The organism is Pseudoflavitalea rhizosphaerae, assembly GCF_003991355.1.
GTDB lineage: Bacteria > Bacteroidota > Bacteroidia > Chitinophagales > Chitinophagaceae > Pseudobacter > Pseudobacter rhizosphaerae.
The window spans coordinates 1-115,343 of record NZ_RCSU01000018.1; the positions used below are offsets into that span (position 1 = coordinate 1).

The following is a 115,343-nucleotide window of genomic DNA, read 5'->3' on the forward strand; positions in this document are numbered from 1 at the left end:
GGTGATACGGGTTCGAATCCCGTACGCGGTACAAGCACGGGTTGATCAACTTTGATCAGCCCGTTTTATTTTAAGAACTCCAGGATTCATATTATCTCGCTATTTTACCACTTAATATTTTATTTCAATCCAATAAACTCCATGCGCCACCTTATTTTTTCCATTGGACTATTTATAAGCACATCCATAACTTATGGGCAAATGAAAATGCGCCCCTTAAATGAACTCATCAACAAGAAATCTGACACATGGAAATTGTTGCAATCAGACATAAATAGCGCATCAAACCCGATCGAAATCCTTCCCAAAAACAAGATCGCTGCAGACAGCGCTTTATATTATGCACAGGTTACAACAAACTCGCCGATGGGTGCAATTATTTATGAAACAGGAGGCATTTTGGTAGACAGTGGCTGGCTGAGGATCTTAGGTTCCGGCTCTAATCAATTACCAAGATCATTAATGAATTGGAATATGGGAAAATCAATCACCAGGCAAGGAGAAAGACCTCCTTTTCTATTGGTTGCAGATGATGTTATCGGCGGCTTCTTTGCCATTAATGGCGGAGGACTGGATTCTGCCAGCCTGGGTAAAGTTTTTTATTTTACCCCGGATAATCCATCATGGATGAATTTGCAATTGACATACTCCGCCTTTCTTCAATTTTGTTTTTCAGGTGACCTTTCTAAATTTTATGAGGGTATGCAATGGAAGAACTGGAGGAATGATATTTCTAAAATCAAAGGTGACCAGGGATTTTCTTTTTACCCTCTTCTCTGGAGCAAGGAAAGCCAGGAAAACTTTGATGAAACCCAAATGCAAATAGTTCCAATTGAAGAATTATGGAATTTATACTTTAAGAAAATCAATTAATCTGCCCCATGTAGCTTTAATCAATGGCACAATCGCTCTTTTTGGGAAGAGTTTACCATGATAAATTAAGCTAATTTAAAGAGATGCATTATATTGGGTACTTTATGCAAGGCCTGATTTATTATATTTCGCTACCGTTCATCTATTTATTATCCCTCCTACCCTTCCCGGTCTTGTACCTGGTTTGCGATGGGTTCTATTTTGTACTTTATTATATTGTAGGTTATCGCAGGAAAGTGGCCATGCAAAACCTCCGCAATGCCTTCCCCGAAAAATCGGAAGCGGAAATAAAAAGGATCTGCAAAGACTTCTACCATTATCTCTGTGATCTCTTTCCTGAAACATTCAAAACACTTACCATCAGCAGATCATCCATGCTGAAGCATTGTACATTAAGCCCCGGGGCTAAGGAAATTTTTGACCGTTACAACCAGGAAGGGAAAAGTATCATCTTAGTGATGGGACATTACGGTAACTGGGAATGGGCAGGCAATACATTCAGCCTTACCTGCAAACAAAAATTGTTTGTGGTGTACCATCCGCTCGCCAACAAATACCTGAACGGACTGATGTACCGTATGCGCACAAGATTCGGCACAGGTCTTATCGCCATGAGAGAGACCTACAAAGACATGGTGAAGTATAAATCCATCACCAGCGCCACTGCTTTCATCGCAGATCAAACACCCATGCCCGAAAATGCAATCTGGACAACCTTTCTCAACCAGGACACACCGGTATTTCCCGGAACAGAAAAGATTGCTAAAAAAATGAATTATCCCATCGTTTATATAACAATAAAGCGACTGAAAAGAGGTTATTATACGATACTGGCAGAGTTATTGTCCGAAGAACCTAAGAATACGGCAGAAACTGAGATCACCACATTACACACCGCCAGGTTGGAAAAAGATATCCGGGAGCAACCCGAGTTATGGCTCTGGACTCATAAGCGATGGAAGCATAAACGCCCAGCAGAAAAGTCATTAGTTTAAAAAACCCATAGTTACAAATCATGCAAATCAAATCGGGCAGGGAACTGATACTTGCCACCAAGCCCTTTGCCAAAGAAATCCCCTGGAAAAGCTGGTATCATACCCTTTCTACACTGGCTATCCTGATGGCCTTCTTCGCCGGAATTTATTTTCTGGAAAATCCACTGCTTCGCATCGCCTGCAGCATTGGGGCCGGACTCACCATGGTGCGTATGTTCGTGATCTACCATGATCACCAGCACCATACCATCCTGCACCGTTCCTTGCCCGCAGATGTCCTCTTTAAACTCTACGGTATTTTCATACTGGCGCCTACCAGCATCTGGAAGCGCTCCCATGATTATCACCATAATCATAACAGCAAACTCTTCAGCGCCAGCATCGGTTCCTACCCGATCATGACCAAACAGAAATTCATGCAGTCCTCCAAAGCTGAACAACGCAGCTACCTGTTTGTGCGCCATCCGCTGACCATTCTGTTCGGATACCTCACCATGTTCGTGTACGGCATGTGCGTGCGCTCTTTTCTCAGTGCCCCCAAACGCCACTGGGATTCATTGGTTGCGCTAATTGTTCATTTCACCATCGGTGTACTGATCTTTGTGTACTTCGGTTGGTTCACCTGGTTACTGGCTGCCGTTATCCCATTCCTCGTTGCATTCATGATCGGTGCTTACCTGTTCTATGCACAGCATAATTTTCCCGGCGTAACCTTCCGCGAAAAAGATGAATGGTGTTATGAAGAAGCCGCCATGTCTTCCTCCAGCTATATGGTGATGAATCCTTTCTGGAAATGGGTTACCGCCAATATCGGTTATCATCATATCCATCATATCAATTCCCGGATTCCATTTTATCGCCTGCCTGAAGTGATGTCCAGCATTCCACAATTACAGAAAGCAAAAACAACAACTTTGAATCCTGCAGACATCATTGCCTGCTTCCGGTTGAAAGTATGGGACCCTTCCACCAATTCCATGGTTGGCGTAAAATAGATTTATGGAATTTTCAAAAACCTATACTGTAAAAGACGAGCATATCGATGTGCAGCAGATCGTAGACGGATTGTACTACCCTTTCTACATGGAATGGTGCCGTCATGATTTCATCCGCGAAGTATTGGATTTCGATTTCGAAGCAGAAGCACATAAGGGAAACAATATGGTGCTGTCGCGCTACACACTTCAGTTCGTGCGCTCGCTCAAAAAAGGAGATACATTCCAGGTCACCTGCAGTCCGATGCTGGACAAAACAAATAAGGCAGTGCTGCATTTCAGGCAAACCATTCTCCTCAACAACAAGATCGTTACCAAAGCGGTGTTTTCCGGAACCTGTGTGAAAGCGGGTGGCGGCAGGCCCTTCCTTCCTGAAGGCTTGTTAGCGAAATTAGAGGGGGCGCCGGAATGGGACGGCGAACTGTAAAATATACAACTGGTCTAAGGCCGGGCATCATTAAGTACCGGCCTTAGTACCTGAGCTTCGCCAGAAAGGCCGCACGTTTACGCGAGCTCACGTCGATGGGTACCCCATCAGTCATTTCAACATATCCTCCCTTTCCGTAATGATATTTTTTTACATGGTCCAGGTTGATCAGATATGAATCGTGTACGCGGCAGAAATTGTCTTCCGGTAGCAGGCTTTCGAACTCTTTCAGGTTGCCGCTCACCAGTAAATGCTTGCTGTTCACAAATGTGAAACGGGTATAGGCCCTTTCAGCTGTGCAATACATTATGTCTTTAATGGGATAAAAGATCAGACCTTCCTTCGTTTTCAACGCGATCCTTGAATTCCCGTTCCGTTCCCTGATCTGGTCCAGGAAGCCGGCCAGGCGCATGTTCACATCTTTCTCCGCCAGTTTGGTCCGTGCTTTCTGCACCGCTGTACGCAGTTCATCCATGTCAACAGGCTTGAGCAGGTAATCCAGCGCGCTGTATCGAAAAGCCTTTAGTGCATAATTATCAAAAGCAGTTACGAAAATGATCTCAAAGTTCACAGGCATTAATTTATCCAGCAGGTCAAATGCATTTTCCCTGGGCATCTGGATATCCAGGAAAACGATCTGTGGCGAAGCCGCGCGAATCAGCTCCTGGGCTTCCTGTGCACTGGTGGCCTTTCCCACCACGGTGAGCTCAGGGCAATACCGGTTGATCATCTTTTCCAAACCATCGAGGTTCAGTGGTTCGTCGTCTACAAGAATGCAATTGAAAATGTTCATAGGCTGTAATGATTAATGGTTGACAGGGAATTTAACGTTGACCCGGGTTCCGGCCACCTGTCCGGCTTCATCCAATACATCTTCCACTTCCAGTGATATCCGTCTTTTCTGCTGCAGGTTAAGCACGTTGATACGTTCCGTAGTCAGTTGCATGCCTTTGGACTGGTATTCGATATGTTGAGATGATTTGATGGTCTGTACTACTTCCCTGCCCGGGCCATTGTCTGTAATGGTGCAGCAGAGCAAATCCTGGTAAATCGAGAATTCCACTTGCACAAAGCCTCCCTTTTGTTGCCTGTTCTGAATGCCATGGCGGATCGCATTCTCCACAAAGGGCTGCAGCACCATGCCGGGAATGAATGTTTGCGATACATTCACTTCAGGAGCGGCTTTCACACTATATCTGAAATTATGCTTGAACCGTAACTGCTCCAGTTGCAGGTACGTGCCAAGGTAATTGATCTCATCTTCCACAGAGATCTCCGGATGCGCCGAATTGTCCAGCGTTTGCCTTACCAGGCGGGCAAAACTGCTCAGGTATTTATTGGCGCTGTCTGCATCGTTATCGAGAATGAAGCCCTGGATGGAATTGAGACTGTTGAAAATGAAATGGGGGTTCATCTGGGCCCTGAGCGCTTTCTGCTCCAGCTCATGCAATTTATCCTGGATAGCCCGGCCGGCCCTTTCCTTATCACGTATACGTTTGTTCCTTTGCGTTACCAACAGCCAGGTGCAACCGATAATGACCACAGCCAGGAGCACCATAAACCAGGCTGTTTGCCAGAAAGGTGTTTTGATCAGTATCCCGATGTTCAGCAACTTGCTTTTCACATCGAATTTATTGGTAGCAAAAAGTTCCAGCAAATATTCGCCGGCGGGCAATGCGATGAAGTCAAGCGCTGTTTGTCTTGTTGTATGCCAGGCAGTATCAAATCCCTTTAGCCTGTAAGTGTATTCAATATCGCCTTCTGATCCGTAGGAGATCCCTACATAATCGAAACGGATATTGCGTTTATTGTATTCGAGTGCATAATCGTCCGACTGCGTTGCGGACTGGCCATCGATGCTTACATTCAACAGCCGGAGATCACAACGGGAATCAGTACTGATGGTGCTTTTGTTGAAATAGGAAACACCTTCAGGAGTTCCGGCATACAGGTAGTGGCCTTTCACCAGCAAAGTATTGATCATATTGGAACCAAGCCCGTCGGATGTGGAATAATGAATAATACTTCCCGGCGGATCGATGAAAACCCTGTCGAGCCCCTTATCGGTCCCCACCCAGATGCAGTTCCGGTCCACTGCCAATGTACGGCAGTCCTCGCTGCTCAAACCATTGCTGGTGTTGAATACCCTGATCATTTCATTATTCCTGATTTCCACAATTCCACCAAATGCAGCCACCCATATGGCTCCGTCTGCCGCTTCCCTGATGGCATTGATCTTTCTTCCTTTGAGAAAGGGGATCCGGTGGCCAAGATCATCGTATACTCCATCGGGCCTTCGCAACAGCAGACCGGTGAGTGTACCCCAATAAATGGAATCCCTCCTGATCAGCATACTGGTGGCTCTGCCTTCCCGGATCACTTTCTTACATTGGAGAGAAGGGAAATCAAGCAACAAGAGTCCGGAAGAGGTTGCCAGCACCAGTTCATTATCGCTTAGAAAATCCATTTGTTTGATGGCACCGAAATGCATGGCAGCACGGACCGGAACATTCTTTTCGCTAATGAACACGCTGGGGCCGCTGGCGAGCAGGTGCATATCTTTCCGCGCAATCACAGCCCGCACAGGCTTGTTGAAAGACGACACATTGAATTTCCTGGAAAGGCCCAGCGCCGCACCGCTACCATCAGTTCTTATTTCCATGCAACCCATATCCGTTCCCACGAGTATGGCATTACTGTCTGGCTGCAATTCAAACACCAGAAAGTTCTGTTGGCCCGGCGCCAGTCTCCTGAAATTCTTTACCCGCCGGGAACGCAGGCGGTACACACCATCATTGACGGTGGAATACCAGGATCCTCCTTCATTGTCGGTAAAACAATTGCTTACATTCTTACTCTCCAGGAAGTATTCGGAAAACTGCCTGGTAAGAATATTGAACCGGAAGGAACCACTGCTGGTATTGAGAGAGATCACGGTATCACTCAATTTCAAAATGGTGTTGAGACTGGGCACCGGTATGTCATAATCGATCTTATACTTTAGTGACCGGATACGCAACATATTCCTGGGAGGATACCAGCAGATAAGATCGCGGGTGACCAACGACTGTCCTTCACCAGCTTCTTTGGCAGGCAGGCTGAAAAGGTATTCATATTGTTTGAAATCCTTAGTGGCAAACACCTTTTGATGATCTACAATCAGGAATTCACCGTCATCCTGGTCCACCAGTTTGGAGAGATAGCAATCGGGTGTTCCCGGACATTGATATTTGATCACTTCATTGCCTGCAGTAAATGACCAGATCGTTTTCTTGTCAAGAATTACGATATCGCCGGAACTGGTTTCCTCACATCCCATCACAAAATCAGTGAGCCTGATCTTTGCCAGCAGGCTGTCGTTTTCCTGAGTATGTATTTTCCCTTTGTAGTAATAGCAGATACTGTTCTTGAAAGGCATGATCCATACGCGACCACGGGAATCGGCAAACAGGCGGACGATGGCATTGTCGGGCAATCCGTCGCGCATGGTGAAGGTTTTGAAACTGGTGCCATCAAACCGGCTGAGCCCTGCTTCCGTACCGAACCACATAAAGCCATCAGTATCCTGCTGCATGCAATACACTACTTTACTGGCGAGGCCATCCCGCGTGGTATAATGTGAGTAACTGAATTCCTGGGACCGGGCAATGAAAGAAAAGAATATGGAACAGCAAAGCAAGCATACGGCTTTCCTGTAATGAACAGGTAAGGAAGAACTGAACGGATAAAGTTTATGCTTCATGGCTGTTGAGCAATAGTTTGGTGTACGGGGCAACTATGGCCACAATATATTTAAAAAAAATGAGTGGCGTTGAAAGAACGGTACAATACCCGGAATATTCAGGGTAATATTTGGAGTTCGGCGAATCCTGCTGCTTTGTATCTTCAATGATCATTGTATCCAACACATAACAGCACACCACATGCTCAGAAAATTATTTTATCCAGCATTTTGCCTGGCCTTGCTGCCGGCCGGGCTAACCGCTCAAAGCAATCTTATATTTCCCGATGGCGCCAAAGTTTGCTTTGTAGGTAACAGCATTACCCAGGCAGGAGAATACCTGCATTATATTCGCGGCTTCTATGCTACACGTTTCCCTGATCAAAAAGTGGAATTCATCAATTGCGGGATCTCCGGCGATGTTACAGGAGGGATCCTTGCACGTATGCAACCGGACATTATGGTCCACAAACCTGATTATGCCGTGATCATGATCGGCATGAATGATGTGAACCGACCGCTCTATGCAGCAAGGTTCAATGGTATTGATAGTATCCGGGAAAAGAAGGAAATGGCATTGGCCACTTATAAAGAGAACCTCTCACAGATCGTGAAATACCTGGTAGATAATAAAGTGAAAGTGGTCCTGCAAAAGCCAAGCATCTACGACCAAACGGCAAAGATCCCGAAAGAAAACCTGAACGGCGTGAATGATGCACTGAAAACCTGCGCTGGTTATATGCAGGAGCTGGCTGATAGCTACCGGTTACGCACAGTTGATTACTGGAGTATCATGACCAATATCAACAAGAAGATGCAGGCAAGAGACAGCAGCTTTACCATTGTGGGTAAGGACCGTGTGCATCCCGCATCACCCGGGCATTTCACGATGGCTTATCAATTCCTGCATTCAACAATTGGAGCTACACCTTCCAATATCATTTCATTGAGCTACGGTTCAAGGAAAGTAGTTAACACTATTGGTAACAAGCTGACTGATCTCTCGTTCTCGAAAAATGGAATTCAGTTCACCATCCAACCTGGCTCATTGCCCTATTCCATGTTTCCCGCCGCCGTTCCGGCTCTTGACCTGGTGCCGTTTACAAAAGAATTCAATACGGAATTATTGAGAGTTGCCGGATTACCTAATGGAAAATATCGGTTGATCCTGAACGATAGTGTGGCAGGAGAATTCAGTGCAATCCAATTCAGTGAAGGAATCAATCTTTCTTTGTTGAATACACCGCAAAGCCGTCAGGCGAAAGAAGTGCTGGACTATTGTTTGAAGATGAAAGCACTTGAATCTGATCTCCGCCAGCTTAGGCATATGGAGTACAGAACGCTGTTTAAATTACCGTATGGGAAAATCAAAGACAGTGGCATTGCTATTTTGCAAAGAAAGCTGGCAGATACGGCTACCAAAAAGAATGAGCGTCCACCGGCGGAACGTTACCTGAAGAATAAACCTAAAGAAGAAGAGTTGTATGAAGAGTGGGGTAAGATGCAGGAGAGGTTGTATGAGCTCAATAAGCCGGCAGCTGTGAGGGTGAAAATAGAGAAGATATAAAAGAACCGGGCGCTCAACAATGAGCGCCCGATCTTTTTTATTTGCAAAGATGATTTGATTAATCACCATATCCCGGATTCTGAGGTTTGATGGCAGGGTTTGCATCGATCTCGGATTGAGGGATCGGAAATGTCCATTGTGGCGCATCGGGATCAAGCTCACAATTCTCCGAACAGTTGGTCCTTTGCACTTTTCTTGCTGCTGCCCCTTTCCTCTTCAGGTCAAAGAAGCGATGTCCTTCACCAATCAGCTCCTTACGACGTTCCATTTCAATGGCGTCCAGCAAATCCTGACCACTGTAGCTTTCATCGGCATAGCCTGTTATGCGCGCTCTCCTCAGCTCATTGAGATCATCATTGGCAGCAGCTTCATCGGGTGTAGTGGACATTGCATACGCTTCAGCGCGGATCAGGTACATTTCTGAAACCCTGAACACTTTGAAGTTCACAACGCCATCAGGTCTAAACTGAGCAGTGTATTTACCCTGATACTTGATCAACACAAAACGGTCTTCATCATTACCATCCGGCCTTACTGCGTAATAAGCCGCCGGCCTGATATCATCGGCAGTATATTCAGCGATCAGGTCTTCATTGGGAGAATATGGACTATAATTGAGAGCCGGAGTATATACATTACCACCTGGTGTTCCCTGTCCATCATCGAAAGCAATGTACCAGATCACTTCATCATAACTGAAGTCTGTCCATATCTGGGGAAAAGTGGTCTTTGATGCCAGTGGGTAATTATTGATCAGTTCAGTGGCAAAATCAATAGCCTTATCATACTGTTTACTGTACAGATATAATCTTGCCAGCATGGCCTTTACCGCGTCTGCGCTTATATATGCAAGTTGGGTTGGACCCTGGTTTTCCAGCAAAGCAAGTGCATCCAGCAGGTCTTTCTCGATCTTATCATAAGTTTCTTTCACTGTACCGCGGGAAGGCTTCTGTTCATAATCCGATTGAGTGATATAGGGAACGCCCGGTTCATTGGAGTTGCGGCTGTAATCATTCACCCAGTAACGGAGCAGATCGAAATGTACATACCCCCTGATAGCCAGGGCCTGACCTTTGATATTGTTTACCTCATCGGGATTCTTTTCAGCAAAACGGTCGATCCCTTCCAGGGTCATATTGGCCTGGTTGATGATCTTGTAACCTATGATCCATGCCTTTTCCACCTGGCTTTCATTGGCAGCATAGGTCCAATCAGAAAACACTACCTGACTTTGCAGATTCTCGCGTGTAGACAACAGGTCATCCGCCAGTATATCAGATAAGAGGCCGAATGCATTTGCATCGCCCTCAAATGCTCCATAGTAATTATCATTGCGGAAAAGGCTGTAGGTCCCCAGCAACGAAAACCGGTAATCTTCCAGCTTCTGGAATCTTGTTGATGCATCCAGTTGGGACTCGGGATTCACATCCAGGATCTTTGAACAGGATGTTGCTGTGATTCCTGCAAGCATTGCCCCTATTATGTAATTTTTAATTGACATTTCCTTCGTTTTAATAGTTTAGAGACCGAGGTTAACACCGAAAGTGATGGTTTTAAGTTGAGGATATACAGCTCCCATCATTATACCTGAAGGTACTTCAGGATCATAACCTTTCACGTTATGCCAAACAAACAGGTTTTGTCCCTGTACAAAAAAGCGCATAGCATTGATCTTTGCTCTTTGAAGAATAGATTTCGGCATTGAATAGCTGAGCATAACATTCTGAAGGCGGATAAAATCACCTTTCTCAACAAACCTGGTTGTTGCCCCCTGAAATATGCTATACCCTGAAGGGATATCCGTAATCTGCCCTGGCTTGGTCCATTCGTTCAACATAACGGCGGCCAAATTGGTGGTAAAGTAATTGGGGTTCTCAACATTGAAACGATCGTTGTTGTAAAACACATTGCCATAAGAATAGCTGAACTGCACATTCAGTTCAATTCCTTTATAGGATGCTGTGGCGCCGAAGCCTCCAAAATCAGTCGGATCGGTAGTGCCTACAATAAAACGGCCTGCCTGTAAAAAGTTTTCGGTGATACTGCCATCTGCCTTCAGATATTGTGCTTCGCCATTTTCAGGATTAACGCCTGCATAACGGGCTATATACATGGAGTTGATCGGGTGGCCAACTTTACTGATATTGAATCCTTCCACATTCTGTTCAAGGCCTGGCTGTTCAACCAGCCTGTTTTTGTTATGTGCATAGTTTCCGAATATCGTAAGGTTGAAATCATTTCCACGAACGATCGTTGCGCTGATGGCGATCTCGATACCTGCGTTACGGATCTTACCAAGATTATTGGTTATAGAGGAGAAACCTGAAGTGCGGCTCAACTGCCTGTTCAGGAAGAGGTCTTTGGTGAGGTTATTGTAATATTCCACACTACCACTGAGCCTGGCATCGAACAATGAGAATTCTATACCTGTATTGAACATTAATTTCTTTTCCCAGGTGATGTCGTGTGCAAGATTGGTGAGAGTAAAACCACCTTCACCGTTGTAAACAGATGGACTTAGCAGCGAGAGGGATTCAAAATCACCTACCCCCTGGCTTCCGACAGAACCGTAGCTCGCTTTCAGTTTCAGGGACGTAAGCCAGTTCTCAGTATTGGCCATGAAGTCTTCATCGGATACGATCCAACTGGCGCCTATATGACCGAAATTCGCCCATCGATTGCTTTTCGAAAGCCTGGAAGACCCATCCCTTCTGGCTCCAAAGTTCAGAAAATACCTGTTCCGGAATCCATAAACTCCATCAATGAAATAGGAGACCAGCGCATTTTGCGAAACCAGGCCGTTCACTACCGGGATGAATCCATTGGTTGCGGTTCCGGGAGTAATACCAGCCACATTTTTCAAGGGCCCGATCAGTCCGAAGCCGGTGAACCCGAAATTCTCCTGCCTGGCCTGCACGATCTCATTGAACAATGAAGCATTCAGATCATGATCGCCGAAAGTTTTGCGGTAGTTCAGAGAAGTTGTTCCGGTGAACCGAACGAAGCGGCTATACCCTTTAGTTAGATAGCCGCTATTTCCACTACCAACAGAACCTTGTATGGAAGCCCTGTCGTAATAACGGCTCGTTTCATCCTGCATGAAATCACCTCCCCATTGTGTTCTTACACGAAGACCTTCAACCCAGGGAAGGCGGTACTCTGCATATACTGATCCGATGCCTTTATATTGGTTTCCGGCTCTATTGCTGAGGAGCATTTCACGCAGTGGATTGGGTTGGTAAGGATCACTGTTGAACTCTCCATTTTCATCATATAGTTCAATATAGGGATTAAACCAACGAATTCCGTTCAAAGGTTGAGTTGTACTAACATCATTTTCGGAAGTATTCATCAGGCGTGAGTAACCGAAACTGGCGTTGAGTCCGATCTTCCAGTTGCCAAATGTATTATCAATATTGGCGCGGCCCGTGTATCTTTTCAGACCGGTATTCCGCACAACACCCTGCTGATCGAAGATGGAACCGGAAAGATAGAAGTGGGTTTTCTCGTTACCACCTGAAGCGCTTACCTGGTGTTGTTGTGTTGTTCCTTTATGGAACAGGGCATCTTCGATATGGTTGTTGACCTTGCTAAGCCTTGCGCTATCCTCGCTTGTCCAGCCAAAAGGATTGCCGGCCATAAATTCATATTGCAGCTTCTCACCTGCATTCATCAGCCTGAGTTTGTTCTTCGGCAGTTCCGAAAAACCGAACTGGCCATCATAGTTCACTTTGGTCTGACCTGAAGCGCCGCGTTTAGTGGTGATCACGATCACTCCATTGGAACCACGTGAACCATAGATTGCTGCTCCGGAAGCATCTTTCAATACGTTGATAGATTCGATGTCGCCCGGATTGATAGTAGCGAAGTCGGCAGCACTCAGTTGAATTCCATCTATTACATATAATGGAGTATTAGTTCCATTAATAGACCCCTTACCTCTGATAGTTACTTCTGCAGCAGAACCTGGCTGTCCTGACTGCGAAAGCGCCAGCAAACCGGGTACTTTACCCTGCAAGCTCCTCTCGAATGAACCTACAGGCTGCAGTTTGATCTCATCACCTGCCACACGGATGGATGAACCTGCAGACTGACGTTTGCTTTGAGTGGTATAACCTGTTACAACCACTTCAGACAATGAGCTGCTGCCAATTTCCAGCTGAACGTTCACTATCCCACTACCAATTGCAGCTTCCTGCGTCTGAAATCCCACACTACTGAATACGAGTGTGGTTGCATTTGCCGGAACAGTTAACTTAAACGATCCATCAGGTTCCGTTACTGTGGATGTTGATGTGCCTTTCACTGTAACAGTCACACCAGGTATCGGAGCACCGTCCCGCTTATCGGTTACGGACCCCGTTACTTGTTTCGACTGAGAGAAAGAATACAATGCCATGAGCATTGCCATCAGAACTAATAATGGTCTTCTCATAAGTTGTTTTTTTGAAAGAACTCAATAGATAAAATCTTTAGGGAATACAGTCTGGTATCTTATCATGTGACCACAATACAATCAGTAATGCTGCATCATTCGTGTAATGACAATCATTTTGTTTAAAAAATGACAACTTACCTCAGTACTGTTGCACGCCCTTATTTAGTTTAATGAAATGTTCAGGAGTTGAACCTATGCTCGTAAAGGGGCGACAAGATAAGTAATTTTTGAATGCAGTTCTCCGGGACGGAAGGGCTTATGAATAAAATCAGTGAATCCTTTCTGGATAAGATCATGTTGCATGTTATCATAAACGGCAGCAGTAAACGCTAATACAGGAATTGTTTCATTGAGCTTCCGGATCTCTTTTAATGCAGTTGCGCCATCCATTTCAGGCATTTCGAGATCTATCAGGAGCAGATCGTAGTTCTCTCTCTTGAATTGTTCCACGGCTTCCCTCCCATTGGTAGCCTCACTAACGGCAATGCCCCACTTGGTAAGAAATCTTTTGGCAATAGATAAGTTCACGGGATTGTCTTCAGCAATCAGCACCCGCACTCCCTGCAATGGCTCCAGCTGACTGGCATTCTCTTCATGAATATACCTCGGCTTATTCTCGTTCACTTTCAGCTCTACAGTAAAATGGAAAGCACTTCCCTTTCCTTCCTCGCTTTCCAGCAACAAATCACTGTTGAAACGGTTGAGGATCTTTTTGGTGATAGCCAGTCCAAGACCGGTTCCACCATACTTGCGGGTGGTATTCACATCCGCCTGAGTGAAGCTCTCGAAAATTTCACGGTGCTTGTTGCGCGGTATACCTATTCCCGTATCCATCACAATGAACTGAACTGTTACCTGTGAACTGGAAGAGAACAACTGACGTACTGCCAGTGTGATCTTTCCATTATGTGTGAACTTGATTGCATTCGACAACAGGTTGCTCAACACCTGGTTGAGCCTGGTTTCATCGGTGATCAGCTCCGTATCCAGTCTTTCATCGATATCCGTTTTGAGCTCCAACCCACGCGCATCAGCCTGGGAACTGAATTGTGAAGCGATCTTCTCGATGAACTCTTTCATGTTAACCGGTACAGAAGCCAGCTCCAGCTTGCCTGCCTCCAGTTTATGATAGTCGAGAATATCATTCACCAGTAACATCATATGACGTGAAGAGAACTGAAGGATATCAAGATGCGGACGCTGACCCGGCAAATATTCTTCCTGGAGCAGCAGGTTGGAAGCCCCAATGATACCATTCAGCGGCGTACGCAATTCATGACTCATATTAGACAGGAAACGGCTCTTGGTCTTGGCAGCCACTTCCGCAGTCTCTTTCGCCTTCATCAGTTCAAACTCCGTCATTTTCACCTGAGACACATCCAGTATACTTATCTTGGTATAACGGGTATCTTTATATGAAAATGGAACAACACTCACATAGCCATGGAATGTGCGGCCATTCTTCGTAGAAAAAGCAAGTTCACCCTGCCAGTTCCTGGCGCCGGTAGCCACCACCTCTTCAATGGATTCGAATTGACGGATATGATCTTCCTCGAACCATTTTTCGATGCTGGTTCCTTCGATCTCCCGTTTCTCATCCACCTCAAACAACTCGATCGCGCGCTGATTGCAACTCGCGATGATATTGGTCTGCGTAAATATGATGAACACTCCATCCAGCGAAGTATTGAAGATGGTATCCCCAAATTTCTTTTCCTCCATGATAGCCCCTTCATTCTCGCGGTTCACCCGAAGGATGGCATAGGAGAAAACGATCGTAGCGCAAAGACTGATCACCAGGTTGCTGGTATATAAACGCAGATAGAGCGCTTCGTTGATGATTTGTATATCGTTAATGAAGGGACAAATCTTCAAACAAACCAATGATGAAATTATCGTGATAGCATATACAGTCAAAAGTTCCCGCGCATTCCGCCGCATGTTCACCACGAAGGTCAGCGCCAGGAAATAAGGAAAATACATCAGGTACTCCCCCGCTTTCAGCCCTTCTATATAACTGATCACGATCAGGTAGAGGTTCACATTCACGATAGCAATAATACGTCCGGTCTCCAACTTTCGCCTGGAACCGAAATAAAATGCCACCAGGAAAAAATAAGCGGCGGTGATATTGATCAGAGCGCTGATGTAAAGCTTATGGTAGAAATAAGACAGAACAGAAAAAAAATTCACCAGTAATGCAAGGAAAATGAACTGGTTGAACCGGATGATCTTCTTCCGGTGATCTTTGCTCAGCCCTTCGTGTAACCCAGAATACACAATATCGCGGTAAATTGACCACCCGAGATATAATAATTTCTGCTTCATAGAGTTATTGGAATAGGTACCGGAATGATTTTTTTTCTGGTATACCGAGGTATAACGCATAAATGCTAAATCTATTTTCTTATGACCCAGCCCGGACCATCTAAAAATTTCAGTTTCAGCGAAAAAATAGACTCGGACTACCTTTTCAGCCTCTACGCTGATGATTATCCATATATCGAAGAAGTGTATTCCATCACCCTCAGCCATTTTGACGATGACCTGGAAACGATCCGCCAGGCCTGGTCAACCGGCAATCTTTCAGATCTCAAACGCGCCACACATAAGATAAAACCGGCAATGGGTTTTGCAGGTCTCACCGGCATTCAAAAGCAGTGCATGGAATTTGAAGAGCTTTGCCAGAATGTTCAATCCATCCTCCCGCTGAAAGAAACTTATCATCAACTTATCACTACATTAGCCGACAGTAAGGAACTGATAGTTTCCGAATACGAAAGATTGAAAGCCTATAACGCAAACACCCTATGCCCCTAAGCTGTATTATTGTTGAAGACCTGCAGGTAGCTGCCGATTACCTGGGCCGCTGTTGTGAGAAGAGCGGTCTCGTATCGGTAAAAGCACATTACACCAATGTGACCGAAGCGCTGGAATACCTGAACAAAAATGCTATCGACCTCCTCTTCCTGGACGTTGAAATGCCCGGTGCTACAGGGTTTGAGCTATTGGACCAATTGGCCTACCATCCCAAAGTGATCCTCACTACCTCCAAACCGGAATATGCATACAACGCTTTCGAATACAACGTAACGGATTTCCTGAAAAAGCCTTTCACCTACCAGCGCTTCCTGGATGCTGTACATAAGCTTGCACATCCATCCAGCCAGGATGCCCCGGCTCCTTCGGGGAACAACGATCATATCTTCATCAAAAGCGAAGGCAAACTGGTAAGGCTGAAGAATGATGATATATTATTCATGGAGAGTATGGGCGACTATGTGAAGTTTGTGACCACAGATAAGAAATACGTTACACACAATACCATCAAACACCTGGAAGAGAAGATCAATAAGCAATGCTTCATCAAAGTGCATCGCTCCTATATCATCAATATCACCAAGATCGATGATATCCGGGAAAATGACCTATTTATCAAGGGACATGAGATCCCCATCAGCAAGGCGCACCGGGCGGAGATCATCAAAAGACTCAATATTATCTGAATATTACCTGTAAAGGGAGTCCGTTCGTCGAACAAACAGGTGGTTCCAACGGCCATTTCCTCCCTGTGGACTAAAAGATTTCCTGTTTGACCATCCATTTTACATCTTTGCTATGTCGAAAGGATAGCAACAAAATCAAAGCTAACAAGCTCTTTATAAAGATATTATTTGTGACGGTTATCTCTAATACACCCTACCTCCAAAAGAGGACAATGAAATCCGTACAGTATGAAAACTAATGAGTAAACAGATCGCACCCTTACTCATACAATATTGGGATTTCATTCAGGGGGCTGACCTTAGGTCTGCCCCCTTTTTTTATATAAAAAACTTTCTGCATCTTTGGATTACCGCAGCAATGCGGTCGCCCGGCATCACGAGCCGGGTGGTTCGCGAAACCCGCAATCCAATTCCCACTGAAAAATATCAGATAGCATACATCTCCTCGGAGAAAAACCAACGCAATATCCATTGAAGGAATCGTTGATAATCCTGTGTTCTCGAAAGGCCCGTTAAATCCAACCCTATCAGATTTTCTCAAGTTATAGTTTGATTACCCATGGTAAAGAATTCAAAGCCGCTGTCGTGAAGCGGCTTTTTTAATTTATGAATTTTTGTGGGGAGGGTATTTGATGGCTGTGAAACAAACCAACGCTTTTGGATCTTTGTTGGGCCTGGAATGGAGAGATGGGCTTTGTCCTATTGCTGAACTTTGGGAACTTTTGTTTCGAAGGCCATCAAATACCCTCCCCACAAAAATTTCACAATCTCCCCGGAGGGGTTCGCCGTAATGGGAGTACTAGTGCAGCATTGTTGATAAGCTTCAATTACTCAGCGTGCAGCAGTCGCTCGCCTCCCGGCGAGTGACCCATATTCCGTCGCCTCCGGCGACGTTGCACGCGATGACACACAAAAAGGCGACCACTGGGGTCGCCCGGTATCGATGTTTATCTTTTAACGGTATTTACTTTTCCTGTTTATCCCAGCCCGATCTCCTGGTGACGTTCGGGGATCTCGATATCTAAGAACCCTTTTTTCAGAAGACGCTGACGGAATTGTTGCTGAACATCATACTCGCCGTGAACAAGGAATAGTTTCTGCACCTGGCGGGGATCCTGGCCGGAAAGGAACTGGCTGAGATCTTCATAATCACCGTGAGCACTCATGCTGCGGATACTGCCGATCTCGGCGTGAACTTCATGCAGTACCCCGAAGATGCGCACTTCTCTTTCGCCGGACATCAGACGGCCACCAAGAGAATTGGGCTCACAATAACCTGTCATCAATATAGTATTGCGGCTGTTCTCGATATTATTACTGATATGGTGCTTCACTCTGCCGGCATCGGCCATTCCACTGGCAGAGATGATCACGCATGGCTCATTGCGGTAGTTGAGCAGCTTGGATTCATCAACGGACTTGATGTATTTGAGGCCGCTGAAGGAGAAAGGATCACTATCGGTTTGCAGTAAACGCTGTATCGTTTTGTTGAAATACTGCGGATATTTTTTTAGCAGCTCTGTAGCCTCGATGCTCAGTGGACTGTCCACGAAATAGTCGAGAGGCGGAAGCCTGCGCTCGATCTCAAGCTGATTGAGAGCAAAGAGCAGTTCCTGGGTGCGGCCAACGCTGAAAGCAGGCATGATGAGTTTTCCCTTTTTCTGAAGACAGGTCTTCTCGATCCATTGCAACAGCATGTCAGGTGTAGTGATATGCATGTCGTGAAGGCTGTTGCCATAGGTTGATTCAAGCAGGATGAAATCGGCCTGATCGAAAGGTGCGGGTGAACGAAGGATCACATCGCGGTAACGGCCCACATCGCCACTGAAAGTCAGCCGGGTGGTTTTGCCGTTCTCGTTAATGCGAAGATGAACGGCAGCGCTACCGATAATATGACCGGCATCGGTATACATAACTTCAATGTTATCGTCTATGCGAAACCAGTTGTCGTACTCCACTGTTCTGAAAGAACCCATCGCGGTAAGCGCATCTTCGGTATTGTATAATGGAGTCAGATATGGTAACCCATCTGCAATGCGACGCTTGTTGATGAATTTGGTCTCATCTTCCTGGATGCCACCGGAATCTTCCAGCAGGATGGCTGATAGCTCTTTGGTAGCGGGCGTACAATATACTTTTCCTGAAAATCCGTCTTTGATGAGTTTGGGGATCAGACCACTGTGATCAATATGCGCATGCGATAAGATGAGCGCCGTCACTTCATTTGGTTCAAAGCCCCAGGTCCTGTTGAGCGTATCTGTTTCGCGGCCCATCCCCTGGAACATGCCGCAATCCAGTAAATATTTGTTTCCGTTCTTGAGTGTCAGTAAATGTTTGGAGCCTGTTACCGTTCTGGCGGCTCCGTGAAAAGCAATCTTCATGAAGGATCAGAGTTTTAATTCAACTACCACTTTTTATATTGTTCACCATCCAGCGCTTGTGGCGCCCAGTTAGTGAAGAAGGTGGTTACTTTATTTTTATCGTAACCTTTTCCAGCTTCGAGCAGACCGGAATCCTGTGTGTGCAGGCGATTGCCGGCAGCATCCAGCACCAGGAATACGGGGAAGCCGAAACGCTGCGGGTATCCATATTTAGCGAGGATCTTCTCGTTCTTGTTCTCTTTGCTGTAATTGAGGTGATACACCACGTAGTTGGCATTCACCAGTGAATCGATCTGCTTGTCGGTGGTTGCATAATCATTGAAACGCGCGCACCATACACACCAGTTGCCTCCGATCTGCACAAATACATGTTTCTTTTCTGCCTTAGCTTTTGCGATGGCTTTTTTCAATCCCTCTTCCGCATTTTCAGTGGGGCTGTACAATTTGAAATTGGCCATGTCCTGCGCATTGGCAACAAATGCCGTGCAGATCAACAGGAGTGCGAACAAAAATTTATACTTCATAATAAACGGGGGTGTAATTTTTTTAAAGGTAAGGAGAAATGCAGTTATCGTTTTGTTACTTCCACAATGGCGGCCATCACCTGTTTACCACCGGCAGGCGCCGTGAAACTGATGGTGCCTTTGCTGGTTGACTGGAAACGCAGTCCCTGCGCCAGTTGCCCGCCCAGCGCAGCATTCACGCGGCTACCATAATCCGATGAAGGATTGCTGCCGATCTTTCTATTGGTCTCATACCAGTCCAGCGGCTCCTTACTCACTACAACTGCCATCACATCGCGGGTACCGATGCTGTCCGGCGTCATGCTCTTATCATGTGGGAATAAGCGAAAGCCGGTGATACCACAGAAAGGAGAATATTTTGTTTTGGTTTGATCGTCTGCTTTGGGATAAGGGAAAAGCGTATAGCTGGTACCGTCAGTTTCCTTTCCGAAAACATAGATATAGCATTCGCTGCTGTTGCGCACTTCCATTTTGAAGCGGCTGCCGATGCTCATGGGTGATACAGTTTCAAAAACATTGCCGCCGCCTGTACTCCGCAGGGGCGCATATCCACCGGCCACCATTTTATTGCCTTCCTGTCTGACCTGTACCAGTCCTACTTCACAGGTGAAAGGCTGATTGGCGGCTGCGCCTGTTTTGGGCATGGGTTCCAGCCCATATGCTTCGCGTACGAAATATTTGAAATGATTGTAACGGACCCATCCGAATCCGTTCACACCCCATTCAGGTCCCCAGCTGTTCATGATATGGAAGGCGCCGCCATATTTCTTATCGTCGTAACCCACTACACACATGGCATGTCCACCGAAACCTACCATGCGGTCATCACCGCCCTGCGGATCCCACACATCTTGTCCCATCATGCCCTGCATGAAGCTTTGTCCAACCATCATCCCGATCACAACCGGCGCACCCTGCGCCAGGTTTTCCTTGATGGCGCGCATATCGATGGCATCATTGCGGTCTCCCAGAGAGAGCCGGTTGAAGCCGCGCATCTTGAATTGAGATGCTTCACGGATCAGGCTTTGATCAGGTTGGCGGGTACAGTCCTGATCGGAATAAGGGAATTTATCATAAGGCACAGAACCCTGTTTGGTCATGTATTCCATGGCGCGCAGGATATAGGAACCCTGGCAGCCATCGAGACCGATCTGGTTGTACAGGAAGGCCGGGCTGAACTTCAGCTCCTCGCCTTTCACGCCGCTGCGGCTGGATTCCAGCACGGTTCGTGCAGCATAAGCGCTGCTCCAGGCCACACAACTTCCCTGCTCTCCCTGGTTGCCTACTGCCGGCGCAAAGGAGGTGAGACTTGCATTATCAGGTAATGGATTTTTTGTGTTGTCGTCTGCGAGCGGCTCATAAATATTGGCCCGCTCAAATTGTTTGGGATCGAGGAAGCCACCGGTGGCAAGCCCTCCGGCAATCTGGCTGAGGTCGCCCATATTGCAGCCGCCACCGCCGCGGCCAAAGAGAAAATAACCAATACCACCAATGATCAGCAGTACAATGAGGCCCTTGCCTTTGAATAATCCGAGTAATAAGGGAAGCAGGTTAAATAAACCTCCGCCTCCTCCGGGGAATCCTCCCCCACCTCTGCCACCACCACTGTCGCTGTTACTTTCCTGAGGATCCTGTGGATCATCAACCATACGAATAGGCATAACGAATGATTTGGTTATGAATTAAAAGTAACAAGAAATCAGGGAAATGTATGTAACAAAAAGAGCTGCACCAAACCCCGGTGCAGCCCTGGTTGAAAACCCAGTAGTAAAGATGATTTTTAAACCTAAAGCACTTCGATATACGTAAAAACAAAAAGGCCGGATTGGCAATAAGCCATCCGGCACAATATTTTTTCAGAAAAAAGTAAATTATTTCTTTTGCAGCTTTGCGTCAGCGCTACGCCAACAGGCATATTTTAACCATGCCATTACAGCACTTCTACCTGATTTCTCAGGAGGTCTTCAAACTGATCACGTTTGCGAATCAGGTGTGCCTCACCGTTAATCACCAGTACTTCCGCAGGTTTGTAACGTGAGTTGAAATTGGAGCTCATTTCAAAACCGTAGGCGCCGGCATTGTAGAATAAAAGAAGATCGCCTTCACGCACTTCATTCAGGCTACGGTCCCAGGCGAAGGTGTCGGTTTCGCAGATATTCCCAACCACTGCATATTTTTTCTCCGCGCCACTGGGATTACTGATGTTCACGATATGATGATAGGAGTCGTAGAACATCGGGCGGATCAGGTGATTGAAGCCACTGTTCACACTTACGAATGTAGCGGCATTGGTCTCCTTGATCACATTCACCTGTGTAACCAGGTAGCCACACTCGCTTACCAGGAATTTACCCGGCTCGAACCAAACCTGTAAGGGTTTTCCTCCGGGGATAGCATGACTGGCGAATGCTTCCTGCACTTTCTCTGCCAGCAGGTCGATATCGGTTGACACATCGCCTTCCTTGTATGGCACTTTGAAGCCACCGCCCAGATCGATGAACTCCAGGTGTTTGAAATGCGGGATGAGACTGAACAGTACTTCGATTCCTTTCACAAACACTTCCACATCTTTGATCTCACTGCCGGTATGGATATGCAGATCGCTGATGCGGAGATCGTACCTGTTCACCACATCCACTATCTGGTTGATCTGGTCAACAGGAATACCGAATTTACTTTTATCATGGCCGGTGGAGATCTTGAGATTGCCGCCTGCCATGATATTGGGGCGAAGGCGAAGACCTACAGGATAGGTATTGCCGTATTTGGCGCCGAATTTTTCCAGGTTGCTGAGGCTGTCGATATTGATGATCACACCGAGGGTTACCGCTTCTTCGATCTCGGAGAAAGCGATGCCATTGGATGTGTAAAGAATGCGGGTATTGGGAAATCCGGCATGCAACGCCAGTTTCACTTCATTGATGGAACTACAGTCAACATTGGCGCCTATGCTACAGACATACTTCAGGATATTGATATTGGTAAGCGCCTTGCAGGCGTAGAAAAATACGGTATTGCTGTTCTTAAAAGCAGTGGTGAGTTTTTCGTATTGCTCTTTGATCTTCTCTGCATGATAGACGTAGAGCGGCGTTCCGAAATCAGTAGCCAGTTTAGACAGGTAGTCTGGGGATAGATGCTGTGACATAGTCTGCGAATATACGAACAAAGCAATGTAACGAATGTTAGCGGAAACGGGAAAATTGCCGGATTGGAGAGCAGTCGCTCGCGTCCCCGCGAGTGACTTTTATTTAGTCGCCTCCGGCGACGCGGTGTTCGCCGGAGGCGAACAAATATGGGTCACTCGCCAGAGGCGAGCGACTGCTGCTCCCTGTGTGGGCAAAAACAAAAAGCAGCTCCCTGGGGAACTGCTTTGTATGTTTTAGCAGGCCTGAACTCCTGCTGAAAAATCAATTTGACTTCTTTTCTTCGTCTTCGTTGTCTTCTTCAGATTCATCTTCATCATCGTTATCTTCTTCTTCTTCTTCGTCATCATCACCTTCCTCATCATCTTCCCCGTCTTCATCGTCATCTTCATCTTCATCTTCACCTTCTTCATTATCGCCATCCTCACCTTCTTCGTCTTCTGTATCTTCTTCTGATCCTTCAGCATCATTCTCAGCCGGTGCTTCAACTTCTGTATCGTTTTCGCTTTCTGCTGTTATTTCAATTTCATCTTCACCTTCCGGACCGGGATCCTCTTCCGTTTCAGTGATAAACACTTCTTCGATCAGCACACCATCTTCGTCTACTTTGAAAGAAATATTTTCTTCTGTGATGATAGTGTTGTTTACTACTTCTGCATTTCCCCCTTCTTCAGCAACAGTTTCTTCCTGCTCAGGATTCAGCGGTTCGCCATTTTCCATGGCAGCTGCTGCACTTTCTTCCAGGGCGGCCACTACTGAAGCGTTCACCATGCTGTCATCAAATACTTCTTTGAGCTTGGGCAGGTCTTCTGCGGTATTGATACCGAAGTAGTCCATAAAGTTCTTGCTGGTCGCATATACGAGGGGGTGACCAGGCAAAGCTTCATTGCGGCCGGTGATCACTACCAGTTCTTTTTCCAGCAGTTTCTGAATAGCGTAATCACTGCTCACACCGCGGATGGCCTCGATCTCGGCCTTGGTCACGGGTTGTTTGTAAGCGATGATCGACAAGGTTTCCAAAGCTGCGGAAGAGAGGCGCTTCAGGAATTTGTCGCCATTCAACTGGGCAACTGTCTTATGATAATCTTTCTTGGTCAGGAACTGCCATCCGCCACCGCTCTCACGCACTTCAAACGGGTAGAATTCGGACCTGTATTTTTCAACGATCCCTTCCAGGGAGGCTTCTACCTGGTCCAGCACGATCTTATCTTCCATGAACCCGAATGCATTATTGATCAGTTCGGTGATCTCCAGGGATGTCAGTGGTTTTTCACTGGCGAAGATCAGTGATTCGATGTGCGGTATGAGGTTTCCGATTTCCATGCAATAGATTGGCGGATTTAGATAACCGTTTAAGAATTATCCCTGCAGAGCTGCTGCACCACTTACGATCTCAGTGAGCTCGGTAGTGATTGCGGCCTGACGCGCACGGTTGTAGCTGATCTTGAGTGAGCGCAACATTTCGTTGGCATTCTCAGTGGCTTTATCCATGGCGGTCATACGGGCTCCATGCTCGGAAGCGTGTGCATCCAGAACGGCCTTGAACAGTTGTGTGTTCAGGATCTTCGGCATCAGTTCTGCGATCAGTTCTTCTTTGGCAGGTTCGAAGATGAAGTCGCTTTTCCTGGCGCCTTCTTTTTTCTCCACTTTAGGGATGGGGAGGAAGCGTTCAACCACGAAGCGCTGTGTAGCGGCGTTCTTGAATTCACTGTACACGATCTCCACTACATCGAATTCTTTGGATTCGAAGGCTTTCACTGCAGCCTGTGCGCATTGTTGTACACTTTCGAAGCTGAGGTGGAGGAAAATATCTTTGTAAGTATCGGTAGCGTTGAATTTATTCTTGGCAAAATGCTCATAACCTTTTTTGCCGATGCTCCAGATCTGCACATTGCCTTTGGCAAATTGTGAGGAGTATTTTTCCTTGATGGTGTTCTTGGCTGCTTTGATCACGTTCGCATTGTAAGCGCCACAAAGTCCGCGGTCACTGGTGATCACAATCAGCAACACTTTTTCAACAGGTCTTTCCACTGCCAGGCTTCCACCGAGATCCCCTTCGGAGCTGCTCACGATATTGCTCAGCACTTCCTGGAGTTTGCGGCTGTAAGGACGCATCTGCACGATCGCATCCTGCGCTTTTCTCAGCTTGGCGGCGCTCACCATTTTCATCGCTTTGGTGATCTGCTGCGTGTTTTGAACCGATTTGATCCTGTTACGAACTTCTTTTAATTGACCTGCCATGTTTTGCGTTTAAATATCTAAGGCTCAGAGCGTAAGTTAAGATCTTCATTTTACCGCGCAAAGCCCCGGACGTGAAACCTTAAAAATCGGCTGCAAAGGTAGATCAAAACAGTGATTTTTCCATCTGGTGGGGGAAAATTGTGGTATACCTGTGAATAGCGGAGAGTGGCCGGTCGCTCGCCTCCCGGCGAGTGACCTGTATTAGTTCGCTTCCGGCGAACACTGAACTCGCCAGAGGCGAGCAAACAAAAGTCACTCGCCGGGAGGCGAGCGACTGCCAGCTCACTGAAATTTCTGGCCTTTTTTGCTTTATTTTTGTTTCGCATGAGTAAGAAGCAAGAACAGGAACAACCGGTGATCCTGATAACAAACGACGATGGAATTACTGCCCCGGGCATCCGCAACCTCGTGGAAGCCGTGAAAGACCTCGGAAAAATCGTGGTAGTGGCGCCCGATAAGCCTCAAAGCGGAATGGGACATGCCATCACTATCGGCCACCCACTTCGTCTCCACCCCGTTCAGGTATTCGAAGGCGTGGAAGCCTGGCAATGTTCCGGAACACCGGTGGACTGTGTGAAACTGGCCGTAGATAAGATCCTGCATCGCAAACCAGACCTCTGCCTCAGCGGCGTCAATCACGGAGCCAATCACTCCATCAATGTGATCTACTCCGGAACTATGTCAGCCGCCGTGGAAGCCGCCATCGAAAGTATCCCTTCCGTAGGGTTCTCATTGCTGGATTATAGCGTGGAAGCGGATTTCACCGCCGCCCGCCAGTATGCCCGCCTCATCGTGGAACAATTACTGGAAAAACCGCTCGACAGGCATATGATCCTCAACGTGAACATTCCCGCACTCCCTCCCGAACTCATCAAAGGGCTCCGGGTTTGCAGGCAGGCATATGCGAAATATGAAGAGGACTTCCTGGAACGCAACGACCCGCATGGAAGAAAATATTACTGGCTGACCGGAGAATTCAAGAACATGGACGAAGGGACCGATACCGATGTGTGGGCGCTCGAAAATAACTATGTAAGTGTAGTTCCGGTACAATTTGACCTGACGAATTACGTTCTAAAGGACAAATTGGAAAAAATGTGGAAACAATCCTGATGTTTAAAAAAGATAACATTCGCCTCGGGCTGGCGCTCGGCTTCATCGCCCCGCTCCTCAGCCTCGTAGTGTACTACCTGATCAAATTCCGGCTTTTCTCCGTGGCCGATTTCTTAGGATATATCGCCGCCAACAAGAAAGTGATCACCGGAATAGTAGTGCCCTGCCTCATTCTCAACATTGCCCTTTTCACATTGTACATCAATACCCGCCGCGACAAAACCGCCAAAGGTATTTTTGCCGTTACACTGGTGTATGCCATCGTTGCCCTGCTGCTGAAGTTTTTGTTGTAAAGAATCCCGCATCTTTGCAACCTAAATCAATCCGTTCGCATGCGATATTATTTCATTGCCGGTGAAGCATCCGGCGACCTGCATGGCAGCAATCTCATCAAGGAACTGAAAAAGCTCGACCACTCAGCAACCATCCGCTGCTGGGGTGGCGATCTTATGCAGCAGGCCGGCGGAGAACTGGTGAAACACTATCGCGATCTCGCTTTCATGGGCTTCATAGAAGTAGTGAAGAACCTCGGCACCATCATGGCCAATCTCCGCTTCTGCAAGGAAGACATCCTTCAATTCAAACCTGATACACTCGTACTCATCGATTACCCCGGCTTCAATCTCCGAATCGCAGAATGGGCAAAAACACAAGGCATCAAAGTAGTGTATTACATCTCCCCGCAAGTGTGGGCCTGGAAAGAGAACAGGGTTAAAAAGATGAAGACCACCATCGATGAAATGCTCGTGATCCTCCCCTTCGAAAAAGATTATTATAAGAATAAATGGAACTGGGAAGTAGATTATGTTGGTCACCCGCTCATCGAAGTAGTGGAAAGCTACCAGCAAGGCAATACGCCGCCCGCTATTCCCAACGCCACCAAACCCATCATCGCCGTATTACCCGGCAGCCGTAAACAGGAGATCCTCAAAAAACTGCCCATCATGCTGGAAGTAGCACGCAGTTTTCCCGATCATCTCTTTGTTGTTGCCAAAGCACCCGGACAGGAAGACAGTTTCTATGCCCCCCTCCTGGCGCCCTATCCCAATGTGAGCGCGGTACGCGAACAAACCTATGCACTACTCATGCAATCCGCTGCAGCCATGGTCACCAGCGGCACAGCCACCCTCGAAACGGCACTCTTCGGTGTTCCCGAAGTAGTTTGCTACAAAGGCAGCAATATCTCCTACCAGATCGCAAAAAGACTCATCAAGGTAAAATATATCTCCCTCGTAAACCTCATCATGGACAAACTGGTGGTGAAAGAATTGATCCAGCAGGACCTCACTCCTGGAAACCTGGTGAAGGAATTGAACGAACTATTACACAATCCCGAACGCAAACAACAGCTGGAAGCCGATTACGCCGCCCTCAGAAAATTACTGGGCGAAGGTGGTCATGCCTCTTCCAAAGCCGCAAAGAAGATCATCGATTTCCTGCGTCAGTGACGTTTGAAGAACAAGAGCTTCACAATAATGATGATAATGGCGATCAGGAACATGATCAGCGAAAGACGGTTGATCCCGTGCATGTACTTCATCCACTGAGTGCGTGGTGCATTGGGGTCTTTCTTTTTGATGTACAAGTACTCGGCGAATTGTCTCCAGAATCCCATGGGCTTTTACTTTACTTCTGATGTAAAGGTAGGCTATTTGTAGGTTGCCGGTGAGGGGTGCCGTGAGAGGCGCCGTGAGGGGGTATCGAAACACGGCTGATGAAACAAACCGGCGCGGGAGGATTGCTTTGAGCTTTTTGTTGGTTGGATTGAGCGGTGGAAATACTTTGGAGCTACCTCGCTTATGTTTCAAAGGCCGGGTTTCGATACCCCGCTCCCGGCATGAGAACATGAATGTGCAGCAGTTTATTTCAATGCTTGTGAATTGCAGGTTGCATCACAATCCCGCCATAGCATCGTGCTGAGGCAAAGGATTGTGCATAAGGGGCCTTTGAAACGTAAGCGAAAAAGCCCGGTCCTGCGCCATTGCCCAATCAAACCAACCAACAGTTCATTCATTGCACAACTGCGATGGTTCGTTTCATAGCCTCCGTTGCACATCCTTTGCCGGTAACAGAGCTTAATGGTACCCGGATATCTTCAACTGCATCACTGTTGCTATTGACACAGCGCGCTGTTCAGCCAATTCTGCTTTATCTCCTTCAAACAGTTCACGGACAGTTTCCACAAACAATTTTTTCCATCTTTCAAAATGCAGTGGCTGCAACGGGATGCGAGCATTCAACTGTTTGTGAACGAACATGGGGTTGCCTTCATATTCATTTTTGTTCAGCAGGATATCGCCCCAGAATTTGTACATGGTGGGAAGATGCTCGTCCCAGTGATCGCCAATCACTTCATTGAAGATCGGCCCGATCAGTTCGTCTTTCCGGGCCTTTGCATAGAAGGAATCTACCAGCAATACGATGGAGTTATGATCAGTAATTTCTTGCTTTCCCATTTCACTAACGTTAATGATTATCCGGTTTATTGGCGCTGGTTGCTGATGAAGGGTCTGCAGGCGGCATTTCAGGCTGCGGTTGCAGCTCTGGCTCCAGTGCAACTTCATGAACGAAGCGATGCTTCAGGTGATCATAGAAAGAACGTTTATCTATCAGCATCGAAACCAGGTATGCAATCATGCCGGCCAGCATGAGATGAAAGATCACGTTGTGCCGGTCCGTCATTTCCAGTACAAGGATGGCCGATGTGAATGGCGTTCTGGTGACGCCGGTCAGGAAGGCCACCATGCCTGCCAGGATGAGGATATTGGCATCGGCAGGTGTGCAGTGCAGCCACCCGCTCAGTACCGATCCCACGCTGGCCCCGGCAGCAAGCGCAGGTGCAAATACACCACCCGCAGCTCCCGTTGTGAAACTCAGGAGTGAGCCCAGCATACGAAAAATGGGCACATACCATTCCACGTGTTTTTCGTTGGTGAAAAGGGTCTGCGTCATTATTTCCTTTCCCGATCCTACCATGGAACTGCCCCAGATGAAACTCATCAGAGCTATCGTCAATGCACAAGCGATAATGTAAATGATCTTCCTGGTGGGTTTCCACCTGCCCACGATATTCATCACTCTCAATATCACTCTACACATGCCGCTGCCTGCAAGGCCAGCTATCAGCGCCGTGAGCAAAACTCCGGCAAAAATCCAACCAGACAAATGACTTACGTCAGGATACCCGAGATACAGGTAAGGCCCCAGCAATGCCTGGGCTGTTAAACCAGCCAGGATGACGCCCGTAAAAAGAGCCGTCCGGAAATAACTGATATGCGTACGGGTAAGCTCCTCAACCGTGAATACCAGTCCACCGAGCGGTGTATTGAAAGCGGCTGCCAGTCCGGCTGCAGCGCCGGTCATGATCATATTTCTTCTTGAGATCTTTGGCCACCATGCCGGCAACCATTGATTGATGGTCCTGAATATCGACCCGGCAACCTGGATGGTTGGCCCTTCCCTGCCCACCACACCTCCACCGAAAGCCATTACCAGGCTGCTGGCAATTTTCACCCAGATCACTTTCAGGTTAAGAAGTTTGTTGATCTTTTTTTCATCCTTTGGCGCACTGAGCTCGATGGCTGCAATCACCTGCGGAATACCACTGCCTCTTGCAAACGGCGCATACTTTTTCACCAGCCACCATGCCAGAAAGAAACAGACCGGCGTGGCAATAAAAAGGCTCCAGCTTGCTTTGTGCATCATCCAATCAGCTCCTTTTTCTGCATAGGAAAAAAGAATTGCATACACTACTGCAATAAGGCCCGTAAGCAAACTGCCGACCCAGAAAGGGATCGCCTGGAGAACGTTCTGTTTCACTTTTTCATTCCTGATCCTGTCGAACATCCGTTTAAGCCGTCTGCGAATTCCGGTCAGAAGTCTCATCATAGTCACAGTTTTTGGAAGGGAGAAAGGCCGGCAAGGTACGGAATCCTGCATAACTGAAATATCCGCTAACTTTATGGTATGCTCACAAACGCTGCAATCAAGGAACTGGTAGGCATTCAGGCCGCAGAACTGGTGCAATCCGGAATGACCATCGGTATCGGCACCGGCACCACCATGGAATGGATGATCAGAGCGCTGGGAAAGAAAGTGATGAGTGGTCTCGAGATCCGCGCCGTGTCTACCTCACAGGCAAGCAATGAACTGGCCTCACAATTCAATATCCCACTCATCGAACTCAATGATGCAGCAAAGATCCAGCTCGCCGTCGATGGAGCTGATGAGATCGATCCGCAACTGCAACTTATCAAAGGAGGCGGTGGCGCCCTCTTCCAGGAAAAAATGGTGGCGGCTGCCGCAGAGGAATTCATTGTGATAGCCGATCATACCAAACTGGTAAGCCAGCTTGGCGCTTATCCTTTACCGGTAGAAGTGATGATCTTCAACTGGAAACAGGTGGAAATACAACTGGCAAAGCTGATCGGTAAGCCTATGCAGTTGAGATTGAAAAAAGATGGGGCCCCTTTCGTGACAGACCACGGCAACTATATCATCGATATCTCCTTTGGCGCGATCGAAAACCCCGATGCACTCAACCAGGCGCTGCACGATATTCCCGGCTTGATAGAAACCGGGCTCTTTCTCGGCATGGCGGGAAAAGCACTGATCGGCTATCCCGATGGGCAAACAGAATGGATCGAAAGCGCCGGCTGAGCGCGGCCAGCCTGCATTCTGCCGCAAATCCCGTTTGTTGAATAGTTTCCATTTTGTTAATTTTGACTATATCAGATTTTTATATGAAGTCAAAATTCCCGGGAGAAGACCACCTCTACCTGCAGGTTGCAGAAGGTGTTGAAAAGATGATCGGAGACGATATACTCCGCATTGGCGACAAACTTCCTTCAGTGCGCGTTCTCAGCAAAGAGCATGGGATCAGCATGGGCACTGCCTTTCAGGCATACTATCACCTTGAAGGAAAGGGCCTGATCGAAAGCCGGCCTAAATCCGGATACTATGTCCGCTTCAATCCCCGCCGGTTTGCAGACCTGCCCAAGAAGATGGACCCCGTGGTAACGCCCGTGGAGAAAGTGACCAACCAGGACATGATCATGCAGATGATCAAGACCATGACGGCGGAAGACATCATGAATTTCGCACTGGCATCGCCTTCCGTGAACCTCCTCCCGGCCGCACGTCTCAGCAAGAGCGTTGTTCATGCCCTCCGCAATGATCCCCACCAATGCCTTCAATACGAACACGCTCAGGGCAATCCGGAATTACGCAAGCAAATCGCCAAATTGAGTTTCAACTGGGGAGGCAAAGTGAAGCCTGATGAAGTGATCATCACATCCGGCTGCATGGAAGCAGTGGTAATGGCATTGAGATCGGTTACACATGCAGGTGATACCATTGCGGTTGAGTGTCCCAGTTATTTCGGCATCTACCAGGTGATCGAAAGCCTTGGATTGAAATTGATAGAAATCCCGGCAGACCCTGTTACCGGCATAGACCTGGATGGGCTGGAACGCGCCATCGGCAAGCATTCCATCGCTGCCTGTTTGCTGGTCCCCAATTTCAGCAACCCTTCCGGCAGTTGCATGCCCGATGAACATAAACAGAGACTGGTGCAGATGCTTACCAAACACCAGGTGCCACTGATAGAGGATGATATTTATGGAGAGATGTATTTCGGCAGGCAGCGGCCACGCACCTGCAAGTACTTTGACAAGGAAGGGATCGTTCTCTACTGTTCTTCTCTTTCCAAATCACTGGCGCCGGGTTACAGGACCGGATGGATACTGCCTGGCAGGTATATGGACAAAGTAAGCTCCATCAAAATGATGCACAGCATCAGTTGCGCCACAATAACGCAGCAGGCCCTGGCCCATTTCCTGGGGATCGGCCGCTATGAATATCACCTGAAGAACCTTCGGAAAGCATTGCATACCCAGTGCCTGCGTTATACACAGGCCATCATGCAGTATTTCCCGGAAGAAACCCGGATCTCCCGCCCGCAGGGAGGCTTTGTGCTTTGGGTGGAGCTCAGCAAACATATCAATACCTATGAGTTGTGGCTCGAAGCGATGAAGCACCAGATCTCCATCGCACCCGGTAGCATCTTTTCCAATAGCGCCAATTACTCGCATTACATGAGGATCGGTTATGGCAAACCGTGGGACGACAAGGTAGACAAGGGCTTGAAGACCCTGGGCAACCTGGTCAGGAAAATGAGCTGAAGCGCGGGACCAATAAATTATACGGAAGGGTTGGGAAAGGAAATGATTACTCGAAGTCGTACTTCAGAAGATCGGCCGGATGGAGATTCAATCCTTTGGCCAGTTCGTAAATAGTTGATAGCTGTACATTGAACCGACCATGCTCCATCTTGGAAATATTACTGTCGTCCAGGTCACAGTTCTGCGCCACCTCGCGCAGGCTAAGCCCTTTATCTTGCCGGATCTTCTGCAGATGTGCGCCAAACTGATTCGTCAGTTTAGTGTAATCCTTTTTGGTTTTAGTTTTCTTTTTCATAGGCTTGATTGAACTACTTTGATCGTTTAGCATAGACAAGGTGAATGTTTTTTGAAAAATATTTGCGGTAATATATAACCGCAATCCAAATTTTTATTTATATCTTTGTTCTGATTTCACGATCTCCACGTTCCCACATATCGCAAGGTACAAGCCATCTTTTCTGTTACGATGTAATGTTTATTGACATTGCGGTCTTCGCATACGCAATATTGTCAATCGATTTATTTCACCACAATTTTCCCATAATGGACCAGATCCCTGCCTGGACAGGTTTTCCGTTCCTGCCAGCCCCAGCATTGCTGTTCCTGCGATTCAGGGAAGGGGACCAGAGAATTCTGAGCATGTTGTACTATCATTTCTTTCCAACGCTCTGCTTTTTCGCAAACAGGCTCCTGCACAATGAGGATGCTTCCAGGCAGATCGCTGAAAAATGCCTCCAACAGTTATGGGGTGAACGTTCAGGGGTGAAAGATTGGGAGGCTGTCAAAATTTTTCTGTACTTAAATACGTACCGGCGCTGCACTCAGTTTATCAAAACCCAACAAAAAATTTCAAATTCTGTGGAAACACCCGTAAACGACCTGGATATCCCGGAAGAAAAAGTTTTAGCCATGATCGTATATGCAGAATTAATGAACAGCCTTGAAGACATTTCAGATTCGCCGGAGTGGCTATCCAACGGGCTTTCATCGTTACAAAACAAATGATTCCGTTCAATATGCATGAAAAAACAGAAGACCCGAATCAGGTCATAAAAAATTTTTGTACCAGCTATCATCAACATGAAGTGAAGAATATGCTCTGGGAATGGCTGGTAACAGCCATCTCACGCACTCATAGCATCTATGATGATGGAAAGGAAAGAAGCAGTTTATTCCTGCTCTATGAAAACATTATGCTGCTTGTAGATGCTGCGTATACAGTACATCAACAAACACCAGCACCCAACCCAACTGCCCCTGCTAAAAATAAAAAGCCCGGGACCGGTTAGTCCTGCGCTCAATGCTTTCATTAAGGATAAGGTTTAATGTCAGTTAAGTGCCTCTGATTTGTACGTTCCCTGTATTCCTGCAGGGAATATTTTTTTCTGAAAATTACATCTTACCCTATCCCCAAACGCTGAGCTTTCTGGCTACCGCTTTTGCGGCCACCGAATTTGTTGAAGCCATACATGAAGCTGACCATGAAATACCTTCTGAGGATCTGCGTATAGCTATCAACGATATAGTTATCGTTCACAGTACGGTCAACATTGCTGTTCTGATTCAGGATATCAACAACGGACACCTTCAGCTCCCCATTTTTCTTTTTGAAGAATGTCCAGGCAAGCGATGCATCCCAGAGCGGGATCGACTGGTTGAAGCCATCGCTTCTTCCTGAATTGATGGAATAATCGAAACTGGTTTCCAGCCTGAGGTCTTTGAAGAAATTGCAACTGAAGTCTACGCTGTAGTTCTGTGTGAAGTACCTGTTGCGTGTAGCCTGCTGTACATTGAAACTGGCATCATTATACGTAAACCTGCCTGAAGTGCCCAGGTCGAAAAGATCGTTCCAGTAGCTCAGGGTCAGGCTCTGTGAGGCAGAGCGGTTATTGTTGAAATTGATATCGCCGTTCAAAAGGTTTACATCTCTGGTATAAGTCAGGCGTGAATTGGACTGCAGGCTCAGCGGACTGCTCTTTCCACTTACAGTTTTCTTCAATGGGATAGAGAAGTTGGCGCCCAAATTGGCCTGGTATCCACCATTGATATTCTCCGGACGGCTCAGTTGCTTGCCACCTTCCAGCAAACGGATACTGTTCACGATCTTGTTGCGGGTAAAACCAGCAGAGGCATCGATACTGTAATACATGAAATTATTAGGGTTCATCCTGTTGAAGCTCAGGTTGAGATCATGACTGAATTCCTGCTTCAGGTTGGGATTACCTTCACGGATATAAAGCAGGTTACTTTCATCGCGCACGTCCTGCAATTGCGAAATATTAGGTGTTCTCGTATTACCCCTGTAGCCGAATCGAAGCGAGCTCTGCCGGTCGATCTGATAATTGTAACTGGCATTGGGCGCCAGGTTCACGAACTTCTGCACCATGAGACTGTCTTTTCCGAACAGTTCCCGGTGGCTCATATTTTCCAGGGTGGTAAATTGAATGGTACCACCAATCTGCAGATCGCCTTTTGCCAGCGTGTACCGGAGATTAGTACCAAACTTATGGTGCTGGTTATTGTTCTCGAAATAATTGGTCTGGCTCTTGTTCACACTATCGTAGTCTTTGGAAATATCCCTGAACTCCATCACATCCACATCGCTGGTATTGTGTTCATTGATATAAGCATAGTTCACTTCCCAGGTGAGCTTCTCAGTAAGCGCTTCCGTGATGGAAGTATTGAAAGTGTTGTTGAAGTTGCGGGTGGTATTGAAATTCCGCTGACGCTGATGGGTAAGCGAAGCAGTATCCCCATTCGGTTTCAGAAAATAATAAGGTGTTTCATTGGCCCCGTTCATATCAGAATTGTTCATGGAAGACTGCCATCCGATACTGAGCGTTCTCCCTTTCTTCCTGAAGCGATGACGGAAAGTGATATTATTATTGAAATTCAGCCCATCCGAATTGGACTCACGGCTGCTCCTCCGGAAAATGGCATCATAAGCCTCCGACTTGGTTACAGACCTGGTGCGGGAAGAGTCCATACTATTGTTGCCTGAACTTCGCATTCCCACGGAGGAAGACATATTGATACTGCTCATGCTGTCGATCTTCCAGTCGAGCCGCAGGCTCAGGCTATGATTTAAATTATCCGATGTTGAGTTTGATGCAGAATTTTCCACGGAGGAACTGTCATTGGCGAAGAAAGATTGCTGCTGACGCTGACTGTTGGTTTTCGATTGTGAACCATTCACGGAATAACTTCCCTGGAGCGATAATTTCTTTCCCCATTCATTGGAAAAGTTCACACCGGCGCCGAAGATATCTGTATTACCGGCTCCGCCTCTGCCACCACCGCGTCCGCCTCTGATGGCCATACCACCTCTGCCACCACGGCCGCCGCCCATCCCCATATTCATCATACCACCCATACCCATCCGGTTCGTATTGGAAGCGTTGCCCACCACAGACACACGGAAATCATTATTGAACCTGTTAAGGAAGAAGCTGCCTTCATACAGTCCTTCATTACCCAGTCCTGCTGCAGCTCTTCCGAAAGTGCCTTTGCGCCTGTCTTTTTTCAGTTTGATATTGATGGTGCGCTGACGGCTGCCATCATCTATCTTATTGAATTTGGCCTGCTCACTCATATCATCGTACAGTTGTACACTTTCCACCATATCGGCAGTGAGGTTGCGTGTAGCCATTTTAGGATCGTTGCCAAAGAATTCCTTTCCATCTACATAGATCTTTGGAATGTCTTTTCCCTGCGCCGTTACATTGCCATCCCGGTCCACTTCCATTCCAGGTATTCGTTTCAGCAGGTCTTCCACTGTGGCATTGGGCCTTGTTTTGATGGCGCTTGCGCGGAATTCGGTTGTATCGCCCTTGATCTGGATAGGCGGCACGCGCACAACCACGGCTGCCAGCATGGAAGTATCTGTTTCCATGAAAAGATCGCCGAGATCCAATGATGCTTTGTCTGCAGAGAAGCGAATGGGTTTATAAAGGTCCTTGTATCCTGTGAATGTTAGATTGAGCAGGTAAACACCTGTGGGAATATTTTTTATTTCGAATAAGCCTTCCTTGTTGCTGACCGTGAAACCGATCATACTGGAATCGATGGAGTTCAGGAGTGTGGCCGTTGCAGATGGCAAAACCAGTTTATTCTGTTTATCCAGCACTTTGCCTTTGACAGCGCCAACAGGTTTCTGGGCATAGAGGGCGGATCCAATACAACAAGCAAGCAGGAGCAGTACAATTCGGGTCATGGCTACGGGATAATTGTTTTGGTTTATTGGGGATGACGGGCTTTTGACGGCATGCCTCCCGCAAAACCAGCAATAAAAACGCGAATTTAGAAATCTATAACAATTAAGCTTAGCATGATGCTGTTAAAGTTGAATGAATTCTTATGTGAAAAGCGGCGTTGACCGGCCATTTCAGCCTGCCTACGCCGCTTTTACTTATCCTGAAACCGGGGTCTCCGGTAGCACTAACGCAGATGGATATTCGCTATTATTTTGATGCTGCCTGCTTTACTGCCTGGCGCGCCAGCATCACCCACTTTCCTTTTTGTTTTTGCCAAACGGTAAGAATCGATAGACTAACGGTTCCAGGCTGCCCATTATCGTTGGTAGTGGCATCAAGTTTATGACGAACGATGGCGGTTTCACCGCTCACCGAGATGGTCTGATTGCTGAGGTCGATGGTCACAAAGTCAGATTTGCCGCTGGTTAGCGTGGTAACAAAAGTTTTCTTGTCCTCTACCTTCCCGCTGGAATGCCCATAACTCAACTGATCGGCCGCGATAGCTTCAAGGGCCTGTTTGTTCCCATCGATCATTGCCTTGCGGAGTGTTTCCACGGCAGCCGCCACTGCTTTTTCTTCTTTCGATTGCGCCATGATCACATTTACAAAAATGGTGAGGATGAATAAGAATGCGATGAATTTCTTGTACATAATGTTTTCGATTCCTGGGTGAACGATACTTCTAAAATACATCATTGCTTATAACCAGGCAACTCCGGCGCAGTAACGATTAATGAATCAATGTGCGTGACCGCCTTCGCCACTGTTCTTCCATTTGCTCAGCAGATCATATGCGCCTTTGAATACGATGGGTGTTGTTTTTATATCGATGCCCTGCGGCAACATCACGGCTACATAACCTAATTCGGCTACGCCGGTTTGGATCTCTACGGCTTTAAAGTGCTGGTGTGGTGCGCCTCCTTCCTTATCTACATGCTCTTCCTCTTCCCTGATGAAGATATAGTTCTTTCCTTCATAGTTCACAATGGCATTTTCAGGTAAGGATGGCTGAAGTTCATTTTTTGTTTCAACGAATGCGGTGAGATACATGCCCGGTAACAATTCGCGGTCTTCCTTGTCCAGGTGGCAATGTATACGCACCGTTCGGTCTGCACTGATCTCGCGGCCGATCAGGTAAACGGTGGCCATTCTTTCTTTCAGTTCATTGGCAAGTATGAAACGCACTTTCTGCCCGATCTTCAGTTTGGGAACATCCCTTTCAAACACGGTGAGCTCTGCATGCAGGTGCTCCGTATCAACGATCTCGAACATCACATCGGTAGGGTTCACGTATTTGCCGAGATTCACATTCACTTCGGTTACATATCCGGAGATGGGCGCATATACATTGATGGTAGGTTGGATCTGTCCATTCTCCAGCCTGGCGATATCAATTTTCACCAGCTGTAGCTTGGCTTTCAGCCCGGCGAGCCTGGCTCCGGTGCTCCGGTAATTAGCCTTTGCCTGCTCATATGTTTTCCGGGCATTGATATTTTCTTTCATCAGTTCTTCCTGTCTTTCATACTCCGTTTTCAGGAAGTCCAGCTGGCTCACCGTTTCCAGGTAATCCTGCTGCAATTGCAGGTACGCGGGATCTTCCAATGTTGCAATGATCTGTCCTTTGGTCACATGCTTTCCCTGTAACAAGTCGGAGGAACGAAGGAATCCACCCATTGGGGCCGACACGCTGAGCATCTGCTGCGGTGGAACGTCCAGTGTACCGTTCACCTTGATAGTGCCGCTTAGTGTGCGTACACTAACGGTTCCGGTTTCGATACCGATGCCACGGGCCTGATCGGGTGTGAGCTCTATCTCTCCGCCTTCTTCGTGTTCATGCTCATGCTCTTCCTTTGTGCTGTCTGATTTTTCCGCCGCTTCCTTGCCGGCAGTTTTCGCGGTATTGTCGCCACAGGCTTCCATGGCCAGCAGCAGCATTACGAATGACGCGGCTTTGAAAAGGTTGATGGTATTTTTATTGAAAGTCATTGTTCAAATTATTTAGTGGGTTGGAAGTATTCAAGCGTTACGATGGCAAGATTGTAATCCCGCAGCGCCTGCAGGTAATTCATGCGGATCTCACTGGCTGTCTGTAATGCCTGGAGATATTCCACATAGCTGATCTCACCGGCCTGGAAAGCGCGCTGCGCCTGCGTGAGCACCAGCTCAGCATTTGGCAGTGCGCTGCCTTCATAGTATTGCAGGTTATTCTTTTCCTTCTCATACTGCTGAAGGGCTTGGTGGAACTGACCATTGAGATTGTTGCGCGCCAGTTCAAGATTACTTTCTGCGATCTGCTGATCCACCTTTGCTGCACGAACGCGGCTTGCAAAAGGCTTGTTGAAGATCGGAAAGCTCACGGAAGCCTGTACGCCATGAAAGCGTTTGCCGAAATCGTAAAACTTTTCCGTACCATCAGTATTCTGGAATCCGTAAATCGACTGGTTGAAATACCCTACAGAGAAATCAGGTCCGCCTTTCGCTTTTTCTACTTTTATTGATTGCTCATTCACTTTGATCTCCTGTTGCAGGTATGCAGTCAGGGGGTGATCTGCTGATAGTGTAGCCGTTGGCGTTATATCCGATCCATCCAGCCTGGTGATATTTTCCGTTGCGATACTGATCTCATCTTTTGAATTGAGCAGCCTTTGCAGGTTGGTCTGCGCAATCCGGATATCGGCTTCGTTGCGCTGCATTTGGTTATTGTTCTCGTTCAGTCTTGTTTGGGCTGTACTTTGTTCCAGCATTCTCGTTTCGCCGGTCCTGTAGCGGACTTCAGCCGCTTTGAGAAAATTCCGGTAGAGCGTATCCTGTCTTTGCAACAGGTATTTCACTGATTGAAGCCAGGCAAGCTGGTACCAGGCGGTTTTTACCTGCAATACCAGTTCCTGTTTTGTAACGGCCAGGTTCAGCTCACTGCTTTTGATGCGCGCATCGGCCAGCTGCTTCTGTTTCCCGAAAAGACCGGGATTGGGAATATCCTGCGATAAAGTAAAATGACTATCCCATTTCACAGAGTTGGCCTGTCCGTATTGCGCGCCCAGCGTGGTCTTCCCAAGTTCAGTACTGGTCCCTCTCAGCATCCTTTCTTTTTCAATCATCAGTTGGGATGATTGCATCGATGGATGTTGTTTGATGGCCAGATCAACTGCTTGTTGTAATGTGAGTGAAGCAGGTTGCTGTGCTTTAGCAGCCATCACCGGGCCAAAGATCAGCAGGGCGATCACTGCCGTTACTGTTCCCGTCTTCTTACCTGGCCCTCCCATTCTTTCAAAGAGGATATACAGGCAGGGTAATACCAGCAAAGTGAGCAGCGTAGCTGTTACCAGTCCACCGATCACCACCGTTGCCAGCGGTCGCTGCACTTCTGCACCGCTGCCGCCGGACAGTGCCATCGGGATAAAACCCAGGCTGGCCACCAGGGCCGTCATGATCACCGGGCGTAATCGTGTACGCGTTCCCGTGAGTACGATCTCTTTCAGGTTTTCCATACCATCTTTTTTTAACCTGTTGAATTCTGCGATCAGCACAATACCATTCAATACCGCCACACCAAAGAGTGCGATAAAGCCCACACCCGCGGATATGCTGAAAGGCATGCCACGTATCCAGAGTGCAATGATGCCGCCGATTGCGGAGAGCGGAATGGCTGTGAAGATGAGCAATCCATATTTCAATGAACCAAAAGCGAAATAAAGCAATACCAGGATCAGCAGCAATGCCACCGGTACGGCAATGGCCAGCCTGGCGCGTGCTTCCTGGAGATTCTCGAAAGTGCCGCCATAAGCTGCGTAATAGCCTGGAGAGAATTTGATCTCTTGTTCGATTCGTTGCTGGATATCTTTTACAACTGATGCCACATCTTTTCCCCGCACGTTGAAACCCACCATTACACGACGGCGGGCATCTTCGCGCTGGATCTGGTTGGGACCTGTGCGGATCTCCACTTCAGCCAGTTGTTCCAGCGGCACCTGGTTGCCATTCGGCGTTGTTACGTACAGGGTGCGCAGGTCTTCCACTGTCTGGCGATTGCTTTTATCTAGCCGCACTACCAGGTCGAATCGACGTTCATTCTCGAAAACCTGTCCGGCTGCATCACCCGCAAAACCTGCGCGGATCACCTGGTTCACCGTTTCAATGTCCAGCCCGAACTGCGCGATCTTATCGCGTTTGAATTTCACTATCACCTGCGGCAGCCCGGTGGCCTGCTCCACGTACACGTCCACAGCACCTTCGATGGTCCGGGCGATAGCCCCCACCCTGTTTGCATAATCGGACAATTGCGTAAGGTCTTCACCGAATATTTTCACCACCACATCCTGGCGTGCGCCTGACATCAGTTCATTGAAACGCATCTGGATCGGTTGCTGGAAACCGTAAGTAACGCCGGGAATATGTTTCTCGAGTTCGGCCTGCATCTTTTCCGCGAGCTCTTCGCGGGAATCAGCCGTGGTCCATTCCTTTTTATCTTTCAATACGATGATCATATCGCAGAGCTCAACAGGCATGGGGTCTGTAGGGATCTCGCTGGACCCGATCTTTCCCACCACCTCTAACACTTCAGGGAATTTTTTCATCAGCACTTCTGCCGACCTGTTGGTGGCTTCCACTGTTTTACTGAGGCTGCTGCCCGTGAGCACACGGGTCTCAACGGCAAAGTCGCCTTCACCCAGCGTTGGAATGAATTCCGATCCCATGGTGGAGAAGAGCCAGAGACTGCCGGCCAGTAAAACCAGCGCTGCGCCGATCACCATGGCCCTCGCGCGGAGCATGGTACGTAATACGGGCTCGTATATACGCTGCAGTCCGCCGATAATGCGGTCTGAAATATTCCTTTTGTGAGAAATCTTCTTGCTGAGGAAGAGCGCGCTCATCATCGGAACATAGGTAAGTGATAAGATCAGCGCTCCCACAATGGCGAAACTCACGGTCTGCGCCATGGGGCGGAACATTTTGCCTTCGATGCCCGTGAGCGATAAGATCGGTAAGTAAACGATGAGGATGATGATCTGCCCGAATGCGGCAGCATTCATCATTTTTTTGGCGGCGCCACCCACTTCAACATCCATCTCCTGCTGGTTCAGCTGCCGTCGGTTACTCAATCCCAACTGGTGGATGGTAGCTTCCACAATGATCACAGCTCCATCCACGATCAATCCGAAATCGATGGCGCCGAGGCTCATCAGGTTGCCGCTTACACCAAAAAGATTCATCATAGAAACGGCAAAGAGCATGGCCAGCGGGATCACGGATGCTACGATCAACCCTCCCCGTAAGTTGCCGAGCAGGACCACCAGTACAAAGATCACGATCAATGCTCCTTCGATAAGATTGGTGGAAACGGTTTTGATAGCGCTGTTCACGAGTTTGGTCCTGTCGAGGAATGGTTCTATCACCACGCCTTCGGGCAGTGTTTTCTCAATCTGCGCCATTCTTTCTTTCACGCGTTTGATCACGGCAGAAGAGTTCTCGCCTTTGAGCATCATTACGATGGCGCCTGTGACTTCTCCTTCATTATTCCGCGTCATCGCACCGTAACGGATAGCCGAACCGATCTGAACGGTGCCTACATTACGGATGAGCACAGGCACGTTACCGGCAGTATTCTTCACAACAATATTGCCAATGTCTTCCATACTGCCGATCAATCCGACACTGCGTACGAACCAGGCATTGGGATTTTTATCGATATAAGCGCCCCCGGTATTCTGATTGTTCTTTGCGAGTGCATCAAAAACCTCAGCGATGCTGATATTCATGCTGCGCAATTTTTCCGGGTTGAGGGCTACTTCGTATTGTTTGAGATAACCTCCGAAGCTGGCCACATCGGCCACGCCTTCCACGCCAAGCATCTGCCTGCGTACGATCCAGTCCTGGATAGTGCGCAGGTCCATGGCAGAGTATTTATCCCCATATCCTTTTTTGGTATGGACCACGTATTGGAAGATCTCACCGAGCCCTGTAGTGAGCGGCGCCAGTTCCGGCATGCCCATACCGGCCGGGATCTTATCATTAACACTTGTTAGTCTTTCGTTCACCTGCTGGCGTGCCCAATAAACATCTATATCTTCTTTGAAAACGATGGTCACCACGCTCAGCCCGAAGCGGGAAAAAGACCTGATCTCCTCGATACCGGGAATTGTGGCCATCGTTTGTTCAACAGGAAAAGTAACGAAGCGCTCGATGTCTTCAGCTCCATTCGATGGCGATACAGTGATCACCTGAACCTGGTTATTGGTGATATCCGGTACGGCATCTATCGGTAGTCTGGTAAAGGAAAAAATTCCCCAGCCCACCAGCATCAATGTAAATAGGGCAACAATCAGCTTATTGCTGATAGAGAACTGTATAATGCGGTTTAGCATAAATTAATTGTCAGTGGATAGAAAGAAAATAAATAATCAGGCGTCCAACATGCCGTAACGATGCTGGCCACATGAAACAGTAGCTTCAAATAAAACGGGATTAAACCAATTGGGGAGGCTGCCAGACAGGGATGGAAACTTCCAGCACGGACGCCGTGTAGGGGCTGGCGTTAGGATGGCTGAAAGATTCTACAGCGAGAATGATCTCCTGCACCTGGTGTGGAATAGAGATAGTGGTACAGCAGGAACAGTGACAGAACGGGGAGCAATACTCTCCATGATCATGTTCATGCTCATCAGACTGCACTATTGCATTTGACCGGGCTGTATCAGTATTGACGGTATCCGCGCAGGGAACAAATCCCAGCAGGACCACCAAAACAGCAACGATATATCCGATCAGGCGCATATGGCAAATGTAATTGGAACGGGTGGCATTTTCATTACAGCCACTCTACTAAAATATACATGCTGTTGCAAATCCCGAAATTTCTTTGAACAAACGCCGGGTTTTCCCTGTTTAGCAGGTGATTCAGGTTCACGAACGGGTTAGTGAAGCACAAACTCGCACAGGAGTTTACCGGTAATCCAGAAAAAATGTGCAAGATGTTTTGACTTCAATACCTTTGCTGGCATATAACCCCCTGATTGACCTGAAGCTACCTGCGAATGATCGCTTATCGGCCCTCCCCAACCGAAGCAGCGATGCCCAATCTTTCATTGTTTACGTAATAGATAAATGCGCTTTATGAACAAGTTGAATGCCCTGGCTCAACACAAATGGAAAGTTATCATTCTGTCTTTTCTTGTCTTACCACAATGGCTGCAGGCCCAGGAAACCCTGGACGACAGTACCTTAACGGAAGCTACACTCGAAAATGTAGTGCGCTATGCCATCAAAAATCAACCCGCCATTCAGAAAGCGCTCATCAATGAGGCTGTAACGGAAACTACTATCAAGGGCAAACTGGCCGACTGGTATCCGCAACTGAATGCTGCCTATAACCTTCAACATAACTTCAAGGTACAAACGGCAGTGATCGGCGGTAATCCTGTTAAACTGGGGGTAGACAATGTCTCCGCCATCCAGCTAACCGCTACACAAAATATCTTCAACAGGGATGCACTCCTGGCCAGCCAGACTGCCGGTGATGTGCGGAGATATGCCAGGCAGAACACAGGAGCCACCAAAATAGACGTAGCAGCCAATGTTTCCAAAGCCTTCTACGATGTGCTCACTACCAAACAACAGATCAAAACCACCAGTGAAGATATTGGACGGCTGGAAAGAAGTCTCAGGGACGCTACCTATCAATATCAGGCAGGCATAACCGATAAAACGGATTACAAGCGCGCCACCATCGCGCTCAACAATGCAAAAGCACTTCTCAAATCCAATGAAGAATTACTGAAAGCAAAGATCGAATACCTGAAGGCCCTGATGGGATATCCCGTGAACGCTCCACTGGAAATTAAATATGATACCCTCCAGATGGAAAGCCAGATTGTGCTGGACACCTTACAGGCCACCAATTATGCAAGCCGTATCGAATACCAGTTACTGGAAACTCAATACAAACTGCAACAAGCCAATCTCAAATACAACAAGTGGAGCTTCATCCCGAATGTATCCGCCAATGGCGCTTACAATTTCAATTACCAGAATGATCAGTTCAGCAAACTCTATAACACTAACTATCCCCAGTCGTTTGTGAACCTCAGCGTAACGGTGCCGCTCTTCCAGGGTGGAAAAAGGATCCAGAATATCCGCAATGCGGAATTGCAGCTGGACCTGCTGGAAGCAGACATGACAGACCTGAGGAACAATATCAATGCAGAATATTCGCAGGCGCTGGCTTCCTATAAAGCCAACCTTGCTTCTTATCTCGCATTGAAAGAGAACCTCGACCTGGCGCAGGAAGTATACGATGTGATCAATCTTCAATACAGGAGCGGTGTGAAAACCTACCTGGAAGTGATCACTGCCGAAACCGATCTCAGAACAGCACGCATCAACTATTACAATGCATTGTACCAGTTGCTGTCTGCCAAAATAGATGTACAACGCGCATCAGGACAGATCAATTACTAAGACGATACAACCATACAAACACAAACACACACTTTTCTATATGTTGATCCGACAAATTCAGCAATACACAGGAATCGGAGCGCTGGTAATTTTAGCCGCATGTGGCGGTAAGAACCAGCAACAACAGGGTGGCATGCCACAGGCACAGGCCGTACCTGTAACCACATTCCAGGTAGAAGCTTCCAATGCCAGCTATGCAGACCTTTACCCCGCAACGGTAACTGCACTGGAACAATCAGAGATCCGTCCGCAGGTGAACGGCTACGTTACCGGCATCTTCTTCAAAGATGGGGCCCGCATAAGCAAAGGACAGAAACTCTATACCATCGACCAGCAGGCTTATGAAGCAACGTATAACCAGGCGCAGGCCAATCTCGCCGTGCAGGAAGCCAACCTGGTGAAAGCAGAGAAAGATGCAGCACGCTATCGTGAGCTCGACAAGCATGATGCCATCGCGAAGCAAGTAGTAGACAATGCAGAAGCTGCACTGGCCGCTGCGCAGAAAACAGTGGAAGCAGCCCGCGCCAATGTACGTGCGGTGCAGACCAATGTAAGGTATACCACACTCACTGCACCTTTCAGCGGTACTATCGGTATCAGCCAGGTGAAAGTGGGAACGCCCGTATATGCTGGTCAAACCATTCTCAATACCATTTCATCCAACGATCCCATTGCCGTTGATATTCCAGTTGACCAGCGTGAGATCTACCAGTTCACCAAAATGCAGCAGGCAGGCGCCAAAGCCGGTGACTCCACTTTCAAACTGCAGTTTGGCGATGATATCTATCCATTTGCCGGAAAGATCAGCCTGATTGACCGTGCAGTTGATCCGCAAACAGGGTCTATCAAAGTAAGGATCGTTTTCCCCAATGCAAAAGATATGCTGAAACCCGGTATGAGCGGCACTTTGCGCGTACACCGCACCAGCGCCGACGCAGTGGTGATCCCGAATAAAGCCATCACCGAGCAGCTCGGCGAGTTCTTCGTATACGTAGTGAACGGAGACAAAGTGAGCCAGACCAAAGTGCTAACAGGCCAGACCATCGGCCCCAACATCATTGTGAAAGAAGGTCTGAAACCAGGAGATGTGATCGTAGTTCAGGGCGTTCAGAACCTGCGCGAAGGCTCTCAGATCCAGGTACAAAAAGATACCACAGCGCAGAAGAAACCATAAAGAATCGTCAATTGGAAACAAGGGCCATGAATGTGATCAACCTCGTTATGGTCCAGGAAAAATGAGAAAACAATGATAGCGGATACTTTTATAAAACGGCCAGTTACTGCCATCGTGATCTCGATCGTGATCGTGCTGGTGGGCCTTATCGCCCTCACCACCTTACCAGTGGCGCAGTACCCCGATATCACGCCCCCGGCCGTGAGCGTAACAGGGACCTTTACCGGGTCGGATGCCGAAACAGTGGAACAGACCACCACCACCGCCATTGAAACACAGATCAATGGTACCCCCGGTATGAGCTATATTTCCAGTAACAGCACCAGCGCCGGACAGGCAAGCGTGAACGTTACTTTCGATATCGGCACCAATATCGATATCGCCGCACTGGACGTGCAGAACCGTGTGAGCGTTGCCGAACCTACACTCCCGGATGTGGTGAAAAGACTCGGTGTGGTTGTAAGGAAGCGTAACCCCAGTATCATGATGGTGATGACCCTGTTCTCACCCAATGGCACACACGATGCTACCTTTCTCGGCAACTACGCCAATATTTACGTGAAAGACGCCCTCCTTCGCGTTAAAGGCGTGGGGGATATTACAAGTATCGGCGACGACTTTGCAATGCGTATCTGGCTCAACCCGGAGAAACTCGCCAACCTCAAGATCACACCACAGGAAGTGATGGCATCACTGTCTGAACAGAACCTGCAGGTGGCAGGCGGCACCATCGGCGGTAACCCTCAGCCCGCTTCACAGACCTTCGAATACAGCGTACTGACCAATAGCCGTCTCAACCGCGTGGCCGACTTTGAGAATATAGTAGTGCGCAGCAATCCTGCACAGGGATCCATCGTGTACCTGAAAGATCTTGCTCGTGTGGAGCTTGCCAAATTCAACTACGGCTTCAACGCCTTCGTGAATGGAAAACGAGGCGCCTTCATGCTGATCTACCAGGCGCCTGGCGCCAATGCCCTCGATACCTACGAAGGCATCATGAATGCCATGAATGAACTGAAGAAATCATTCCCGAAGGATGTAGACTTCATCTCTCCCTTCGAAACGGTTTCAGTGGTGAAAGTGAGTATCAATGAAGTGATCCACACGCTTGTGGAAGCATTGCTGCTGGTAACACTGGTTGTGTTCATCTTCCTGCAGAGCTGGCGCGCAACCCTGATCCCGCTGTTAGCCATCCCCGTTAGTATCATCGGTACATTCATCTTCTTCATACCACTCGACTTCACCATCAATACCCTGACCCTGTTCGGCTTTGTACTGGCCATCGGTATCGTGGTGGACGATGCCATCGTGGTGGTAGAAGCGGTGCAGCATTATATAGATCACGAAAATCTCAGTCCGAAGGAAGCAACGATGCAGGCGATGAAAGATATCTCCGCGCCTGTTATCGCCATCGCACTGATCCTCGCGGCCGTGTTTGTTCCGGTAGGATTTGTGCCGGGTATCGTTGGTCGATTGTATCAACAATTCGCGATTACGATTGCGGTCTCGGTGCTACTCTCAGCCTTCGTGGCCCTCTCGCTCACACCAGCCCTGTGTATCCTGCTGCTGAAGCCCGGTAAGAAAGAAGGTGAGAAGAAGAATATCCTCGAAAGGTTCTTCGCTGCTTTCAACAAATGGTTCGATCGCGTGAGCACCAAATACACACGCGGCGTGGGCAAATGGATCAAAGCAACTCCATACGTTCTGGTAATGCTTGTATGTTTGTTCGTTGGACTGTTCTTCCTCTTCAAAAGCAAGCCTTCGGGATTTATCCCAACGGAAGATGAAGGTCGTTTATTCGTCACCTACGAGATGCCTGAAGCAACCAGCACCACGCGCAGCATCGCGATGCTGGACACGCTGATGGCGCGCCTGATGAAAATGCCGCAGGTGAAGGCCGTGGGTGGTATCGCTGGCCTGAACGTGATCAGCTTCTCCAATAAATCCAACATGGGCACCATCTTCGTGAGCCTGAAAGACTGGGACCAGCGGAAAGATAAAAAGGACCATGTGCAGAGCGTGATCGGCCAGGTGATGGGCAGCACCCGCGACCTGAAAGAAGCGCGCATCCTCGCCATTGCACCACCGGCCATTCCCGGCCTTGGGCAATCGGCAGGTTTCACATTCGAACTGCAACAGACTACCAGCACCGATAATATCAAACAGTTTGAAGCCGTGGCCCAGAAATTCCTCGGCGCACTCTACCAACGCCCGGAGATCGGAATGGCCTACACGTTCTTCAATACCAGAACGCCGAGCTACAAAGTGAATGTAGACCGTGAGAAAGCAAAGAAACTGGGCGTATCAGTGTCTGATGTGTACAGCACCATGAGTACCCTGCTGGGTAGCTCTTATGTGAACGATTTCAATATTTACGGAAGGAACTTCCGCGTGATGGCGCAGGCAGACAGCAGTTTCCGCGCCACCCTTCAAAACCTCAACAGTTACTATGTCCGCAACAGCCAGGGCAATATGGTGCCCCTCAGTTCACTGGTAACAACACAGGTGGTGGAAGCGCCGGCAGTGATCTCGCATTATAATATCTACAGAAGTATCGAGATCAATGGCTCGCCCAAAGAAGGATATTCTTCCGGCCAGGCCATCAATGCCCTGAAAGAAGTGGCAGCACAGGTACTCCCCGCCGGTTACGGATACGAGTTCTCCGGCCTAAGCCGTGAGGAGATCAAAGCGGGCGACAGCACCGTTACCATCTTCATGATCTCCATTGTGTTCGTGTTCCTCTTCCTGGCTGCATTGTATGAAAGCTGGAGCGTTCCTTTCTCCGTACTGTTCGCCGTTCCCATCGGCGCATTCGGTTCGATCCTCACACTAACGTTCATGCCCAACCTTACCAATAACGTATATGCGCAGATCGGTCTGATCACTCTGATTGGTCTCTCGGCCAAGAACGCGATCCTGATCGTTGAATTTGCGAAGGAAAGGGTTGACAGGGGAATGGATATCCTGCACGCCACTTTGCAGGCAGTGCAACTCCGTCTCCGTCCGATCATCATGACCTCACTCGCCTTCATCCTGGGTGTACTGCCACTGGCATTCTCCAGCGGTGCGGGTTCCGAGGCGCGTAAAACAATCGGCTGGACGGTATTCGGCGGTATGCTTGCCGCAACCACACTTGCCATCTTCGTGGTGCCGGTACTGTTTGTACTGATCACTAAGATCTCTTTCGGTAAGAAGCTGAAAAAATTACAGCAGGAAAGGGAAATGGAAGCAAAGGTTGACCGCGATATACAACAGAGCTGATAACTGCTCCATCAATTATATTCAGAGCGCATCGTTAACGGTGCGCTCTTCTTTTTGCGCTGAACTGAAAAACCGGAATGTGGCAATCGCTCGCCTCCCGGCGAGTGATTTTTATTTAGTCGCCTCCGGCGACGCGGTGTTCGCCGGAGGCGAACAAATAGAAGTCACTCGCCGGGAGGCGAGCGACTGCCAACTCTCCGCCCTTTTTAGTCACCCCCACACATCCGAAGGAATAAGTAAAAACCCTTAAGGTTATAAATTGATTAATCCTCTAGCATTTCAATTAATTTGTTTACATTTATTATCAGGTATATCAGCCGGTTATATCCGGCACGCAAAGCTCCGGAAACTTACGAAACACTTCATTTAGCTTCTTGTAGTCCACCTCACCCAACCGTATAACTGATTTGGAGCATCCCGTCCATCGTATTCATCCATTCAATCATATTCTCATGAGCAAAATGAGTAAAAATTTCAGGAAGGAACATGACTTCCTGGGAGAAAAAGAAGTGCCAAACAGCGCCTACTACGGGGTTCAAACCTTAAGGGCCAAAGAAAATTTCGACATCACCGGTATCCCGCTCAGCAAAGAACCGCTCTTCATCAAAGCCTTCGGCTATGTGAAGAAAGCAGCAGCCCTCGCCAATAAAGACTGTGGCGTGCTGGACAAAAAAATTACGGAAGCCATCGTCTTCGCCTGCGATGAGCTGATCGCCGGCAAGTATACAGACCAGTTCATCAGCGATCTCATCCAGGGAGGGGCCGGTACTTCCACCAATATGAACGCGAACGAAGTGATTGCCAATATCGGCCTGGAATACATGGGCTATGCCAAAGGCGATTACGAGCACCTGCATCCCAACAATCATGTGAACTGCTCGCAATCTACCAATGATGCCTACCCGACAGCATTCCGGCTGGCATTGTATTTCATCATCAATGATTTTGTAACCTCGCTCGAAAAGCTCCAGGCATCTTTCTACAAAAAAGGAAAATCATTCAAAGATGTATTGAAAATGGGTCGTACTCAATTGCAGGATGCTGTGCCTATGACCCTGGGGCAGGAGTTCAATGCTTTTGCCACTACCATCGGAGAGGATGTGCAACGTCTCAAAGAAGTTCAGCAACTGATCACTGAAGTGAATATGGGCGCCACGGCCATCGGTACCGGCGTGAATGCGCCAAAAGGCTATGCCGAGAAATGCGTGAAGCATCTTGCCAAATTCAGCAAAGTGCCTGTGAAACTCGCCGCCGACCTCATTGAAGCCACTTACGATGCAGGCGCTTACGTTCAGCTCAGTGGCACCATGAAGCGCTGCGCCGTCAAGCTCAGCAAGATCTGCAATGATCTTCGTCTCCTCAGCAGCGGCCCGCGTTGCGGCTTCCAGGAGATCAACCTGCCGCCTATGCAGCCCGGTTCCAGCATCATGCCCGGCAAAGTGAATCCCGTGATCCCGGAAGCAGTGAACCAAACCTGCTTCTACGTGATCGGAGCCGATCTTACCGTTACCCTGGCAGCTGAAGCCGGACAATTACAATTGAATGTAATGGAGCCGGTGCTCGCCTTCGCTCTCTTTACTTCCTTCGAATACATGACCAAAGCCTGCGATATGCTGCGCGAAAAATGTATCGATGGTATCACTGCCAACAAGGAACGCACAAAAGACATGGTGATGAACAGTATCGGCATCGTTACACAACTCAATCCCATACTGGGTTACGAGCAATCCGCCGATATCGCCAAAGAAGCACTCAAAACAGGAAAGTCCATTCACGATATCGTTGTGAAAGAGAGAAGGCTCATCACACAGAAAAAATGGGATGAGATCTACTCCATCGAAAACCTCATCAATCCAAAGTTCATCAACCAGTAATCCTTTATCTGACTGCCTATGATCTGGGTACAATTTGCAATTCTGCTGGCAGCCATCCTCATTGGCTCGCGTATGAAGGGGATTGGATTGGGCGTGATGGGCATGGTGGGTATGCTGATCTTCATTCTTGTATTCCATATGCAACCGGGTGAACCACCACTGGAAGTGATGCTGATCATCCTTTCAGTAGTGTCTGCCGCTGCCACTTTACAGGCAGCCGGCGGCATGGATTATCTCGTCAGGCTGGCAGAGACCATCCTGCGTAAGAATCCATCCAAGATCGTTTTCCTGGGACCGTTAGTAACCTGGGTATTCACCCTTTTTGCCGGTACTGCACATATCAATTATTCCATCCTTCCCATCATTGCCGAAGTGAGCACCAAGAAAAGGATCAGGCCCGAAAGGGCATTGAGCATTTCCGTGGTGGCCTCGCATCTGGCCATTATGGCGAGTCCTGTTTCAGCAGCCACCGCCACAATGCTCGGCATAGTGCGGGATTCGGGATTTCAACTGGCCGACATTCTCAAAGTGAGCATTCCAGCCACGCTCATCGGCGTGCTTGTTGGCACGCTCTCCGTTTTGAAAATGGGCAAGGACCTCGATAAGGACCCCGAATTCCAGGCCAAACTGAAAGACCCGGAATTCGTGAAAAAACTGGATGCCAGCTCAGGCAACTCAGGACCACTAAAGCCTGGCGCTAAACTTTCCGTTCTGCTCTTTGCACTCGGTGTACTGCTGATCATCGTGTTCGGATCTTTTCCGCAGACCCTGCCCAATTTTGCAGATGTGGAAGGATTCAAACCCAATTTTGCTGTAGGAGCTGATGGTTCCATCCGCATGGCGGCCATGATCGAGATCGTGATGCTGACTGTATCCGCAGCCATTATCATCTTCTGCAAAACCAGCACCGGAGAAGTAGTGAAGGCCAGCCTGTTCAGTTCGGCAGCACAGGCAACGCTGAGTGTGTTTGGTGTGGTATGGATGAGTGCAACCTTCATGGACCATAATGTGGTGGCTATCGAACAGGCATTGGGATCGATGGTGAGAAGCGCGCCCTGGACTTTTTCTTTCGCGCTCTTTATCTTCTCGATGCTGAGCTTCAGTCAGGCTGCAACCACAAGGGCCCTGATGCCATTGGGCCTAAGCCTGGGCATTGCGCCTCAGCACCTCATTGCGATGTTCCCTGCAGGCAACGGGGATTTCTTCCTTCCCGGTTACCCCACCCTGTTAGCAGCAATCCAGTTCGATAATACAGGTTCTACACATATCGGGAAATACTTACTGAATCATAGTTTCATGCGACCAGGACTGGTGGCCGTATCTGTATCTGTGGCAACCGGTTTCCTGCTCTCCGGCATTTTACTATAGCCATGAAATACATTGTAGTTTTTCTTTGCAGTTTGATTACCGGCTTTGCGATTGGACAATCACCCCAAAAACAGGTGAACGACCAATCGCAGAGCTGGTTTTCTCTCAATTCCACATTCCGGCTGAACAGCAAATGGGGACTGGTGGGCGATATCCATGTGCGCCGCAACAATTTCATGTCTGATCCCAATTTCTATTTTGTACGCGCAGGTGGTGGATACTGGTTCAGCAACCAGTTGAACTTTGTAGCCGGTTATGCACATATGTGGCTCACTGCAACCAAAAAAGGAGAAAGGATCTATGTTGATGAGAACCGGCTGTATGGGCAACTCGCGTATAGCAGCCGTCTCGGTAAACTTAGTCTGCTCCATCGTTTCCGTAATGAACACCGCTGGCGGGAATCAGTAGTGGCCGATTCTCTTTCCAATACCACCAGCTTCTCCACGAGACTCCGCTACCTGATCAGCCTCACATATCCTGTATTCAAAAATCCTTCACTACCCCAGGCATGCTTCGCCAACGAACTGCTTGTTCAATTCGGAAAACCTATTGTGAACAATACATTTGATCAGTTGAGATTATTTGCCGGCATCCGGCAAGCTCTTGGCAAAGGATGGAGTTACGATTTCGGATACATGATGCTCTACCAGCTACGGGCCAGCGGTTACCAGTATGATCGCAACCATACGCTGCGGCTGTTTTTTTATTACACAATGAACAGGAAAGCTCAGGCAGCCCCTGCACCGGAATATGGAGATGAATGATATTATCCCCTGCCTGATGGAAGTTCCCTGAATTGTTGTCCTTCCTGTGTCAGGTAAAATGTATCGTCAACTGTTTTTACTTCAAAGAATGGGTAGAACGGAGAATAAGAAAGCATTGAAGGTTTCCATACCAGCCGGATCGCAGCATCTTTCTGAATACCCAGCTCCTCCAGTTTTTTGCCTATATCGAGATCATTTACAAACTGCACCATGGCAGATTGCACCACTTTCTTTTCCTGCCCATCGATGATGGCAATACGGAATCCCGGACCACCATCAGCTTTGAACGATGCAAGGAAATAGCCCGAAGGCGAATCAAGCCTGGTCACTTTATTGATATGCAGATCGTTCAGCACATTGACCTTGAAATGGTCCTGCACAATTTTGATGATATTTTGATTGGATACCTCCATTGCTTAACTCCATCAAAGTTCGCATTTATTATGCTCCCCGCAATGAAGTATTGAGCTCCAGGAACACTTCGCCATCCACCCTGACGTATACGGTTCTTTCACCAACTTTTACGAGTTGAAAAGGCCAGTAGGGTGAAAATGATTCGAGGCAGGGCATCCAGACCATTTCTGGCTCCTCCTGAACAGCCTGGTTCTCTTTCAGGAGATAATCGAGCGTTGAACTTTTTGCTGAAAGCAGGTCTTTTAATTCTGTATCGTGAAAAGACCTGAAAAGAAGAGAATTGGTGAAACCGGCATCGATGGATTGCTTGTATTCGGCCTGTCTTGCATCTACACTGATGATGGTTTGCACATTGCCGCTTCCCGGCATTCCCATCGGTACCAGGTAATAAAAATCATTTTCCCTGTCGAGCCTTCGCACCAGTTTCGGCTTCGCCTGGGTTACCTGCATGATGCCGGCACCTTTCACGTTCAGCCCCTTCAATTGGAAGAGACTTTTTTCGGCAATATTCATAGCCGTAAGTTCATCGATGATGCCGGAAGGATTTGAAGCAACATGTTGCATTTTTTCTTTGCCCTTACCTTTATCAGCGCCTCCGGCTGACATTGCACAAACAGCAAGGAACATTCCATTCCAATGCCCGGATGGAACGCCCGTCATATAATCTTTCAACCATGTAGCATAGGAGATATGTTCATTGGCAATTCCAAATCTTCCTCCTGTGCCGCAACCATCGGAACTTGAATGTGGTGGTATTCCATTGCCGCCGGGTGTGGGCGGCCATGGGTTATTGATGTAAAAACCGGAGATATTTGCTGCAGTATCTTCACTATTGTTGAGTTGCCTGTCTGCTTCATAACCAATCACCGTGATCCAGTGCTGCCATCCATACACCAATGCAATGGCGCCGGTATTTGAGTTTTGAAGTGACCAGGCTATGGTAGTACTTATTTCATCCCCTGACAAAGCCTCGTGTAAATTAAATCCCTGGGATGGTGCACGATCGTTCATTGTCCACTCAAGCCCGTCAGGGCCGGAAGCCCAGCCACTCTCGGCGGTACTGTAACTGTGATTATCGTTATAAAGATCATCCTGGAGCAAATGCCCTGAGCCCAACTGGTGAAGCACCATTTGCGCGCAGGCCGCACCGCAATAATAATTGGTGTCCTGCTGATGATATTCAACAGGCAAATTGAATGAATGCGCCATACTGTTTTCTATTTATTTTTTACCAAGGATAAAACTGAGATAGGCCAGTACAACTCCAATGAACATCTTGGCCGACTGGGAAACAAATGACAGGATCACTTCCGGGTCAGAATTGAATCCCAACCTGATCCAGGTGATGAAACATGCAATAACCGATACCAGGAAAATGATCACACATATCAGTTGTATCAACTCACGGCTATTCATAGGTTCCTTTATTTCAGCACCACCTTTGGGTTGACTTCCCGGCAGGATATTTCTCGACAAGGCAGATCCGGGCACACTGACCGATATGCCCAGCACCGCACCCAGGTTGGTCAGGAGTAACGCATTGATGCTGGATATTGCAGCATCCAGGCCCTCAGGCATCTTCATCAGTTTACCATCCGTTCCCTGAATTGCGTTCCATGAAATGTTGATCGCATAAAAAACTCCATAGAGGTAGAAAAGAATTCCTGCAAAAATGAGCACCCATCCAATGAGGGCATTTCCTTGTTTCATAAGCGTTGTCTAAATTGGTTAAGAACTGATGAGAACGGGGAAATACTTTGAGCGTTTCAGAGTGGTGGAGGGTACTTACTCAAATATCTGGCTTTTAAGCCGCAATTAGAACCGTGTTTTGACGGTACTTGCACGGTTAGCATGAGCAACAAAATAGAAAAAGCCCTTCACCACGTTAAAGGGTGAAGGGCTTTCCAATAGACCTAGTTTCATTTTAACTATCTACCTGATCTGACCATTACCTCTTACCAACCACTTTTCAGTTACTAACTTCTCCAGGGCAAAAGGTCCACGCGCATGCAGCTTCTGTGTGGAGATACCGATCTCCGCTCCTAATCCAAACTCCTCACCATCGGTAAATCTTGTGCTTGCATTGGTATACACTGCCGCCGCATCCACTTCTCTCAGGAATCGTTCACAATTCTTTTTATTTTCAGAAACGATGGCTTCCGAGTGCCTGGTGCTATGCTCACGGATATGAACAAGCGCTTCGTTGATATCCTTCACTACTTTAACAGCACATTTAAGGCTGAGGAACTCCCTGCCGAAATCCGCTTCCGTTGCGGTTTGCAGGAAAGGATAGTCTTTAAGAAGTTTATGAGCTTTGGGCTCGGCAAATATTTCAACCCCATGTTCTGCAAGACGTGGATGCAATTTCTTCAAAAATTCCGGCGCAATTGCAGCATCCACCAGGATGGTATCGGCTGCATTACAAACGGATGGGCGGCTTACTTTCGCATTCACTACAATGTCCAGCGCTTTTTTCATGCCTGCATCTTTCTCCACGTAAACATGACAAACACCAGCTCCTGTTTCGATCACCGGCACCTGGCTGTTCTTACGCACAAACCGGATCAGGGAATCCGATCCCCGGGGGATCAATACATCCACATATTTTGTGGCGGTGAACAGCTCCTGTACCACTTCCCTTTCTGATGGCAGGAGGGTTACGCAATCCGGATCGATGCCATTTTGTTTCAATACTTTTTTGATAAGCGTAATAGCTGCTTTATTGGTATTGTCTGCCTCGCTGCTGCCTTTGAGCACACAGCCATTGCGGCTCCTGATACAAAGCGCAGCAATATCGAAAGTAACATTGGGGCGGGATTCATAAATAGCGCCTACCACTCCCAGCGGCACGGTTACTTTTTCCAGCAACAGACCGTTCTTCAGTTTGCGGCTTTCCAGCAGCTTACCGGATGGGTCCGGCAATTTGCCGATGGTGCGGATACTGTCCGCAATATTCTTAATGCGCTGCTCATTCAGCAGGAGCCTGTCGTTACGCGGATTATCGGGAGATTGTTTGGCAAGATCACGTTTATTGGCCCGGATCAGCACAGCTTTGCTGGCTTCCAACTCTTTGGCCAATGCGTTCAACGCAGCCTTCAGTTGCTTCCCGCTCACATGCTGAAGACTCACAGCAGCGATGCTGGTCTTTTCTATCAATGGTGTAATCGACTTCATTTTTCCTGGTTCTTTCGCAATACTAAAATACTACAATATCGTCTGCATGGGCAGCAACTACGTTCTTTGCTTTCAGGTTTTCTTTGATGGCGGCAGCGCCCAGTTTCACTTTGGCAACCCCCATGATCACGCCTTCATCGTCCTTCAACTGCACTACTTCGCCCTGCGCGAATTTGCCCTGTACCTGCGCTATACCCACAGTAAGCAGGCTTCTACGCTGTTGCAGGGCTTTGGCCGCACCCTTGTCTACCAGTATACTGCCGATGGTAATCGAACCGCTGGCCAGCCATTTCTGCCTGGCTTTGAGGTTGCTCTCCTGCGGAAGGAAAGTTGTGCCCTGCTCACCTGCAAGCGCAGCCGAAAATGGCGTATTCCCTTTCAGACCGGTGATGATCACTTTGATGCCCAATGAATTTGCAAGACGCGTGAAAGTGAGTTTGGAAGTCATGCCCCCTAAACCAAGACAACTCTTGTCTGTAGTAACATAACCGAGGATATTCCTGTCTACATTCTCCACCAGCGGAATGATCTCTTTCTTATCGTTCATGAAACCACCTACAGAAGTGCAGATGATGAGCGCCGCCGCATCGAAGCCGATAGCCATGAGCGTAGCCAGCTCGTCATTGTCAGAGAATTTCAGCTCTACATTACTGATGAGATCATTTTCATTCACGATGGGAATGATATTGTTCTCCCAGAATGCATCGAAGGTTTCTTTCAGTTGGAGGAACTGCGGCCGCCTGCTGAAATGCACGCGTTCACACAATGCCTGTGCAACTGGAATATCGAAAGCGGAAAAATGTTTCTGGTAAAGCCGGATAAGGATGGGATTGCCGATAGCTGCTGCTGCCTTGCGTTCCGTGAGTGTTCCCTTGTATTGTTTGATAAAAGATTTACCACTGCCTACTGCTCCACTGCTCACCAGTACGATGCGGAAATGTTTAGAAAGTGAGGCTATCTCAGCAGCCACTTTTTTGATGATGGCCTGGCTGATAATGCCTTTATTGTCTGTGATCACTGCTGTTCCCAGCTTGATCACTAATACCGGTCTTTGCATGTTAGTTAGAATAAAAAAAAGGGTCAGGATAGAAATCCAACCCTCTTTTATAATCCAATATCCTATGAAAAACCATAGTAAAAACGGTGAGAGGGTTGGGATTATTGTATCTATTTCAAAATCCCTGAATCAACAACTCTTCGTAAGTATTTCTTGTCCTGGATGATCCAGGTTACTTCATAGCTTCCAATGGATTCCCGGTTAAGCATATAGATGTAGATGGTGCGTTTATCGCCACCCAGGTATACGCCATTGTGTGTACGCACTGCACCTTTATCATCGTTGTAAGTGAATACAGGGCTGTAGAGGTCCGCATAAGCTGCTGCGGGGATCTGCACGGTGTCTTTACCGATAGTCATGGTCACGGATGCGATGGAATAAGTAGGAAGGCTTCCATAATTCCCATAGAACGGTTTGCCGTCGATACGCACAACATGTTTCTTTTCTCCATAGGTACCGATCTTATGTTTGGAAGCATCGAAGGTCCCTGCCTTGATGGTTACCGTTATATCATTTCCTTCGAAGGTGATGAAGTTGGCGCCATAGTCAACCGGCGGGATGGCAGGCAGCGGGGATTTATTGAGCCTGTCTTCCAGTGCAGCCAGTGCAAAAGAAGCCACTTCGCCTTTCAGATCTTTTTCCGCCATCCGGGCATAGCCTTCAGTTTTCTTACGGTAGTCCGGATAGGTATCGTCTTCATTCTGTGCCATGATGGACAAACTGTAACACATGAACAGTAAACACCATACAAACTTCATAGTAATAATTTGTTGCTAAGTTAAGACATCTTTCAATGCGCGCTGAGCTGCATGGAAACCGCACATACCATGTACCCCTCCTCCCGGGGGCGTGGAAGAGGAACAGATATAGATGCCTTTGGCGGAAGTTCTGTAGGGGCTGGCGCGTAAAGCAGGCCGGGTAAAGAGTTGACCCAGATCAAGAATCCCGCCATTGATATCGCCGCCCACATAATTGGGATTGTATCGTTCCATGTCTTCGCTGTTCATCACGTGACGGGCGAGAATGCGTTCCCGGAACCCCGGAGCGAACCTTTCCACCTGTTGTTCGATGATTTCGGTTAGGTCTTTCCGTGAGCCATTGGGCACATGGCAATAGGCCCATGCCGTATGTTTGCCTTCGGGTGCTCGCGACTGATCGAAGAGGCTTTGCTGTGCCAGGAGTACAAAAGGCTTTTCCGGATGGATACCATCCATCGCCTGCCTTTCGGACAAAGCGATCTCTTCGAGTGTATTGCCGATATGCACGGTACCTGCTTCGCGGCAGGCCGCAGCTTTGAATGGGATTGGGCCGTCCAGGGCCCAGTCTATTTTAAAAACGCCCATACCATAACGGTAACGGCTGAGCTGCCATTTGTATAAAGATGAAAACCGGTAGCCGGCAAGCTGTATCAATTGTTGTGGCGTTACATCCAGTAACAGCGCTTTCCAGGAAGGCAACTGGTCAAGCGACCAGATCGGTCTGTTGGTTTCGATGATCCCGCCGAGCGATTGAAAATAGGCACCCAATGCATTTGCAATGGATTGAGAACCGCCTTTGGCAAGAGGCCATCCCTTGTGGTGTGCCGCTGCCATCAGCACCAGTGCCGCAGCAGCCGTAGTAGCATTGGTGAGCGGCATCATGGAATGGGCTGACATGCCGGCCCAGAGTCCTCGTGCAGCGCGTGTTTGAAAGCGTTTAGCCACGGTAATGGCAGGCGCCATCGCCTTCATGCCGAAGGCGGCCAGTTTCAAAGGATGGCGCGGCAGTCCGAAAGGCCCCAGTATATCAGGGATGAGATCAGTCCAGCTACTCACCAAAGAGCGCATCAGGTTAATGTAAGCCTGCTCATCCTTTCCCAGCGCTGCAGCCGTTTGTTCCAAAGAAGGGCTGAGAATGGCTGCAGTGCCATCGTCGAAGGGATGTGCAGCGGCCATGGATGGATAGATGAACTCCAGCCCGAATTGTTCCAATGGCAGTCTTGACAAGAAAGGTGAGCTCACGGCAAGGGGATGGATAGCCGAACAGATATCGTGATGGAATCCCGGCAGTGTTAGTTCCGCAGTGCGCAAACCGCCGCCAATAGTGGATTTCCCTTCGATCAGCAGCACTCTTTGTCCAGCCTGTTGAAGAGAGATAGCAGCAGCCAGTCCGTTGGGGCCCGCTCCTACTACAATTGCATCGAAGTCTGTTTTGTACATACGATGAATGATAAGCGAAATTACCATCTATCTGGAAAGCAAGAGCACTAAAGTTTCCAGGCAGCAGGATTATGCAGATGGAAAATTATTTCGCAGCGCCCACTCGCTCGCCTCCCGGCGAGTGAGTTTTGTTTAGTCGCCTCTGGCGACGCGGTGTTCGCCGGAGGCGAACAAATAGAAGTCACTCGCCGGAGGCGAGCGACTGGCGGCTCTCTGAGCTTTTTAGTCAGCCCCTGGCGGCACTCTAAGAAAAAGGCCGGCTCTGTAATGAGCCGGCCTTCCTGTCTATTGATTGCAGTAAACTTATTTCAGGTTCGCTTTAAGCAGTTCGATCGCTTCTGTAGCGTCTTTCTCTTCTGTAAGATCGAACACGGAAATGGTTTTGCCATTTACAGTGATGTTCTCGTTATTCACGATCTTCTCAACCTGCTCAGGCGTGAAGTTGGCCGCCAGGGCCTTGCCGAAGCTGAAATCACCGAATGCTTTGATCTTGCTGTTGTCTGCGAAATCAGAGTTGTAACGGCGCAGTTCCACCAGCGCTTCTACAGGACCTGCAGAAAGGTGAACGCCATTCACGCCCTGAGAAACCTCAGCCAGTCCGAGTCTTGCCTGGTTGTTCAGGAATTCGCGACGCAGACTTCCTTCGTTCGCAGTATTGGGATTGGTAGTTCCGATAAAGTTATTGCGGGCATCACTCCAGTTGAGGTCGCCGCTCAGGGTCATCACCACGATGCTTCTTCCCTTCTCAGTGAAATGTTTCAGCTGACGTGGGTGGAAACCGTTGATCACGTACACTATTTCACTGTCTATCTTGATGTCTTCAGCATAAGTACCGCCGGCCAGTTTCTTATTCTCTTTGTTCATCCAGAGATAATCCAGAGAATAGGCATTGAATGCGGGGTATTGCTCCAGGAACTCAACACCACCCAGAAGTTTCACTTCACTGGCGGATTTACCGTAGATAGCGCTGAATTTTTCCAGGGCAGCTTCGGAGAGACTGTTCTTTGCGTCGGAAGCAATCTTGTTGATCACACCATAGTGTTGTGCGATGATATTGTATTGCTCCAGGTATTTTGCAGAAAGTACTTTCACATTATGGATGGTCAAACCGAAATGGTTGATCCTTTCACGCACCAGTTCCAGAACTGCATCGATGTTAATGGTATCAGAGGCCAGTGTGATCTCAGGCTTGATGAAGAATAAGAACTCGTTCTTTCCAACAGGGGCAGTAGGATTTGAATAGATCTCTTCAAAGAAAAGCTTTTCTTCCTGTGCTTTTTTAATACTGCCGATGATGCTGGCGGAGAGTTGATCGGCTGTAACCGTTGTATTGCTCATTGTTTTTAAAAAATTTCGGCAAAGATATCCGGTTTTTCCGGTTTTTTTTGTCATTTTTTTCCGTTGGAGATCATACTGATTTCCGGCCAGAACCCTTGCCAGATAAGCACTTCCATTTTCCGGGCCGTGGTTTACCATCCTGAAATAGCCCATTTTTTGGTTTGCAGCCCCTTAAATGCCGATGTATGTTTGCATTATCAAAATACGCACCGGCCCAACGGTGAAGCCAAACAAAGCAGTACTGCGCTGCCACATGAATTGATCGCTTGCCTTCCGCGATTGCCTCCGATGATGTACAGACAATGAGTATTAAGCGATCATTAACTTTTAAAATATACAATTATGAATAACGCTGTTAAAACCTTCCTGTCTTTTGTAACCGTTCTGGTACTTTCTACTGTAGCCTACGCTAACGGAGGAAAAGATCCTAAAAACAATACAAACAACATCGAAGTAAAACATATCGGGAATTATGAGAACCAGCCCATCTTCCAACTGAGCCTGACCTCTGAAGAAGCTGATGAGTTCATCATCACATTGCGCGACAGCGATGGCAACGTTCTCTACTCCGACAAAGAAAAAGGAACAAGCATCACAAGAAAATTCCTCCTTACCACACAAGAGATCGGAGACAACATTGTTACTATCGAAGTGAAGTCTAAGAAAAGTCCTAAAGCTGAAGTGTACACGATCAACAGGAAACAGAACCTCATCGAAGAAATGTTCGTAACCAAGATCAAGTAACAATCGTTCAAGTTGTAGTTTGAAATAAGTGTTTGAAGAAACGGCTGCCCGTCCAGGCAGCCGTTTTTATTTGCTCCGCTTCCGGTGGGCGGCATATTATGCATTCGGGCGGCAAAAAAATGCCATTCGTCCCCTTTACCCCAACCCGGAACGGCTCCCGCCCTATCTTTGAACGGGCATATTTTTCATGGCACACACCCACATGAAATCCCTCCGGTCTATGGCAACATTGCAGCAAAAAGTGTTCAGGAATGTCACCATCGGCGAGCTGGTGAGCTGGCTCCTGTATGTGCTATTCTGGGGCGCTTTCTTTTATTTCGTTCTCGTCATTTCCTATAAACCGACAGATAAATTCCGTTATATCTATATCAACCTTATAGATGCAGGTATCAAAATCTCCCTAACCCTGCCGCTCTGGTGGTTATTCATCGTTAAGCTCGCCAAAGCCTCCCTCCGCAAAAAGCTGCTGCTGCACCTTGTAACATTGCCTGTATTTTGCATCGCCTGGGTGAATAGCTACGGGCCATTGGTGAATGCCACTTACCTGAGTGTTTTCGATACCAGCACCAGCATGTGGGATATTTACATCACAGCCCTTTTCTATTGCAGCGAATTTGCCATCTTCCACGGATACAGTTACTGGCAGCAATCCAAACGCCAGCATATACGCGAACAGGAACTGATGGAACTCAATTACCAGAGTGAGATCAAAGCGCTCAAAGCGCAGATAGAACCACATTTTCTTTTCAATACACTCAATAGTATCAGTGCCTCCGTACCTCCCTCACTGGAAGAAACCCGGGTACTGATTGCCCAGTTGGCAGACACTTTCCGCTATGCCCTTAAAGTAAGTGAAAGGCCGGTAGTGTCCCTGGAAGAAGAGATGGAATTCGTTCGTACCTGGCTCACGCTGGAAAAACAAAGGTTTGGAAAAAGGCTGGTCATTATTTATGATATCGATAAGGGAACCCTGGGAACACCCGTTCCCCCGATGATACTGCAGCCATTGCTGGAAAATGCATTGAACCATGGCATCAGCCCACTTGTTAATGGGGGATCCGTAACCGTTAGTTGCAAGCAGGAAACCACATATGTGCGCATATGCGTCACCGATACCGGCGCGGGTTTCGACGGACCACTGGAAACCATTTTCAATCGCGGACTGGGTTTACAGAATGCTTCAAAGCGACTGGAAAAATTATTCGGGGAACCGCTCACCATCTGCAATAACCAGCAGGGAATGAGCTTTTCTTTCCGCATTCCACATTCGCTTCAAACCATTCCTTCAACCAATCTTTTTACAGCCGTTCCACAATTATCTTCAAGCCATGGCACCATCCTGCCTGCGCAATGATCAATTGAGTTTCTCCAGTTTGTCTACCAGGGCCTGTGCGATCTTCTGGATCTTGGAAGTTTCCAGGTCAGCCAGTTGACGGGCTTTCCGGGCTGCTTTCAGTCCTTCTTCCCTGTAACCCAGCGCATAACAACTTTCTGCCAGCGTGCCCTGGTTGCTGTATTCTTCAGGTTCCAGCAAAGCCGCCAGCCGCGCCATTTCATAAGCCTGCTTAAGAATAGCTGTATCGCCATTGGACTGATAACCTGCCCTCCGTGCAACAAAGCTCAGATCAGCAGGGTTGTTACGGAAAGCACCCGCCTGTGCAGTCCGGGCCACGGCCAGGAAGCCTTCCACTTTTTTATTGGCGAGATAATATTCGATCTGTAACATCACGGCGTTACGCTGTGCCGCATAACTGGTATCGCGCAGGATATAGGTAAGTTTTTCGAAGAATGCCTTGTCTTTTTTCTGACGGATCAATCCATACATGCTGGAATTGGCCAGCTGATTGAGTTTGGCGCTGATGGCGGCAGCATCTGCATACTGCGCAAATTCCTTTTGATGACGAATGAAATAACTGCCCAGCCTGTCTTCCTCATCGCGTGCAAAGGTTTTGATGATGGTCCAGCCCAGCGCGCTGTTGAGTTCCTCATCTTTCACGATACCAACCAGTTCATTCTTCACTTTTTCAAACTGAGCACCATTCACGCGTTGCAGTACAATCGCATAGTCGGTGAGCAGTTGCAGGGACCGGTCGCCATTGTTGAATTTCTTCTCCATATCCGACAGCGTATTGCCGGGGTTGGTGGCGCGGCGCGCCTCTGTGATAAATTCCTGCACGCTCATCCTCGACCCGGTGCGATGCACCTGGTTGCCTTTCGCATCCAGGAAAAGATAAGTGGGGAACGATGTTACCTTGTAGCGTTCGCGCAAAGACACTCCTTCCCCTTTTTCCATATCCACCTTGAAATTGATGAATTGTTTGTTGAAATACTGGTGTACAGTATCGTTCACAAATACATTTTTGTCCATCCATTTACATGGAGCACACCAGGAAGTATAACAGTCCACGAAAACCAGCTTGCCTTCTTTAGCAGCAGATTTCAGTGCTTCATTGAAATTCCCGTTGGTAAATTGAATGGTATTGCTTTCCTGTGCAAAAAGGGAAATGCTGCTGAAAAGCAGCAGCAGCATCCCTGGTACATGTTTCATTATTGACATAGTAACTTGTTTTCGGTTAGTAGCCTGGGTTTTGCACCACAATGCTGTCCGACAGTTTTACGGTATTGAATGGTAGTGGCAAAATGTACTGGTTCACCGATGTGATTGTAGGTTTGATGGTATTGATATTCAGGTTGCCATTGGTAGCATACCTGATAAGATCAAACCACTCTTCGCCGCTTTCTGCTCCCAGTTCCAGGATCTTTTCTTTCCGGATCAGTTCCAGCAGCTCGGCCGGATCATTGCTGGTATATTCCGGCATCACAGCCCTGTTGCGGATCTCGTTGAGGGCATCCCTGGCATCTTCCAGGTTGCCATTACTGCGCACTACCGCTTCAGCGCGGATCAGGTAAATCTCTGCCAGGCGAAGGAAATGTTCTGTATCGGCAGTAAGTGTAGTGGGAGGCGAACTGAAAGGGTACAAGGTATTGTTGAATTTCTTGTTCCTCAACTGGCCCGCAGAGGTCCTGGTTGTGGCGGCGGTATCCCGTTTGTCTCCTTCCAGTTGCAGTTTATATTCTTCTGACGGAAGATAAGTGGAACGGAACATGAATGCCTTGTTGTTACGGTCGTTCTTATCATCATAAGGTGTTTGGAAGATCGCTTCTTTGGTACCGAAGATCTTTTTGAAGAACACATCGTAGAAAGTGGCTTCCAAACTGAAAGGGCCTTCCGTGATCACCTCCTGGGCCAGGGTGGCCGCTTCCGGGAATTTCTTCATATACAAAAGTACTTTTGCTTTCAGCGCTTTTGCCGCCTGCCTGGAAGCATAAATGGTTTGGGTAAATGTCGGGCCTTTCGCTATCGCATAGTCCAGGTCCGCCAGAATGAAATCATAGGTTTGCTGTACCGTGGAACGCGGTTCGGATTTTGCTTCGCGGATCGGTTTGTCTTTGATCACCACTCCGTATTTTGAATTGAGATCGAAGAACTGGCCGTAAAAACGCAACAGGTAAAAATGCGCCAGCGCTCTCAGGAACCTTGCTTCGCCAATGATCTCATCCCTTCTTGGATTAGGCGTTTCAATCAGGGGTGCTTTTTCAATGATATGATTGGCATTACTGATCACTGCATACCACTTTGTATAAATTGCGTCTACAGTATAATTCTGCGGATCAATTTCATGGTCCCTGAATTGTGATTCAGCATTTCCACCACTGCCGCCGAGGTCCATCGTTCCACCCATCAGACAGGCGCTGCCCGGGTAATACACCACTAATTCCAAACCTGTTTTCAAAACGCTGTAAGTACCTGTGAGCGCGGCCTGCGCCTTATTCACCGTTGTAATGGCCTGGTCTTCGGCCAATTGATTGATAGGATCGATGTCGGTTACATCCACCAGATTACAGGATGCTCCTGCAAGGGCCAGCGTAATGAAACCGGTTGTATAGATTTTTTTGCGCATGATGTAGCATTTAAAAATTTGCAGTAAAACCAAGAGTAAAAGTTCTGGTGAGCGGATAGATATTGCTATCCACACCCTGGGAAAAATTATTGGAAGGGGCAGTATTTACTTCCGGATCAAGCCCCTTGTATTTCGTGAGTACGAATACGTTACTAACGGAACCATATAAACGAATACCCGAAACGAACACCTTGCGCAGCAGGTTATTCCGGAGCAGGTAGCTCACCTGCACATTTTTCAGTTTGAAGAAAGAAGCATCTTCAATGAAATAGTCGGAGTTCCGGTTGTTCCTGTTGGGATCATTCACTATCACCCTCGGCAAACCTGCACCTGGATTGTCCGGCGACCAGGCGCCCAGGATCTGGTCTGAATAATTATTATTGTTATTGGCGAACACCACCATGCTCTTGTAACCGGAATTGTCCAGCCTGTTACCCAATGAAAAGTTGAACAAAGCGCTTATTTCAAAGTTCTTGTAACGGAAGATATTGTTCCAGCCACCATAGAAGTCTGGCTCCGATTTGCCCAATACGGTTTGATCGTCATTATTGATCACACCATCTCCGTTGACATCTACGAATTTGAAATCGCCCGGCCTGGTTTGCTGCGATTGGTAGCTGCCGCCGGGAGCTTTTGCATTCAGGGCATCTATCTCTTCCTGGTTTTGGAAGATGCCTGCCACTTTCCATCCGGTAAAGTGACCGATCGGTTCGCCCTCTTTCATATTAAGGTAGGAGCCGCTGTTCAGCTTCAGGACCTTGCTACGGTAACGTGTAATATTGATATCCACCAGGTAGGCGATCTTGTTGTTATTGACCAGGTCACTGCCTATCTGAAATTCCCAGCCCTGATTCAGAAAATCTCCCATATTGGCCGGTTGTGTACGGCCACCGGTTTCTCTAATGATCTCCTTGTTGAGAATAAGATCATTGGTTACTTTACGGAAATAGCCCAATGTGCCGCGCAACTTATTGTTGAGCATATTGAAGTCAACTGCCGCGTCCAACTGGTAGGTGGCTTCCCACCTGATATCCGGGTTGGGGATGGTATTCACGGCAACGGCATTGTTACCGCCGTAATAGTTGCCGGATTTGAAGAAAGTGGAATACTGGAAATCCGCGAAGTTGGCCGATCCTGTTTTACCATAAGACACACGCAGTTTCAGATCATTGAACAGCTTGCTGCCCAACATAAAATCCTCGCGGGATATCCGCCATGCCAGCGCACCGGAAGGGAAATAACCCCAACGGTTAACCGGACTGAACTTGGTGGAATGGTCGGCCCTTCCTGTGAAGGTTATATAATATTTACCTGCGAAATTGTAGTTCGCACGCAGGAAATAAGAGGCAAGGCCACTGATAGCGCCGCCACTGGTGAATGTTTGCATGGAATTGGCAGAGCCGATATCGTTCAATACTTCATCGTCTACAAATGAAGTTGTGTTCAGGGTAGTGAATGTGGATTTGGTGAGAGACCAGGATGCTCCTGCTACAGCACTGATGGCATGGTGCCCGAAACGCTGGTTGTAGGTAAGCGTATTATCAAAAATCCTCGAAGATCCGGAGTTGATGAAATCCGTCCTGGAACCTTTTCTCCTGTTCCGGATCTCGAAAACATCCGTGGATGGCGTATAGGCTTCATTGGTGCCTTTGGTAGTAGTGGCAGAGAAAGTGGAGCGGAACAATAATCCCCTGATCAATTCCACTTCTCCGAAAAAGGAAGTCATCACTACCTGGCTCTTCACAATATTGGGTTGGCGCATCCTGGCCACCGGGTTGGAAGTAACACTGTCCGGAGAAGCGCCATAATTACCTTTCAAATCATACACCGGAACATCCGGGCGATATCTTGCCAGCAGGTAATACTGGCCGTTGCCCCTGCCATTGGTTTCGTTCAAACTGAAATTGATATTGGTCCCAAAGCGGAGTTTATCGAACAATGTAGTTTCAAGACTTCCTTTCAGGTTCTGCCTGGAAAAGTCTGTATTGCGGATCGGCCCCTCCTGGGTAGTCAGGCCACCGGAAAAAGAGTAGATCGTATTGCCTGTAGGGCTGCCTCCATTGATGTTGAGGTAAATATTATTGGAGAAAGAAGTACGGATGGTTTCATCTACCCAATTGGTATTTACATCCGGCATATCCGGATAGGCAACATAAGTAGCGGGTAATGTAGCATAAGCTGATTTTACCACATTATGGTACTGTTCCGCATTCAGCATATTGTACTGCTTAACGAACTTGTCAGCCGAACTGTTGACGTCAAAAGTAATATTCGGCTTATCGCCCTTCTTTCCTCTTTTGGTAGTAACAATCACTACGCCATTGGCGCCCCTGGAACCATAGATAGCAGTTGCGGAAGCATCTTTCAGGATATCAATACTTTCAATATCTTCAGAATTTATACTGGCCAGCGGAGAGATCTTGTTACGGCTGTCATTCTGGTAAGCTGCATTGCCAAAACCATCCCCTAATTCAATGGGGATGCCATCAATTACATAGAGCGGCTCATTATTACCAACTGCGGATGTACCACCCCGGATCCTGATGGAAGCCACTGCTCCGGGCGCACCGGAAGATTTTACCACATGCACTCCTGCTGCACGGCCGGTAAGCATTGCATCGAAATTGGAGCTGTTCATTTTATTGAGTTCATCCCCTTTTACAGAGCTCACGGAACCTGTGACATCCTTTTTATTCACCTGTCCATACCCAACTACCACCACACTTTCAAGCTGCTTGTCATCCTTTTTCAGCACAACCGATAACAAGCTATCTAATACGGGAACATCCTTTCCTTCAAACCCGGTGGAGGATATCTGGAGGAGACCTTTACCCTCAGGAATGCTGATCTCGAACCTTCCGTCATTACCTGTGTACACACCCTTGAATGATCCTTTGATCTGAATGGAAGCGCCGGCAATTGGAACTCCATCCTCTCCTTTTACCTGGCCTTTAACTTGTTTGAATTGCTGTGATTTGGTAACAGAACTGGTTCTGCTGAAGATCACCAGTCCATTGTTCACTTCACGGAATTGAAGGCCGGTATTCAACAGCAACTTTGTAACGATCTGCTCCACGGAAGTTTCCTGGAAGTTCAGGTCATTGATGGTATACCTGGCCACATCACTTTCATTGAAGGAAATAGACACACCGCTCCTGGCCTGCAATTGCTTCAGGCAGTTGCTGAGTGATTCGTAATTGTAACGGATAGTGACCCTTTTTTCACGAATGGTCTGTGCCAGGAGCAATTGACTGCAACCCAGCATCAACAGCAGCAAGATCACCGGGAACCGGCTTCGATAACGGAAGGAGTCAGACCCGGTTTTCCCGAGTCCTTTGATCAGTTTGTGCATACTCACAAGAAGTTTTGGTTTTGAGAATTATTGACAGCTATTGCCGTCGAGATAAATCGTTTTATCTTTTATGGTGTAACTGATTTTATTAAGCAGCTTCAGCAGGTCCAGTACCTCTTTCAGCTTGTCTTTTTCACTGAAATTGATCGTGTTCTTACAATTACCAAGCTCTTTGTTTACAAATACCACATCATAATCATAGATGTTGCGGATGTATACTGCCAGCTCTTTCAGGGTAATATTATTGAGCCAGATCTTTCCATTTTTCCAGTCATTGTTACGGGAGGGATCGATACTATTGATACGGAACTGATGATTGCTCCGGAGATAGGTCAGTTCCTGAGCCGGCAATAGTTTTTCATGGCAGTTGAGGGAATCGTTCACAGCCACCTTGCCCTGTGTTACCGTTACCTTGATCTCATTGAGCTGGGAAAAGGATTGAATATTGAAAGCTGTTCCCAGCACATTTACTTCCAGTTTATCAACTTTTACCCGGAAAGGGTGATTGGTATCCCGTGTTACTTCAAAGTAGGCCTCTCCATGGTCCAGGATAACATGGCGATTTTCGTTGAAGTCATCAGCAAAACGTAACCTGGAATGGGCATTCACCCAAACGCGGGAGCCATCAGAGAGTGTAACGGATTTTTTCTGCCTGCCTGTTTCCACGGCAGTATAGCTAAATTGTTTTGCCTGAGGCTTACGGTTGAACAAGAGGGCTAAAGTGGCAACACCTGCAACCATTATCAGCATGGCAACGGCCTGGAACCAGCGTTTCCAGAGGGTACGGACCGGAGCGATGGCGCCGGCATTGGCAGTCAGTTGATGCTGCAGGGTTTCCCAACTTTTTCCCTTGTCTGTATGCGCTTCCTCAGTACTCACGGGAATTGGGTTCTGAAGGGAATTGTACCATTTTTCCAGGATCAATTCCTCTTCAGGGGAAATAACTCCCCCTGCCTGCTTATTGAGCAGGTAATATAGATAGTCGTAATGCAAAGTTGTTAGCTTGTTACTGAATAAATACAGGTTGCAGTTCCGATAGTACCATCGGAAAAAAAATTATTTTTTATCCATCATGGCCAACAGGATAATGATAAGGATAGAAGGTTCAATCCTGGCTGCGATATAATTTTTCACCTGCTCATTTGCCCGGTACAGCTGGTTCTTGACCGTTTGTACGGAGAGCGACAGGTTTTTAGCGATTTCGGAAGGGGCGAGTTGTTCTTCTTTATTCATCCTGAATACCAACTGCATTTTCGGAGGCAACTGGGAAATGGCTTCCTCAATCAGTGCTTTCAGTTCTTTGGATGCCAGCTTTTCAGCCACGTTATTGGCAGCATCCGTGAAGCGGCCTTCCATATCGCGGATGAACTGTTGCCTGGTCTTGTTGCGTGCATAGTGATTGTATACCCTGTTACGCAAACAGGTGCTGAGCCAGGGAAAAAGGGATCCCTCATCCCGGATGGAATCGCGGCTGGCCCATAAACTGAGAAAAACTTCCTGCACAGTGTCTCTTGCCTCCTCGCGTGAGGGCAGCTTGGTCACTGCGATGGCAAACAACATATCCCAGTACTTGTCGAAAAGCACTTTGAATCCTTTCACAGGATCCTTTTGCAATAATTCCAAAGCATTCTGATCAGACAAATTCATGGATAGCACGTTGGTCAATCGGGCAATGATATAAAAATATTGCGGATTTATTCCGGCAACTTGATTGCCATGGCCATGTAAGAAGGTCTAATGGGTATGATAAGGCGAAGTGGTCCGGACTACTGTCCGGTATGGTTGCAAGATAGGGAAATAAGCCAAGAGCGTTTCAATTTGGTTAATTGACGCCAGGTTTACGCATTATGGCCGCCATAGAATCCTGACAAGGATGCTCCGAAAGACTCATCCCCTGGATCATTATCCTATGGCGGGCAGATACTTACCAGAATTTCTAAGCAAATTGCCGGGCTTTGTTTACATTAGTTTTAAAGAAAGGAGATTGCCTTCCTCCCCTCAGGTCGCCCACATCTATCCGCGGCGATTTACCAAAGCGCCACAGGTAACCACCTGCACTGATCGCATTACCACGCGCCACCTGCAGGATATTGGAAGCATTGCCATCGGTTGACCTGGCAGCTTCACGGGCACTCGGATAACTCTGGATCTTCTTTCCCCTGAAATTATATTGGGAAACGGGACGCATCCGCTTTTCGCGGGCACGCTGCAAACGTTCCAGGACCTGCCTGCGGCTGAGCTTATGCAATGGCGATGGAGAACGCCCCAGCTCCTTGATCCTTTTCTGTTTTTCACTGAGCGTGGCAATGCGAAGGTTTTGTGGACTGAGATTGAAGGAATCATTGTCCTTATAAAAGATTACGATGCTCTTGTCTTCAAGGTCCATTTCTTTTACAAAACAATTGAACACGAGGCGGGCAACCGTATAACGGTAACGGACACCCTCAACAGTAAGTGTAATGCTGAGATAGGTTTTGAAATCGCCCTTGTATTCATTCCTGTGCTTATGCACATAAGGCTTCATGATCATCGGGCGTTCATGATAGATAATTCCATTGGAGTAAACGGCTTCGTAAGCCATACGTTTAACGCGCCCCTTATTGGAAATTTTGAAATATCCCTCTAAACCGGGAATGTCTTTCCAGCGCTCTCCTTCAATGTTACTCAAACTGAGATTTAGGTAAGGTTTATTTTCTCGTCTCATTGGCAAGGTTAATGGAGGATATAACGGAATGCAATATCCGGGAATAAAAATACTATTTCTATTCACTCCATTATTTACCAGCAACGGAAAAAATTCATAAATGGGTTATTTCACCTATTAATTTGACATTTTCATTGCTCCAACATCCATCTATAAACGCCAAGTTCCAAACCTCTCAACTCTGCCAAACCTTTCAATCTGCCAATGGCCGAGTAGCCGGGATATGTTTTCTTATCGAGATCATCCAGCATCTGGTGACCGTGGTCAGGCCGCATTGGTAGCCGCTTTCCGCGTTTTTTTTGTATCTGCAGGATTTCTTTTATCACCGGGAACATATCTGTATCACCACCCAAATGAGTGGCCTCATAGAAATTTCCGTAGGCGTCTTTTGCGGTATTCCGCAAGTGAAGGAAGTGAATATGCTCACTGAATCTCCGCAGGATGGAGAGCAGATCGTTGTCAGGTCTTACACCCAATGAACCTGTACAATAACATAAACCATTATTGGCAGCAGGCGCTGCAGCAATGATCGCTGCAATATCTTCTTCCGTGCTCACGATGCGCGGAAGCCCCAGCACGGGATAGGGAGGATCGTCAGGATGGATGGCCATTTGAATGCCCAGTTCCTGCGCAACAGGGATCACCTGTTGAAGAAAGAAGAAAAGATGCTGACGCAGACGATCAGCATCGATATGCTTATAAGTTTGTAATGCTTTCAAAACTTCCTGGGGCGTGAAGGCTTCATCACTGCCGGGCAGGCCCAGCAAGGCATTGGCGAAAAGCGTCTGCTTCTCCTGCTCCCGCATCTGTTCAAACCTGTCTTTCGCCAGACGGACCTCTTCCTTTGTATAATCTTTCTCTGCTCCTGGTCTTTGCAGGAGAAAAAGATCGAAGGCGATGAAGGCCAGCTTTTCAAAATACAATGCGCGTGCGCCATCCGGCAGTTTCCAACTCAGGTCTGTTCTTATCCAGTCAAGCACCGGCATAAAGTTGTACGTGACCACTTTAATGCCGCAGGCTGCCAGGTGACGGAGGCTCTGACAATAATTCTGAATATGCCACTGGTAATCGCCGGTCTGTGTTTTGATGGCTTCGCTAACGGGCAGGCTCTCCACCACCGTCCAGCTCATGCCTTCCGATTCAATGATGAATTTACGGATATTGATCTCCGTTACAGACCAGACATGGCCAGGCGGGATATGGTGCAGGGCAGTAACCACACCTTCGCAACCCGCCTGGCGGATATCAGACAGTTTAACAGGATCATTAGGCCCAAACCATCGCATTGTCTGGTGCATCAACATAATTTCTCTTTTATTTTGCCACACCTAACGGTGAGAAATAAACGAATATTCCAACAATGATCACCACTACTATCAAACTCAGGATCACATCCCATTTGTTCCAGCTGGCGCGGCTGGCGGCTTTGTCTTCCGCCACTGTAGTGGCAAAAGTGAGTCCGCGGATATGCTCCTCATCGGGTTTGGGCGTGAGCAGGCTCACCACCACCATCACCGCGATGCTGAACAGGAAAAGATAAATACAGAAGAAAAGGAAATTGATGGTAGCGAAGCTATGCAGCAAACCTCCGGGGTTAAGGTTCGTCTGGAACATCTGCAGCGTCAGCTTGGCAAGACCAATTATGAAACCGATCACCATCGCAGTATAGGCGCCTTTTGCATTGAGACGTTTGAAGAATACGCCCAGCAGGAATACGGCGGCGATCGGCGGCGCCAGGTAGGATTGAACGCTTTGCAGGTAATCATACAATCCACTCGAGATCCTTCCCATCAATGGGATCCAGAGCATACCCAGGATCACCACTACGCCGGTAGCGATGCGACCAACTTTCACCAGTTGTTTCTCGGAAGCTTCCGGATGTTGCTTTTTGTAAATATCCATGGTGTACAAAGTGGAACAGGCATTGTAAACTGATGCCAGCGAGCTCATCAAGGCTGCCAACAGACCGCCGGCAAGCAATCCTCTCAACCCTACGGGCATGATATGTTTCACCATTGCAGGAAAGGCGGCATTGGTATCATCCAGTTGCAGCTTGCCCTGTGAATGCAATACATATGCGATCAGTCCGGGGATCAGGAAAATGAAGAAAGGCATCAGCTTCAGGTAAGCCGCAAAGATGGTGCCTCTCCTCGCCTGCTGTTCATTGCGCGCAGCAAGACATCTTTGTACGATATGCTGGTCTGTACACCAGTACCAGAGGCCCACAATGGGCGATGCTATTAAAATACCCAGCCAGGGATATTCAGGATCGTTCATCGGAGGGAACATATTCAGTTTCTCTTTGGGCAGCGCCGCGATCATCGCATCCCATCCGCCCACTTCTCTCAGTCCCAATACCATCAGCATCAATGAACCGATCAGCAACACGATGGCCTGGATGGCTTCGGTATACATCACGGCATGCAATCCACCGAAGATGGTGTACACTCCGGTTACCACAACAAGAATAATGGCGCCCGTCCAGAAATCCACGCCCAGGAACTGGTTGAACACCAGCGCACCGGCAAAGATGGTCACAGATGCTTTGGTGATCACATAACTGAGCAGTTGAATGATACTGAGCAATCGTCTGGATTGAGGGTTGAACCTTCGTTCCAGGAACTCGGGCATGGTGTATACCATACTACGCATGTAAAAAGGAACGAAAACCCACCCGAGGATGAGCACGATATAACTGTGCAATTCATAGTGCCCCAGCACTGTTCCGGATTTGGCTGCGGAACCGGCAAGGCCTACAATATGCTCTGAGCCTACGTTTGAAGCCAGGATACTTGCGCCGATCACGAACCAGCCGAGATTGCGGTTGGCCAGAAAATAATCGGAAGCAGACTCCTTGCTCTTACGGATACTCCAGATAGAAATACCCGCAATCACCAGCAGGTAGATGATCACAAAGATCCAATCGACGAATCCTAAAAATTCCATATAGCAGTGTTTTGTGGAAAGGGTTTATGTTGATGGTTTCTGTCAGATGAACCTGTTGATCAGATTTTCGAGGTACTCCTGTTTACCGCTTGTTACAGCAGGTTCACCGTTTGCGGCAGCAAAATTTCGCAGGTCTTCCAGTGTAAGCTTTCCCTCTTCAAATGCTTTGCCCTTCCCGGCATCGAAGGATGCATAACGGTTGGCGCGGATCTTTTTGTAATCGGATTTCGTGAGTACCGCTTCGGCAATCAGCAATGCGCGCGCAAATGTGTCCATCCCCCCGATATGCGCATGGAACAAATCTTCCGCATCGGTACTGTTCCTGCGGACCTTCGCATCGAAATTGATACCACCTCCACCAAATCCGTTGGCCTCTACGATCACCAGCATGGATTCCGCCAGCTCGTTGAGGTTATTGGGGAACTGGTCTGTATCCCAGCCGTTCTGGTAATCACCACGGTTGGCATCGATAGAACCCAGCAAACCCGCGTCGGCAGCCACTTGCAGCTCATGCTGGAAAGTGTGGCCGGCAAGGGTGGCATGGTTCACTTCGATATTCAGTTTGAAATCATTCAGCAGGTCGTACTGGCGGAGAAAACCAATCACCGTTTCACTATCATAATCATACTGGTGCTTGCTCGGTTCACAGGGTTTGGGCTCGATGAAGAAAGTTCCCTTGAAACCGTTCTTTCTCGCATAGTCTTTGGCGGTATGAAGGAACCTGGCGAGGTGCTCTTTCTCGCGTTTCATATCGGTATTGAGCAGGCTCATGTATCCTTCCCTGCCTCCCCAGAAAACATAGTTCTGTCCTCCCAGTTCGATGGTAGCATCCAATGCAGCTTTCACTTGTGCGCCACCGTGAGCCAGTACATGAAAATCAGGGTTGGTGGCGGCTCCGTTCATGTATCGCCTGTTGGAGAAAAGATTGGCCGTGCCCCAGAGCAATTGTATGCCACTGGCCGCCTGCTTTTCTTTCAGGTAGGCTGTGAGAGTTTGTAATCTCTTTTCATTATCTGCCACATCATTGGTGTAGTCTACTACATCCACATCATGGAAGCAATAGAAAGGAAGACCGAGCCTGGTCATGAATTCAAATGCGGCATCGGCTTTTTCTTTTGCTTTGGCGATGGGATCAGGATTATTATCCCATGGGAAGATATGCGTTGGTTCACCGAAGGGATCGGCGCCGCTTCCGCAGAAGCTGTGCCAGTAGGCGCAGGCAAAGCGCAACCATTCTTTCATTGTTTTTCCGGCAACTGTCCTGTTTTCATCATACCAGCGGTAGGCCAGTGGATTGTCGGTTTCAGCGCCTTCATAGCGGATGGTTCCGATGCCGCTGAAATATTCTTTCTTTCCTTTCACAATATCCATAGTAATTGATGTTTTATGATCTGTATTTTTTTATTGATCGAGTTTTCCCTGTAGTGCTGCTTTCCATCGCTGGTACAATGGCTCGTAGTGGCTAAGACCTGATGGGCTTGTAATGCTGATGGGGTGGCGCTTTCCGGATGCGCTTGCGAGATCCGGGTAGATTCCTGCGCCGATGCCTGCGCCGATGGCAGCTCCAAAGCTTCCGTCGCCTTCATAGAATTCCACTTCCACCTGGTTGGTTTCCACAAATGCGTCCGTGAACACTTCACTCAAAAAGAGATTGCTTTTTCCTGCGCGCACCACGGTGGGATGGATGCCGTTCTCGCGCATGATATCCAGTCCGTAACGGAAAGCAAAGGCGATACCTTCCTGTACAGCGCGGATAGTATGTGCAGCCGTGTGTTGATTGAAATCCAGGTTGAGCAGGTGACCACCGATGGTGCGGTTATTGAGCATTCTTTCAGCCCCGTTGCCGAATGGCAATGCGATCAATCCTTCCGCTCCTTCCGGGACGCCAGCTGCTGCATCGTTGAGAGCTGCATAACTGAGATTGCTGCCGGCAATATTCCTGATCCATTTATTGAATATACCAACACCATTGATGCAAAGAAGGATGCCGGTGCGGTTGGTGCCCATTCCTTCCCCTCCCATCTGCTCAGGCAGGTGATGGTTCACATGCGCAAAGGAGTTGATACGGCTGGCCCTGTCGAATGCCAACTGATCGCTTACGCCATAGATAACGCCTGAAGTACCTGCCGTGGCGGCCACTTCACCGGGATGCAGCACATTAAGCGATAAGGCATTGTTGGGTTGGTCGCCGGCCTTGTAAGCAACGGGAATGCCTGACCGAAGTCCCAGCCTGTCCGCCACAGCCGCTTTCAGAAAACCATGCGGCGCAAATACAGGATGGATCTCCGGGAACAGGCTTTTATCGAAACCAAAATAATTCAGTACATCTTCCGAGAGTGAATTGGTTTTGAAATCCCAGAAGATCCCTTCCGAAAGCGCTTCCACAGTGGTATTGATCTCTCCTGTAAGTTTCATACTTACAAAATCTCCGGGCAGCATCACAAAGCGGGTCCTTTTGTACAGATCCGGTTCGTGTTGCTTGACCCAGGCCAGTTTGGCGGCAGTGAAATTGCCGGGTGAATTCAGCAAATGCGATAAACAATGTTCTTCCCCGATGGCTTTGAAAGCGGCTTCGCCGGTTTCAACAGCGCGACTATCGCACCAGATAATTGCATTGCGCAGCACATGCTGGTTGGCGTCTACCAGTACAAGTCCGTGCATTTGATAAGCGATGCCGATGGCGGCAATATCTTTCGGTTCATAGAGACCGGTAGCATGACATTTAAGTATTGCCTGTTTGATATTTTCCCACCACTGGTCCGGGCTTTGTTCAGCCCATCCGGGTTGAAGGGAGATGATATCCGCTTCCGTTTCGGGATACTGAGCGCTGGCCAGCAGGCGTTGGTTTACGGCATCAACTACAGAAACTTTGATAGAAGAGGTACCGGTATCTATTCCGAGGAGGAGCATGTTTTATCGGGTGATTTTAATGGTTCGTAACAGCAAGAGAGCGGATAAGCGCGAATGAGTGACTGAACAGATGAAAGGAAGAGCCCGGAACCGGGTCCATTCAGCAACAGGTAATATAAAGGAGTTGATCTTCTTCATATAGCAGCTTATAGTAAAAGCAGGTTTCCTGGTTTATCTGCAATCGTTCATTGTATGCACCGGAAACGAATATACTATCCTTTTTGATATAATGCAACCGATTGCAATTTTTTTTACAAAAAAACCTTCATTTCTTTGTAAACAGAAAGCCAATCCATGCCGGACCAGAAAGAGGTTACCATATACGACATTGCCAAATACCTGAATTTGTCGGCCACCACGGTCAGCAGAGGCTTGAAGGACCACCCCACCATCAATAAGCAAACGCGTAAAAAGATCGCAGAAGCCGCGCAGCTGCTTGGTTACAGGTCAAATACCTTTGCGAGCAGCCTTCGCAGCAAACGAACCAATACCATTGGAGTGATCGTACCACGGTTGAACTCCCAGTTCATGAGCGGGGTGCTGGCGGCTATGGAAGACACAGCCAGCCGGGAGGGCTACAACCTCCTCATTACCCAGAGCCTTGAAAAAGAGGAAAAAGAGAAAGTGAATGCCAATACCATGTTCAACAAGCGGGTGGACGGGCTACTGATCTCACTGGCTTACGACACTAAAAGCATCGATCACCTGCAGCCTTTCCTTAACAAGAAGATACCTGTGGTTTTCTTCGATCGCACCTGGGACCAGTCCTCCTGCACCAGCGTAACGATCGACAATTACAAAGCTGCCTACGAAGCCACCAAACACTTGCTGGACCAGGGTTGCAAGCGGATCCTGCACCTGGGTGGCAACAAGGAAAGAAATGTGTATGCCGATCGTCTCAGGGGTTATAAACACGCATTGCGAGATGCGGGGATCGCGTATGATGAAAAGCTCGTGCGCATCAGTCAGCTCCTGGAAAGCGCCGGTACAGACGCCGCGGCCTGGATACTGAAACAGAAACCCGCACAGCGCCCCGACGCCGTTTTTGGCGCCAATGACACCGTTGCAGCCCACTGTATGCTGGCCCTGCTGGAAGCAGGCATCCGCATCCCGGACGATATCGCCATTGCAGGATTCAACAACGACCCCATCAGCCGCATCGTTTCGCCTTCCCTCACAACCGTCGATTATAGCAGCAGCCGCCTCGGAGAAACTGCCATGAAGAGCCTCCTGGAGCACCTCAACGGCCTTCCCGGCGCAAGCAATACCAATTCCATAATCCTGAAATCTGAACTGATCATTCGCGCGTCTTCACAAAAAAAGACATCTTTGTAACCTGTATTTTTTTTATTCAACCGAATGCAACCGATTGCAATATGAAAGAGAAAAAGGACGTCACGATCTACGATATAGCCCAGAAACTGGACCTTTCTTCCGCCACCGTCAGCCGCGCACTGAAAGACCATCCCGCTATCAATAAGAACACCCGGAAGAAGATCCAGCAGACGGCCCGCGAAATGGGTTACCGCGCCAATACTTTCGCCAGCAACCTGCGCAAACAAAAGACCAATACCATCGGCGTGATGGTGCATGAGCTCAATTCAAATTTCATCACTTCCGTACTCGCAGGTATCGAACAAGTGACAACAGAAGCCGGCTACGATCTGCTCATCGCACACTCTTCAGAAAGCTACGCCAAAGAAGCGGCCAATGCCATGAACTTTTTCCACAAACGCGTAGATGGACTCATCGCTTCTCTCTCCTTCGATACAGAGAACCTGGACCATTTCAAATTGTTTGAAGAAAAGAACATACCCATCGTTTTTTTCGACCGCGTGGAAGAGAACAGTGAGTGCACAAAAGTGATCATCGATAATTACAAATGCGGCTACCAGGCCACAGAGCACCTGATCTCACAGGATTGCAAAAACATCGTAATGGTAACCGCCAATCTCAAAAGGAACGTGTATGCACAGCGGCATAAGGGTTATGCAGATGCACTTCAGGATAATGGTATCACTTATAAAAAGGAAAATGTACTGATCAAAGACCTCAGTGAACAGTGCGGGGTGGAGGCAGCCCTGCAGATCCTCAAGATGAAACCCAGGCCGGATGGCGTTTTCATCACCAACGACTTCTCCGCTGCCGTCTGCATGCAAACGCTGAAAGAGAATGGCGTCCGCATCCCGCAGGATATTGCCATCGTAGGGTTCAACAATGATGCTATCAGCAAGATCGTGGAGCCCAGGCTCACCACCATCCATTATCCTGGTATCGATATGGGGGAGATAGCTGCACGTAATCTCATCAATCACCTGGAAGGATTATCGGATATCAGGCATACACAAACGATTGTGGTAAGATCGGAACTGATCATCCGCCAGTCATCCCTTCGAAAATCTTAAATGACTATCACCGGCAGCAGATTGCAGTGCTTCAAACCCGGTCATACCGGTAATTGAAAAACAGTACAAAGAATTTATTTGAACAAGTCCCTGGATGGCATCAGGCTGATAAATGCTTTTACATTGGCTTTGTACTTCCGTTTGTTCAATTTATAATAGAAAGAACCCTTTTTGGATGTTCCGGTTTCTTTTTCCTTTTGCCTGATCAACAAACCTGTATCGTTCAGTTTCCTTACAAAATTCCTTTTGTCGAGTTCCTTGCCATACACGCCCTGGTATAAATTGAATAGTTCACGAATGGTGAACTTCTCGCGTAGCAGTTCAAAAAGGATCGGGTGTAATGCAGCTTTATACCGTAAACGATCGAGAGCCGCCTGAACCATTTTGCCATGATCGAAGATGAGGCCAGGCAGCTGGTCCAGCGAAAACCATTCGGGCCGGTAGTCCTCACTCAGTTGCTGTTTATATTTTTCGATATCGATCAAAGAAAAGTAGACAACGGAGATAGTGCGTTCCAGGGGATCGCGATCGGGATCGCCGAAAACCTGCACCTGCTCCATGAAAACACCTTCCAGACCTGTTAGCTGTTTCAGTATCCTGGTGGCTGCATCATCGAGACTTTCTCTTTCCTGAACAAAACCACCCATCAGGCTCCATTTGCTTTTCTCAGGTTTGAAGCCGCGGTGAATGAGTAATAAACGGATCTCTTCTCCGTCAAATCCAAAGACGACGGAATCAATGGCAACCGCCATGCGTTGTGCAGATGAATATCCGGAGGGCATATACAAATATAAGCCATCAAACATATCCGAAGCATTGCTCAACAAAGGCTGCCCTCATAGCGGGTACGGTTATTCGGACCGTATTTCCAGGTTTGCCGGTTGTAATTCCTGCGAAGTGGCTTTCAGTACTATCTTTCCCGCTTTACCAGCTTTTCCTTTGACGATCACCAGTAGCAGGCCCGCATAAAGTTTCCTTTGTTTGGAAATGAAAGGTGTAAGATCGAGGCGAAACGAATTGTATCCGTAGGGCCAGCCCCCAACAAGGTTTCCATTCAACCAGATCATAGCGTACGACATGGCGCCATCGATATCCAGGTAGAACCTTCTTCCCTTATCGGAAGAAGGTACATTTATCTTTTTCCTGTACCATGCCACTCCCTGCACCGGTAATCTTCCCATACCACCGCCAACGATCGCGTTTTCTTCTTTATAGAACGGACCGGCAATAGCCCAGTCATGAGGAAGATTTATTGATTTCCATTTTGTGTCATCAAATCCTGGTTGTACAAAGGGGAAATTGCTGCCCGGGTTTCCCGGTGGCCGTTGATGGCGCCCTGAAGGGTCGCTGATAAAATCATTGGCTGAAGGCAGGATCCATTCCTTCAATGCCCTGCCGGATGCGATCACTGTTCGTTCTTCGGTTGCTCTTGTATCGGCAACTTTATTATCGTTACGATCAAATACCCGGGTCCGTTCATCATAGATCAATGAATCGGCATCACCTTCATAGCGCATGAACTGCCAGCCATCATTGAGATTGATCCTTTCGCGGCCCTTCTCCTGCGCGTTGATTTCCTGCAAGAGGAACAAACACAAAAGCGACGATAACATTCTGCAGAACTTCAATCTATTCACAGGTAATTTCATCATGGTCCTTTTACAATCTCTCTTATACTAACTATTGCGGATAACCGGGATTTTGATTCAACTTGTTTTGATTGTTCTTTTCTATTTCACTAGCCGGGATGGGCCAAAGGTTATAATGGTCCTGCACTTGTGCAGCATAGAAGGGATTGCATTTCCTGACTCTGTCGACCCACTTTCCCAGTCGCATCAGGGTGAGCATCCGTTTTTCTTCCACGCCAAGTTCGCGCAGTCTTTCATCGAGGATATAGTCGATATTCACATCGGCAGCATCAACAGCGCCGGCATTGGACCTTGACCTCACCACATTGATATCATTAGCAGCAAGATCAGTCCGGCTCAAGCCTAATTGCGCCTCGGCTCTCAGCAGATAAGTTTCGGCCAGGCGGAACATGTATTGATCCAGATAAGTTCCACCGGCGCCTCCCTTGAGTACCAGTTTTCCAACAACGTCTGTACTATTGGGGTTATTCAGCAAACTGGCGGGGTGCGCAAATGGAGTTGTTGCTTTTGATTGAAAAGGATACAAGGCCCTTTCTGCTACACCTGGTTTCAATACGGCATTGTTGAAGCCGGTAGCGCCGGCCGGCAAATTCTTTGTAGAGAATACCTGTCCGTATAAAGGACTTGCAGGATTAGTGCCGATAAAATCCCTTACAAAATTATGGTTGGCATTTCTTACATCTGCCCCTGCATTTTTCCAAACAGTATCGGCAAACCAGGCATCAGGCGCCATGAAGCCAACACCACGGCCACCGGTGAAGTCACTTACAGGCCATTGGAATACGGCAACACCATTTACTTTAACATCTCTCATCAATGGCGTATGAACACGCTCGAGCGCATAGAAAGCATCTCCATCAAAAACGCTCCTGGTGGAACTGTTGCCGCCTCCCGGAACATCTGTTTCAAACTGGATCACCCATATCGCTTCTTTGTTACTGGCCGTTTTCCTGTTTTGGTTCTGTGGCTGGAAAAGGTCCCAGTACACATCTCCTGCAATGGCAGGGAAAATGCCATTGGCAGGAATACCATTTTTCCTGGACCCGAATCTCGCCGTCATCAACGCCATATTGGGATCAGTGATCACAGCAGTGGCTGCATCCCTTGCTTTTTCAAACTTCTTTGCCGAATTGCAGACCTCCGCCAGTAAATGATAGGCGGCTATATTGGAGATCTCTCCATCACTTACTTTGTCGATGGAGGGAAGGTTGGCAGCTGCAAATTCAAGATCTGTAATGATCTGATCATATACCTGTTCCCTGGTGGATTGGGTGAAATCGGTTTTAGGCGTTTCAATTTCTTCCAGCACCAGTGGTACATTCCCATACAAATAGGCCAATGCCCTGTATCCGAAAGCCCGGAAAAACCTGGCCCTCGCCTCGAAAAGCAACTTTTGTGCATCAGTAAGATCTGAAGTTGGCAAGCGATGGATGATTGTATTAGCCTCGGCTATAATTTTATAATGAGGCGCCCATGCAAATGTGACTTCCCCTGCTGTAGGCGCTATCTGACCGGGAAGGTTGGCTGCGCTGGATGCAACATCCAGATAAGCATCGGTACGATATAAATACCAGAAAGGCTGATAGTCGTTCACCGTATAATAATGCGATCTGATCCTTCCATACAGGTTTGTGACGGATGCCTTGAAATCAGCCTCAGTCTTGAATGCATTGGATGTACTCAGGAAGTCCACCGCCTTTTCATCCAGGAATGATTTTTTACAAGCCACTGTACCGGTGACCAATACCCCGAGTAACAGTAATATTTTGATTGTTTTCATGAAAACAGTATAAATCGTTAGTAATTGATTGGTAGTTCTGGCCGGCATTGGTTAGTAAGTAATGTTCAAACCAATGGTGAAAGCCCTCATTACCGGTCTGCCATCAACAGTCAGACCCTGAACTACGGTCTGGGGTTGGCTGTTTGTGTTGGTTACAGACAATTCGGTTTCAGGGTCCCAGCCTTTCCAGTCCGTCCAGGTGACGAGGTTCTTACCACTCACATACAGGTTCAATGCCTGGAAAGGGATTTTCTTTATCAGTCTTCCCAAATTATAAGACAATGAAATATCCTGCAGCCTGATAAAGCTTCTGTTTTCCCACATACCATATTGATTGGTAACACCCGAGAGAACATTCGTGTTAACCCCTGCCTGAATTGCAGGTTGTGTGCCGGAAATGATACGTGGATATTTTCCACCAGGGTTAGCCGGCGACCAGTAGTCCACCTGCACCAGGTCATTATTACGGATGGAATTATCATCACGGAAATAGGAACGGGCGTTGTTGCCCCTGTAACCATCACTGCCACCCTGAATGGCGTTGATGAACACCATGAGAGAAAATCCTTTATAACTAACGGTATTCATCCAGCTAAAACGGTAGCGTGGGTTTCTATCGCCAAGGAATACACGATCTTTCTCAGGAGTAATCAGGTTATCGCCATTCTGATCCACGATGCTCATGGAGCCAACAAAGAAGCCCGGGAGCGGTGTTGATCCTACCTGATAGATACCACCTGTTTGGTAACCATAAATGGAATTCAGCGGCTTGCCGATAAACAGGTTGCTGGAAATAAGATCGTCTTCCACTCCATCCTTGTTCGCATCCACACCGGTGAGTGAGATCACCTTGTTCGTGTTCTTCCAGAAATTGAAGGAGGTGGTCCAGTTGAAATCCTTTTGATCTATCACACGGTAAGAAATGGAAGCTTCAAACCCCTTGTTGCGAAGTTGCCCAAGATTGGTTTGGATATTGGGAAAACCCGTGATATCGGGTAAGGATACCGGAAAGAGCAGGTCATGTGTATTGTTGATATAATATTCCAGGTTACCGGATAACCTGTTGTTAAGCAAACTGAAGTCGAGACCAACGTTGAGACCTTTCGTTCTTTCCCACTTGAGATCAGGGTTTCCCAATGCGGCAACCTGCTGACCGAAAGCGGGGGTACCTCCGTCTCCGAATACGTAAGCTGCCCCGGTGGTCACTTTCGCGATCGAACTATATCTTGAGGTCATATTACCGCTTTCACCATAACCGGCCCTTAGTTTAAGCGTATTCAGGAAGCTGAGATCTTGCATGAACTTCTCTTCAGACATCACCCAGCCCAATGCCAGTGTAGGGAACAAAGCATATTTGTGATTGGATGCGAATCCGGAATAACCATCCCTGCGTATGGTAGCAGTAAGCAGGTATTTATTATCGAAACTATAATTGATCCTGCCCATTTGATAGTTCAATGCTTCCTTCCATCCACCGGAGCCTGAGAATTGGTTTGCGCCCAGGGCAAGGTTATTATAGCTGAGGTTCAGGCGGTCGAACCCTGTGGCTCTTGCCCCGGTAGTATCAAACCTGCGTTCGATGGCGCCGTAAACTGCCGTGGCAGTGATGTTATGATCTCCGAAACTTTTGGTGTAGGTGAGGATATTGTCCAGCGTATAATCGTAATAGTGAGTATTCCGCTTGAACGCTTCACCGGTTTGGTTGGCACCGTAGATGCTGGCCCCGTACTGCCGAAGACCTGTATAGTTGTTGCCAAAATTCAAACGGTAAGTGAGCCCTTTCAGGAACGGAGGATTGATCTCGGTATATACATTGGCGAACAGATAAGTGGTCCTGTCGAAATTATCAACATAGAAAGTATTGAAAGGATTGGGCATAACCGTGTTGGTGGGGAACGGTATCAGTTTTCCATTGTCGTCGAAGGGCTTTTGCAATGGCGACATGAAGATCAGGCCGCTGATGCCCGGCTCGGCGCCATCCTGGTTTACAAATGAGCCATTGGATACCAGTCCGATCTTCCACCAGTCCAGCGCTTTAATTTCCAGGTTGGCCCTGATAGACCTCCTTTTGAAGATATCGTTCATGATAAATCCTTTTTGATCAACGTACCCTCCGGAAAGCAGGTAGTTGAATTTGTCTGTGCCTCCTGACAGACTGAGATTCCCTTCATAGATATTACCCGTTTTGGTTCCTTCATCCCACCAGTTGAAATCATTGGGCAGGAGACCTTCACTGTTGCGCATGGTAGCATCCACGAAATTGGTAACATCGAAGCTTTCATTCGGCTTCGTATACTCGGGACCGATATAAGACTGATTGTAATAAGCTTCACTGATATTTCTCAGGTATTCCTCCCTGTTCATGGGCCGGAGATCTACATTCGGTTTCTGAGTGGTGTATCCACTGGAGAAAGCGATACGCGGGCGCTGATTGTTCCGGCCCTTACGTGAAGTGATCAGGATTACGCCATTGGCGGCCTGTGCACCGTAAACAGCAGTGGAACTGGCATCTTTCAACACATCGATGCTGGCAATATCATCAGGATTGATGGAAGACAGAGAGCCTGTGAACTGGATACCATCCAGAATGATCAGTACATTCTGGTTACCGCCGATCGTATTGATACCGCGGATGGAAATAGGAGGCGTTCCACCGGCATAGGTGGAAAGGCCAACGTTCAAACCAGGAACAGTACCCTGCAGCATTTGACCGATATTGGTATTGGGCGCCTCGCGCAGCGCCTCCAGGTTTACACTGGCAACAGCACCGGTCACATCTTTCTTCCTTTGCGTACCATAACCTACTACCACTACTTCACTCATATCCTGTGACGCTGTGATCAATACCACTTTTACAATATTTTCATCCCCGACCGTGATCTCATTATTCACATATCCCACATTTGAAATAATAAGCACGGCTCCCCGGGAGGCAGTAATGGTGAAATCGCCATTTTCATTGGTGGAAGTACCTGTATTGGTGCCTTTCACCTGTACTGATGCGCCTGATACAGGAGCACCTGTTTTGGTAGTTACCCGGCCTTGTATCTTTTTGTCCTGGGCAGACGCGGGCAATACCCAGAGCAGGCAAACAGTCAGTAGAGATACCAACAGTAACCTGCCCGTGGATAAGCAGGTTGTATTGGTCGCATTTCCTGGTTTTGCAGTTGTTTCGTTACGCATTTTTTTGGCAGTTTAAGCAATGTAGAAATATAGTGATAGGGAGTGAGCTGCCGGGTATGATACCTGGAACAGCGAATAAAATTTGAAAGGGAGTACATGATACAGCGAAGAGAAATCCGGAATATTACACATTCCCCTCTCCTTGTTGGCATATGCAAAGGAGAAGAAAAACAAAGCAGCAGGAGCAAAGACGGCATGAGCTGTTTCATATAGCAGTTGGCTTGACCGTTTCAATCGTTATGACAAGCCTTTTTCAACGCTTGCTATAACGAATATAGTGAAATTTCCCAAAATTACAACCGATTGCAATTTTTTTGATAAAAAAGCATTTTTTGGCTGATCTGACAGAATTGACTGATGTACAATTAGTTCTTTTACTCCAGTTAATCTCAAACCCGGAACAGGACAGATTTATTCAAAATGCAAACAAGCATACCAGCGCTGCAGCGCGGCTCATACATATATATTATGCAGATACAGAACAGTCACAAATGGCTCCCATACTGTCTTTTGTACGAAATTCACTAAAAGTAAACTGAGAGAAGTATCTAAAACGCCGGCTACATTAACAAAAGAACAGCGGCGGCAACTGAGAATTACTACTCAATGACCAGAAAATTGCCAGGTTGCCGAAAAAAGCATTCTCCATTCTAATTTTTTTCCGATATTTAAGCAACCGATTGCAAAACAAATCTGCTAAATTTGATTGTCAAGCGGCATAAAGCCTGAAAAATGAAGACTATCGGACCAGTGCAGCCAGGTGAACAAGGGGAAACCAGCCTGCCGGAACAACAGAGGCCGGCCCGGCTCAGACCCCGGTTTTAGCAACGAGCCACAACTAACGAATGCGAAATTTTATTACCAAATGAGAACCTTAACGATTGCCTTCTCCCTGTTCCTCCTCCAGTTCCCCTGCATTGCACAGGTAAAACTGCCTTCACTTATCAGGGACAGCATGATCCTGCAAAGGAACAGTAAGGTTCCCGTCTGGGGATGGGCATCACCAAAAGAACATATAACTGTAAGGCTTAGTGGAAAAACTTACCTCACCACAGCAGATACAAAAGGCAACTGGAAAATCATACTCCCGCCTGAAGATGCCGGAGGTCCATTTACGTTAGAAATCATCGGTAAAAATAAAATCATACTGAAGGATGTTCTTTTCGGTGATGTATGGTTTTGTTCCGGCCAGTCGAACATGGTGCACCAGATGAATATTCATGATATCAGGTATGCTGCAGATATCGCAACCGCCAACTATCCTCAGATCAGGCAATGCTGGATACCAACACTCACCAGCCTGCAGGGTCCCAAAGAAGATCTGCCTGATCTTCATTGGAGGTCGGCCGTAGGCGATGAGGTCAGACCTTTTTCAGCAGTAGCCTATTTTTTTGCAAAAAAGATCCATGAACAATACAGGATCCCCATCGGCATCATCAATGCCAGTGTGGGAGGAACACCCATCGAAGCATGGATCAGCGAAGAAGGGCTCAAAGATTTCACTACGCTTTTCAATACCATTCAGAAGAATAAAGACACCAGCTGGACCAATAGCCTGAATCGAAAAGCAATCTCTCCTGTCAGCCGGCCACAAGAACCAACAGATCTGGGTTTGACCGGTCCACTAAAATGGTTCGACCCGGCATTTACGCCCGAAGGATGGCGTCCTATCAATATTCCGGGATACTGGGAAGACCAGGGCGTGAAAGACCTCAATGGTATCGTTTGGTATCGCCGTGAAGTGAATATCCCTGCAAGTATGACCGATCGGCCAGCCAAAGTTTTTCTCGGCAGGATCGTGGATGCAGATGAGCTCTATATCAACGGACAAAAAGTTGGGAACACTACATACATGTACCCGCAGAGAAGGTATCCTGTAAAACCAGGCATCCTGAAAGAAGGCAAAAATGTTTTTGTGGTGCGCGTCACCAACCATTCCGGTAAAGGCGGATTTGTTCCGGATAAACCTTATTGCATCTTTTCCGGGAAAGACACAGTTGATCTCAAAGGGACCTGGCTCTATAAGCCAGGATTGGTGAACAACCCTTTCGGTGGTCAGCCTCGCGGAGGGATCGCCGCGCAAAACCAGCCTGGCGCCCTTTTCAATGCAATGGTAGCCCCGGTTATCAATTACGCTATCAAAGGATTTTGCTGGTACCAGGGCGAAGCCAATGCCGGGCAGCCGCAAAACTATTACGCATTGATGCAGGCGCTGATCCGTAACTGGCGAACATTATGGAAACAGGAAGAGCTACCCTTCCTGTATGTGCAACTGCCCGGTTTCATGGATTACAATTACCTGCCTTCTGAAAGCAACTGGGCACTGATCAGGGAAGCGCAGCTGAAAACATTGTCCGTTCCTCGTACAGGCATGGCCGTTGCCATTGATCTTGGGGAATGGAATGATATTCACCCCGACAATAAAAAGGATGTAGGCGAAAGACTTGCTCTGCAAGCTCTCCATCTCGCCTATGGCGAAAACATCACCAGCTCCGGCCCGCTCTTTCAATCATATAAAACAGAAGGCAACAAGCTGATCATTCAATTCAGCCAGGAATTGTCCACTACCGACGGAGAAGCTCCTGCTGAATTTGCCATTGCCGGCTCCGATAAAAAATTCCTTTGGGCAAAAACAAAAATAAAAGGCAATATCCTCATCGCATGGAATGATGAAATAAGCCAACCCAGATTCGTTCGCTATGCCTGGGCCGATAACCCGGTCAACCCCAACCTGATCAATAAGGAAGGATTACCTGCATCGCCATTCAGAACCGATAATTGAAAAAATATAAATATGAAAAAGATCCTTGCCATTGCAATAGCCACAACAATGTTTGCCGGCGTTTCCTTTTCGCAAAATAAGGTCACACTCGATATCACAAAAGCCAGGGACACCATCAACAAAAACATATACGGTCATTTTGCGGAGCACCTCGGTCATTGTATCTACGATGGCATCTATGTAGGGGCAGGCAATCAAAAGATCCCCAATAAGAACGGGATCAGGCTCGACATAGTTGAAGCCCTGAAAAAACTCAAAACGCCCGTCCTCCGCTGGCCCGGAGGCTGTTTTGCCGATACCTATCACTGGAAAGATGCGATTGGTCCCAGGGAAAAAAGGAAACCAATCGAGAACTTCACCTGGGGCGGTGTGCGTGAAGACAATAGTTTCGGCACACATGAATTCCTTGAGCTCTGTGAAATGATCGATGCAGAACCTTATCTCGCCATCAACATGGGTAGCGGAACTGTACAGGAGGCAATGGAATGGGTACAATATGTGAACCATCCCAACGGCACCAGCCACCTTACAGACCTGCGCCAACAAAACGGCAGATCAAAACCCTGGAATGTTAAATACTGGGGAATAGGAAATGAATCCTGGGACTGTGGCGGACATATGACTGCAGCCTATTACGTGAATGAATACAAGAAATACGCAACACTCACTACCAGCTACAATAACAGTGAAGGACTTTACAGGATTGCTGTCGGGCCCGGCACTGAAGACTACAACTGGACGGAGACTGTAATGCGTGAGGTCCCTTTAAGAAGGATCGAAGGCCTGTCTATCCACCACTATTCCGTGATCAACTGGTCAGCGAAAGGTTCCGCCACCGGATTTTCAGAAGAAGAATATTTCAGAACGATGGAACAGGCATGGAGAATGGAGCGCATGGTAAAAAAGAATAGTGAAGTAATGGACAAATACGATCCCGCTAAAAAGGTAGCACTTATAGTGGATGAATGGGGAGGATGGTACGAAGTGGAAAAAGGCACTAACCCTGCATTCCTCTATCAGCAGAACTCCATGCGCGATGCGATGATCGCTGGTCTCACACTCAACATTTTCAATAATCATTGTGACCGCGTACGCATGGCCAACCTGGCGCAGACAGTGAACGTTCTCCAATCCGTTGTATTGACGAAAGAAGAAAAACTGGTACTCACTCCCACTTACCACGTAATGGAAATGTACAATGTTCACCAGGATGCTCTCTTGTTACCGCTAACCATCACCAGCAGCAATTATGAATTGAATGGGAAAAAGATCCAGGCTGTTTCCGCATCAGCATCGAAAGACAGGAATGGCGCGATCCATATTTCACTGGTGAACATGGATGCGAAGAAAGCGCAGGAGATCAGTATCGATCTTGGCTCTGCTGCTGCGAAAAATGTATCCGGCCGTATCCTTCAGTCCGACAGATTACAGGACCATAACAGTTTCGAAAATCCTGAAAAAATAAAACCAGCTGAGTTCAGGAAAGCTGTATTGAAAGGAAAGGAACTAAGTGTAAGCCTTCCGCCGTTTTCTGTTGTAGTGCTGGAACTGAAATAAGTTGTAAAAATTATTCCAACCAATTGCAACATGAAAGTCAAGAAAGACGTAACGATATATGATATTGCTCAGAAACTGGCGCTTTCTTCGGCCACTGTCAGTCGCGCGCTGAAGGACCATCCCGCTATCAACAAGAATACCCGCAAGAAGATCCAGCAGACCGCCCGCGAAATGGGATATCGCGCCAATACCTTCGCCAGCAACCTGCGCAAACAAAAGACCAATACCATCGGCGTGATGGTGCATGAGCTCAACTCAAACTTCATCACGTCCGTTCTCGCAGGCATCGAACAGGTAACTACCGAAGCCGGCTACGATCTGCTCATCGCACACTCTTCAGAAAGCTACGCCAAGGAAGCGGCCAATGCCATGAACTTCTTCCACAAACGCGTTGATGGCCNGGAAGCGGCCAATGCCATGAACTTCTTCCACAAACGCGTTGATGGCCTTATCGCTTCGCTCTCTTTCGACACTGAGAACCTGGAGCATTTCAAACACTTTGAAGAAAAAAATATTCCCGTTATCTTTTTCGACCGCGTGGAAGAGAACAGTGAAAGCACAAAAGTGATCATCGATAATTACAAATGTGGTTACCAGGCTACCGAACATTTGATCTCACAGGGATGCAGGAACATCGTACTGGTAACTGCCAATCTTAAAAGGAACGTATACGCTCAACGGCATAAAGGATACACAGATGCGCTCTTTGATCATGGGATCCCTTACAAAAAAGAATATGTTCTGATCAAGGACCTCAGTGAACAATGCGGTGTGGAAGCAGCCTTGCAGATCCTCAAGATGGCTCCCAGGCCGGACGGCGTTTTCATCACCAATGATTTTTCCGCAGCTGTGTGCATGCAAACACTGAAAGAACATGGCGTGCAGGTGCCGAAAGATATTGCCGTGGTGGGATTCAACAATGATGCCATCGGAAAGATCGTTGAGCCCAGGCTCACCACCATTCATTATCCGGGCATCGATATGGGAGAGATCGCTGCACGCAATCTCATCAACCATTTGGCTGGATTATCGGATATCAGGCATACACAAACGATCGTGGTGAGATCGGAACTCATCATTCGGCAATCATCCGTCAGACAACCCTGACTGCCGTCAAAAAAACGAGAACTGCTTTATGAAACGAATTGCTTTCATCCTAGCCATTTTCATCACAGCCTTTTGTAAGGCTGAAACCGGCTATGAGCTTTGGTTACGCTACCAGCCCATTGTCAACGCCGGATATGTGAATGCCTGCAAACAACTCATCCGCTCACTGGAAATAAAAGGGACTTCGCCAACCCTTCGCGCAGCCAGGTCAGAACTGGAACGCGGCTTGAATGGCATGTTGCGCATCAAAATTCCACTAAGCTACAGCGGAAGCATCTTACTCAGCAAACCTGAAAATATTCCCGGCATTACTCCCGCCATCAAAGAACCATTGTCAAAAGCAGGCACAGAAGGATTCCTGATCAAAACCATTGTCATTGACGGAAAGAACCGGATACTCATCGCCGGGAACACAGACCAGGCAATACTCTACGGGGTTTTTCATTTTCTGCGACTGGTACAAACTGAGCAGTCCATCCAAAAACTTGATATACTTTCAATTCCACGCAGCCCTCTGCGCCTGCTCAACCATTGGGATAATCTTGACCGGACGATCGAAAGAGGTTATGCAGGATTTTCACTCTGGCAATGGAATAACTTGCCATCATATGTAGACCAGCGCGTAACCGACTATGCACGCGCCAATGCCAGTATCGGCATCAACGGGACCGTACTCACTAACGTGAATGCCAATGCGCTTATCCTTACGCCTGAATTCCTGCAGAAAGTGAAAGCCCTGGCTGACGTATTCCGCGTCTATGGCATCAAAACCTGGCTCACGGCCCGGTTCAGTGCACCAATAGAGATCGGCGGACTCAAAACGGCTGACCCGCTGGACCCGGCAGTGCGCGAATGGTGGAAAAAGAAAGTGGATTCCATTTACCAGCTGATCCCGGACTTCGGCGGCTTCCTCGTAAAGGCCAACAGTGAAGGGCAACCCGGTCCGCAGGATTATAAGCGTAGCCATGCAGATGGCGCCAATATGCTGGCTGAAGCGCTCGCGCCGCACAAAGGGATCGTGATGTGGAGGGCATTCGTGTACAGCCATAATTCAGACGACCGCTTCAAACAGGCCTATGAGGAATTCAAACCGCTGGACGGAAAATTCAGTACTAACGTGCTGGTACAAGTGAAGAATGGTCCCATCGATTTTCAGCCAAGAGAACCCTTCTCTCCCCTCTTCGGAGCTATGCCTGCCACACCCCTGATGATGGAATTCCAGCTCACACAGGAATACCTCGGTCAAAGCACTCATCTCGTTTACCAGGCTCCCCTGTACAAGGAAACACTGGACGCCGATACCTACCAGCAAGGGAAAGGATCTCCTGTGAGCAGCACCCTGAGCGGGTTTGCCGGCGTGGCCAATATCGGCAACGACCTTAACTGGTGCGGCCATCTCTTTGCGCAAAGCAACTGGTACGCTTTCGGCAGATTGAGCTGGGACCATAGCCTCAGCAGCGAAACAATCGCTGTTGAATGGATCAAACAAACCTTCACCACCCAACAAGCCTTTGTTCAGCCCGTTCTGAAAATGATGATGCGTTCGAGGGAATTGCTGGTGGATTACATGACGCCACTGGGCCTCACGCATATCATGTACAACCACCATCATTACGGCCCGATGCCCTGGGGCAACACACTGAACCGCCCCGACTGGAACCCGGTATATTACCACAAAGCAGACAAGGCAGGAATTGGATTCAACCGTACAAGCAGCGGCAGCAATGCGCTCAGCCAATACGCAACGCCTGTGCAACAACAGTATGAAAGCATAGACAATTGCCCGGACGATTACCTGCTCTGGTTCCACCATGCTTCATGGGACCACAAAATGCAATCCGGCCGCAGCCTCTGGGATGAACTTTGCTACAGGTATCATGCTGCCACAGATTCTGTCAGGGCCATGCAGCAGCAATGGAAAAACCTGGAAAGATTTGTAGATGCAGAGCGCTTCAGCCATGTACAGCAAATGCTGGCCATACAAGCCTCTGAAGCGGCCTGGTGGCGTGATGCATGCCTGCTCTATTTTCAAACCTTCTCCGGAAAACCTTTCCCTGCCGGGTATGAACAACCGAAACATGATCTGGAATACTACAAGAATCTCCGCATTCATATAACTTATTGAAATCATGGAAAACGATAAAAGAAAAATCGCCATTGTTACAGGAGGAGGATCAGGGCTCGGACTGGCCATCGCAACGGCTTTTACAAAACATGGCATCGAGACGGTGATCGTAGGAAGGGATGAGCAAAAACTGAAACAGGCGCAACAGCAGCTCGGCGTGCTTTGTCACCCGAAAGTCCAGGACCTTACGGACCTGAAAGCATTACCCGCTTTTGTACAAGCCATCACAAGAGAATTTGGTTCGATAGACATTCTCGTGAACAATGCCGGCATCAATCAGAAAAAAGAATTCACCGATGTAACCGATGAGGATTTCATCAATATCATCAACACCAACCTGGTAGCCGTTTTCTCTTTAAGCCGGGAAGTGGTGAAACAAATGCTGGTTCAGGGTTCCGGCAGTATCGTAAATATCAGTTCCATGGCTGCCCAGTATGGCATCCCGAAGGTGATCAGCTATTCCGCCAGCAAAACCGCCATCGAGGGTATCACCCGCGCAATGGCGGTGGAACTATCCCCAATGGGTATCCGTGTAAATGCGATCGCCCCGGGATTCATCTATTCAGACATGACAGACAAAGCCCTGAACAGCGATCCCGAAAGAAAAACGAAAGTACTCAGCCGTACTCCCATGGGAAAAATGGGACAGCCAGCCGATATCGGCGAAGCCGCCCTGTTTCTTGCCGGTGATGCTGCTCAATACATCACCGGCGTAGTTTTGCCGGTGGATGGAGGCAACTCCATCGGATTCTGATCAAACAAACCAATCAATTGATTGCCTTGAAATCTGCTCTCGTCCATATAATCCTGGGTACCGCAATGGTGCTGCTGATGCGCAACTCTACCGCGCAACTGGTGGTAAGCCGTGCGGATGCATCTACCTACAATTTGAACAAAGCGAAGATCCTGGTGGATCCAAACGACCATAAAGTAGTGAGAAAAGCTGCCGAACTATTACAGCAGGATATCTTCATGATCACCGGGGAAAGACCGGTGATCATAGAGAAGCCGCAGGCCGGGAAGCTGATCATCATCGGCAGTAAAGATCGATCGGGCATCATCCGCCTGCTCAACACAAACAAAAAACTGGATCTCACAGCCATCAGCAAACGCTGGGAAGCATTTCATATTTCGTCCATACAAAATCCTTTTCCCAATATCCAGGAGGCCCTGGTGATCACCGGCAGTGACGCACGTGGCACAGCGTTCGGGGTGCTGGAACTTTCAAAACAGGCCGGCGTTTCGCCCTGGTACTGGTGGGCCGATGTACCTGTATTGAAAAAGCAATCGATCCATATCAGGAGAGCTGCCAGTATCACAGACAGTCCGCTGGTAAAATACCGTGGTATCTTTTTGAATGATGAAGCTCCTGCTCTCAGCAACTGGAGCCGGCAACATTTTGGAGGCTTCCGCGCCGGGTTCTATGAGAAAGTATTTGAACTGATGCTTCGTCTCAAATCCAATTATATCTGGCCTGCCATGTGGGGCAATGCATTTTATGACGATGACAGCCTGAATATCAGAATGGCAGAGCAATATGCCATCGTGATCGGCACCAGTCACCATGAACCACTGATGCGTGCACACGATGAATGGCGTCGCTACGGCAACAAACAATTATGGAACTACGATAGCAGCGCCACAGCGCTCCGCAATTTCTGGCGCCAGGGACTGCAGCGCGCCACCAATGAAAAGATCGTGACGGTTGGTATGCGTGGCGATGGCGATGAGCCCATGAGCCGGGAAACCGCCACCAGCCTGCTGGAACGAATCGTGACAGACCAACGCAGGATCATCAGTGAAGTCAGCGGCAAACCCGCGGACCAAACACCACAACTCTGGGCATTGTATAAGGAAGTGCAGGACTATTACGATAAAGGAATGCGCGTACCCGAAGACGTTACCCTGCTTCTCTGTGACGATAACTGGGGCAATATCCGGCGGCTCCCTGCACCCAATGCCCCCAAACGAAAAGGAGGCTACGGTATCTACTATCATTTCGATTATGTGGGCGGTCCCCGCAATTACAAATGGATCAACACCAACCCGCTTCCACGTGTTTGGGAACAGATGCACCTGGCTTGGGAATATGATGTAAAACAGATCTGGATCGTGAACGTGGGTGACCTCAAACCCATGGAACTACCCATCTCCTTCTTCCTTGACTATGCCTGGAACCCAACCAGGATCGGGCCTTCAGACATTCAGGCATATACGGAACAATGGGCGGCGCAACAATTCGGAAGCCGGCATCAAAAAGAAATTGCAGCCCTTCTCGCCACTTACACAAAGATCACCGGAAGAAAAAAACCCGAACTATTGAATGAGAACTCCTACAACTTATACGGAGGTAATGCTTTCAGCTCCGTGATAGGAGAAACAGGAAAACTGGAAAAAGAAGCAAAAGCCATTGCTGCCCAAATTCCTGCTGAATACCAGGATGCCTTTTTCCAGCTCGTATTGCATCCCATCATGGCAGTGAACAATCTCTATCAGCTCTACTATTATACGGCACTGAACCATCATCATGCAAAATACAATCTCGCTATCGCCAACAGGTACGCAGATACTGCAAAACAACATTTCGAAAACGATTCGCTGATCTCGCTTCAATACCATCGCATCAATAATGGAAAATGGGACCATATGATGAGCCAGACGCATATCGGTTATACGTACTGGCAACAACCGCCTTTCAATAAGATCCCTTCCCTGGAATACCTGGAAGCGCCCGAAGAAGAAAAACTGATCAGCATCGATACATTTGCCAAAACATCCAAAGAACTCATTCCTGATGGCGTCTCCGGCAACCTGTTCTATCAATATTCAGGTTATGTGTCCATGGACGCAGCACATTATTCAAAAGCCGTCAACAGCAATGGCATTACCTGGACCGTCCTTCCCCACCATGGCCGTACCGGCGATGCCATCACCCCATTCCCTGTTACTGCTTCGCGTCAGCAACCTGGTGGTAACGCTCCGAAACTGAGCTATGATTTTTATGTGCGGGATGCAGCTGCCTTCGAACTTTCTTTGTATTGTTCTCCTACCCTCAACCTGCAGCATGCGCCGGAAGGCATGCAGTTTGCCGTGAGTATCGATGAGCAGGTACCGCAGATCATGGAACTCAACAAAGACGACGCTAATACAAGGATCTGGGAAACCTGGGTAGTCAATAATATCATCATTAAAAAAACAAGATTGCACATCAGTAAACCCGGAAAACACACCCTTCATTTCTGGATGGTGGACCCCGGTGTGGTTTTGCAGAAACTGGAGCTCAATGCCGGCAAAGCGAAACCAGGCCACCTGGGATTTCCTGAAACACTACATCGATAAAACAGAATGATCATGCCAATGAAATTTTTCCAGCCGGCCCTTACAACAGCAGTAACCATGAGCCTTCTGTTGCCGGCAGCTTTTGCACAGAAAGGAACTTTAAAAAAAGAACCCGTATCTCAGCCACTGATAACAAAGCAGTACACAGCCGATCCATCCGCCCATGTATTCAAAGGAAGGATCTTTCTCTATCCATCACACGATATCGAATCCGGTATTGCCGAAAACGATAATGGCGATCACTTCAACATGAAGGATTACCACGTCTATTCCATGACAGATGTGGAAGGTAAGGTAAAGAACCATGGCGTTGCCCTCTCGCTCAACAATATTCCCTGGGCAGGCCGTCAGCTCTGGGCGCCTGATGCCGCTTACAAGGATGGCACTTATTATCTTTATTTCCCCGCCAAAGACAAACAGGATATTTTCCGCATCGGCGTAGCCACCAGCAAGAAACCACAGGGGCCCTTCAAAGCAGAAACTTCGTATATCCCAGGCAGTTATAGCATCGACCCCTGTGTATTCCGGGATGCTAACGGTGACTACTACATGTATTTCGGCGGTATCTGGGGAGGCCAGCTCCAACGCTGGAAGAACAACCAGTACGATGCCAATGCCCCCATCCCACAACCCGGAGATACAGCCGTTCTTCCGCGCGTAGCCAAACTTTCAGCCGATATGAAGTCCTTTGCCGAACCCGTTCGTGAAGTACAGCTCCTGGATGAAAATGGAAAACCATTCATGGAAAACGATAAAGAGAAACGCTTTTTCGAAGCAGCCTGGGTCCATTACTACAATGGCAAATACTATTTCTCCTACAGCACCGGCGATTCTCATAATATCTGTTACGCAACCGGCGACAATCCCTACGGCCCCTTCACTTACAAAGGTGTAATTCTGGAACCCGTGGAAGGCTGGACCAATCATCATTCCATCGTTTTCTACAACGGTCACTGGTACCTCTTTTATCATGATGTGCAGATCTCCGGCAAAACATTCCTGCGCAATGTGAAAGTGACTGAACTGTTCTACAACGAAGACGGGACCATCAGAAAACAAAACGCATATAAAAACTGATTGCATGAAAAAACTGACCGCGATATTCCTGCTGCTCAGCGTAAGTCATCTGCAGGCACAGGAATATAAAACCTATCCGATGTGGGACCATAATCTTCCCACCGCCACACGTGTGCGCGATCTTATCAGCAGGCTCACACTGGAAGAGAAAGTTGCACAGATGCTCAATGCCGCGCCAGCCGTGGAAAAGCTCGGCATCCCTGCATACGATTGGTGGAATGAAGTTTTGCACGGCGTGGCAAGAACGCCTTTCAAAGTGACCGTATTCCCGCAAGCCATTGGTATGGCCGCCACCTGGGATACTTCCTCACTTTTTACGATGGCAAAATATTCAGCCACGGAAGGCCGCGCCATCCATAATATCGCCATCAAAAAGAACAGGACACGTGAGCGCTATCTCGGCCTCACCTACTGGACACCCAATATCAATATCTTCCGCGATCCGCGCTGGGGCCGCGGGCAGGAGACCTATGGCGAAGATCCTTTCCTCACAGCCATGCTCGGCAGCGCCTTCGTTCATGGATTACAGGGAGATGATCCCAGGTACCTGCAGGCAGCCGCCTGCGCCAAGCACTACGCCGTGCACAGCGGCCCTGAACCATCCCGCCACTCCTTCAATGCCAATGTGAGCGCATACGATCTCTGGGACACTTACCTGCCCGCATTCAAAGAGCTGATCACAAATGCAAAAGTGGCCGGCGTAATGTGCGCCTACAATGCTTTCCGAAACCAGCCCTGCTGCGCCAGCGATCTCCTCATGAACGATATCCTCCGCAACCAATGGCAGTTCAATGGATATGTGACCAGCGACTGCTGGGCCATCGATGATTTTTTCAAATACCACAAAACACATAAGGACGCCACCGTGTCCGCCGCAGACGCAGTTCTGCATGGCACCGATGTGGAATGCGGCGTATCTGTTTACAAAACCCTGGTAGACGCTGTAAAGCAAAATATCATCACAGAAAAACAACTCGATGTTTCCCTCGAAAGATTGTTCACTATCCGTTACCGGCTCGGCCAGTTCGATCCGCCTTCGATGGTGCCCTATACACAGATAGATGAATCCGTTCTGGAAAGTGAAGCCCATAAAGCACATTCATTGAAAATGGCGAAACAGTCGATTGTACTGCTGAAAAACCAGAACAACACGCTCCCACTGAAAAGATCCATCAAAAAAATAGCGCTCATCGGCCCCAATGCAGACAATCCAATTGCCGTACTCGGCAATTACAATGGAATGCCCTCTGAGATCATTACAGTGCTCAAAGGGCTGCAACGCAAGCTGGGCAAGGATGTGGAGATCATCTACGAAAAAGCAGTGAACTTTACTGACGACTCATTGATCATCTTCGAAGATCTCTCTTCCCTGTACAGTACCGATGGTAAAACCGGCGTAAAAGCAGAATACTGGAATAATGAAAAAATGGAAGGAAGTCCTGATATCACCATCACCGAAAAAGATATCGACCATTACTGGCCTGAAGGACAAAGTCCCGCCAATGGCATCAACACCATCCATTTCTCCGCCAGGTACACAACTGTGTACACAGCCCGTGAAACAGAAACATTGCAGTTTGAAGCCAGTGGAGACGATGGTTATCGCATATTCATCAACGATGAATTAAAGCTCAACGCCTGGGAGCGCAACCGCTGGGGTGCAAAGAAATTATCGCTGAACACTGAAAAAGGAAAACAATACCGCATCCGCGTTGAAATGTACCAGGGCGAAGGCAATGCAGCCATTCAGTTCAAAGCAGGAAAAACAGGAAGAACGAATATTGCAGCGCTCAAAGAAAGGATCAAAGAGGCCGATGTGGTCCTCTTTGCCGGTGGCATCTCCCCACAACTCGAAGGCGAAGAAATGAAAGTGGACCATCCTGGCTTCAATGGCGGCGACCGCACTACCATAATGCTTCCTGCCATTCAAACACGATACATGCGGGAACTGCAATCCACCGGTAAGCCGGTTGTATTCATCATGATGACAGGCAGCGCTATCGCCATTCCCTGGGAAGATCAGAATATACCCGCCATCATCAATGCCTGGTATGGTGGTCAGCATGCCGGTACAGCCATCGCCGATGTTCTGTTCGGAGATTATAATCCTGCCGGCAGATTGCCTGTCACTTTCTATGCAAACGATAAAGACCTACCTGATTTCAATAGCTATGATATGAAAGGAAGGACTTACCGCTATTTCACCGGGAAACCGCTTTATCCCTTCGGCTATGGTCTCAGCTATTCCAGTTTCACTTATGATGGATTTACACTGCCCGCTACTCACGCAAAAGGCAAGCCCCTCACTGTAAAAGTGCGCGTATCGAATACTGGAAAAATTGACGGTGAGGAAGTGGTTCAGCTCTACGTATCACATACAGGCAAAACCGAAACTGCTCCATTGCGCGCCCTCAAAGGATTCCAGCGCATCGCACTGAAAGCGGGCGAAAGCCGGATGGTGGAATTCACCCTCAGTCCCGAAATGCTTTCTGTGGTGAACAAAGAGGGCAAACTGGTACAACCAACCGAAAAAATATGGATCAGTGTGGGCGGCGGACAGCCGGCCGTAAAGAACAAGACCACCAGCACCGTTCTCAGCAAATCACTCTTAATTCAATAAGCATGCAACTCAATTTTAAAAATATTATCCCGCTTTTTATTGCAACAGCATTGATCAGTCCCATAGCTTTTGCTCAAAAGCCTGCAACATTTATTCGGGGAGCAGTCGCTCGCGTCCCCGCGAGTGACGGTTATTTGCTCGCCTCCGGCGAGCACCGTGTCGCCGGAGGCGACGGAATACATGTCACTCGCGGGGACGCGAGCGACTACTCCCCGATTTCTCATCAAACATTATTTTCCGGAGCAGGACTGAAAGATTTCTACAAAGACTACTTCCCCATCGGCGTTGCCGTTTCCCCTTTTGCTTTGAGAACTGATGAAGCAAACCTTGTTCTCAGAGAATTCAACAGCCTCACAGCAGAGAATGCCATGAAGATGGGGCCAATACATCCACGAAAAGACCAGTATTTCTGGGCGCATGCAGACAGTATCGCAGCCTTCGCACGTAAGCATCAACTCAAACTGAGAGGCCATACACTTTGCTGGCATAACCAAACGCCGGCCTGGTTGTTCAACGACGCAAACGGACAACCTGTAACCAAAGTAGAATTATTGAAACGATTGAAAGACCATATTACAACTGTGGTTACCCGTTATAAAGACGTCATCTATGCCTGGGATGTGGTGAATGAAGTGATCAGCGACAGGAAAGATGAATACCTCCGAAACTCCCGCTGGTTACAGATCTGCGGTGAGGATTTTATCGAAGCCGCTTTCCGTTACGCTCATGAAGCCGATCCTAAAGCACTGCTTTTCTACAACGACTATAATGAGATCGATCCCGTTAAGAGAACAAAGATCATCCGCCTTGTACAAAACCTCCAACAAAAAGGGGTGCCCATCCACGGAATCGGATTACAGGCCCACTGGGCCATAAATGAGCCATCATTTACACAACTCGACAGCACATTGAATGAATTTGCCGCCACAGGACTTCAATTACAGATCACGGAACTGGACATCTCTGTTTATAGAAAAGAGCATGATGCCAGGAAAAGACAGGCGTCCGATAAAGATACCAGCTTCTCACCGGAGAAGCAGGCCCTGCAAACACAACGCTACAAAGAAGCTTTCCAGCTGTTCAGGAAATACCGCCGCCATATCACTGGCGTCACTTTCTGGAATATCTCCGACCGTTATAGCTGGCTCGACAATTTCCCGGTGAGAGACCGGAAGGATCATCCACTTTTATTTGATGCCCGTTTACAACGCAAAAGTGCTTACGAAGCAGTAGTCAACTTTTAGTCTTATCCAGGCTGTTCAATTATAATTCCAAAGTGTATTACCGGCAAGTCGGTTATTCCTGTATAAGCAAGTAGTAGCCAGCATTTCCGCTTTTCGTAAACCCATTTCCCGGATTCGATAAGAGCCCGGGGTTCCTGCATTTAATTTTGCGCCGTCAAACGGCTGCAACCTCTTCGCTATTGTATTCATTCTGCAGCCTTCCTGACAACTAACCAGGACCGGAATTAAATAAATAAAACAATGATGAAAAAATCAGTTCTCATGATGACCCTGATCTTCATCTGCTCCCTGATCACCTTTGCAGCAGATGAAACAGGAATCATCAGAGGAAAAGTAACCACTTCAGACGGCAACCCTGCAGAAGCCGTTACGGTAACTTTCAAAGGAACCAAAAGATCAGCAGTAACAGATGAGTTTGGCAATTTCTTAGTACGTAACCTCGAACCGGGAAACTATACTCTCGAGATCTCATTAGTAGGTCATGAAACCTATCAAAAGGAAGTGACGGTAAAAGAAAAAGAAACCATCAATATCACCATCGAACTGCAGGTATCTTCCAAAGACCTCCAGGAAGTGATTGTGAGCGGCAATAAGATGACGCGCACCAGCAGTGATTATGTATCGAAGATCAACTTGAAGAATACTGAGAACTCCCAGGTATACACTACCATCACCGGCACATTGATGAAACAGCAGATGGCATTTTCCGTTGACGATGTGATCCACAACTCTCCGGGTGTACAAACCATGTGGCAGGCCACCGGCCGTGGGGGTGATGGCGGCGCTTACTACAATATGCGTGGCTTCATTGTACAAAGCCAGCTTAGGAACGGCATTTCCGGAAATATTACCAGTCGCGCCGATGCAGTGAACGTAGATCGTATCGAAGTAGTGAAGGGCCCTTCGGCTACCCTCTTCGGCAGCACACTGTCCTCCTATGGTGGTTTGATCAACCGTGTTACCAAGAAAGCATATGACCATTTCGGTGGTGAAGTTTCTTATGCAATGGGCAGCTATGGTTTCAACCGTGCTACTGTTGACATCAACACCCCGCTGGACAAAGACAAAAAAGTATTGCTCCGCACCAATGCCGCCTATTATTCTGAAGGCGCCTGGAGGGATTACGGTTTCAACAAAGGTTTTGTATTTGCTCCAACACTTACCTACAAAGCATCAGACCGTCTATCTTTCAACTTCGATGCTGAAATTTACAGTTCCAGCAACGCATCAGAACCTTTTGTATTTTTCTACTTTCCAACAGATCAGCTGGGAGCGCATAACCCTAAAGAACTGGGAATAGATTACAAGCGGTCTTATTCCGCCAATAATATTTTCCAGAAATCCAAGGTGGCCAATTTCTTCGGTCAGATGAATTACAAGATCTCTGACAAATGGACCTCACAAACCAATGTGAGCTCTTCATACAGTAATTCCGATGGTCCCTTTGCTTATTACTACCTCGTACCCAATACCGGCCGACCCGGCGCCGATTCAATGGTACGTGCGGTACAGTCCACTGCCAACAGCAACATGAATGTGTACGAAGTTCAACAGAACTTCATTGGTGATTTCAAGACCGGCAAGCTCAGGCACCGCGTACTGGCCGGACTGGATTATCTTTACCAGAACTCCGATCAGATGTTCTATGGTACCGATTTCGATATAATTCCCAAGAACGGACTGATCCCCACATACGCCAATTTCAACAGGGATAACCTGAACAGGATGCTGGAGGATGGCTCCACTGTTTGGTACTACCCTTACAAATACCAGGCTTCCACTTACAGTGCATATGTTGGTGACGTAGTGAACATCACTGATTATGTGATTGCATCAGCAGCTGTACGCGTAGACCGCTATGATTTCAGGGGCAATTTCGATCCAACAAAAGGTGGTTACGAGGATGGATATGCGCAAACATTCTTCTCTCCCCGCTTTGGCCTGGTGATCCAGCCCATTCCTGATGTAGTATCTATCTTCGGTAACTATCAGAATGGTTTCACCAACAAGCCCGGCAGCGATTGGGAAGGCAAATCCTTCGACCCTGAAGAAGCAGCTCAAATCGAAGGCGGTGTAAAAGTGAACCTGCTCGGAGGCAAACTCACCAGCACCTTGAGCTACTACAATATCAAAGTAAAAAATGTATTGCGTGCTGATCCTGTTCACCCCAACTTCTCTATCCAGAATGGAACACAAAGAAGCCAGGGTATCGAAGCTGAAGTGATTGCACATCCTGTAAGAGGACTTGACCTTGTGCTCGGTTATGCCTACAACGATTCCAAATTCCTGGAATCCGATGAAGGCGTGAAAGGCCGTCGCCCGGACGTTTCCGGTTCTCCCCACACATTCAATAGCTGGGTGAACTACACTTTCTCAGGTAATCTCAAAGGCTTCGGCATCGGTGGTGGCGTAAGATACCAAAGCGATAACATGATCGTGAACAGTGTTGAGAATGGAGTATTCACACTTCCTGAATTCACACTTGTAGACGCATCTGTCTATTATGATCAGGCTAAATGGAGATTCGGTCTGAAATGTAATAACCTTACCAACCAGGAATACTATATCGGTTACACTACCCTGAACCCTCAGCAACTGAGAACGATCATAGGTAGCGTTACTTTCAAGTTCTAATCCTTTTCATTTGTTATAGAAAAGAGCCCGGGCATGTCCGGGCTCTTTGTTTTCAATATTTATCGGTAAATTTATGTTTGCCGGACAAGCCCCACCGGCAAATGGCACTCCCCTTAGCTCCCTGGCATAGTTTTGTTGTTGATCACGAATATAAATTTGAACGATATGGCACAGGATACTCAGAAAGTTGTAGTTGTAGGAGGTGGATTTGCAGGGATCAATTTTGTAAAAAGACTTGCCAATGATGATCGTTTCCAGGTAACGCTGGTAGACAGGAACAATTATCATTTCTTTCCGCCTCTCTTGTACCAGGTGGCTTCTTCCTTCATCGAGCCTTCCAATATCAGTTATCCTTTCCGCCGCATGTTCCAGAAAATGAGGAACTGCAGGTTCCATATGGGCAGCTTCCTGAAAGTGAACCCGGAGCAAAACATCATTGAAACCGATACAGGTATCCTCTCATACGATATACTCGTTCTTTCTGTAGGCGCAGAATCGAATTATTTCGGCATGACTAACGTTCAGGAACATGCGCTTCCCATGAAGAATATCGATGATGCGCTCGTTCTCCGCAACCAGCTCCTGCTGAACATGGAAGAAGCTGTCCGTTCTACCGATCCGGATGAAAAAGCAAGATTGCTGAACATCGTCATTTCCGGCGGAGGCCCTACCGGCGTGGAAGTGGCAGGCATGCTGGCTGAGATGGGACGCTATATCCAGGCCAAGGAATATCCTGAGATCCGTGACTTAACCTCACATATCTACCTGATTGATGCAGGCCCCACACTACTCGGCCCCATGAGTCCGAAAGCACAGAAAGAAGCCACTACTCAACTTGAACGCCTGGGCGTTCACATCATACTTAACACAGCCGTGAAAGATTATGTTGATAGGAAAGTGATCCTGGCCGACGGCAGGGCCATCGAAACCCATGCATTGATCTGGACCTCCGGCGTCACCGGCCGCAGCTTACCCGGCATTCCCGCGGAATCCATCGGTCGCGGCAAGCGCCTGCTCGTAGATGCCAATAACAAAGTACTGAACACAACCAATATCTATGCTCTTGGCGATAGCTGCTTGCAAACCACCGACCCCGCCTTTCCTAACGGCCATCCTCAACTGGCACAGGTAGCCATCCAGCAGGGCACTTTACTCGGCAAAAACCTCAAACGCGCGGCTGACGGGCAAAAAATGCACTCCTTTATCTACAACGACAAGGGCTCCATGGCCATCATTTCCAAATACAAGGCCGTAGCCGATCTTCCCAAAACATTCCTGAAAGGATTCATTGCCTGGCTCATCTGGCTTTTCGTTCATATCATCCCGTTAGTAGGATTCCGCAACAAAGTATGGCTGGCCTTCTCCTGGATGTGGGCCTTCTTCACCAATAATCCAACACTCCGTCTCATCATCAGACCTCAAAAGGACAAACCCTGAAAACCTCATCTCAAAGCCACCTTCCCTCAACCTCAAACCAATCGAATCCAAACCAAACCAAACTCGCACACCCACCCCATCCCTACCACACACGCAGAAAGCAAACCCGTGGATCCGAAATAAATTGTTACACCTCCCCGCTGCCCATCTGTTTTGGGTATATGCGAACAGGGCCTTCGAAACATAAGCGAAGAAGTCCGGTTCAGCACCACAGCTCCATCCCACCAACTACAGCAGAAAAAAATCCTCCCGTGTTGGTTTGTTTCGCAGCCCGGTTCGCATATACCCAAAACAGCCGGCACAAAAACTATAATCTCGGATCCACAGGTTCGCTTTCCAGCGCCAACACGCCAAACACACATTGGTGCACGGCGCGCAGCGGCAAATGTTGGCAGAATCTTTCCAATCCTTCCACACCAAGTGCAAACTCACGCAGCGCCAGTGAGCGTTTCCCATTGAGCCCACGATTCTTCAGCCTGTTCATATTCTCCGGCAAAGTATACTCAGGCCCATAGATAATGCGGAGATATTCACGTCCACGCACTTTGATGGCGGGCTGGATCAATCCTTTTGCATTGGTCCCGACAAAATTCCAGGGCTTCACTACCATTCCTTCCCCGCCGCCGGCTGTGAGTTGCAGCCACCAGTCGGTTGCCTGCTGAACGCTGCTCTCATCTTCCAGGTTTATTACCATGTATTCAGTTGCGAGCAGGATGCCGGCATCCTGAGTGCAGATTGTGGCGATAGTATCCATATGCCAGCCATGGTCCTTATCAAAATAGGTCTGGCCTTCTGTTGCGAGGATATGAAAAGGAGCTATCTTGTAATCCTCCAGTTGCTCCACCGGCCAACAGTATTGACGGTAAGCCATGATGAAATCATGAACGCTGGCTTGTTTTTCCTGGTAGCGATCCAGCAGTGATTGAACCTCTACGTGTGTGCCTGCCTGTTGCAGTGTCTGAATTGCAGCTTGCAGGGAACCCGTAGCCACTGCTCCTACAGCGCCATATTGATTCTGTAACAGCGCCTGCGCTTTGCTGCTCCAGGGCATGAGCTCGGTATCCAGACAAACCCAATCCGTATTGAATTGATCATAGATCCCCGCCGACTCAAGTGCTGTGTTCAATCGTTGCAATAATGCCTGCTCAATGGCAGTATCAGTGAAGAAAGCGCGTCCTGTTCTCGTATAGATCACACCGGTAGCATCTCCAGTAATACCGAAAGCTTTCTGAATGGCTGCTGCATTTCTTCCTACTATCACTACAGCTCTCGATCCCATATGTTTCTTTTCACAGACCAGTTTCTGAATGCCTGCTTTTTTGAAATAATCGAATGCCTCAGTGGGATATTCGAGATAATCAGGCAGGCTGCTGGTTTCAGATGGACTCATCGTAGGAGGAAGATAGATAAGCCAGCGCGGGTCTACCGCAAAACGGCTCATCACTTCAAGTGCAGTGATGGATTGCTCTTCACGAATCGTAATATTATGTCCCAGCCTGGTGGGAACGATCTGCTTGCCGGTGAAGTCCGAGATATCCAATACGTCATCCTGTTGCTGCTGCAGCGTGAGTGTAACAGGCGCCGGCGCGAGCGGACGAACGGGCTCGCTGTACACTTTCGCTGCCGGAACAGAAACAAGTTCTTTTTCAGGATAGCGAAGTGCAGTGAGTTTGCCGCCGAACACGCAACCTGTATCGATATCGATCGTATTATTGAGCCATTGCGGCTCCGGCACAGGCGTATGACCATATACCACCATCGCCTTGCCCCTGTATTCTGCAGCCCAGTTATAACGGATCGGCAAACCGAACTCATCCGTTTCACCAGTAGTCTCCCCATACAGCGCAAACTCACGGACAGCACCCGATCCACGTCCCTGCATGGATGCTTTCATGCCTGCATGCGCTACAACCAGTTTGCCATCATCAAAAACATAATGACTGATCAGTCCATCCACAAAATCCACGATCTCCTTGCGGAATTCATCGGACTCTCCTGCCAGTTGCGCAACAGTAGCTTCCAGTCCATGACGCACATGTACCTGCTTGCCGGTGAGCCATCGCTTCAGTTTATCATCGTGGTTACCGGGCACACACCAGGCAAGGCCAGCCTTCACCATCGGCATGATCAGTTTCAGTACGCCCGGAGAATCAGGACCGCGATCCACCAGGTCGCCAAGGAACACAGGTTTTCTGCCTTCCGGATGGATCCAGTTTCCATTTTCTTTTTGATAGCCGAGTTTTTGCAACAGCAAAAGCAGTTCATCCAAACAGCCATGGATATCACCGATGATATCGAAAGGACCACGTAGGGTTTTCTTATCGTTATACAAAGGATCGCGGATGATGCCTTTGATATTGTCTGTGTCTTCCACGCTCAGCTCAAATATCTGGCGGAAGCCTTCAGCTTTGAGGTAACGAAGGCTTCTGCGTAATTGCGAGATCTGGTGCGGGATAACATGTGGGCCGAGATCACGGTCCGGGCGGACCTTGCTTCGTTGTGAGCAGATCTTTTCCGGCGTGTTCACCACAATGGCTACAGGCAGCACATGGTATTCACGCGCCAGTTTGATCCAGTCCTTCCTGGCGCTTTCCTGCACGTTAGTGGCATCTACTACTGTGAGCAAGCCATTCTTCAATCTTTTAGCTACGATATAACGCGCCAGGTCGAATGCATCATTGGAAGCAGACAGGCTGTTCTCATCATCGCTCACAAAAGCGCGGCATTGATCCGAACTGACGATCTCTGTTGGCTTGAAATGTTTCCGGGCGAAAGTTGATTTACCGGAGCTGGAAGCCCCGATCAGCACAATCAGAGAGAGCCCAGGAACATGTATGTATTCTGCGTTTGATCGCATGAGGGATTATTTGTTCTTTGAGAAAATAGCCATCTGGGTGAGCGCACCCACTTCGGGTTGTTCTTCACCCACGGCTTTGAAACTGACATGGTAACCGTGCTCGGCAGCTACGCGGTTGCCCCAATCGGAAAATTCCTGCCGCGTCCATTCGAAGCGATGATCAGTATGCCGCATCGCATTTTCCGGCATCGATTCAAAAAGTACATTGTACTCTTTATTCGGAGTAGTGATGATAACATATACCGGCTTCGTATAGCCGAATATTACTTTTTCCATGGCAGCGAGCCTTGGCTCGTCCAGGTGTTCGATCACTTCTACCAGGGCAGCCGCTTCGTAACCTTCCAGGCGTTGGTCCCGATACATAAGGGACCCCTGGATCAGGCTGAGCCTTGTACGCTGTCTGTCCGGCATCCTTTCTGTTTTCAACCTGTCGTTGGCGATACTGAGCGAACGATGGCTCACATCCATGCCCAATACTTTTTTGAACTGCTTTTGTTCCATCAGGAGTTTGAGCAGTTTGCCTTCACCACAACCGAGGTCCGCAACGGAATGGGCTCCGGTGAGTAAGAGTTCATCGCAAACCGCCTGCAGGCGCTGATCGTGTACACGCAGTTTCGTCGTATTGTCCGCTTCTTCAGTTGCATCTGCCTGTTCTTCGTCCTCATCCTTCAATAATATACTGAGGGCTTCATTGGTAAGACTGCTCTTGTATTTCAGGTAACGTTTGGTGATCAGCTCACGGGCTGGATGTGATGGCAGCCAGTCCTTTCCTTTCTCCATCAGTTTTTCCACTTCATGCTGCCCCACGAAATAATGTTTCTCGTTATCACAAACGGGAATGAGCAGGTAAAGATGCGAAAGCAATTGCCGGATGGTGATGGTATTGTTCAACTGAACTGAGTAGTACCGGCTAAGTCCCCACTCCGGGAATTTTGGATCAACAGGATAACGGAAAGCAATAACCGAATAGCCCAAAGGTTCAAACAAGGCCCTCAGCAATTCCTCCCCTCCTGAAACAGGCAGACCACTCAGTTGTATTTCCAGTGGGAAAGGGATATCCACCAGTTCCGGCTTCAGCTGGCATCGGCCGCCCATGGCCGTACCAAAGGCTTTGGCGATGGCGGCGCTCATAAGGGAACTGGCCACATAGGGTCTGTCGTTCACATATTGTTGCAAAGCAAAATCGTTCTCGTTCTTTTTACGGACGAGGCCAACGGGATCAATGTCCAGCAATAGTGCGATGGTACATTTTTCGTCTGTAGCTTCCGGATAGAACAAATGTGCAATGCCTGCAGAAATCTCCACCTGCTGCACTTTACCGGGATGTTTGTGCAAGAGAAAGCTCAGGTCGGATGCAGGTTTTCGTGTAGTGCTGATAGTAAGTAACATAATAAATTCCTGGTTGACGGGAAAAGGGCCCTTTTCAAAAATAACTAAAAATCCTTATGAGTGACAACCGGGAAAGGATAGATGCAGGAAGCAAAACTGTTCCATAAAAAAAGCCCCGGAAAATTCCGGGGCTGTACTTAAAAGAACTACATGAAAGAAAATATTAGTAGCCGGGGTTGGGCACCAGCAGCGGGTTCTTTTGAATTTCCCTTGCAGGGATCGGTAGCAACAAATGATCGGGATTCCAGGGCTGCTTGTTGGGCAAGGCGCCTAAAATGGCATTGGCCTTCCCAAATCTTCTGAGATCAAACCATCTTTGTCCGTCTTCCGTGAAGAGTTCTGTTTGACGCTCATGCAAAACCGCTTCCAGCAGTTCTTCCTTACTGGCCGCTGCTGTATTGTCAAGTCCTGCGCGGTTCCTGATCTTGTCGATATCCGCAGCAGCTCCGGTGAGATCAACACCTTGCTGTGCCCTGGCTTCGGCCCTTATGAGGTATTGTTCAGCCAGCCTGAGCACCATATGCGCCTGTGCGGGGATCGGGGCATTATTGGCGGTTGGAATGCCTTCATACTTCACAGGATAGAAATATTTCTTTCCATGATAGCCATCGATATCAGGGGAAACGAAACCATCCACCCAAACTGTTCTTCTGTTATCATCCGATTCAAATGCCGCCAATTGTTCAAGCGACAGAAAATAGGATGGGATAATTTGAGGAGCAACTGCCGGGAAGAAAGCCGGGTCCAGGAATAATGCCTGGTATTCCGGAGGAAGTTCGGAATAACGGAAGAAAGGCGCCAGCCTGGAACCTTCAACAGTAATGTCGTGGGTATTGCCGGGCACATGCTCCAATTGAAAAATGGCTTCAGTGCTGTTAGGCTTGAAAACATTTGCCAGTGGAATGATATCGTAAAGGCTGGTCTTATCAATCACTGTGGTAGCCTGTGCTTCAGCTTCCGCCCATTTTTGCTGGTAGAGATACACGCGCGCCAGCAATGCTGCTGCTGCCCATTTGTTGGGGCGGCTCCTTTGTTGTGCTGAAAAATCATAATCACCCGGAAGATTGGCAATTGCATCTCTGAGATCGGCCTCTATCTGCTTGTACAGCTCGGCAACGGGTGTTCTGGGGATCAGTGCAGTTTTCCTGATATCTGTTGTTGTCATCAGCGGCACATCACCATGCAGGTTGAGCAGCATGAAATGACAGTAAGCCCTCACAAATTTCGACTCCGCGGCCAACTGGGTCCGGGTAGTATCCGAAAGCAATGGCGATGTAGAGGCAGCCACCCCTTCAATGATGGAATTGGCGGAATAGATCACCCGGTACGGCACATCCCAGAACAGCGGTTGTGCCAGAGCGTTATCATTTCTCAATTGATTGGAGTAGAACTGGAAATCATCCGGGTTGTTCAGACCGGCCAGCGCTTCTAATTCATCAGCCATCATCCCGGCATAGATGCTAAGGCCGCCATTGCTGAAATTAGGGCTTCCATCTGTTCCCGTCATCATCATGGAATACATACCTGCAAGGGCTGAGTAAGCATTTTGGTTAGTATTGAAGACCTTCTCGGTTGCGATTGTTTCGCGCGGCGGATCGATCTCCACCAGTTTCTTACACCCGGTGAAAGCCAGGGCAGTGAGCAGGAAAACTGCAGATCCGGCTTTTGTATTTAATAGATTGGAGAAATTCATATCAGCAGTTTTGGAGTTTAGAATGAACAGTTGAGCGTGAGTGCGATGGTCCTGCTGGGAGGCAATGAACCGCCGCCCCATGACAATTCAGGATCGATGCCTTTGAAATTGGTCAGCAGGAAGAGATTATTGGCATCCAGGCTGATGGTCATGGAAGATAATCCAGCCAGCTTAAGGGTCTTTGGTGGAATGCTGTAGGCAATGGATGCAGAACTGAGGCGGATAAAATTCGTTTTCTCGAATTTCCCATCTGAACTCTGCAGATCGCCCTGGTTGCTGGGTAGCGTATTCACTGTTGGCTTGGCCACATCGGTGATCTGTCCCGGCGTTGTCCAGCGATGATCGAATTCATACTGGCTGATATTCTGCATCAGGCCGATCCTGTTGCTCAGGAAAGTGGACGCCCAGTAACGTTTACAGGTGAACAAAAGATCGAGTGTAACCTGCTTGTACCGCAGCGTGCTTCTTACGCTTCCCTGGAAATCCGGTACAGGGCTAACCGTGTAATACCTGTCATCATCTCCGGTGCCGGGTGCAACGCTATTGTTCGATCTCACCTGTCCATCCTTATTGAGGTCTACAAACTCGAACCTGCCCGTTTGAGCATTCACACCAATGAACTTGAATACATACTGATCATTGATAGAGGCGCCAATCTTGTATTGGGTAAAGTATGGGCTCAGCTCCAGGTTGGGATAACTCTTCAGTTTGTTTTTGGAATTGCTCGACTGGAAATTCAACTGCCATCCCCAGTCTTTTTTTCGAATTACGGTTGTGTTCAGCGTGAGCGCCCAGCCGGTGTTCAATACATTGGCGGGTGAATTGGCAGTAACGTAATCGAAGCCTGTATATGATCCAGTGGGGAATTGCACCAGTTGGTTATCCGTATTATTCCTCCACCAGTTGGCTGTAAGGGTGATCCTGTTCCAGAATTCAAGCAATAAGTTTACAGACAATTGCTTACTGCTGGCCCAATGGAAATCCTGGTTGGCCTGTAATTGCGGCACCAGCGGGTTCAGCCCATTGTAATTGGTGAGCGGTGTATAATTGGATTCACTGTTCCACTGTGACAGATACCTGTAATCCCCTACACCATCAGTTCCTACGATACCGTAATTGAAGGAGGGTTTGATAACTGAAATGAATTCAGGAATTGCTTTGCGCGCCCATTCCTCTTCAGTGATGATCCAGGCAGCGCCGAAAGCACCGAAGTTGCCGAACTGTTTGCCCGGGCCGAAGCGGCTGCTGCCATCTCTCCTTGCACTGATATCGAAGAATAGCTTATGGGCATAATCATAATTCACCAGTGCATAAACACCTGCATATTTGTATTGCCCGTATCGCTCAGTGGTGGTGGTTTTGGGAGCATTGGACAGGGAACCGATCAGGTCATCCGAAACATAATCACTTCCATTGATGCTCAGGCTTTGTGTGATATTACTCTGATAAGTGCCGCCGATCCTTGCACTGATAGCTCCATTGCCTAATGGCTTATTGATGGTAATGGCCGGATCGATCGTAAAGTTGCTGACTTTTGTATTGCCAGTATAGTTATTTCCTTTCTGATCAGTAAGTGTAAATGGATTCTTGGAAGCGATAGGTACCAGGGAAACGGAATTATTATTGGATTGCGTGTATTTGAAACTGGTCACCAGGCTAACTCCAGTGAACAGCAGGTAGCTCAAATCCAGGCTGGATTGCAATTGATTGTTCTTTCCTTCATTCGATTTTTTCAGATTAGCGAAAGGGAAATTCACTTTTGCAATTTCATAGGCGGCATAGTTGAGGTTACCGCTGCTGTCCAATGCAGCCGGTGCATTGGGAGGCAAAGTATAGTTGGCGCTCAACAATACAGCATCGGTTTTCGAATGCACGAACATGGCAGTAAGCTGACTGGTGAATTTCTTATTGGCGCTTTTGTGATCGAGGCTGAATGAAAATGTGGCGGACTGGTTAGTGCCACTGACTGCCTTGATATCGGTGGTCTTTGAATAACCTGCACTCAACCTGAAATTGGTGATCTCATTACCTCCTGAAAGACTTGCATTATATCGCGTGTAACGTCCCGTATTGCCATAAAGATATTTCTGCCAGTTCACATTCCGGGTAGTATCCCATATCAGCAGGTCTGGTGCATAATTGGGATCGCCGGGAATTTTGGAAGGAGTTTTGCCATCATTGGCAAAAGCTTCCCTTCTCAACTGCAGGTAATCTTTGATATTTAGCATATCATAGTACTTCGTTACATAGGTAAGCCCCTGTGAAACGCCAAAATTCACGCGGGTGCCGCCTCCCTTGCCTCTCCTGGTAGTGATGAGGATCACACCGTTGGCGCCGCGGCTTCCGTAAACAGCCGTTGCGCCTGCATCCTGCAATACATCGATTGATTCAATGTCAGCAGGGTTCAATCCG

Annotated in this window: 82 protein-coding genes (1 of these 82 running past the window's edge); 35 read left to right on the forward strand and 47 right to left on the reverse strand. The window is 48.0% G+C overall.

All coding sequences use genetic code 11. The features are described from left to right. Nucleotides 1–201: 201 nt before the first annotated feature. The 4 genes from D9Y29_RS23625 to D9Y29_RS23640 all read left to right on the forward strand — a co-directional run bounded on the left by D9Y29_RS23625 (nt 202) and on the right by D9Y29_RS23640 (nt 3,290). On the forward strand, nt 202–873 hold the full coding sequence (locus D9Y29_RS23625) for a DUF2625 domain-containing protein (RefSeq protein WP_206513861.1): 672 nt from the start codon (nt 202–204) through the stop codon (nt 871–873). A gap of 104 nt (nt 874–977) precedes the next feature. Next, the gene (locus D9Y29_RS23630) at nt 978–1,868 is read left to right on the forward strand and encodes a lysophospholipid acyltransferase family protein (RefSeq protein ID WP_127132712.1); all 891 of its coding nucleotides are present in this window, start codon (nt 978–980) and stop codon (nt 1,866–1,868) included. Between the two features lie 20 nt (nt 1,869–1,888). Continuing rightward, the gene (locus D9Y29_RS23635; protein WP_127132713.1) at nt 1,889–2,863 is read left to right on the forward strand and encodes a fatty acid desaturase family protein; all 975 of its coding nucleotides are present in this window, start codon (nt 1,889–1,891) and stop codon (nt 2,861–2,863) included. Nucleotides 2,864–2,867: 4 nt separating this feature from the next. Next, a complete protein-coding gene (locus D9Y29_RS23640; RefSeq protein ID WP_127132714.1) occupies nt 2,868–3,290 on the forward strand; it encodes an acyl-CoA thioesterase in 423 nt (140 codons plus the stop codon). A gap of 43 nt (nt 3,291–3,333) precedes the next feature. Here the strand turns inward: D9Y29_RS23640 and D9Y29_RS23645 are convergent, their stop codons facing one another. Further along, nucleotides 3,334–4,083 carry a LytR/AlgR family response regulator transcription factor gene (locus D9Y29_RS23645; protein WP_127132715.1) on the reverse strand — a complete coding sequence of 250 codons (750 nt, stop codon included), beginning with the start codon at nt 4,081–4,083 and terminating at the stop codon, nt 3,334–3,336. 12 nt (nt 4,084–4,095) lie between these two features. After that, on the reverse strand, nt 4,096–7,032 hold the full coding sequence (locus D9Y29_RS23650) for a sensor histidine kinase (RefSeq protein WP_127132716.1): 2,937 nt from the start codon (nt 7,030–7,032) through the stop codon (nt 4,096–4,098). A 181-nt stretch (nt 7,033–7,213) separates the two neighbouring features. Between D9Y29_RS23650 and D9Y29_RS23655 the strand changes: the two genes are divergently transcribed. Next, the gene (locus D9Y29_RS23655) at nt 7,214–8,578 is read left to right on the forward strand and encodes an SGNH/GDSL hydrolase family protein (protein ID WP_127132717.1); all 1,365 of its coding nucleotides are present in this window, start codon (nt 7,214–7,216) and stop codon (nt 8,576–8,578) included. Nucleotides 8,579–8,636: 58 nt separating this feature from the next. Here D9Y29_RS23655 and D9Y29_RS23660 read toward each other — a convergent pair whose 3' ends face one another. The 3 genes from D9Y29_RS23660 to D9Y29_RS23670 all read right to left on the reverse strand — a co-directional run bounded on the left by D9Y29_RS23660 (nt 8,637) and on the right by D9Y29_RS23670 (nt 15,344). Next, a complete protein-coding gene (locus D9Y29_RS23660; protein ID WP_206513862.1) occupies nt 8,637–10,049 on the reverse strand; it encodes a RagB/SusD family nutrient uptake outer membrane protein in 1,413 nt (470 codons plus the stop codon). A gap of 48 nt (nt 10,050–10,097) precedes the next feature. After that, nucleotides 10,098–13,013: a SusC/RagA family TonB-linked outer membrane protein gene (locus D9Y29_RS23665; RefSeq protein ID WP_127132719.1), complete on the reverse strand. Its 2,916-nt coding sequence runs from the start codon at nt 13,011–13,013 to the stop codon at nt 10,098–10,100. 195 nt (nt 13,014–13,208) lie between these two features. Continuing rightward, nucleotides 13,209–15,344: a hybrid sensor histidine kinase/response regulator gene (locus D9Y29_RS23670; protein WP_164735526.1), complete on the reverse strand. Its 2,136-nt coding sequence runs from the start codon at nt 15,342–15,344 to the stop codon at nt 13,209–13,211. 81 nt (nt 15,345–15,425) lie between these two features. On the opposite strand from D9Y29_RS23670, the gene D9Y29_RS23675 reads away from it, so the two are divergent. Further along, on the forward strand, nt 15,426–15,836 hold the full coding sequence (locus D9Y29_RS23675; RefSeq protein ID WP_127132721.1) for an Hpt domain-containing protein: 411 nt from the start codon (nt 15,426–15,428) through the stop codon (nt 15,834–15,836). Further along, nucleotides 15,827–16,522 (forward strand): LytR/AlgR family response regulator transcription factor, encoded by a 696-nt coding sequence (locus tag D9Y29_RS23680; protein WP_127132722.1) that lies wholly within the window; start codon nt 15,827–15,829, stop codon nt 16,520–16,522. The genes D9Y29_RS23675 and D9Y29_RS23680 overlap by 10 nt, the downstream gene beginning before the upstream one ends. A gap of 977 nt (nt 16,523–17,499) precedes the next feature. On the opposite strand, the gene D9Y29_RS23685 is transcribed toward D9Y29_RS23680, so the two are convergent. The 6 genes from D9Y29_RS23685 to atpG form a co-directional block, all read right to left on the reverse strand. Beyond that, nucleotides 17,500–18,903 carry an MBL fold metallo-hydrolase RNA specificity domain-containing protein gene (locus tag D9Y29_RS23685; RefSeq protein WP_127132723.1) on the reverse strand — a complete coding sequence of 468 codons (1,404 nt, stop codon included), beginning with the start codon at nt 18,901–18,903 and terminating at the stop codon, nt 17,500–17,502. A 23-nt stretch (nt 18,904–18,926) separates the two neighbouring features. Next, entirely contained in the window at nt 18,927–19,427 is a 501-nt protein-coding gene (locus D9Y29_RS23690) for a thioredoxin family protein (protein ID WP_127132724.1), read from the reverse strand. 44 nt (nt 19,428–19,471) lie between these two features. After that, entirely contained in the window at nt 19,472–21,088 is a 1,617-nt protein-coding gene (locus tag D9Y29_RS23695; protein ID WP_127132725.1) for a C1 family peptidase, read from the reverse strand. 269 nt (nt 21,089–21,357) lie between these two features. Then, entirely contained in the window at nt 21,358–22,572 is a 1,215-nt protein-coding gene (gene lysA / locus D9Y29_RS23700) for a diaminopimelate decarboxylase (protein WP_127132726.1), read from the reverse strand. Nucleotides 22,573–22,834: 262 nt separating this feature from the next. Then, entirely contained in the window at nt 22,835–23,893 is a 1,059-nt protein-coding gene (gene scpB / locus D9Y29_RS23705; protein ID WP_127132727.1) for an SMC-Scp complex subunit ScpB, read from the reverse strand. 36 nt (nt 23,894–23,929) lie between these two features. After that, the gene (gene atpG / locus D9Y29_RS23710) at nt 23,930–24,811 is read right to left on the reverse strand and encodes an ATP synthase F1 subunit gamma (protein ID WP_127132728.1); all 882 of its coding nucleotides are present in this window, start codon (nt 24,809–24,811) and stop codon (nt 23,930–23,932) included. Between the two features lie 324 nt (nt 24,812–25,135). Between atpG and surE the strand changes: the two genes are divergently transcribed. Genes surE through lpxB form a run of 3 tightly spaced genes read left to right on the forward strand, consistent with a single transcriptional unit; the run spans nt 25,136 to nt 27,372 of the window. Continuing rightward, entirely contained in the window at nt 25,136–25,924 is a 789-nt protein-coding gene (surE, locus tag D9Y29_RS23715) for a 5'/3'-nucleotidase SurE (protein WP_127132729.1), read from the forward strand. Continuing rightward, nucleotides 25,924–26,217 (forward strand): hypothetical protein, encoded by a 294-nt coding sequence (locus tag D9Y29_RS23720; protein ID WP_127132730.1) that lies wholly within the window; start codon nt 25,924–25,926, stop codon nt 26,215–26,217. Before surE ends, D9Y29_RS23720 begins: the two co-directional genes overlap by 1 nt. Before the next feature lie 39 nt (nt 26,218–26,256). Beyond that, on the forward strand, nt 26,257–27,372 hold the full coding sequence (gene lpxB / locus D9Y29_RS23725) for a lipid-A-disaccharide synthase (RefSeq protein ID WP_127132731.1): 1,116 nt from the start codon (nt 26,257–26,259) through the stop codon (nt 27,370–27,372). Here the strand turns inward: lpxB and D9Y29_RS26580 are convergent. The 3 genes from D9Y29_RS26580 to D9Y29_RS23735 form a co-directional block, all read right to left on the reverse strand. Next, nucleotides 27,366–27,539, reverse strand: coding sequence for a DUF6728 family protein (locus D9Y29_RS26580; protein ID WP_164735527.1), 174 nt, complete (start codon nt 27,537–27,539; stop codon nt 27,366–27,368). The genes lpxB and D9Y29_RS26580 overlap by 7 nt on opposite strands. A 460-nt stretch (nt 27,540–27,999) precedes the next feature. Continuing rightward, nucleotides 28,000–28,380, reverse strand: coding sequence for a group III truncated hemoglobin (locus D9Y29_RS23730; RefSeq protein WP_127132732.1), 381 nt, complete (start codon nt 28,378–28,380; stop codon nt 28,000–28,002). A gap of 10 nt (nt 28,381–28,390) precedes the next feature. Continuing rightward, the gene (locus D9Y29_RS23735) at nt 28,391–29,812 is read right to left on the reverse strand and encodes a chloride channel protein (protein ID WP_127132733.1); all 1,422 of its coding nucleotides are present in this window, start codon (nt 29,810–29,812) and stop codon (nt 28,391–28,393) included. A gap of 78 nt (nt 29,813–29,890) precedes the next feature. On the opposite strand from D9Y29_RS23735, the gene rpiA reads away from it, so the two are divergent. Further along, nucleotides 29,891–30,583 carry a ribose-5-phosphate isomerase RpiA gene (rpiA, locus tag D9Y29_RS23740; RefSeq protein ID WP_127132734.1) on the forward strand — a complete coding sequence of 231 codons (693 nt, stop codon included), beginning with the start codon at nt 29,891–29,893 and terminating at the stop codon, nt 30,581–30,583. Nucleotides 30,584–30,666: 83 nt separating this feature from the next. Beyond that, nucleotides 30,667–32,106 (forward strand): aminotransferase-like domain-containing protein, encoded by a 1,440-nt coding sequence (locus D9Y29_RS23745; RefSeq protein ID WP_127132735.1) that lies wholly within the window; start codon nt 30,667–30,669, stop codon nt 32,104–32,106. 46 nt (nt 32,107–32,152) lie between these two features. Here D9Y29_RS23745 and D9Y29_RS23750 read toward each other — a convergent pair whose 3' ends face one another. Together D9Y29_RS23750 and D9Y29_RS23755 are read right to left on the reverse strand one after the other, a co-directional pair. Further along, nucleotides 32,153–32,401, reverse strand: coding sequence for a helix-turn-helix domain-containing protein (locus tag D9Y29_RS23750; protein WP_127132736.1), 249 nt, complete (start codon nt 32,399–32,401; stop codon nt 32,153–32,155). A 224-nt stretch (nt 32,402–32,625) separates the two neighbouring features. After that, nucleotides 32,626–32,844: a hypothetical protein gene (locus D9Y29_RS23755; protein ID WP_127132737.1), complete on the reverse strand. Its 219-nt coding sequence runs from the start codon at nt 32,842–32,844 to the stop codon at nt 32,626–32,628. A 120-nt stretch (nt 32,845–32,964) separates the two neighbouring features. Here D9Y29_RS23755 and D9Y29_RS26585 point away from each other — a divergent pair, with 120 nt between their 5' ends. Then, nucleotides 32,965–33,111 carry a hypothetical protein gene (locus tag D9Y29_RS26585; RefSeq protein ID WP_164735528.1) on the forward strand — a complete coding sequence of 49 codons (147 nt, stop codon included), beginning with the start codon at nt 32,965–32,967 and terminating at the stop codon, nt 33,109–33,111. Between the two features lie 11 nt (nt 33,112–33,122). Then, on the forward strand, nt 33,123–33,395 hold the full coding sequence (locus tag D9Y29_RS23760) for a hypothetical protein (protein WP_127132738.1): 273 nt from the start codon (nt 33,123–33,125) through the stop codon (nt 33,393–33,395). A 110-nt stretch (nt 33,396–33,505) separates the two neighbouring features. Here D9Y29_RS23760 and D9Y29_RS23765 read toward each other — a convergent pair whose 3' ends face one another. The 5 genes from D9Y29_RS23765 to D9Y29_RS23785 form a co-directional block, all read right to left on the reverse strand. Further along, nucleotides 33,506–36,319 carry an outer membrane beta-barrel protein gene (locus D9Y29_RS23765; RefSeq protein WP_127132739.1) on the reverse strand — a complete coding sequence of 938 codons (2,814 nt, stop codon included), beginning with the start codon at nt 36,317–36,319 and terminating at the stop codon, nt 33,506–33,508. A 247-nt stretch (nt 36,320–36,566) separates the two neighbouring features. After that, on the reverse strand, nt 36,567–37,010 hold the full coding sequence (locus tag D9Y29_RS23770) for a nuclear transport factor 2 family protein (RefSeq protein ID WP_127132740.1): 444 nt from the start codon (nt 37,008–37,010) through the stop codon (nt 36,567–36,569). An 87-nt stretch (nt 37,011–37,097) separates the two neighbouring features. After that, nucleotides 37,098–38,345: an efflux RND transporter periplasmic adaptor subunit gene (locus D9Y29_RS23775; protein ID WP_127132741.1), complete on the reverse strand. Its 1,248-nt coding sequence runs from the start codon at nt 38,343–38,345 to the stop codon at nt 37,098–37,100. Between the two features lie 8 nt (nt 38,346–38,353). Then, on the reverse strand, nt 38,354–42,721 hold the full coding sequence (locus tag D9Y29_RS23780; protein WP_127132742.1) for a CusA/CzcA family heavy metal efflux RND transporter: 4,368 nt from the start codon (nt 42,719–42,721) through the stop codon (nt 38,354–38,356). A gap of 100 nt (nt 42,722–42,821) precedes the next feature. Further along, nucleotides 42,822–43,130, reverse strand: coding sequence for a DUF6660 family protein (locus D9Y29_RS23785; RefSeq protein ID WP_127132743.1), 309 nt, complete (start codon nt 43,128–43,130; stop codon nt 42,822–42,824). Nucleotides 43,131–43,469: 339 nt separating this feature from the next. Between D9Y29_RS23785 and D9Y29_RS23790 the strand changes: the two genes are divergently transcribed. From D9Y29_RS23790 to D9Y29_RS23815, 6 genes are all read left to right on the forward strand, one after another. After that, entirely contained in the window at nt 43,470–44,813 is a 1,344-nt protein-coding gene (locus tag D9Y29_RS23790) for a TolC family protein (RefSeq protein WP_127132744.1), read from the forward strand. A 40-nt stretch (nt 44,814–44,853) separates the two neighbouring features. Beyond that, complete coding sequence (locus D9Y29_RS23795) at nt 44,854–45,987, forward strand: efflux RND transporter periplasmic adaptor subunit (protein ID WP_127132745.1); 1,134 nt, start codon at nt 44,854–44,856, stop codon at nt 45,985–45,987. Between the two features lie 72 nt (nt 45,988–46,059). Next, nucleotides 46,060–49,248 carry an efflux RND transporter permease subunit gene (locus D9Y29_RS23800; protein WP_127132746.1) on the forward strand — a complete coding sequence of 1,063 codons (3,189 nt, stop codon included), beginning with the start codon at nt 46,060–46,062 and terminating at the stop codon, nt 49,246–49,248. 452 nt (nt 49,249–49,700) lie between these two features. Continuing rightward, on the forward strand, nt 49,701–51,122 hold the full coding sequence (aspA, locus tag D9Y29_RS23805) for an aspartate ammonia-lyase (protein WP_206513863.1): 1,422 nt from the start codon (nt 49,701–49,703) through the stop codon (nt 51,120–51,122). An 18-nt stretch (nt 51,123–51,140) separates the two neighbouring features. After that, on the forward strand, nt 51,141–52,490 hold the full coding sequence (locus D9Y29_RS23810; RefSeq protein ID WP_127132747.1) for an anaerobic C4-dicarboxylate transporter family protein: 1,350 nt from the start codon (nt 51,141–51,143) through the stop codon (nt 52,488–52,490). A 2-nt stretch (nt 52,491–52,492) separates the two neighbouring features. Further along, nucleotides 52,493–53,254 carry a DUF2490 domain-containing protein gene (locus tag D9Y29_RS23815; protein ID WP_127132748.1) on the forward strand — a complete coding sequence of 254 codons (762 nt, stop codon included), beginning with the start codon at nt 52,493–52,495 and terminating at the stop codon, nt 53,252–53,254. 2 nt (nt 53,255–53,256) lie between these two features. Here D9Y29_RS23815 and D9Y29_RS23820 read toward each other — a convergent pair whose 3' ends face one another. The 8 genes from D9Y29_RS23820 to D9Y29_RS23855 form a co-directional block, all read right to left on the reverse strand. Next, nucleotides 53,257–53,667 carry a hypothetical protein gene (locus tag D9Y29_RS23820; protein WP_127132749.1) on the reverse strand — a complete coding sequence of 137 codons (411 nt, stop codon included), beginning with the start codon at nt 53,665–53,667 and terminating at the stop codon, nt 53,257–53,259. A 28-nt stretch (nt 53,668–53,695) separates the two neighbouring features. Further along, a complete protein-coding gene (locus tag D9Y29_RS23825) occupies nt 53,696–54,877 on the reverse strand; it encodes a cysteine peptidase family C39 domain-containing protein (protein ID WP_127132750.1) in 1,182 nt (393 codons plus the stop codon). A gap of 12 nt (nt 54,878–54,889) precedes the next feature. After that, nucleotides 54,890–55,378 (reverse strand): hypothetical protein, encoded by a 489-nt coding sequence (locus D9Y29_RS23830; RefSeq protein WP_127132751.1) that lies wholly within the window; start codon nt 55,376–55,378, stop codon nt 54,890–54,892. 222 nt (nt 55,379–55,600) lie between these two features. Further along, nucleotides 55,601–56,842 carry a glutamate-5-semialdehyde dehydrogenase gene (locus D9Y29_RS23835; RefSeq protein WP_127132752.1) on the reverse strand — a complete coding sequence of 414 codons (1,242 nt, stop codon included), beginning with the start codon at nt 56,840–56,842 and terminating at the stop codon, nt 55,601–55,603. Between the two features lie 22 nt (nt 56,843–56,864). Beyond that, on the reverse strand, nt 56,865–57,899 hold the full coding sequence (gene proB / locus D9Y29_RS23840) for a glutamate 5-kinase (protein ID WP_127132753.1): 1,035 nt from the start codon (nt 57,897–57,899) through the stop codon (nt 56,865–56,867). Nucleotides 57,900–58,009: 110 nt separating this feature from the next. Next, nucleotides 58,010–58,657 (reverse strand): hypothetical protein, encoded by a 648-nt coding sequence (locus D9Y29_RS23845; RefSeq protein WP_127132754.1) that lies wholly within the window; start codon nt 58,655–58,657, stop codon nt 58,010–58,012. 15 nt (nt 58,658–58,672) lie between these two features. Next, complete coding sequence (locus D9Y29_RS23850; RefSeq protein ID WP_127132755.1) at nt 58,673–60,097, reverse strand: phytoene desaturase family protein; 1,425 nt, start codon at nt 60,095–60,097, stop codon at nt 58,673–58,675. A gap of 303 nt (nt 60,098–60,400) precedes the next feature. Then, on the reverse strand, nt 60,401–61,435 hold the full coding sequence (locus tag D9Y29_RS23855; RefSeq protein ID WP_127132756.1) for a nucleoside-diphosphate kinase: 1,035 nt from the start codon (nt 61,433–61,435) through the stop codon (nt 60,401–60,403). 342 nt (nt 61,436–61,777) lie between these two features. On the opposite strand from D9Y29_RS23855, the gene D9Y29_RS23860 reads away from it, so the two are divergent. Both D9Y29_RS23860 and D9Y29_RS23865 read left to right on the forward strand, forming a co-directional pair. Continuing rightward, nucleotides 61,778–62,179 (forward strand): hypothetical protein, encoded by a 402-nt coding sequence (locus tag D9Y29_RS23860; RefSeq protein ID WP_127132757.1) that lies wholly within the window; start codon nt 61,778–61,780, stop codon nt 62,177–62,179. Between the two features lie 220 nt (nt 62,180–62,399). Then, a complete protein-coding gene (locus D9Y29_RS23865) occupies nt 62,400–63,533 on the forward strand; it encodes a sensor histidine kinase (protein ID WP_164735529.1) in 1,134 nt (377 codons plus the stop codon). Here the strand turns inward: D9Y29_RS23865 and D9Y29_RS23870 are convergent, their stop codons facing one another. From D9Y29_RS23870 to D9Y29_RS23915, 10 genes are all read right to left on the reverse strand, one after another. Then, nucleotides 63,534–64,736, reverse strand: a complete 1,203-nt coding sequence (locus tag D9Y29_RS23870) for a thioredoxin family protein (RefSeq protein WP_127132759.1) — start codon at nt 64,734–64,736, stop codon at nt 63,534–63,536. A 16-nt stretch (nt 64,737–64,752) separates the two neighbouring features. Beyond that, a complete protein-coding gene (locus tag D9Y29_RS23875) occupies nt 64,753–66,141 on the reverse strand; it encodes a RagB/SusD family nutrient uptake outer membrane protein (protein ID WP_127132760.1) in 1,389 nt (462 codons plus the stop codon). A 10-nt stretch (nt 66,142–66,151) separates the two neighbouring features. Beyond that, complete coding sequence (locus D9Y29_RS23880) at nt 66,152–69,493, reverse strand: TonB-dependent receptor (protein WP_127132761.1); 3,342 nt, start codon at nt 69,491–69,493, stop codon at nt 66,152–66,154. A gap of 27 nt (nt 69,494–69,520) precedes the next feature. After that, a complete protein-coding gene (locus D9Y29_RS23885; RefSeq protein ID WP_127132762.1) occupies nt 69,521–70,486 on the reverse strand; it encodes a FecR family protein in 966 nt (321 codons plus the stop codon). A gap of 63 nt (nt 70,487–70,549) precedes the next feature. Further along, nucleotides 70,550–71,140, reverse strand: coding sequence for an RNA polymerase sigma factor (locus D9Y29_RS23890; RefSeq protein WP_127132763.1), 591 nt, complete (start codon nt 71,138–71,140; stop codon nt 70,550–70,552). Between the two features lie 289 nt (nt 71,141–71,429). Continuing rightward, complete coding sequence (locus D9Y29_RS23895) at nt 71,430–72,161, reverse strand: NUMOD4 domain-containing protein (protein ID WP_164735530.1); 732 nt, start codon at nt 72,159–72,161, stop codon at nt 71,430–71,432. Nucleotides 72,162–72,328: 167 nt separating this feature from the next. Beyond that, entirely contained in the window at nt 72,329–73,501 is a 1,173-nt protein-coding gene (gene uxuA / locus D9Y29_RS23900; protein WP_338143012.1) for a mannonate dehydratase, read from the reverse strand. 10 nt (nt 73,502–73,511) lie between these two features. Beyond that, complete coding sequence (locus D9Y29_RS23905; protein ID WP_127132765.1) at nt 73,512–75,143, reverse strand: sodium:solute symporter; 1,632 nt, start codon at nt 75,141–75,143, stop codon at nt 73,512–73,514. 42 nt (nt 75,144–75,185) lie between these two features. Further along, the gene (gene xylA, locus D9Y29_RS23910; RefSeq protein WP_127132766.1) at nt 75,186–76,514 is read right to left on the reverse strand and encodes a xylose isomerase; all 1,329 of its coding nucleotides are present in this window, start codon (nt 76,512–76,514) and stop codon (nt 75,186–75,188) included. A 30-nt stretch (nt 76,515–76,544) separates the two neighbouring features. Next, nucleotides 76,545–78,053, reverse strand: coding sequence for a xylulokinase (locus D9Y29_RS23915; protein WP_127132767.1), 1,509 nt, complete (start codon nt 78,051–78,053; stop codon nt 76,545–76,547). 294 nt (nt 78,054–78,347) lie between these two features. Between D9Y29_RS23915 and D9Y29_RS23920 the strand changes: the two genes are divergently transcribed. Continuing rightward, on the forward strand, nt 78,348–79,388 hold the full coding sequence (locus tag D9Y29_RS23920) for a LacI family DNA-binding transcriptional regulator (protein ID WP_127132768.1): 1,041 nt from the start codon (nt 78,348–78,350) through the stop codon (nt 79,386–79,388). 41 nt (nt 79,389–79,429) lie between these two features. Next, nucleotides 79,430–80,458 (forward strand): LacI family DNA-binding transcriptional regulator, encoded by a 1,029-nt coding sequence (locus tag D9Y29_RS23925; RefSeq protein ID WP_127132769.1) that lies wholly within the window; start codon nt 79,430–79,432, stop codon nt 80,456–80,458. 74 nt (nt 80,459–80,532) lie between these two features. Here D9Y29_RS23925 and D9Y29_RS23930 read toward each other — a convergent pair whose 3' ends face one another. From D9Y29_RS23930 to D9Y29_RS23945, 4 genes are all read right to left on the reverse strand, one after another. Continuing rightward, the gene (locus D9Y29_RS23930; RefSeq protein ID WP_241238028.1) at nt 80,533–81,210 is read right to left on the reverse strand and encodes an NUDIX hydrolase; all 678 of its coding nucleotides are present in this window, start codon (nt 81,208–81,210) and stop codon (nt 80,533–80,535) included. Nucleotides 81,211–81,309: 99 nt separating this feature from the next. Continuing rightward, nucleotides 81,310–82,071 carry a sugar-binding domain-containing protein gene (locus D9Y29_RS23935; RefSeq protein ID WP_241238029.1) on the reverse strand — a complete coding sequence of 254 codons (762 nt, stop codon included), beginning with the start codon at nt 82,069–82,071 and terminating at the stop codon, nt 81,310–81,312. 67 nt (nt 82,072–82,138) lie between these two features. Then, a complete protein-coding gene (locus D9Y29_RS23940; protein ID WP_127132771.1) occupies nt 82,139–83,887 on the reverse strand; it encodes a RagB/SusD family nutrient uptake outer membrane protein in 1,749 nt (582 codons plus the stop codon). Between the two features lie 51 nt (nt 83,888–83,938). After that, nucleotides 83,939–87,070 (reverse strand): SusC/RagA family TonB-linked outer membrane protein, encoded by a 3,132-nt coding sequence (locus tag D9Y29_RS23945; protein WP_127132772.1) that lies wholly within the window; start codon nt 87,068–87,070, stop codon nt 83,939–83,941. An 865-nt stretch (nt 87,071–87,935) separates the two neighbouring features. Here D9Y29_RS23945 and D9Y29_RS23950 point away from each other — a divergent pair. The 11 genes from D9Y29_RS23950 to D9Y29_RS24000 all read left to right on the forward strand — a co-directional run bounded on the left by D9Y29_RS23950 (nt 87,936) and on the right by D9Y29_RS24000 (nt 106,992). Then, a complete protein-coding gene (locus tag D9Y29_RS23950; protein WP_127132773.1) occupies nt 87,936–89,852 on the forward strand; it encodes a sialate O-acetylesterase in 1,917 nt (638 codons plus the stop codon). A 12-nt stretch (nt 89,853–89,864) separates the two neighbouring features. Continuing rightward, on the forward strand, nt 89,865–91,409 hold the full coding sequence (locus tag D9Y29_RS23955) for an alpha-N-arabinofuranosidase (protein ID WP_127132774.1): 1,545 nt from the start codon (nt 89,865–89,867) through the stop codon (nt 91,407–91,409). A 30-nt stretch (nt 91,410–91,439) separates the two neighbouring features. After that, nucleotides 91,440–92,516, forward strand: coding sequence for a LacI family DNA-binding transcriptional regulator (locus tag D9Y29_RS23960; protein ID WP_127132775.1), 1,077 nt, complete (start codon nt 91,440–91,442; stop codon nt 92,514–92,516). Between the two features lie 28 nt (nt 92,517–92,544). Next, nucleotides 92,545–94,641 (forward strand): alpha-glucuronidase family glycosyl hydrolase, encoded by a 2,097-nt coding sequence (locus tag D9Y29_RS23965; protein WP_127132776.1) that lies wholly within the window; start codon nt 92,545–92,547, stop codon nt 94,639–94,641. A gap of 4 nt (nt 94,642–94,645) precedes the next feature. Continuing rightward, nucleotides 94,646–95,395: an SDR family NAD(P)-dependent oxidoreductase gene (locus D9Y29_RS23970; protein WP_127132777.1), complete on the forward strand. Its 750-nt coding sequence runs from the start codon at nt 94,646–94,648 to the stop codon at nt 95,393–95,395. A 26-nt stretch (nt 95,396–95,421) separates the two neighbouring features. Further along, entirely contained in the window at nt 95,422–97,980 is a 2,559-nt protein-coding gene (locus D9Y29_RS23975; protein WP_241238030.1) for a glycosyl hydrolase 115 family protein, read from the forward strand. Between the two features lie 12 nt (nt 97,981–97,992). After that, nucleotides 97,993–99,057 carry a glycoside hydrolase family 43 protein gene (locus D9Y29_RS23980; RefSeq protein ID WP_241238031.1) on the forward strand — a complete coding sequence of 355 codons (1,065 nt, stop codon included), beginning with the start codon at nt 97,993–97,995 and terminating at the stop codon, nt 99,055–99,057. Between the two features lie 4 nt (nt 99,058–99,061). Continuing rightward, a complete protein-coding gene (locus D9Y29_RS23985; RefSeq protein ID WP_127132779.1) occupies nt 99,062–101,677 on the forward strand; it encodes a glycoside hydrolase family 3 C-terminal domain-containing protein in 2,616 nt (871 codons plus the stop codon). A 248-nt stretch (nt 101,678–101,925) separates the two neighbouring features. Next, entirely contained in the window at nt 101,926–102,921 is a 996-nt protein-coding gene (locus tag D9Y29_RS23990) for an endo-1,4-beta-xylanase (protein ID WP_277601143.1), read from the forward strand. A gap of 240 nt (nt 102,922–103,161) precedes the next feature. Beyond that, nucleotides 103,162–105,555, forward strand: coding sequence for a TonB-dependent receptor (locus D9Y29_RS23995; protein WP_206513864.1), 2,394 nt, complete (start codon nt 103,162–103,164; stop codon nt 105,553–105,555). Nucleotides 105,556–105,720: 165 nt separating this feature from the next. Beyond that, entirely contained in the window at nt 105,721–106,992 is a 1,272-nt protein-coding gene (locus D9Y29_RS24000; RefSeq protein ID WP_127132781.1) for an NAD(P)/FAD-dependent oxidoreductase, read from the forward strand. Nucleotides 106,993–107,299: 307 nt separating this feature from the next. Here D9Y29_RS24000 and D9Y29_RS24005 read toward each other — a convergent pair whose 3' ends face one another. The 4 genes from D9Y29_RS24005 to D9Y29_RS24020 all read right to left on the reverse strand — a co-directional run. Continuing rightward, the gene (locus D9Y29_RS24005) at nt 107,300–109,849 is read right to left on the reverse strand and encodes a polynucleotide kinase-phosphatase (protein ID WP_127132782.1); all 2,550 of its coding nucleotides are present in this window, start codon (nt 109,847–109,849) and stop codon (nt 107,300–107,302) included. A gap of 6 nt (nt 109,850–109,855) precedes the next feature. Then, nucleotides 109,856–111,238, reverse strand: coding sequence for a 3' terminal RNA ribose 2'-O-methyltransferase Hen1 (locus D9Y29_RS24010; RefSeq protein ID WP_127132783.1), 1,383 nt, complete (start codon nt 111,236–111,238; stop codon nt 109,856–109,858). 163 nt (nt 111,239–111,401) lie between these two features. Next, entirely contained in the window at nt 111,402–112,931 is a 1,530-nt protein-coding gene (locus tag D9Y29_RS24015) for a RagB/SusD family nutrient uptake outer membrane protein (protein WP_164735531.1), read from the reverse strand. 17 nt (nt 112,932–112,948) lie between these two features. Continuing rightward, nucleotides 112,949–115,343, reverse strand: partial view of a SusC/RagA family TonB-linked outer membrane protein gene (locus D9Y29_RS24020; RefSeq protein WP_127132785.1) — the 3' portion only. The gene runs 998 nt beyond the window's last position; the window shows 2,395 of its 3,393 coding nt (coding positions 999–3,393); its start codon lies off the right edge, out of view; its stop codon occupies nt 112,949–112,951.

Coding starts and splice junctions, on each gene's coding strand:
- D9Y29_RS23625 (WP_206513861.1), top strand. CDS start 202: ATGAAAATGCGCCCCTTAAATGAACTCATCAACAAGAAATCTGACACA.
- D9Y29_RS23630 (WP_127132712.1), top strand. CDS start 978: ATGCAAGGCCTGATTTATTATATTTCGCTACCGTTCATCTATTTATTA.
- D9Y29_RS23635 (WP_127132713.1), top strand. CDS start 1,889: ATGCAAATCAAATCGGGCAGGGAACTGATACTTGCCACCAAGCCCTTT.
- D9Y29_RS23640 (WP_127132714.1), top strand. CDS start 2,868: ATGGAATTTTCAAAAACCTATACTGTAAAAGACGAGCATATCGATGTG.
- D9Y29_RS23645 (WP_127132715.1), bottom strand. CDS start 4,083: ATGAACATTTTCAATTGCATTCTTGTAGACGACGAACCACTGAACCTC.
- D9Y29_RS23650 (WP_127132716.1), bottom strand. CDS start 7,032: ATGAAGCATAAACTTTATCCGTTCAGTTCTTCCTTACCTGTTCATTAC.
- D9Y29_RS23655 (WP_127132717.1), top strand. CDS start 7,214: ATGCTCAGAAAATTATTTTATCCAGCATTTTGCCTGGCCTTGCTGCCG.
- D9Y29_RS23660 (WP_206513862.1), bottom strand. CDS start 10,049: ATGCTTGCAGGAATCACAGCAACATCCTGTTCAAAGATCCTGGATGTG.
- D9Y29_RS23665 (WP_127132719.1), bottom strand. CDS start 13,013: ATGAGAAGACCATTATTAGTTCTGATGGCAATGCTCATGGCATTGTAT.
- D9Y29_RS23670 (WP_164735526.1), bottom strand. CDS start 15,344: ATGAAGCAGAAATTATTATATCTCGGGTGGTCAATTTACCGCGATATT.
- D9Y29_RS23675 (WP_127132721.1), top strand. CDS start 15,426: ATGACCCAGCCCGGACCATCTAAAAATTTCAGTTTCAGCGAAAAAATA.
- D9Y29_RS23680 (WP_127132722.1), top strand. CDS start 15,827: ATGCCCCTAAGCTGTATTATTGTTGAAGACCTGCAGGTAGCTGCCGAT.
- D9Y29_RS23685 (WP_127132723.1), bottom strand. CDS start 18,903: ATGAAGATTGCTTTTCACGGAGCCGCCAGAACGGTAACAGGCTCCAAA.
- D9Y29_RS23690 (WP_127132724.1), bottom strand. CDS start 19,427: ATGAAGTATAAATTTTTGTTCGCACTCCTGTTGATCTGCACGGCATTT.
- D9Y29_RS23695 (WP_127132725.1), bottom strand. CDS start 21,088: ATGCCTATTCGTATGGTTGATGATCCACAGGATCCTCAGGAAAGTAAC.
- lysA (WP_127132726.1), bottom strand. CDS start 22,572: ATGTCACAGCATCTATCCCCAGACTACCTGTCTAAACTGGCTACTGAT.
- scpB (WP_127132727.1), bottom strand. CDS start 23,893: ATGGAAATCGGAAACCTCATACCGCACATCGAATCACTGATCTTCGCC.
- atpG (WP_127132728.1), bottom strand. CDS start 24,811: ATGGCAGGTCAATTAAAAGAAGTTCGTAACAGGATCAAATCGGTTCAA.
- surE (WP_127132729.1), top strand. CDS start 25,136: ATGAGTAAGAAGCAAGAACAGGAACAACCGGTGATCCTGATAACAAAC.
- D9Y29_RS23720 (WP_127132730.1), top strand. CDS start 25,924: ATGTTTAAAAAAGATAACATTCGCCTCGGGCTGGCGCTCGGCTTCATC.
- lpxB (WP_127132731.1), top strand. CDS start 26,257: ATGCGATATTATTTCATTGCCGGTGAAGCATCCGGCGACCTGCATGGC.
- D9Y29_RS26580 (WP_164735527.1), bottom strand. CDS start 27,539: ATGGGATTCTGGAGACAATTCGCCGAGTACTTGTACATCAAAAAGAAA.
- D9Y29_RS23730 (WP_127132732.1), bottom strand. CDS start 28,380: ATGGGAAAGCAAGAAATTACTGATCATAACTCCATCGTATTGCTGGTA.
- D9Y29_RS23735 (WP_127132733.1), bottom strand. CDS start 29,812: ATGATGAGACTTCTGACCGGAATTCGCAGACGGCTTAAACGGATGTTC.
- rpiA (WP_127132734.1), top strand. CDS start 29,891: ATGCTCACAAACGCTGCAATCAAGGAACTGGTAGGCATTCAGGCCGCA.
- D9Y29_RS23745 (WP_127132735.1), top strand. CDS start 30,667: ATGAAGTCAAAATTCCCGGGAGAAGACCACCTCTACCTGCAGGTTGCA.
- D9Y29_RS23750 (WP_127132736.1), bottom strand. CDS start 32,401: ATGAAAAAGAAAACTAAAACCAAAAAGGATTACACTAAACTGACGAAT.
- D9Y29_RS23760 (WP_127132738.1), top strand. CDS start 33,123: ATGCATGAAAAAACAGAAGACCCGAATCAGGTCATAAAAAATTTTTGT.
- D9Y29_RS23765 (WP_127132739.1), bottom strand. CDS start 36,319: ATGACCCGAATTGTACTGCTCCTGCTTGCTTGTTGTATTGGATCCGCC.
- D9Y29_RS23770 (WP_127132740.1), bottom strand. CDS start 37,010: ATGTACAAGAAATTCATCGCATTCTTATTCATCCTCACCATTTTTGTA.
- D9Y29_RS23775 (WP_127132741.1), bottom strand. CDS start 38,345: ATGACTTTCAATAAAAATACCATCAACCTTTTCAAAGCCGCGTCATTC.
- D9Y29_RS23780 (WP_127132742.1), bottom strand. CDS start 42,721: ATGCTAAACCGCATTATACAGTTCTCTATCAGCAATAAGCTGATTGTT.
- D9Y29_RS23785 (WP_127132743.1), bottom strand. CDS start 43,130: ATGCGCCTGATCGGATATATCGTTGCTGTTTTGGTGGTCCTGCTGGGA.
- D9Y29_RS23790 (WP_127132744.1), top strand. CDS start 43,470: ATGAACAAGTTGAATGCCCTGGCTCAACACAAATGGAAAGTTATCATT.
- D9Y29_RS23795 (WP_127132745.1), top strand. CDS start 44,854: ATGTTGATCCGACAAATTCAGCAATACACAGGAATCGGAGCGCTGGTA.
- D9Y29_RS23800 (WP_127132746.1), top strand. CDS start 46,060: ATGATAGCGGATACTTTTATAAAACGGCCAGTTACTGCCATCGTGATC.
- aspA (WP_206513863.1), top strand. CDS start 49,701: ATGAGCAAAATGAGTAAAAATTTCAGGAAGGAACATGACTTCCTGGGA.
- D9Y29_RS23810 (WP_127132747.1), top strand. CDS start 51,141: ATGATCTGGGTACAATTTGCAATTCTGCTGGCAGCCATCCTCATTGGC.
- D9Y29_RS23815 (WP_127132748.1), top strand. CDS start 52,493: ATGAAATACATTGTAGTTTTTCTTTGCAGTTTGATTACCGGCTTTGCG.
- D9Y29_RS23820 (WP_127132749.1), bottom strand. CDS start 53,667: ATGGAGGTATCCAATCAAAATATCATCAAAATTGTGCAGGACCATTTC.
- D9Y29_RS23825 (WP_127132750.1), bottom strand. CDS start 54,877: ATGGCGCATTCATTCAATTTGCCTGTTGAATATCATCAGCAGGACACC.
- D9Y29_RS23830 (WP_127132751.1), bottom strand. CDS start 55,378: ATGAAACAAGGAAATGCCCTCATTGGATGGGTGCTCATTTTTGCAGGA.
- D9Y29_RS23835 (WP_127132752.1), bottom strand. CDS start 56,842: ATGAAGTCGATTACACCATTGATAGAAAAGACCAGCATCGCTGCTGTG.
- proB (WP_127132753.1), bottom strand. CDS start 57,899: ATGCAAAGACCGGTATTAGTGATCAAGCTGGGAACAGCAGTGATCACA.
- D9Y29_RS23845 (WP_127132754.1), bottom strand. CDS start 58,657: ATGAAGTTTGTATGGTGTTTACTGTTCATGTGTTACAGTTTGTCCATC.
- D9Y29_RS23850 (WP_127132755.1), bottom strand. CDS start 60,097: ATGTACAAAACAGACTTCGATGCAATTGTAGTAGGAGCGGGCCCCAAC.
- D9Y29_RS23855 (WP_127132756.1), bottom strand. CDS start 61,435: ATGAGCAATACAACGGTTACAGCCGATCAACTCTCCGCCAGCATCATC.
- D9Y29_RS23860 (WP_127132757.1), top strand. CDS start 61,778: ATGAATAACGCTGTTAAAACCTTCCTGTCTTTTGTAACCGTTCTGGTA.
- D9Y29_RS23865 (WP_164735529.1), top strand. CDS start 62,400: ATGGCAACATTGCAGCAAAAAGTGTTCAGGAATGTCACCATCGGCGAG.
- D9Y29_RS23870 (WP_127132759.1), bottom strand. CDS start 64,736: ATGTCAATAATGAAACATGTACCAGGGATGCTGCTGCTGCTTTTCAGC.
- D9Y29_RS23875 (WP_127132760.1), bottom strand. CDS start 66,141: ATGCGCAAAAAAATCTATACAACCGGTTTCATTACGCTGGCCCTTGCA.
- D9Y29_RS23880 (WP_127132761.1), bottom strand. CDS start 69,493: ATGCACAAACTGATCAAAGGACTCGGGAAAACCGGGTCTGACTCCTTC.
- D9Y29_RS23890 (WP_127132763.1), bottom strand. CDS start 71,140: ATGAATTTGTCTGATCAGAATGCTTTGGAATTATTGCAAAAGGATCCT.
- uxuA (WP_338143012.1), bottom strand. CDS start 73,501: ATGTTGATGCACCAGACAATGCGATGGTTTGGGCCTAATGATCCTGTT.
- D9Y29_RS23905 (WP_127132765.1), bottom strand. CDS start 75,143: ATGGAATTTTTAGGATTCGTCGATTGGATCTTTGTGATCATCTACCTG.
- xylA (WP_127132766.1), bottom strand. CDS start 76,514: ATGGATATTGTGAAAGGAAAGAAAGAATATTTCAGCGGCATCGGAACC.
- D9Y29_RS23915 (WP_127132767.1), bottom strand. CDS start 78,053: ATGCTCCTCCTCGGAATAGATACCGGTACCTCTTCTATCAAAGTTTCT.
- D9Y29_RS23920 (WP_127132768.1), top strand. CDS start 78,348: ATGCCGGACCAGAAAGAGGTTACCATATACGACATTGCCAAATACCTG.
- D9Y29_RS23925 (WP_127132769.1), top strand. CDS start 79,430: ATGAAAGAGAAAAAGGACGTCACGATCTACGATATAGCCCAGAAACTG.
- D9Y29_RS23930 (WP_241238028.1), bottom strand. CDS start 81,210: ATGGCGGTTGCCATTGATTCCGTCGTCTTTGGATTTGACGGAGAAGAG.
- D9Y29_RS23935 (WP_241238029.1), bottom strand. CDS start 82,071: ATGTTATCGTCGCTTTTGTGTTTGTTCCTCTTGCAGGAAATCAACGCG.
- D9Y29_RS23940 (WP_127132771.1), bottom strand. CDS start 83,887: ATGAAAACAATCAAAATATTACTGTTACTCGGGGTATTGGTCACCGGT.
- D9Y29_RS23945 (WP_127132772.1), bottom strand. CDS start 87,070: ATGCGTAACGAAACAACTGCAAAACCAGGAAATGCGACCAATACAACC.
- D9Y29_RS23950 (WP_127132773.1), top strand. CDS start 87,936: ATGAGAACCTTAACGATTGCCTTCTCCCTGTTCCTCCTCCAGTTCCCC.
- D9Y29_RS23955 (WP_127132774.1), top strand. CDS start 89,865: ATGAAAAAGATCCTTGCCATTGCAATAGCCACAACAATGTTTGCCGGC.
- D9Y29_RS23965 (WP_127132776.1), top strand. CDS start 92,545: ATGAAACGAATTGCTTTCATCCTAGCCATTTTCATCACAGCCTTTTGT.
- D9Y29_RS23970 (WP_127132777.1), top strand. CDS start 94,646: ATGGAAAACGATAAAAGAAAAATCGCCATTGTTACAGGAGGAGGATCA.
- D9Y29_RS23980 (WP_241238031.1), top strand. CDS start 97,993: ATGCCAATGAAATTTTTCCAGCCGGCCCTTACAACAGCAGTAACCATG.
- D9Y29_RS23985 (WP_127132779.1), top strand. CDS start 99,062: ATGAAAAAACTGACCGCGATATTCCTGCTGCTCAGCGTAAGTCATCTG.
- D9Y29_RS23995 (WP_206513864.1), top strand. CDS start 103,162: ATGATGAAAAAATCAGTTCTCATGATGACCCTGATCTTCATCTGCTCC.
- D9Y29_RS24000 (WP_127132781.1), top strand. CDS start 105,721: ATGGCACAGGATACTCAGAAAGTTGTAGTTGTAGGAGGTGGATTTGCA.
- D9Y29_RS24005 (WP_127132782.1), bottom strand. CDS start 109,849: ATGCGATCAAACGCAGAATACATACATGTTCCTGGGCTCTCTCTGATT.
- D9Y29_RS24010 (WP_127132783.1), bottom strand. CDS start 111,238: ATGTTACTTACTATCAGCACTACACGAAAACCTGCATCCGACCTGAGC.
- D9Y29_RS24015 (WP_164735531.1), bottom strand. CDS start 112,931: ATGAATTTCTCCAATCTATTAAATACAAAAGCCGGATCTGCAGTTTTC.